Source organism: Pseudomonas sp. GL_139_B, assembly GCF_057834475.1.
In genome coordinates this window covers 3,514,647-3,629,018 of sequence record NZ_CM174403.1, presented here as the reverse complement: position 1 = coordinate 3,629,018, position 114,372 = coordinate 3,514,647, and the positions used below count along the sequence as shown (strand labels likewise).

Genomic DNA, 114,372 nt, shown 5'->3' with positions numbered 1-114,372 from the left:
TGAGATTTTTGCGGGAATGTCGAATCGGTTTGAGGAAAGCGGTCGCCGTGCTCCAGCGCCGACCGTCGCGAATAGTCACGTCATACTGACCGATGCCTTCCTGATCGATGCCGTTGAAGTCGGGGTTATGGCGGTGGCCGACCATCTGTCCTGCTTCGATAAAGGCTTGGGTGGCCGGATGTATCGGGTTTTTGCCGACGTAGAGCTCGCCATCCGCGCCGTGGTAGTCGCAGGTTCCGCGGTGGTTCATTTCACTCTTGCGAAAATACGGCAGTACGTCGGCGAACGACCATCCCGGATTACCCAGGGCCTGCCAGTCGTCAAAGTCACTGCGATGACCACGGATATAAACCATTCCGTTGATTGAACTGCTGCCACCCAGCACCTTGCCGCGCGGCTGATAGCCGTGACGCCCGTTCAGGCCGGATTGCGGTACAGTCTGAAACGCCCAATTGACATGTCGGCTCGGCAGGATCGCAGCGACGCCCACGGGGGCATGGATCAGTGGCGAGCGGTCTTCGGGACCGGCCTCAATCAAACAAACCGTGACATTGGGATTTGAACTCAGGCGGTTAGCCAGGACGCAACCGGCTGAGCCGGCGCCGATGATTACGTAATCGAATTCCATCACATTATCCCGATGAGCGAACAGGGGCTGCTTCGCAAGGAAGCAACAGTGGATACCTGGGATGGATTGTTGGCTGAAACACACAGAAAACTATTGATCTTTCATGACATCTATTTGATCTTTGATGACATGACTTCTTTGATCAGAACAACATCGTTTATCGGGTTCCGTGAAGTGACGAGCCAGCTGGGCGGGAAAGCGGACCTGATGCTTGAACGCTTTCGCATTAATCCGGACTTGCTTAATGACGAGGACGCGCGCGTGCCGCTGCGTTCGTTGGTAGGACTGCTGGAGTTTGCCGCGCGAGAACTGGAATGCTCCGATTTTGGTTTGCGCATGGCCGAGTATCAGGACTTGCATGTACTCGGACCCATTGCGGTGATCGCTCGAACGTGTGCAACAGCGGGAGAAGCGCTGGCGCAAGTCATCCGTTTTATCGGTTACCACAGCCCCGGCATCCAGCTTGATCTTGACCTGAGTGAGGCCCGCGCTCCGCGTTTAGTGATCGATATCCGGCTGGCCGGACCGAGCCCGCGACGGCAAATGATGGAGCTGGCGATGGGGGTGGCACATAACGGTATGAAGTTGCTGTATGGCGACAGCTTCGTTGCCCAGGCCGTTCTGTTTTCCAGTCATCTCTCATCTGCGCAGGCTTACCGGCGCTATTTCAAAACGACGGTGTACACGGGGCAATCCTGTAACGCGCTGGTTCTGCGCGATGAGCAATTGAGTCAGCCACTTGAGCAACATGCCCCTTACTTGCATCACGCACTGGAGCAATATTTCAACCAGTTCGACTTGCAAGCGACATCGAGTGTCGTCAATCAAGTCGAACGTCTGGTCCTGCGCATGATGCCGATACAACGTTGCCGTTTGCCGTTGATTGCCGAGCAACTTGGCATGCATGTGCGCATGTTGCAAAGAAGGTTGGCCGAGGAGGGGCGAGTTTTCGATGAAGTAGTTGAGGCCCTTCGCCGCGACCGTGCCGACCACTATCTGGCGGAGAGGCACATGCCGATGTCCCAGGTTGCCGGTCTTCTGGGCTATAGCGAACAGAGCGTGTTCAATCGTGCTTGTCGGCGCTGGTATTCCATGTCACCAGGAGCCCGGCGACGTCAATTAATCGGAGGTGGCGACCTATGATGATCGCGGCACTGATAGGGCGCCACCGTCCAGGGCATTTCATTTAGTCGCTTGCGCGACATTGCCGCAAAAAATATCGGCGCTGCCATCTTCGGGCGAGGTACGCAGAAGAACGGAGTAATTGCCGGCAAGCAGGTCTTGCATTTTTATCGGTGCGCTTCTGTAAAAGGTCCACCCACCGGTCCCCGCATTGGGTTCAGTATTGACCTTGTCGTTCAATGCGTAGGCGGCGGCTCCGGGTTGCTGGCAGCTGCCTTTATTGATGAACGTAAAGATGCGCGGGGGCAAGATGGTTCCGTTTGGAACACCTGTGATGTAGAAGTCAAAGTTGGTTTGATTGCCCACGCTAGTCAACGTGGTCGTGGCAGTCTTCCCTGGATTCTGGTGGGTCGCTACCAAAGGAAGGTTCATCGAGTGGTTTGATGAGCTGGTGCAGCCGAAGAGACTTGCGGTGACCAATAGCGCTGCCAAAGGAGTCCAGAGTTTCATTGCCAATCTCCAGTAATGGAAGAAGTGCATGGGGGGAACTATTGGGTATAGCTCATTAATACGGTGTCGCATTGTTGAGCAATTGCTTTTATAACTCCCCCAAAATCCCTGGACGCCCCGGTTTATCAGTCACACAGTGTGAACCAGCAGGCTCACGCGCTAGAGCACCTGTAGGTAGGTGGGGGCGCGGTACGATGCCGTGCTGTCGCAAATGTGCATGCAATTTCGGCAGGCGAAAATACGCTATCGAGGCCATCAGAAGATGCTCAATGTGTAGATTGCGCGGCGAGAAGGCTTTCACGCTGGCAAATTTCCTCTTCCACAGCCCTCACTTCCCTCATGTAAACCTCTACCGCGGGTGGCAGTGAGCGCTCTTTGAGGTAAATGAAGCCATATCGGGTACGCAGTGCGAGGTCATGGATGGGTAACGGTACGATTTCACCCGCCAGGATTTCCTGTTCAAACGTCGATAAATTCCCTAAGGCCAGCGCATTACTGGACTCGACGAACTTAACGATTTGCATCGGCACGTCTATTTCGATCGCCGGTACAAAATCCCCCGTCAGTGCTTCATAAGTGCCAGCACAGCCCAGCATTGCGGGGAGCAAATGGCTGGCCAGGCGCAGAGGAATGCGCGAGGCCACCCACGGATAATCGAGTGTTTGCGCCAACGTCAGTGAACGACGTTTCGACAGCAGCGGATGTCCGGGGCGGCAAAACAGGCGACCTACATGCTCACCCACCAGCTCACAGGTGAACTCCTCCCTGCCGAGCAACGTGCTGATTTCGGCAATCCCCAGATCCACAGCCCCTGTGGCGACCTGATGAGCAACCTCTCGCCATCCGGCGACATGTGCAGTGACCCTGATGTGCGGATGCCGGGCGTGCATTCGCGCGATGCTGGCGTAACCGCTGGTGACGCTTGGATAGGGCCCCAAGGCGACCTTCAGTGCGCCGATATCGCCTCCCGCCAACAAGGCGATGTCACGTCGCAGGTCTTCTTCGACCATCAATAAGCGCTGGCTTTTCTCACGAAGCAGCTGTCCAAACGCAGTCAGCACGACGCCTTCTGGGCGTCGGTCGAACAGCGTGACCCCGAGTTCGCTCTCCAATAACTGGATGCTTTTGCTCAATGCCGGCTGGGAAACCCCCAGCGCTTTTGCTGCCCGACCGAAGTGTGCGTGTTCAATCAATGCCAAAAACTGACGTAGCCGGCGTGGCGTCATGTCATAACCTTTATGTTATCGAAAATCGTTAAAACGGAATTTTTCGTAATCAAATGAATATGCTATTCATGGCCGGACGGGTCAAGTTGACGCGTAACCAATAAATAAAATCGGGCGCAATTCACTGCATTGACGCTCTTGGCACCCCTTTGGCGCAGGAACCCTTCCATGTACAACAAGACCTTCCATCTGGCACTGGCGATCACGCTTGGCAGTGGCGTCAGCCCAGCGATTTTTGCTGCGGATGCAAACGGCGCAAGTTCAGATTCGACCTCAACACAAAATGCTCACTTTGATAGCAAGGGCAAAGCGCCTTCGATTTATACGATCGAACTGCAAAATGGTGTGCGCAAGGCGCTTCCATTTGCGGACAAGCGCGACTTTGACGAAGCCAAAAAAGGCTTCATCGCTGCACCGTCCTACAACAAGATCATGGCCGAGGCCGGGAACGTCGCCTGGAACATGGGCAGCTACAACTTCTTGCTGGAAGGCAAGGATTTCGACAGCGTGAATCCGTCCCTGCAACGCCAGGCAGTTCTCAACATGGCCTTCGGTCTGTATGAGGTGGTTCCCGAGAAGATTTACCAGGTTCGCGGGTTTGACCTGGCCAACATCACCTTCATCAAGGGTGATACGGGCTGGATTGTGTTCGACACATTGATGTCGAAGGAAACCGCCAAGGCTGCCCTGGACTTCATCAATGAAAAAATCGGCAAGCGCCCGGTTGTCGCAGTCGTGATCTCTCATTCTCACGCCGACCATTTCGGTGGTATCCGTGGAGTGGTCGATGAAGCCGATGTGCGTAGCGGCAAGATCCCGCTGATTGCACCGGAAGGATTCATGGAGCATGCCGTGGCTGAAAACGTCTACGCCGGCAATGCCATGAACCGGCGCGCGTTCTTCCAATATGGTTTGATGTTGCCGCACAGTCCCTACGGCCATGTCGACATGGCCATCGGAAAAAATGCATCCATTGGCAACATGGGGCTGATTGAGCCGAATCGCTATATCACGAAAGCTTTCGAAACCCTGACCATCGACGGAGTGGACATGGAGTTTCAGAGCACACCCGGTACCGAAGCGCCGGCGGAGATGAACACCTGGTTTCCGCAATTCAAGGCCTTCTGGGCCGCCGAAAACATCATCGGCACGATCCATAACATTTACACCCTGCGCGGTGCACTGGTCCGTGATCCACTGGTTTGGTCGAAGAACATCAACAACGCCTTGTATCGTTATGGGCAACAGGCCGATGTCATGTTCGCGTCCCACAGCTGGCCACGCTGGGGCAATGAACGGATTCAGGACGTCATGCGCGCGCAACGCGATGCCTATGCCAACCTGAACAATGCCGTCCTGCATGCCGCGAATCAGGGCGTCACCATCAACGAGATTCAAAACGTCTACAAGTTGCCCGATAGCCTGAAAAACAATTGGGCGACTCACAGCTACCACGGCTCGGAAGAGCACAATAGTCGTGCCGTGATCAACCGCTACCTGGGCTACTGGGATGCCAACCCGGCGACGCTGATGCCGCTCTCTCCGAAAGATTCGGCACCGCTGTATGTAGAAATGATGGGGGGCGCAGACAAGATCATGACTAAGGGGAAATCCCTGTTCGATCAGGGCAAGTACCGCGAAGCCTATGAGATTCTCAATAAGCTGGTGTATGCCGAACCCCAAAACAGCAAGGCCAAGGATCTGTTGGCGGATGTTTACGAGCAAGTCGGCTATCAAAAGGAAAGTGCCGGCGTACGCAACAGTTTCCTCTCTGCTGCGTATGAATTACGCCATGGCATGCCGAAGGGGGTGCCGCCAAAATCCACCGGACCTGACATGATCCGCGCCATGAGTACCGAGTTGTGGCTGGAGTACCTCGGCATCGCCCTGGACGGCAGCAAAGTCGCAGATCAGCACTTCGTCTTGAACCTCAAGACGCCCGACAATGGTGAGCAGTTTGTGGTTGAGTTGAGCAATTCGACGCTGACCAACATCAAGGGGCAGCAAGCAAAAAATGCCGACCTCACTATCACGGTCAACCGCTCTGATCTTGAAGGCGTAATGGCGAGGAAAACCGGTTTCGAACAACTCGTCCAGGCCGGCAAAGCCACATTCGAAGGCGACCATAAACCCTTCGCGCAGTTGATGGCCGCCATCACCCCATTTACCCCTACCTTTGAACTACTGCCTGGTACTGGTCAGTAATCGCGCAGACCTGATTTACGGTGAAGCCACCTTGCGCATGTGGGGGCCTGTCGTGCGCAAGGTGTACAAAACCCGGGAGCGCGTTGGTAGGGTTACTGTCCTAAACGAGAGAGCGTGTCGCGCATCGGTTCGACGGATACCCCGATCAAGCCATCGAGGGGTCTGTTCATCTCTTGAATAAGCAGGATCGCCGCAGAGGCCGATAGCGCACACGTTAAAAACGCGGCAATGACCGTCCCGTTGAAGGGGGCGAACACGCCGAACGCGCCGAAGATAATGGATAGCCATGCGACGAGAATGATCAAAAACAAAACGGGAATCGAGCCATGTGCTTGTAGCAGTGTCAGCCACCGTGCAGCCAGCACTTCTTCGGCAATCTGTTGCGCACGAGCCTTGAGCGCTCGCTGCGAATCGTTGCCAGGCTTCAAATCATCAATCTGTTGCCTGAGAGCGTCCGAACGGCTAATGGCCTCCGGGCTGTCGAGTTGTGAGATCGTTGCGCTGTCGTGTGATGCCACAAGCTCGATCATGCCAGCGTAGTTGTGCTTGAGCACCGCACGAATGTCTTGAGTTTCGGGTCCATACCTCGCTAATACCCGGTCGAACTGAAACACCTTGGCCGAGTTGACAATGAGTTCGGTGTTGGTCGTTTCGAACGTGACTTTTGCGGACGAGATCAACAGCCCCAGAACCATGGCAGCCATTGTCGCAACCAGTCCGGTCGCCAGTTTTACAACGCCAATGGACTCATCGCTCAGGTGGTGTTCCGGCAACAACTTCCGGATGTAAAGACCCAGCAGTGCGCTGCCGAATACACATGCAAAAGCAATAAGTGCGATGGCAAAAGGGCTCAATTCAAATCTCCAGTGATGGCAACGCAACCGCACGGCTGAAATCAGCTATTTACTGCGCCTGCACGATGCCTGGTGGTGACCAGGTGCCGGCACCCGCTGGAAGTATGGATGGCGCGTACGTCTTCGGCCAATAGAGGCGCATGACGATGTAGATGGCGCCGTCGGGGGCCGGCAACCAGTTCGCTTCATTCTCTTTGCAGGGAGGCTCCTTCTGGATATAGACGGTAAGCGAGCCATCCGGATTTTTGTTCATGTCGGGCAACATCGGCGAATTGATGAGGTAGCGGTTGATCGGGTTTTTGATCAAGAGCTGACTGTTGCCGTCGTACATCGTGACTGACCAGAAAGCATTTACGGGCGGGAGTTGTCCGGCTGCAAACGTGAGTGTGTAATTGTGTTGACTGCCGTCGAGTAAATGACCTTTCGCATCGTTGTGAGCGAGGGGATACATGGCTTCAACCGCATCATTGCCGTAAATGCCAGCCTTTGCAGCGGCGGCGCGCTTTAACCAATTACCGTTGTAAAAGGCTTTGTCTCCAAAGAGCGAATCGACTGTCCACCCATTGATTCCTTTCATTCCTGTCGCCAGATACGTTGATACTTTCTCGTCACCGTCCTTCATGGCCTGCGAAATGGCGGCTTTGTGTTCCGTAGGAAGGTCTTTGAACGCGATGGTCTTTTCTGGCCCGATACCAATGCTGGCGAGCCTGGTGCGCAGCGCTTTATCCGCTGGAGTTTCTGGTACGAATTGAAGTGCGGCGTCCAGATACTCGTAGAAGTTGTCTTTGATGCCCGCGGTCGTGGCCGGGAGGAAATCAGTGTCAAGTGCGGCGGCCGGGGCAGGTTGATTCAGGAATGCCGAGAGTGGCTGCGCCTTGAACCCTGCCTGAACCTTTACTACGTTCGGCATATCTGCTGCGTTGAATAGTTGGGTACGGAAAAGGGTGAGCGCGAACGGGGTGGTCGAGTGAAAGACGTTTTTGATCCCGGCAGGTATCAGACCTTTCCAGTCAGGGCCAGCGACCAAATAGTCGCCGGGCTCCGTTCCAGTGGAGCGACTGCCCAGGTAACCGAAGTTATACGTGTTGCCATCAATGAACTGCACCGAGTAATAACGTTTCTTGTCGACGGCGGGCACGGAAATGACCATGGGTTGCGCACGCAGATCCAGCCAGACCATGGAGTACGGCGTGTCACTGTTGGGCGTGACGATGGCGGTGTCCTGCCAGGTAAAGACGCGCGACTCATTGAATATCTGATTGAACGGAGCTTTATATTGTCCGGAGTTCTTGTTCAGTACGAACTCGTTCATGACGGCATAGTTCATCACAAGGGGCAGGCCGTAGATGTAGGCTTCTTCCGCTATGGCTTTGGTCTCGGTAATGCTCGGGACAGCAGTGCCAGCCTTTCCTGCACAGCCGGCCAGTAGAACTACTGAAATGACACTGTACAACGCACCCACGAACAGCATGCGTGCTCGTTTCATGTGTCTTTCTCCTTAAAGAATGCGATGACCGTCGGCTTACGTTCGACTGCGGATCAAATCGCCTTTTGAGTGTCCCGATTGGCATAGAGAGAGTAGGTCAGATTGATAGCTCAGGAAGGAATACAGGATCATTTCAGAGGCGCGCGCTCAGGTCTGCGTACAGACATTAAATGCTTACATCATCGAGCTCGCCGCCTCTAGATGACTCACCAACCACTCACAAAAACTCCGCGCATTGTTCTCACTGTCACGATGGGTCAGTAACGCCCAGTTCGGTCCGCGAATGGTGTGTTCCACCAAGGGTTGCAATAACCCGTTGGTCAACGCCTGCCGACTCAGTAACTGGCTGGCCAGCGCAATACCGAGCCCCGCGCAGGCAGCGTCCAGCAGCAGGCCGGGATCGGAGAAGTTCAGCCCCTGATCTTTCTGGCCAACGTCGATACCGGCTTCTACCGCCCAATGACTCCAGTCCATTTCCCGCTCGCCGTGCAGGGTGGTGCGCTGTTCGCTCGGCAGCGCTAACTGACTTGGGTGACCCGCCGGAAAGAGGCGGTCGGCGTGCAGCACTTTGAAGCTGCATTCGGCCTGTGAACTGATGTCGTCGCGCACCGCAATGTCGATCGTCTGGATGGTCATGTCCGGGACTTCATCGGTGCTGTAAATCCACAAATCCACCTCTGGATGTTGGCGGCGAAAATCCCCCAGGCGAGGCAACAGCCAGTGTCGGGCGAACGCTGGCGTGGTGTTGAGTACCAGTTGATTGGGTTTCTGGTATTGCCCGAGACGGCGAATGCCGACTGCCAATTGTTGCAGCAGCGCCTGGGTGGTGCTGAGCAGATCTTGGCCGGCGTCGGTCAGGCTGACGCTGCGGCCGCTGCGAAAGAACAGCGGTTGTTCCAGGTAAGCCTCAAGGCTGCGGATCTGCTGACTGATGGCCGACTGGGTGAGGTGTAACTCGTCAGCGGCTTTGTGAAAACTGCCCAAACGCGCGGCGGCTTCAAAGCCGCGAAGGGTGTTGAGTGGAGGCCAGTGTTTGAGCATTGATAAGTTTTCCTAATCACTTTTGCGCAAAATCCATCGTTTGTTCGCCCGTTTCAGCCGCCGTAGCATGCATGCAAAGACCGCCAACGCAGTTTTCATTGAACACAATGGCTTAACTAAAAGGGCTTTTTATCATGCAGCAGGTCACGCAGCAGCAGGAAATTCAAAACAGGGGTTGGTGGATGCCGGCCGAATGGGTTCGCCATGCCGCGACCTGGATGGTGTGGCCGCACAACCAGGCACTCTGGGAGTCGGGTTGGGGCGTCACGCTGCCGCTGGTGCAAGAGGATTTCGCCCGTGTGGCCAACGCCATTGCCCGTTTCGAACCGGTAAAAATGGTCGTCGACCCTTCTGCTATCGCCAGTGCCAAAGCCTTGTGCGGGTCCAACATCGAGCTGATCCCGTTGGCGGTGAACGACAGTTGGTGCCGCGACTCCGGCCCAAGCTTCGTCTGCCACCCGCAACTCGGCATGGCCGGCGTGAGCTGGCGCTTCAACGCGTGGGGAGGCAAGTCGGCGCATGACCTGGACGAAAGCCTGGCGCGCCGTGCGCTCAATCATCTGGGCTTGCCGTGCTTTGGCACACCGCTGAGCAACGAAGGCGGCGCGATCCATGTCGACGGCGAGGGCACGTTGATCACCACCGAATCGGTGCTGCTCAACCCCAATCGCAATCCGGGCATGAGCAAGTCCGAGATGGAGGAGATCTTCACGCGGTTGCTGGGGGTAAAGAAGACAATCTGGTTGCCGGGGGATCCGGACTACGTGACCGGTGACATGACCGATGGCCATGTCGATGGCGTGTGTGCGTTTGCGCGTCCGGGTGTGTTGTTGGTCGACGCCACCCGCGACCAAGGCTCGGTGTATGCCGAAGTGGTGCGCGAGAACCGTCGTGCCATGGAACTGGCCACCGACGCCCGCGGGCGTAAATTCGAGATGATCGAGTTGTACGAAGCCACGGATGCCGTCGACACCGACGCCGAAGTGTTCTGCGCTTCCTACACCAATTTTTACATCGCCAACGGCGCGATTATCATGCCGGCCTACGGCATCGATGCCGACAACGTCGCGGCCGATGTGCTGCGCCACGCATTCCCCGGACGTGAAGTGGTGCCGGTGCGGATCAATCATCTGGCCCATGGCGGCGGCGGGGTGCATTGCATCACCCAGCAGCAGCCGGCGTGGCCGGTGGAGGGTTGATCGAATGACGCATCTGACGATTGCCACCACGCAAATGCCCTGCACCTGGGACTTGAAAAACAACCTCGATCTGGCCGAGCAAATGGTGCGAGACGCGGCGGCCGAGGGCGCCCAGGTCATCCTGCTGCAAGAGCTGTTTGCCACGCCGTACTTTTGCATCGAGCAAAGCCACAAACATTTGGCGCTGGCTGAAGAATATCGCGACAGCCATGTGCTCAAGCGCTTCGCCGCGCTGGCCAGGGAGTTGGGCGTTGTGTTGCCACTGAGCTGGTTCGAAAAGGCCGGCAACGCGTATTTCAACTCCTTGAGCGTGGCCGATGCCGATGGGCGTCTGTTGGGCGTGTATCGCAAGACGCACATCCCCAACGCCATCGGCTACCAGGAGAAGGAATATTTCAGCCCCGGCGACACCGGATTTCGAGTCTGGGGCACCGCGTTCGGGCGCATCGGTGTGGGGATCTGCTGGGATCAGTGGTTCCCCGAAACCGCTCGCTGCCTGGCGTTGATGGGCGCCGAAGTCTTGCTGTTTCCCACGGCCATCGGCTCTGAACCGGGCTGCGCCGCGCTGGATTCTCGGGACCATTGGCAAATGACCATGCGCGGCCATGCAGCGGCCAATATTCTGCCGGTGGTGGCCGCCAATCGCGTCGGCCGCGAGGTGGCAACTACCGATCCAGAACTGCAAATGAGCTTCTACGGTTCGTCTTTTATCTGTAACCACAAAGGCAAGTTGCTGGCCGAAGCCGACCGCGACAGCACCGGCGTGTTGGTCCACACCCTGGACCTCGCTGCCATGCGCGAAGAGCGTTTGAGCTGGGGCATCTATCGCGATCGCCGTCCAGACATGTACGGAGCGCTGTTGAGTCAGGACGGTCGCCACCTCAATGCTCGCTGGAACACTCAAGGGGTTTGACATGCACATTGCCAATAAACGTTTGCTCGGCGCCCTGGGCCTGGGCCTGGCCCTGTGCTGTGCGATACCGTCGCTGCACGCCGAAGAGAAAACCCTGCGACTGTACAACTGGGCCGATTATTTTGCCGAGAACACGCTCAGCCAGTTCACCGCAGAAACCGGGATCAAAGTGATCTACGACGTGATGGACGGCAGTGAAACTCTGGAAGCCAAGATGCTCGCCGGCGGCAGCGGTTACGACTTGATCTTCCCCGGTGACACTGTGGCTGAGCGCTTGATGCGTGCCGGCAGCCTGCAAGCGCTGGACCAGTCAAAACTCACTGCGATGGATGACGTCGAACCGGGTTTGCAGAAGTTGCGTTCGCACTATGAGCATTCGAGCAAGGCCACCGTTCCCTACACCTGGGGCACCATCGGCCTGACCTACAATGCCGAGCAGATCAAACAGCGCATGCCGGACGCGCCGGTCAACAGCCTGGACATGCTGTTCAAGCCGGAACTGGCCGCGCGTTTTGCCGATTGCGGTATCTCGATGATCGATTCGCCGGACGAAGTGTTGGCGGTGGTGCTCAACTACCTGGGCAAGGATCCACGCAGCGCCAAGCCCGCGGATCTCGCCGCCGCCAGTGACCTGCTGATGAAACTGCGGCCGTACATTCGCAAGTTCCAGTCGCAACCGGTGACTGATCTGGTCAACGGCAACCTGTGCCTGTCGCTCGGCTACAGCGGCGACATGACCCAAGCACAGCGGACGTCGGACACTGCTGGCAAGAAAACCACGTTCCAGTACCGGGTTCCCCGTGAGGGCACCACGGTGTGGATGGACACCATGGCGATTCCCGTCGACGCCAAACACCCGGAGTACGCTTATGCGTTCATCAACTTCGTCATGCGCCCGGAGAACATGGCCGCCATCAGCAACTTCACCGGCTACCCTACATCCAACGCCAAGGCGCGGCTGAGCGTCGATGCTGCCATGCGCAATAACCCGGACATTTACCTCGACGACGCCACGTATGCACGGCTAATTCCGGGCAAGGACATTGCGCAATCCGATATGCGCGCGCGGATGCGCACCTGGACCAAGTTCAAGACCGCTACCGCCAAATGACATCTGGCCGGCGATCAGCCGCCGGCCTTCACCAGGTCTGCAATAACGACACCTATTCAAGGATTCACGCATGTCCACGCGTCGCCAGTTCATCAAACACGCATCAGTAATCGCAGGTATAGGTGCCGCCGCGTCCATGGGGTTCAGCCTCTCGCCCCTGTTGGCACACGCTGCCACCGGGGGGCAATGGTTCATGCCGGACGAAGGCGACAAACATCAACGGGCGTTCATCGCCTTTGGCGCCCAAGAGGCGATCTGGGAGGATTTCACCGCCGATGTGCAAGAAGCCCTTGGCCTGATCGCGCGCACCATCGCCGACTACGAGCCAGTGACCGTGTTCTGCCGCGACAGCGAGCGGGAGCTGGCCGAAGAGTACTGCGGATCGGTTGGCGTGACCTACGTCACCACACCGCTCGACGATATCTGGATGCGTGACATCGGCGCCAATTTCGTCATCGACGGGGACGGCGGATTGGGCGCCGTCGACTTCAACTTCAACGGCTGGGGCAACAAACAACGGCATGCCAAGGACGCGAAACTGGCCGCGCTGGTCGCCAAAAACACCAAGGCCAGCTACTTGAACAGTGAGCTGGTGGGCGAGGGCGGTGGTATCGAAGTGGATGGTCACGGCACCGGGATCATGACCGAAAGCAGCTGGATCAACAGCAATCGCAACCCGGACTGGAGCAAGGCAGACGTCGAGCAAGAACTGAAGGAACGCCTGGGTTTGCGCAAAATCATTTGGTTGCCGGGCATCAAAGGCAAGGACATCACCGACGCCCATGTCGATTTTTATGCGCGTTTCGTCAAGCCGGGCGTGGTGATCGCCAACCTCGACAACGACCCCGCGTCCTACGACCGCAAAGTCACGCTGGCCCATCTGGAGATCCTGAAAAACGCCACGGACGCTGATGGCCGCAAGCTGCAAGTGCATACCGTGTCGCCGCCGCTGAACCCGCGCAAGAGCAAGTTCAAAAAAAACAATCCGGATTTTGCCGCCGGTTACATCAACTACTTCGTGATCAACGGAGCGGTCATTGCGCCCGAGTTCGGCGACAAAGCGGCCGATACCAAGGCCTTCGACCTGCTGTCCGAACTCTACCCGGACCGTGAGGTGGTGCAGCTCAATATCGATGCCATCTCGGCCGGTGGCGGCGGCATCCACTGCGTGACCAGTCATCAGCCACGGGTTTAATCCGGAGTCGTGGCCGTTGTATCTAAGCTTGATTAATGTTAAGTGGCTGTTTTAGAACAAAAATATGTTCCATGGGGGCTTCCCATGCGGCGGGAATGTTGATAAATTTCCGCCCGTTCGTAGCAATTGCTACAGGGGCGTCGCCAAGCGGTAAGGCAGCAGGTTTTGATCCTGCCATGCGTTGGTTCAAATCCAGCCGCCCCTGCCATATTCTGTATAAAAAAACGCCAGCACCTAACCGGTCTGGCGTTTTTTTATGCCCGTTACTTTCTCTCCAGGCGCCGCGCCTTAGCGTTATACCGATTTCGCCCCCTGAACTTGTTGGTCCGCATGGTAAGACGAGCGCACCAGTGGGCCGGACGCGACGTTCTTGAATCCCATGCGCAGGCCTTCCTCGGCAAACCAGGCAAACACGTCCGGGTGCACAAAACGCTGGACCGGCAAATGGCTGCGCGACGGTTGCAGGTACTGGCCGAGCGTGAGCATGTCAACGTCGTGCTCACGCATTCGCTGCATGACCTCGATCACTTCCTCGTCGGTTTCGCCAAGGCCCAGCATCAGGCCGGATTTGGTCGGTACGGACGGGACCAGCAGCTTGAACTTCTGCAACAGGTCCAGTGACCACTCAAAATCCGAACCTGGCCGCGCCGCTTTATACAGGCGCGGTACGGTTTCCAGATTGTGGTTGAACACATCCGGAGGTTCAGTTGCGGTGATCGCCAGCGCAACGTCCATGCGCCCCCGGTAATCCGGAACCAGGGTTTCCAGTTGCACGCCCGGCGAGAGCTTGCGAATTTCACGCAGGCAATCGACAAAGTGTTGGGCGCCGCCGTCGCGCAGATCGTCACGGTCGACCGAGGTGATCACCACGTATTTCAGGCGCAGGTCGGCGATGGCGACTGCGAGGTTCATCGGCTCATCGCTGTCCAGCGGTTTGGGCCGACCATGGCCGACATCGCAGAACGGGCAACGACGGGTGCAGATGTCTCCCATGATCATGAAGGTCGCGGTGCCACCGGAAAAACACTCGCCGAGGTTCGGGCACGAGGCTTCTTCGCAGACACTGTGCAGCTTGTGTTTGCGCAATAGCTGCTTGATCCGGTCGACCTCGGGAGAGATCGGCATGCGCACCCGGATCCAGTCGGGTTTGCGTGGGAACTCATCGGTCGGAATGATCTTGACCGGAATCCGCGCGACCTTTTCCGCACCGCGCAGTTTGACGCCGACTTGCATTTTGGCCGGGGTAGTAGCGGATGATTCCACAGGTAGGCTCATGAGTATTTTCTTTTTTTCGAGGGGCAGAGGCGGCTTCGACACATCGTCCTATGTGGGAGCGAGCCTGCTCGCGATCGCGGTGGATCATTCAACATCTATGTCGACTGACACTCCGCCATCGCGAGCAGGCTCACTCACAGGGTTTGTGCGGTGCCTGTTCAGTCGCGGTAGACCGGGAAGTCGCTGCACATTGCGGCCGCTTGCTTGGCGATTTGTGCCTCGACGTCGGCATCACCGAGGTGATCGAGCAGGTCGCAGATCCAGCCTGCAAGCTCGATGCTCTGCGCTTCCTTGAAACCACGGCTGGTGATCGCTGGCGTGCCGATGCGCAGACCCGAGGTCACGAACGGCGATTGTGGGTCATTGGGTACGGCGTTCTTGTTCACCGTGATCCCCGCGCGACCGAGGGCGGCGTCGGCGTCTTTGCCGGTCAGGCCCTGACGAATCAGGCTGACCAGGAACAGGTGGTTGTCAGTGCCGCCGGACACCACGTCGAACCCACGGTCGATAAACACCTTGGCCATCGCCTGGGCATTGCGGATCACTTGCGCCTGATAGGTTTTGAAGCCTGGCTCCAACGCTTCCTTGAAGCACACCGCTTTGGCGGCGATCACATGCATCAACGGGCCGCCCTGACCACCGGGGAATACCGCCGCGTTGAATTTTTTCTCCAGCTCCGGATTGGCTTTGGCCAGGATCAAGCCGCCACGTGGACCGCGCAGGGTTTTGTGGGTGGTCGTGGTGACGACGTCGGCGAATGGAATCGGGTTCGGGTACAAACCGGTCGCCACCAGCCCCGCAACGTGGGCCATGTCGACGAACAGGTAAGCGCCCACCTTGTCGGCAATCTCACGGAAACGTGGGAAATCCAGGGTCTTCGAGTAAGCGGAGAACCCGGCGATGATCATCTTCGGTTGGTGCTCGACGGCCAGGCGTTCGACCTCATCGTAATCGATCAGGCCAGTGGCGGTGTCGATGCCATACTGCACGGCGTTGTAGAGCTTACCGGAAAAACTGACCTTGGCACCGTGGGTCAAGTGACCGCCATGGGCCAGGCTCATGCCCAGCACGGTGTCGCCGGCTTGCAGCAGTGCAAGAAACACCGCAGCGTTGGCCTGGCTGCCAGAGTGCGGCTGGACGTTGGCGTAATCGGCGCCGAACAATTGTTTGGCGCGATCAATCGCCAGTTGCTCGACCACGTCAACGTGTTCGCAACCGCCGTAATAGCGCTTGCCCGGATAGCCTTCGGCGTATTTGTTGGTCAGGCCGCTGCCTTGCGCTTCCATCACCCGTTGGCTGGTGTAGTTCTCCGAGGCAATCAGTTCTATGTGGTGCTCTTGCCGTGCGTCTTCGGCGTTCATCGCTGCCAGCAGTTCGTCGTCGTAGCCTTTGATCTGGTCGTTTTTGCTGAACATGGTGGTGTCCTGTGTTGAGGGGCGGGAAGGTGTGACAGGTCATCAAGCGTCGGCAGATTCCTGGGTCAAACGCGCGTAGGCGTGTTGATCCAGCAGGTGGTTAATGGCCTCGGTATCGGCCGGTTTGAAGCGAAAGAACCAGCCTTCGCCCAAGGGATCTTCGTTGACCAGTTCGGGGGCGGTTTCCAGCGTCGCGTTGACCTCGACCACTTCACCGTCCAGCGGCATGCCAATGTTGCTGGCCGCTTTCACTGACTCCAGCACCGCCGCTTCATCACCGGCGCCGAACGTCCCCAACTCGGGCACTTGCACAAACACCACATCGCCCAACGCCTGCTGGGCATACGGCGTGATGCCAACGGTGACCAGGCCATCCTGCTCAAGCCGTAGCCATTCGTGATCGACGGTAAAACGCAATTCGCTCATAACAGCTCCTCATTGTTCAGACCCATCCGCTGCTGGTGGCGGATGACGTTTACAGGCTCGTGCGGGGCAACGAGCGTGGTTGGAACTGTGATAGCAAGGGCAGTGCCAATGTTATTTATTCGTTTTAATTCAATGACTTGGCGTATTTTTGTGAAAGGTGAAGCGTGTTGCCTGTATTGAAATCAATACGGGAAAGAGGAGGGCGCGGAGCGGGGCAGGAAAACACGGACTCGTGGCAGGCTGTCTTTAAATCGATACGCCGTATCGATTTGCAAACACTCACCTCAACAACAACCCCCTAGGAGCTGGCTTGCCAGCGAATGCGGTGTGTCAGTCGCTAAAACATTGCCTGATTCGACGCTTTCGCTGGCAAGCCAGCTCCTACACGGGATTTGTGTTGTTTTCAGGATTTGGTGGGAATGCCGTACTTGCGCAGGCGAATGGCGATCGCGCTGTGCGATGTTTGCAGGCGCGCGGCGAGCAAGCGGCTGGACGGGTAGCTGCGATAGAGCTGCTCCAGCAGATTCTTTTCAAACCCTTCGACGGCTTCCTCGAGGCTGCCGACTTCACCGTCGTTCTGGCGTTCCACCGCCGTCCTGGCGATGTCCAGATCATCGATGTCCACCAGCGGGTTTTCGCAAATCGCCGCCGCGCGGAAAATCACGTTTTGCAGTTGGCGCACATTGCCCGGCCAGCGGTTGCCGAGCAGGGCGGCGAAGGTGCTCGGCGCCAAACGGCACACCGGGCGCTGGATCTGCGCGCAGGCCTGTTGCATGAAGTGATTGGCCATCAACAGGATGTCGTGGCCGCGTTCGCGCAGCGGCGGTACTTGCAGGTTGAGTACGTTGAGGCGGTAAAACAGGTCTTCGCGAAAGTGGCCTTCGCTGACCATTTTTTCCAAGTCACGGTGGGTCGCGCTCAACACCCGAACGTTGACCTTGACCTCGCGATCACCACCGACTCGGCGGAAGCAGCCGTCGCTCAAAAAGCGCAGTAACTTGGCTTGCAGGTAGGGCGACATCTCACCGACTTCGTCGAGGAACACCGTGCCCTGATCGGCCAGTTCCAGCAGGCCGAGTTTGCCGCCACGCTGGGCGCCGGTGAACGCGCCGGCGGCGTAGCCGAACAGTTCACTCTCGGCGAGGCTCTCCGGGAGCGCCGCGCAGTTCAGGGCGAGAAAGGGCGAATCATGCCGTGCACTGATCGCGTGGCAGGCGCGGGCCACCAGCTCTTTGCCGGTGCCGGTTTCGCCCTGGATCAATAGCGGCGCGTCGAGTGTGGCAACGCGTTGGGCACGGGCCTTGAGCGTGCGAATTGCTGGGGACTCACCCAGCAGCGCATCGAACCCTTCGGCATGGTCATGGTGCAGCGCCGACAGGCGTTCGCCGATGCGGTTTGGCTGATACAGGGTCAGCAAGGCGCCGGCGCCGGTGATCGGCATAGCGTCTAGCAGCAACGTCTGACCGCCCAGGCTGACCTCGTGCATTGGCAGGCGAAAACCGTGTTCGATCAACGTGTGTTGCAAGGAGGGATCATCAAACAATACCGTCAGCGATTCGCCGGCCGGCTCGCGACCACAGAGGGCGATCAACGCCGGGTTGGCCAGCAGCACAAAACCCCGATCATCCACGGCCAATACCGCGTCGGTGCTGGCGGCCAACAAGGCATCGAGCTGCAAGCTTCGGCGTTGCCCTGGCAGAATGTCGACCATCGTCACGGCTTGCACACCCTGGACGCCGAGAAAGGCCTCGCGCAACTCTTCCAGCACTTCTACGCCGAGCGTCGGCGCGTCAATGTAAACGTTCGGTGGCACCATCTCGACGGCGTCCAGATTGAACCGGCGTCCACCGAGCAGGGCCAGTACTTCCTGGGTGATGCCGACGCGGTCGATGAAAGTGACGTGGATGCGCATAACGGGCCTGCAAGGGTGGTGAGCGGGGTGGTTGCACCAATGAGTATGCCGGGCACTGATTGAGTGTGGCGAGCGGATATCAGCCGCTGGCGGTTTTACGCGCGCTGGCTGCCAGGTCCTCAAGGAAGGCCTGGAGGATCGGCGGCGGGGCCGTACCGCGACGGGTAATCACGTCAAACGGCGACACCAATTTCAGGCTGTTTGGCGCCAGTTGATGCATCTCCCCGGTCTTGATCCACTGCGCGGCGAAGTGCGTCGGCAGAAAACCCAGGTAGGCCCCGGAGATCAGCAAAATGGCCAGTGCCTCGATGTTGTCCACGGTCGCGGCGGCTTTGCTGACCCCCAAGTGCTCGAGGTCGTATTGCTGCATGTAGCCCCGCACGACAATGCGACTCGCGGCGATTTCTTCGAGCAGTTCATCACCTTCGGCCTTGCTGCCATACAGCGGATGTCGGCGCCCGCAATACAAGCCCAAGGCTTCTTGATACAGCGGTGTGTGCAGCAGGCCCGGCACATGGATCGGGAAGTGCCCGATGGCCAGGTGCAGTCGGCCGTCGAGCACCCGTTCTTCCAGTTCGGCGGGGGTGCCCACGTACACGTTGAGGTGCACGTCATGCCCCCTGGAAACGAAGCGTTGAGTGGTGCGCGGCAGGGGTGAGTCAGGGTCGGTGATGGTGGTGTCGATGATCCCCAGGTTGAGCTTGCCGCTGATGTGCTGTTTGAGCACATCGGCGTCCATGCAGAAATTTTCGACCGCCGAGAGCAGGCGCTGCGTGGCTTCATGAATCGCCACGCCTTGCTCGGTCAAGCGAAAGCCGCTGCGACCGCGTTGGCAGAGTTTGACCCCGAGTCGGGTTTCCAGATGAGTCATCTGTTCGCTGATCGTCGACTGGCCGGCATTCAATGCCGCCTGCGCGGCGCTAAAGCCCCCGCACCTGACAATCGTGGCAAACACCCTGAGCAATTTCAGATCGACATCGTGTAGCTGAATCACCTTGGACCTCCCGCATGTTGATGCATCGGCAATGCCGATATGAGTATCTGATGTTTAGCATTTTTTCCACGAAAACCTGCGCCCATAGTCAATCCAACGGCGGTCGCCTTGCAGTCCGCTCAGCCGATAACAAAAAGTGGAGAGGCTTGAAATGTCCAATAACGGTTATGAATCCGGTCGCCTGAACCTGCCATTCGTAGGTCATTGCACCTTTGGCAAATCCCCGGTGTGCACCGATTGGGATGCACTGGATGCCGACGTCGCGGTACTCGGCGTGCCCAACGACATGGGTACCCAGTGGCGCTCCGGCGCACGCTTTGGGCCACGCGGGATTCGTGAGGCATCGACGCTGTTTTCCTTCGGCCACGCCGGCGCTTATGACCACGAAGACGACGTGATGTACCTGACCGCCGCCGACGTGCGCATGGTCGACGTCGGTGACGCCGACATCGTGCACACCGATATGGTCACCAGTAACGAAAACACCGAATACGCCGTGCGCAAGATCCTCGATGCCGGCGTCATGCCCGTGGTACTCGGCGGCGACCACTCGGTGCACGCGCCGGTGATCAAGGCCTTCGAGGGCCGTGGTCCGATTCACATTATCCACTTCGATGCGCACCTGGACTTCGTCGACGAACGCCACGGCGTGCGCTACGGCCATGGCAACCCGCTGCGTCGCGCTTCGGAAATGAACCACATTGTCGGCATGACCCAGATGGGCATTCGCAACGTCTCGTCCTCCAACCGCGATGACTACGAAGCCGCCCATGCCGCCGGTTCGAAAATCCTTTCGGTGCGTGATGTCCGCCGTCTCGGTGTCGAGGGTGTGCTGGCGCTGATCCCGCAGAACATCAACTACTACATCACTATAGACATCGACGGTTTCGACCCGTCCATCGCCCCGGGCACCGGCACCCCAAGCCACGGCGGTTTCCTCTACTACGAAGTGCTGGAAATTATCCAGGCCCTGGCCAAGCGAAGCAAAGGCAACATCGTCGGTATGGACCTGGTAGAGGTTGCACCGGTGTATGACCCGAGCGGCATGACCTCGATTCTGGCGGCGCAACTGCTGCTCAACAGCATTGGGTTCATCTTCCATGAGCGGGCTCAGGCACGGCAAGCCGTGAACGAGACCACCACGGCTACGGCGTGAACTGACCGCCGCACAGAGGGCATGAAAATGGACGCAATCGTTAAGCAGTACCTGCAAAAATTCGGTGTATCCGAAGCGACCCAGACCTTCCTCAGCAAGGTCCAGAAAATGTTCATCGGTGGCGCCTTTGTCGAGGCCAGCGACGGACAGACCTCCGACGTTATCGAGCCATCGACCGAGGGGCTGATCACGCGCATTCCGATGGGCACCACCGAGGACCTGGACCGCGCCGTGCAAGCTGCTCGCGCACAGTTCGACGGTGGCGCCTGGAGTCAGGCCAAACCAGCCGAACGCGAGCGGCTGATACAGCGTCTGGCCGACCTGATTGAACAGAACGCCGCCGAACTGGCGGAAATAGAATCGATCGACATGGGCAAGTCCGTATCGTTTGCCAAGGACGTCGATATCCAGGGCACGGTCGATACCTTGCGTTATTTCGCCGGTTGGGCGACCAAGCTGCACGGGCGCACCGTCGAACCTTCGCTGCCGGGCAATTACCTGGCCTATACACGCAAGGAAGCGGTGGGTGTGGTCGGCGCTATCGTGCCGTGGAACTTCCCGCTGCAAACCATGGCCTGGAAGCTCGGCGCTGCCTTGGCCACCGGTTGCACCGTGGTGGTCAAACCCGCTGAACTGACCTCACTGTCGGCCCTGCGTTTTGCCGAGTTGGTGAAGGACGCCGGGATCCCGGACGGTGTGATCAACATCGTCTCCGGGCGCGGGAGCGTGGTTGGCGCGGCCATGGCCACGCACCCAGGTATCGACAAATTGACCTTTACCGGCTCAACCCCGGTCGGCCGTACCGTCGGACGCGCGGCGCTGGACGAAATGAAGCGACTAACCCTGGAACTGGGAGGAAAATCACCGGTAATCGTGTTGGCCGATGCGGACATTCCAGCGGCGGCGCAAGCGGTCGCCAACGGCGTGTTTTTCAACTCGGGTCAGGTGTGCGATGCCGGCACACGCGCCTATGTTCATCGCAGTGTCTACGACGAATTCCTGCGCGAATTGATTGCCTATACCCGCACGTTGAAGATTGCACCGGGTCTGGATCCAGATTGCTTCATCGGCCCGTTGGTGTCGGCACTGCAAAAACAGCGGGTAACCGAGTACATCGAAACCGGCAAGCAGGAAGGCGCCGAACTGGTCTACGGCGGCCAGCCTGTCGATGGCCCCGGCTTCTTCGTCGAGCCGACCATCTTCGCCCATTGCCGCAACGACATGAGTATTGTCCAGGAAGAGATCTTTGGCCCGGTGCTGGTCACCGCACCGTTCGACGATGAGGAAGAGGCGCTGGCCCTGGCCAATGACTCGGTGTACGGCCTGGCCGCCGCGCTGTATTCCAATGACCTGGGCAAGGTGCACAGCCTGATTCCACGGTTGAAGGCCGGTTCGGTCTACGTCAACGCCCATGGCACCCTCGACCCGTCGATGCCGTTCGGTGGCTACAAACAGTCCGGGTTTGGCAAGGACCTGGGTGCCGAGCAGCTCGATTACTTGCTCGAAACCAAGGCCGTCTGGATCACGCTTCCCTGAGTCATGGCTGACTCAAACCCTGTGGGAGCGAGCCTGCTCGCGAAAGCGATGTGACATACAGCATGGATGTCGACTGACACGCCGCCATCGCGAGCAGGCTCACTCCCACAAGGGGGTCGTTCACCCAAAAGAACCAGTTATCTCGTCATGATCTTCCAAAAATAAGAGTACATCATGAATACTGACGCCAAAGCCGCACCCAGCGTGTCGCTCCTCGACGGCAAACCTGTCGTCGAAAGCCATTCGATCGACTTCATCCCGGAAAACGAGCGCACCGACAAACTGTCGAGTCAAGGCCCGTTCTGGTTCCTCGGCAATTTCACCTTCTTTACCATGACCATCGGCTTTGTTGGCCCAAGCGTCGGCTTGACCGCGCTCTGGACCACACTCGCCGGCACGCTGGGCATCATGTTCGGCACCCTGTTCATGGCGTTCCATGGTTCGCAAGGCCCGCACCTGGGCTTGCCGCAAATGATCCAGTCGCGGGCGCAGTTCGGCTATCGCGGTGTGATCCTTGTGTTGCTGGCAACGCTGTTTGTGTTTGCCGGTTTCAACATCGTCAACCTGGTGTTGATGATGCAGGGCCTGCACACACTATTCGGGTTCCACCCCTGGGTAATTGCAGTGGCGGTGACAATCCCGGCAGCAATCCTCGCCATCCTCGGTCACGATTGGATGCACCGCAGCTTCAAATGGGCGTTGTACCTGTCGATTCCGCTGTACGGCCTGGTGACGCTGGCGGTGATGATGGGCTGGGTGCCGGATGCGGCGATGCCAGTGTTGGCTGCCGGTGAAGTGGCTCCCGCGCCGTTGGGCTTCAACTGGACCGGTTTCATCGCGCAGTTCGCCGCGGCAGCCAGTTACAACATCGCCTACGCCCCGTACGTGTCCGACTATTCGCGTTACCTGCCGAAGAACACCTCCAGCGGCAAGCTGATTGCCGTGGTGTTTCTCGGTGCCTCGTTATCCGGCGCATGGATGATTTCGGTGGGTGGCTGGTTGGCCGATCACCTGCACTCCACGGATGTGCTGGTCGCCCTCGGGCAAGTCGGCAACACCGTTTCGCCACTGATGGGCACGGCGGTGGTGGTGATCACCATTCTGGCGTTCCTGCCGGTGATCGCGATGAACATCTACAGCGCGAAACTGACCACGCTGACCTGCGTCGACTCCATCAAGCACATCGAGCCGACCACCAAGGCGCGCATTCTGGCGATTGGATTCGTGATCCTGCTGCAACTGGGCGTGGCCCTGAGCATCCAGAGTTCGGGCAAAGGTTTGTCGGTGTTGGGGATCTACCTGGTGGTGATGTTGTACTTCCTGGTGCCTTGGACCTCGGTCAACCTGACTGACTACTTCTTCGTGCGCAAGGGTCGCTACGCCATCCCGCACTTCTTCATGCCCCACGGCAACATCTACGGCAGCTGGGGTCTGCGTGGCATCGCCGCGTACGCCATCGGTTTCGTGTCGATGATCCCGTTCTTCTACATCTACGACGGCGTTGAACAGCGCGAGGTTTATGTCGGCCCGCTCGCCAAAGCGTTGGGCAGCATCGACATTGCCTGGCTGGTCGGGCTGATCGTCTCCGGGCTGGTGTACTACTGGTTCAGCCGCTCGATTGACCTCAAGCGCGAAGAAACCGTCATCCAGCACATCGAAAAAACCTCTCCGCAATACACCACTGGCGACTCGCTGACCTTTCGCTCGACGCCTGTTTTCAACGAATCGAAGGCTGGGAGATAACCATGGCTACGCAAAAATACGACTACATCATCATTGGTGCCGGCTCGGCAGGTTGTGTGTTGGCCAACCGCTTGAGCGAAGACCCGGCCACCTCGGTTCTGGTACTGGAATTCGGTGGCAGTGACCGCAGTGTGGTGATCCAGATGCCAAGCGCGTTCTCGATCCCGATGAACACCAAGAAGTACAACTGGCGCTACGAAACCGAGCCAGAGCCATTCCTCAACGGGCGCCGCATTCACTGCCCGCGCGGCAAGGTGCTGGGCGGGTCGTCGTCGATCAATGGCCTGGTTTACATCCGTGGTCATGCCTATGACTTTGACGAGTGGGAATCCCTCGGAGCCCAAGGCTGGGGCTACCGCAATTGCCTGCCGTACTTCAAACGGGCAGAACACTATGAAGAGGGAGGTGACGGCTATCGCGGCGGCACCGGGCCGTTGCACACCACCAACGGCAACCACATGAAAAACCCGCTGTATGGGGCGTGGGTCGAAGCTGGTGCCGAAGCCGGTTACATCAAGACCGAAGACTGCAACGGCTACATGCAGGAAGGGTTCGGTGCCATGCACATGACGGTGAAAAACGGCGTGCGCTGCTCCACAGCCAACGCCTACCTGCGCCCGGCCATGGGCCGTCCGAACCTGACCGTGATCACCCACGCGATGACCCGGCAGATCATCCTTGAGGGCAAGCGCGCGGTCGGCGTCATGTATGACCACAACGGCGAGACCCATCAGGTTCATTGCAACCGCGAAGTGCTGATATCCTCAGGGCCGATCGGATCTCCGCATCTGTTGCAACGCTCCGGTATCGGCCCGGCTGAAGTCCTGCGCAAAGCCGGGATCAGTGTGCGTCATGACCTGCCGGGAGTAGGGGAGAACCTGCAGGATCACGCCGAGGTGTACATTCAGTTCGGCTGCAAGGAACCGGTGACCCTTAACAGCAAAATGGACCCGCTGAGCAAACTGATGATCGGTCTGCGCTGGCTGCTGTTCAAGGACGGACTGGGCGCCACTAACCATTTCGAGGCCGGTGGTTTCATTCGCTCGGACAAAGGGCTGCGGTGGCCGGACATCCAGTTCCACTTTCTGCCTGCCGCCATGCGTTACGACGGCAACAAGCCGATCAAGGGACACGGTTTCATGGTGCTCACCGGGCCGAACAAACCCAAGAGCCGTGGCTATGTGCGCGCCCGTTCGGATGATCCGTACGAGCATCCGCAGATCCAGTTCAACTACCTGCAACGCGAAGAGGATCGCGAAGGCTTCCGCCGCTGTATCCGCCTGACCCGGGAGATCATTGGCCAGAAAGCAATGGATCGCTTCCGTGACGGCGAAATCGCCCCGGGCGCACAGGTGACCAGCGATGAAGAGCTCGATGCCTTCGTGCGGGAAAACCTCGAAAGCACCTACCATCCTTGCGGTTCGTGCCGCATGGGCGAGGACGACATGGCGGTGGTGGATTCCGAGCTACGGGTGCATGGCATTGCCGGGTTGCGCGTGATCGACTCCTCGGTGTTTCCGACCGAACCCAACGGCAACCTCAACGCACCGACCATCATGCTCGCCGAGCGGGCCAGTGATCTGGTGCGCGGGCGCAACATGCTGCCGGCCTCCGATGCGCCTGTCGGTCTGGTACAGGATTGGGAAACCAGCCAGCGTTCGTCGCTGCCAGGACGCAACGTCCGGGTTTAGTGGCGTCGGGTTTTGCTCAGAAACAGTCAGATCGACGGCGTGTCGGTCTGGCTGTTTTGTCATTTTTTGAATTCAATGGCTTAAAGATTAGCGTCGGCGGTAACGCCCTTGTCTTGCCGCGTCTCCTATACTGATCCGCGTTGACAGTTTCAACACCGATCCTGAATGCCGTTGGAGAGGTACCCCGATTCTGACGGTTTTCCCTGAGACCCCATAATAAGGAGAACAAACATGGCAATCCGCATTGGCGACGAGGCACCGGACTTTACTGTCGAAAGCACCGAAGGCACGCTGCATTTCCACGAATGGATTGGCGACAAGTGGGCCATCCTGTTTTCGCATCCCAAGGATTTCACCCCGGTGTGCACCACCGAACTGGGCTATATGGCTGGGCTCAAGCCGGAGTTCGACAAGCGCAACACCAAAATTGTCGGTCTCAGCGTCGACCCGGTCAGCAATCATGCAAGCTGGGCCAAGGACATCGAAGAAACCCAGGGGCACGCGGTCAATTACCCCATGATCGGTGACGAAAACCTGGTGGTGGCGAAGCTCTACGACATGATCCACCCGAATGCCAGTGGCGGCACCCGCACCGCCGCCGACAACGCCACCGTACGTTCAGTGTTCATTATCGGCCCGGACAAAAAGGTCAAGGCCATGCTCATCTACCCGATGAGTGCCGGGCGCAACTTCGATGAAGTATTGCGTCTGCTGGACTCCCTGCAATTGAACGCCAAGCACACCGTCGCCACGCCGGTTAACTGGCGTCCGGGTGAAGACGTGATCATTCCCACGTCGGTGTCTGATGAAGACGCGCGGAAGAAGTACCCGGATGGCTTCAAAACCATCAAGCCTTACTTGCGTACCGTGGCGCAGCCGAAGTAATCCACCCCGGGGGAACCGTGCAATATGGTCGTTCAAGTCCTTCGCGTCGACGCCAGCCATCTCGACAAGGTTGCGCGCCTTTTCGACGCTTACCGTGGCTTTTACGGCCAGCCCTCGAACATGATGCAGTCCCGGGATTTCATCGCTGAGCGCATCACCCGGGACGAATCGGCGATTTTCCTCGCTGAGGACGCCACAGGTGACGCTTTGGGTTTCGTGCAGTTGTACCCGACGTTTTCCTCCATCGATGCTCACCGCACCTGGCTGCTCAGTGACCTGTTCACCACCCCTGAGGCCCGAGGTCGAGGGGTAGGCACGTTATTGATGAACACCGCTCGCGCCTTTGCGGTGTTGAGCGGTGCCAAGGGCATGGTGCTGGAAACCGCCACCGATAATCACGGTGCGCAGCGGTTGTATGAGTCGTTGGGCTATGTGCGTGACGGGGGGTATTACACGTATTGCCTTGATTTGATGTCCAGGTCATAGAAAACATGCCGGCGCGCAAGGTCTTGCTGCCTCTGGGAAGTAACACTGAGTGTCTAAGTTACGTAAGACATGTGAAAGCGTTTAAAAAATCGAGGAAATATCCCACAGGGTTTTAGGGTTGGCGCTCGGAAGCGAAGTGGGTAGCGTAGTGGCTGCAATCAGGGAAGAGAGCGTCGCCCCTCTGGCGGCTGGCAGGCTTCACTTCAGGTGTTAAGGACGAATGGACTCAGTGAGCAATACACGCAATAGCCCACAACACTCAATTGCCCATTTCGCGACATTTGGCGCTATGCTTGCGTCAAATGTCGTACGGAGGTCATTGATATGCCCGCAACGAATCAAGCAGACAAGCAAACCGTGGCGGCGAGGGCAAAGAAACCCAGAAAGCCTACTGAAGTGCTATTGCATGGCCGCAAGGGTGACACGCGCATGTTGGTAATCCGGTACACACAGGAAGGCTTTGAGTTGAGTGATGTCAGGGACATGCTGGCAATATCAGCGCTGTACATGGAGCATGACCTGATTCAGCGCATTACCGGGAAATCCATCAGGACTGTCCAACGCCTGACGAAAGAGACCCAGCAGGTGCGCCTGAACCAGCAGCAGAGCACGGTCGCCTTCCAGTATGCGCAGTCCCTGGAGCATGCCACCAACGTGTTCGGCAATCAGTTGTTGGCCGAGGAATGGCTGCGCAAGCCGTGCAAATACCTGGACGGTCACGTTCCGCTGGAGCTGATCGATAACTCGCTTGGCTTCCAGGCAGTAGAGGACTACCTGACCCGGATCGAGTACGGGGTCTATCAATGAATCCCTTGCCCTGGGACGGGACGTGGCACGCCTGGCGCCTTGACCGCGAGGTATTCAAGGACAGCTGGAGCAGCGGCGTTGGTGCGCAACGATCCGGTGGTCGATGGAACCCTCCTGGCCGCCGGGTCATTTACGCTTCGGCCGACCCCTCCACGGCCATCCTGGAGGTCGCGGCCCACATTGGTTTCGATAGCCTCGATAGCGTGCCGCACGTGCTGACCTGCTTCGAAGTGATGGACCCCGATATTATCAAAGTTGTTCAGCCGGAAGATGTGCCGAACCCGAACTGGCTCATCCCGTCACAACCTTCGCCCAATCAACAACAGTTTGCCGATCTATTGCTGGCCCGGCATCCCTTCGTGCTCATCCCTTCGGCGGTAACCGGTCATTCGTGGAATTTACTGGTGAGTTGCGACCTGGCCGGCGATCAGTTCAAGCTTGTCTCCCAGGAGCGCTTTGGGCTGGACACCCGGTTGGTCAAATAGCGCCGGCCGCCGTCAACGTTGCGGCAAGCTCCATCCATCACGAAACTGCTCGTATTGCGCCTCCGGCATCTGCACCAGCAGCGGAGACTCGCGAGGGTCCAGCCATTTGAGCAACGCAGCAATATCCCCCTGATCCATGGCCGTACAGCCCGCTGTCGGCGAAGTGGGACCACGCCAGATATGGAAGAAGATGCACGAACCTGAGGCCGCCGTGGCCGGGGTGTTGTGCTCGATGAAAATGCCTTTGCGATATCCCTCTTCGTTGCGCATGTGTTCGGAGCTGTTCCAGTCCTGGGCAATCGCCGCGCCGTCGACCAGTTCGTTGTAGCGACTGGATTGGCTGTCATCCACGCATTCGGTGGTGGGAGTCAGCACCAGGTAGGGCAGATGGGTGTCAGCGGTAGCGTCGAAACCAAACGCCGTGCCTAGTTTGAAAATCCCCGCAGGTGCTTTTCCATCGCCTTCGCGTTTGACCGGACCCTCAAGAACACCAGCGCCGCTCAGGCCCTTGCCCCAGCCCATGCCGTTTTTGCCGACCACCACGGGAAAGGCCTCGCCATATTTGCGAAAGATTTTACCGTCACGTTCATAACGCTGCGCGATACCCTGGATGTCGTCCCAGTTTTTGGAGGTGACCACGATCAGCTGACCGCTGGCACCGATTGCATCGCTGGAACTCATCGGAGTAATGGGGAAATCCATCACATCCTTCGTTACTCCTTCACCGCCGAAAGTGAAATGCCACCATTCCTTCGAATACCCGGCGAACCCTTCTTTTTCCATGGCGCTGCTAAGGCGTTGGCGGTTTTCTTTCGCGCTGGCGTTGATCGTCTGGTTGGCGGTATGGGCGTGTTCGTCAAAACAATCAAAACCGGTGCCCATGTCGAGTGCGCCATCGTGCCAGCGCTGATCATAGGGAGCCGTGCAGTCGACTTGCGCCGCCGCAGGTGTCCAGGTGTCGGCGGGCAGGGCCTTTGGGCCAATCAGTGTCAGGTCCACAGTTGAACCTTTGGAGTGCCCTGACACCCGTGCCACATAGCCCAGGCGCCAGAAGTCCTGCTTGTCCACGCGCGGATAGAACTCGGCCTTGCGTGGGTCGCCCGGCTCTGTTGCGAAACGGCCCATGTCGGCGACGGCACGGCTGGGACGATAACAATCGAACACCTTCAAACCGTAGCCTTGCGCACGCAGTGCCGCTTGCACCCGGGCGAGGGCCTTGGCGGTGTCCAGGGACAGCAGGCATTCGGCGGAGTCGTAACCGTCGAGCCGGTGCCCGGTGAAGTTGTGGGCGCCGGCATAGCGCATGTCCTGCTCGATGCTCGAATCGATGGTGCGCAAATAGACCATGTTCGCAGGTTTTGGCTCGGCGCTGGCCATGCCGGAGATGACAAGGCACATCAGCAAGATCAGTGCGCGAGCAAATCCCCTTATCTCGTGCATACAATTTAGATAAATTTGTAACAAAAATTTCACCATTGGACGGGCAGGGTAGCGCAGGCTTCATGCGAACGATGTCACGGGCCTCAATGTTTTATCAATGGAGCAGGGCATAAAGTTGAAGCGGGTCTCGAATAATAATGAGGTGCTATGACTGTTCTGGTGACCGGCGCTGCCGGATTTATTGGTTATCACACTGTTAAGCGACTGTGCCAGCAAGGTCTTGAAGTCGTCGGAATCGACAACCTCAACGACTACTACAGCGTAGAGCTCAAACAGTCTCGGCTCAATGAGTTGAAGTCGTTGCCGGGTTTTCGTTTCCAGAAGCTGGATATCGTTGATAAACCGGCCTTGATGGCATTGTTCAAAGAGCATGCGTTCACCGAGGTGGTGCATTTGGCCGCGCAGGCGGGCGTTCGCTACTCGCTGGACAACCCGGACATCTACGCGCAATCGAACCTGGTGGGTTTTCTTAATGTGCTGGAGGCCTGCCGGCACTATCGCCCCCAGCATTTGATCTACGCGTCGAGCAGTTCGGTGTACGGCACCAACAGCAAGATGCCGTTCTGCGTCGACGACGCCGTCGATCACCCTGTTTCGCTATATGCGGCCAGCAAACGCGCTAATGAAATGCTCGCGCACAGTTACAGCCACCTCTACGGAATTCCTACCAGCGGTCTGCGCTTTTTCACCGTTTACGGGCCGTGGGGCCGGCCAGACATGGCCTTGTTCAAGTTCACCAAAGCGATCCTCAATGGCGAACCGATCGATATCTATAACCACGGTGAGATGGCGCGCGATTTCACTTATGTCGATGACATCGTCGAAAGCATTGCCCGCCTGCGGGAAAAACCGCCGATAGCAGGCAGTGAGGGCGAAGCTGCTAACCGAATCTTCAACATCGGCCGGGGCGAACCCGTGCCATTACTGGCATTCGTCGACTGTCTGGAGAAGGTGCTGGGCATCAAGGCCCGGCGCAACTATATGCCGCTACAGGCGGGCGATGTGATCAAGACCTGGGCCGATGTTTCGGTGTTGGCGGAGTGGGTCGATTTCCGCCCGCGCGTCGCGGTTGAGACCGGCGTGACGGAATTTGTGAAGTGGTATCGCCACTACTATCTGCGATGAAGCGTTCACCCTTGATCCCAACCAATAGCGGACTGGCGGTCGGCTTCATAGGCCCGCCTGCTTTCACCGGTCGTTTTGTCCTGCAATGGTTATACAGTGAATCCCATCTCAAAAGCCCGCCCGTGAAGGACTGACTCATGCGTAGATCGCTATCACCCAGCGTTGAGTGCCTGGGCCTGATGTTGCTGGCATTGCTCCTGATTGGCGCAGGGTTGGGGCTGCGCCAGCCGCAGAATGTCGACGAGGAGCGATTCCTCGGCGTTGCCCTGGAAATGTTGCACAACAGTTCGTGGCTCATTCCGCATCGGGCCGCAGAGATTTACGGCGACAAGCCGCCAATTTTCATGTGGACCGTGGCGTTCTTTAGCTGGCTGACCGGAAAGCCTGCGATTGCCCTTTATATTCCAGGCCTATTGTCCGGCGCGACAGTCACCGCAGTGGTCTACGACTTGGGCCGACGCTTGTGGAATCAGCGTACCGGCCGGATAGCGGCACTGTTGTACCTGGCCACGTATCAAACCTATAGCATCTTGCAGACCGGGCAGATCGACAGCTTTTTGGTGCTTTTTACCTCGGTCGGTCTGTACGGCCTGGCGCGTCATCTGTTGCTCGGCCCGGCCTGGCGCTGGTTTTACATCGGCTGCGCGGCCATGGGCGTGGGCGTAATCACCAAAGGGGTTGGGTTTGTCCCGGCGCTGATGCTGATTCCATATGCCTATGCGGTGCGCAAAGACTGGCCCGGCGTGGTGGCGATGCCGGGCGAGGCGCGCAAGTGGTGGCTCGGTTTGGCGGTGATGTTGGGCGCCACGGCGATCTGGTTGTTGCCCTTGGCGTTGTCTATCGTGCTGAGTGGCGGTGTCGATGAAATCGCCTATGTCAAAGAAATTTTGCTGCGTCAGACGGCAGGGCGATATGCCGCGGCCTGGGACCATCGTGAACCGTTCTGGTATTTCTTCGTTTACGTGATCCCGCAATATTGGCTGCCGTTGGTGCTGGCGCTACCGTGGCTGGTGCCTGCATGGCGTCGTCAACTGCGCAAGCACGACGGTCGCGTATTGGTACTGCTGGGCTGGGTCCTGTTGGTGGTGCTGTTTTTCTGCATCAGCAGCGGTAAACGCAAATTGTATATTTACCCGGCGCTGCCAGGGTTTGTGTTGGTGGCAGCACCGCTGATGCCCTGGTTACTCAAGCGCTGGTTCAGCCACCGCCCTCGCGGTCGGCAGGTCTTTCAGGCGGTAGCGGTGATCTGGTTTGCGCTGTGGTTCGCCCGTGGCTTTATCGATCCGGTCAGGGACGGTGCCAACCCGCATAACGCGATCATGGCGCAGGCCGCGACCATGACCGGTGGCGCGGAGCTGGTGCTGGTCAACTGGCGCGAGGGGCATTGGTTATACGCCCGGCAACCGATTGTGCATTTCGGCATGGCCGAGTCCTCGGTCGAGCAGGCGGCGCAATGGTTGCGTGATCATCCAAAGGCCTACGCGCTGATCTCCGACGATGAACTGGGCAAGTGCTTCAATGCCCAGAGCGCGCGTGAGTTGGGTGAAACCTCGCGTGCGCAGTGGTCGATTGTGGGGGCCAATGCGGACAACGGACAGTGTCATCCGCTATCGCCTGCCCATGTCTATCACTTCACCTGGAACGAACGGGTCAATGAATTGAGGGCTGCGTTGCGCTGAGGAGGCGTCAAGGGGCTCGGAGCTGATTCCAACATCTGAGTCCGATAACGGTTGTTCGATGCGAGTAAGGCAATTTGCTGGCCCCGCTGGCGCAAAGTTATCGCCAAAATCACTTTATTTTCAGGTGGTTAGGCGCAATGCAATTGCACAATGTAACGGTCACGTTAATCTCGTTTGCCCTGGCGAGCATGGCGGGTGCGGTCCAGGCCCGGGAGTTGATGCCCAATGACCGCTATATGTGCGACTGGGGCGCGGGGACGGCGGCCAGAGCCCAGGAGCTCAAGTTATCCGGGGTGTCGCTGTATGCCGCTCGCCAGAAGATACAGACCTACAAGTTCAATAAACCGTGGATGCACATGATGGCCATGGGCATTACCGAGCAGACTTATGACAGCCCGTCGCGGTTCAAGCCTGCTGCGGTGCGGCAGAGTTTTTATGAAGAGTGCATCAGGTATAAGTTGGCGCGGAAGTAATAACGCACGATGCCAACTTCAGGCGAGACGCTGATCCTGTTGCGAGGTATCTTCTGTGGCGAGGGGCCTTCTGTGGCGCTACTTCAAACATTGCGCCCCGGCCTTGGCCACTTGCGCGTCCTGTTCGGCCTTGACGCCGGACACGCCGACCGCGCCGATCACTTGCCCCTCAAAAATAATCGGCACGCCACCTTCCAGAGACGTCAGTAATGGCGCGGATAAAAAAGCATAGCGTCCACCATTGACCATCTCTTCATAGCCCTTGGATTCGCGCCGGCCCAAGGCCGAGGTGCGGGCTTTTTCGGTGGCGATGTAGGCGCTGCTGGCCGCGCAACCGTCGAGGCGTTCAAGTGCCAGGGGATGGCCACCGTCATCGACTATCACGATGGTCACGGCCCATTGATTGTTCTGTGCTTCGGTGCGGGCGGCGGCAAGGATCTGGCTGACTTCCGCCTGGCTCAGTACGGCTTTGCTGTTCATGACAATCTCCGGTTCGTGATCAGGGCAGGGCAGCTTCGACCAGTTCTATCCAGTGCCTGACGGGGGTTCGACCCGCACCGTCGAGGTGCGCCTGGCAGCCGATATTGGCGGTGACAATGACTTCGGGATACCCGCTCTCCAGCGCATTGAGCTTGTTGTCGCGCAGTTGTCGGGACAGTTCGGGTTGGGTCAGCGAATAGGTGCCCGCCGAACCACAGCACAAGTGGCTATCGGGCACAGGCGTAATGTTGAAACCCAGCCGCATCAGCAGCGCTTCAACCGCGCCGCCGAGTTTTTGTGCGTGCTGCAAGGTGCAAGGGCAATGGAACGCCAGGCGGTGGGCGCTGTGGATGCCGAGTGTTTCCAGTGGTTCAGCTCGCAACACTTCGACCAGGTCCTTGGCCAGCGCACTGACCTTTAGCGCCTTGGCGGCATAGGCCGGGTCGGCGCGGAGCAAGTGACCATAGTCTTTGATAAACGCACCACAACCGCTGGCGGTTTGGACAATGGCTTCGACACCGTTTTCAATATTCGGCCACCAGGCATCGATGTTGTGCCGTGCGCGATCAAGGCCGGCTGCCTGAGCGTCGAGGTGATAATCGACGGCGCCACAGCACCCGGCCTCGGGGACCGGTGTGATGCTGATGCCCAGCCGATCCAGCACGCGCGCGGTGGCGGCATTGGTGTTGGGTGACAGCCCAGGCTGCACACAACCTTCCAGTATCAGCACCCGCCTCGAGTGGCGCATCGTCGGGCGCGGTTTGGCCGGGTACACACGGCGAGGTAATTTGGCTTGCAAGGTGTTTGGCAACAATGCACGAAACATCTGACCGCTGTTGACCAGCGCTTTGAACAGCCCGGGATTGGGTACGACGCTGCGCAAACCTTCTCGCAACAGGCGCTGGTCGAAAGAGCGCGGTACGGCGGCATCCACCACCGCACGACCAATGTCGAGCAAATTGTGGTAATCGACGCCGGAGGGACAGGTGGTTTCGCAGTTGCGGCACGACAGGCAACGGTCTAGATGCTGCTGGGTTTTTTGGGTGACCTCGTGGCCTTCCAGCACCTGCTTGATCAGGTAGATGCGCCCCCGCGGCCCGTCCAGTTCATCGCCCAGCAACTGATAGGTCGGGCAAGTAGCATTGCAAAAACCGCAGTGCACGCAAGTACGCAGAATGCTTTCGGCTTCTTCGGCGCGGGGCAGCTGACGGGCCTGTTCGCTCAAGGTGGTCTGCATGGGTCAACACTCCGCGTACAGGCGGCCGGGGTTGAAAACTCCCCGTGGATCAAGCTGCTGCTTCAAGTTCTGGTGGTAATGCATCAGCGCAGCAGGCAATGGTTGGAACGGGCTGTCGATCAGGCCGTGGCTGTAACAGGTCACATGCCCGCCGACCTCACCGACGATCTTGCGAATGAACGACGCCTGCGCCTCGGACTTGAGCCAACGCTGTGCGCCGCCCCAGTCGATCAGTTGAACGCCGGGCAGGGAAAGCCGGGGCGTGTTGTGGGGCAAGGACAACCGCCAAAGGGGCTGGTTTTCATCGAAGAAACTCAGTCGATGTTCGTTGAGATCCTCCCAGTAGGTCGCGTCCAGTAATTCGCCACCCAAGCGGTCATGGGCCGCCGCCACCGAGCCTTCGCCGCCCTCAAGCCGCAAGTGCAGGCGTTGCCCGTCGTGGCACGCCGCGCTGATCGGCAAGGGCTGCTGACCCCACTCCACGAGGCGCAGCAAGGCGCGATCAGTGTTCATTTCCAGGCTGATGCTCAGGCACTGCCGCGGTTTTGGCAAAACCTTGAGCGACACTTCGGTCACCACTCCCAGCGCCCCGTAACTGCCGACCATCAAGCGCGACAGGTCATAGCCTGCGACGTTCTTCATAACTTCACCACCGAAGCGCAAATGCTTGCCGTGCCCGGTGATCACCCGCGTACCGAGGACAAAGTCTCTGACCGAGCCTGACCACGGACGCCGTGGTCCCGACAACCCGCAGGCAATCATGCCGCCGACGGTGGCGTCTTCGCCGAAGGAGGGTGGTTCACACGCCAGCATCTGCTGTGCGTCGTCCAATACATCGGCCAATTCTGACAACGGCGTGCCGCAACGGGCGGTGATCACCAGTTCGGTCGGGTCATAGCTGACGATGCCTCGGTGGGTGCGCGTATCGAGGACTTCCCCCGCGACGATGCGCCCAAGGAAGGCCTTGCTGTTGGAGCCCTGAATGCGCAACGGCGTTGCGTTTTGCAGCGCCTGATTGACCTGTTCCAGCAGTGCGGCGCTGTCATCCATGTCGAATTCGCTGCGCATCAGAAGCGCTCCAGATCAGGGAAGGGCATCTGTCCCATGTGCACGTGCAGGGCGCCAAATTCGGCGCAGCGGTGCAGGGTCGGAATGTTCTTGCCGGGATTGAGCAGTCCGCCCGGATCGAAGGCGGCTTTGACTGCATGGAACAGCGTCAGCTCATCGCTGTTGAACTGCGCACACATCTGATTGATCTTCTCGCGGCCCACACCGTGTTCACCGGTAATGCTGCCGCCGACCTTCACGCACAATTCGAGGATCTTGCCGCCCAGGGTTTCGGCGCGGTCGAGCTCACCGGGCTGATTGGCATCGAACAAAATCAGCGGATGCATATTGCCGTCGCCGGCGTGGAAAACATTGGCTACCCGCAGGCCATATTCGGCCGCCAGCGCTGCGATAGCCTGCAACACGCCGGGCAGTTCGCGGCGCGGGATCGTCCCGTCCATGCAGTAGTAATCCGGCGAGAGGCGTCCCACCGCCGGGAAGGCATTCTTGCGTCCGGCCCAGAAACGCACGCGTTCGGCCTCATCGCGGGCCTGGCGGACTTCGGTGGCGCCAGCCTGTTCCAACACCTGGCGCACGCGGTTGCAGTCATCATGCACGTCGGCTTCCACGCCATCGAGTTCACAGAGCAAAATGGCTTCGGCGTCGACGGGATAGCCAGCGTGGATAAAGTCTTCAGCGGCGCGAATGGCCAGGTTGTCCATCATCTCAAGGCCGCCGGGGATGATGCCCGCGGCAATAATATCGCCCACCGCACGGCCGGCTTTTTCGACGGAATCAAAGGCGGCCAGCAGCACTTTTGCGGACTGCGGTTTGGGTAACAATTTGACTGTCACCTCGGTGATCACCCCGAGCATTCCTTCGGAGCCGGTGAACAACGCCAGCAAATCGAAGCCGGGCGAGTCCAGGGCATCGGAGCCCAGCGTCAGGTGTTCGCCTTCGACGGTAAGGATTTCGACCTTGAGCAGGTTGTGCACGGTCAGGCCGTACTTGAGGCAATGCACGCCACCGGCGTTTTCGGCGACGTTACCGCCGATAGAACAGGCAATCTGCGAGGAGGGGTCCGGCGCGTAGTACAGGCCGAAGGGCGCTGCCGCCTGGGAAATGGCCAGGTTGCGCACCCCCGGCTGAACCCGCGCAGTGCGGGCGTCAGGGTCGATGTGCAGGATGTTGTTGAAGCGCGCCATCACCAGTAGCACACCTTTTTCCAGCGGTAATGCGCCGCCGGACAAACCCGTGCCGGCACCACGTGCGACCACCGGAACGTGCCGCTCATGGCAGACTCGAAGGATGCCCTGGACTTCGTCGAGTTGGCGGGGCAGCACCACCAGCAGGGGCGTGGTGCGGTAAGCGGAGAGCCCGTCGCATTCGTACGGCCTGAGCTCTTCCTGCTGATGCAGGATTTCCAGATCGGGCAACCGTGCATGCAGCACTTTGAGCAGGGCGGCTTTGTCGACGTCGGGCAAAACGCCGTCGACGCGTTCATCGTAAAGAATGTTCATCGCCTGATCGTAACCCTCAGTTGTTTTTATTCGAGGTCTTGCGGTGGCATCTAATGTGCATCATTGGCCTGACGGGTTTTTCTGTCTATGTGTTGTTTAACGGGCCGTCCGGCTGTTTTTTGGTTGATAGAGAAAACAACTTTCAAAACATTAGCTTATCGAGGTTCGTTTGCCTCCATTAATGAAAAACGGCACGACTGTCGTGAAAACGACCTGTTTGCGCTGAACGCGAAGCATCGCGACTTTTCTGTTGAACGACTGTTCAGCTTCGACTATGTTGGTGGCCACCTCCCCCGGCTGGTTGCGCGGGCTTGCGTTTCTTCAATTCGAACGAGGCACTGGCATGCGGTTTTCACCCTTTGTTGAGCGGATTTCAGGCGACGGTGTGGCCGCCTGGGATATTCACAATGCCGGCCTTGAAGCCCAGCGCCGTGGTGAGGATGTGATCATTCTCAGCGTCGGTGACCCGGATTTCCCCACGCCCGATTTCATCACTGACGCTGCCATTGAAGCGCTGCGTGAGGGCGACACCCACTACACCGAGATCGCCGGGCGCCAGGCTTTGCGCGAAGCCATTGCCGCTCGCTACAGCCCACTGTTCGAGCGTGAAGTGCCAGCGTCTAACGTGATCGTCGCGGCCGGGGCGCAGAACGCGTTGTTCATCACGTCGATGTGCCTGCTCAACACTGGCGACGAAGTCATCGCCCTGGACCCGATGTACGTGACCTACGAGGCGACGCTCAAGGCCTCCGGTGCAACGCTGGTGCGGGTGCCGTGCTCGGCGGACTCAGGTTTCAGGCTCGATGCCGCCGTGCTGGCGAAGGCCATCACCCCGCGCACCCGGGCCATTTTCTTCTCCAACCCGAACAACCCCACCGGCGTGGTGCTCAATCGCGAAGAGCTGCAAGCCATCGCCGACCTCGCCATCGAACATGACCTGTGGGTGGTGGTCGACGAAGTCTACGAAAGCCTCGCATTCGAACGCGAACACCTCAGCCTCGCCGCCTTGCCGGACATGGCCGAGCGCTGCGTGGTAATCGGCAGCCTGTCGAAATCCCATGCGATGACCGGTTGGCGGATCGGCTGGATTGTCGCTAACGAAGCCTTGGTCGCCCACGCTGAAACCTTGGTCCTGAGCATGCTCTATGGTTTGCCGGGGTTTGTCATGGAAGCAGCGTTGAAAGCGGTGCAGGCCCACGACGACGTGACTCATGGCATGCGCGACATCTATCGCCGTCGCCGCGATCTGGTGGTTGCGAGACTGTCGGATTGCCCGGGTATTTCAGTGCTCAATCCCGATGCCGGCATGTTCGTGCTGGTGGACGTGCGTGATACTGGACTGACCTCGCTGGAATTCGCCTGGCGCCTGCTGCGCGAGGCGCGCGTTTCGGTCCTCGATGCGGCGGCGTTTGGCGAGCCGGCGCAAGGTTTTGTGCGGCTCTCGTTCACCCTGGGTGAAGAACGACTGTCCCAGGCGTGCCAGCGTATTCGCGATTTTGTCCTTGTGCTCAAAGGTGAAGCGCCCCGCGCTGTGATCAGCCGCGTCACGAGCCAAGCTACCGTGGCACCGGTCACGGCCAAAACCATGATCGAAGTCGATGGCTTGCACAAACGCTTCGGCAATATCGAAGTGCTCAAGGGCGTTTCCCTGACGGCTCGCGAAGGCGATGTGATTTCCCTGATCGGCGCCAGTGGCTCGGGCAAAAGTACCTTGCTGCGCTGCATCAACATGCTCGAAGTGCCGGACCAGGGACGCATTCTGGTGGACGGCGAAAGCATCAAGCTCAACCACGACCGCCCTGGTGCACCGCTGGTGTCCGACGCCAGGCAGTTGGTGCGGATCCGTTCGAGCCTGGGCATGGTGTTTCAGAATTTCAACCTCTGGCCCCATCGCACGGTGCTGGAAAACCTTATCGAAGCGCCGACGCAGGTCCTGCGTGAAAGCCGTGCGGAGGCCACTGAGCGGGCCGAAGCCTTGCTTGAACGCGTGGGGCTTGCGGCCAAGCGCAACGAGTACCCGGCGTTTCTCTCCGGGGGACAGCAACAACGGGTGGCCATCGCCCGGGCTTTGGCCATGCGGCCCAAAGTCATGCTGTTCGATGAACCCACCTCGGCACTCGACCCGGAACTGGTCGGCGAAGTGCTGCGGGTGATCCGCTCCCTTGCGGAAGAAGGCCGGACCATGATCCTGGTGACCCATGAGATGGCCTTTGCCCGCGATGTGTCTTCCAAAGTTGCCTATTTGCATCAAGGGCTGATCGAGGAAACCGGTTCACCGGATGAAGTGTTCGTACACCCACGCAGTGAACGTTGCCGACAATTCGTCAACGCGCATCAGACTCGCTAATAAATCATAAAAAAGACGGGGAAAAATCATGGGAAATCGACGTTTGGCAAACTGGTTTACCGGCGCGGCCTGTTTACTGCTGGCCGGGATGAGCGCGGCGCAGGCGCAGCCGATCAGGTTCGCGGTCGCAGCCGAACCCTATCCACCGTACACCGAGAAACAGGCCAATGGTGAATGGAAAGGCTTTGAAGTCGACCTGATCCACAAGCTGTGCAGCGAAATGAAAGCCGAGTGCGAGATCAAGGAAGTGGCGTGGGACGGCATCATTCCCTCATTGCTGGCAAAGAAGATCGACGTGATTTTTTCCTCGATGTCGGTCACTGAAGAGCGCGAAAAACAGATCGCGTTCAGCAAGGCTTACTACGACTCGGTGATCGCGATTGTCGGCCCCAAGGGCACCACCGTTAAAAAGTACCCGGACGACCTCAAGGGCAAGACCATTGGCGTGCAGAACTCCACGGTGAGCGCCAGCTACCTGAAGACTTACTACGAAAAAATTGCCGACGTGAAGTATTACGACACCCAGGATTCGGCCAACGCCGACCTGATTGCCGGTCGCATCGATCTGATGATGGCGGATGGTACGGCCATGGCGGCCTTCGTGCAGACGCCGGATGCGAGCAATCTGGAATACCTCGGCGCGGTGCCTTATGACCCGATTTTCGGCAAAGGTGTGGGCGCCGGTCTGCGCAAGGATGACACCGAGCTCAAGGCCAAACTCGACAAGGCCATCCTGGGTCTGCTGGCGAGCAAGGACTATGACGACCTGTCGCAACACTACTTCGGCACCAGCGTGAAACCTGCTTTCTGACCTCAACGCAGATCCCTGTAGGAGCCGGGCTTGCCCGCGAATGCAATAGTTCATTCAACATTTCAGTTGACTGACCCACCGCTTTCGCGGGCAAGCCCGGCTCCTACAGGGGCAGGTGATGCCGTGAAGTGCGCTAACTGGAGAGTGAAATGCCGGCAATGTTCGATTTGATCAATTTCAGCGAGCAAGGATGGGGCAGTGCGCTGTTGAAGGGGCTCTGGATGACCCTGCAGATTTCCGCCGGGGCGTTTGTGCTCGGGCTGATGATCGGGCTGGTGGTGGCCTGCCTCAAGCTGAGCGGGCCCAAACCGATCGCAGCGCTGATGCGCAGCTACACCACCTTGTTCCGCGCGGTTCCGGAGTTGTTGCTGATCCTGCTGCTGTACTACGTCGGCTCCATGCTCCTCAATTCGCTGATGGTGCAGATGGGTTATGGCGCTGTGAATGTCAGCGGTCCGCTGGCGGCGATTGTGGTGCTGGGCCTTGTGCAGGGCGCTTACGCATCGGAGATCTTTCGGGCGGCGATCCAGGCCATTCCGTTCGGCCAGATCGAGGCGGCCAAGGCGTTTGGCTTGAGCGGGTTCGGCCTGTTTCGGCGGGTCACGTTGCCGATCATGGCGCCTTACGCCATCGCGGGGATGGCCAACCTGTGGATCAACCTGATCAAAGACAGCGCATTGATCAGCGTGGTCGGCACCAACGAGTTGCTGTACACCGCCAAGCAAGGCGCGGGCTCGACGCGTCACTATCTGTTGTTCTACCTCACTGCCGCGGCGATGTATTACGCGGTGACGTTGGCCTCCAACTACCTGTCTGGACGGCTTGAGCGACGCATCCGTCGCTGGATGCCTTTGGCTGAGTGAATGAAATGATTCCAGCGTGGATAGTTGAATACGCGGCGCTGTTGGGCCGGGGGCTGCAAACGACCATCACCATCCTGATGATTTCCAGCGTGCTGGGTTTCGCGCTCGCGGTGCTGGTGGCACTGGCGAGGATCTCGAAGAACCGAGTGATTGCCAAGGTCAGCCTGTTTTACACCAGCGTGACACGCGGTACGCCGCTGCTGATCCAGATCTACATTTTCTACTACGGCCTGGGCAGCCTGTTTGCGCAGTTTCCGTTGATTCGCAGCAGTTTCCTCTGGCCGTACTTGCGGGACGGTTATTGGTACATCGTGTTTGCCCTAGTGGTGTCGGTGGGCGCCTATGTCGGCGAAGTGATTCGCGGCGGGCTGCTGGCGGTGCCCAAAGGTGAGATGGAAGCGGCTTCGGCGTTTGGCATGACCCCGCGCCAGTCGTTGCTACGAGTGCGTTTGCCTCGGGCGATGCGCTTGTTGCTGCCGACACTGGCCGGGGAGACCGTCATGCTGATGAAGTCCACCGCACTGGCGTCGACGATTGCGATTATCGACCTGCTGGGCGCTGCCAACGTGGTGCGGGCCCAGACGCTGCAAGTGTATGAGCCGTTGCTGTTGGTGGCCGGCGTGTATGTCTGCCTGACATTCATGATCGAAGCGCTGTTTGCCTTTGCCGAGCGGCGCGGGACGCCCGTGCGCAGGTCGATGTAATGAACACGCCACGGATCGTCGACCGGTCGTTGCAAGGCATCGGCCTGTGCACCTTGGGTTATACGTTCCTGGCGTTGCAGGATGCCGCCATCAAATGGCTGGTGGCGGATTATTCAGTCATCAGCATTCTGTTCTGGCGCGCCCTCGTGGTGGTTGTGGGCTGTCTGCTGGTGGGGCGCTTGCGCCTGGTTCAACGAGCTTGGCGCTCGCCGAGCCGCCGTTTGCTGGTGGTGCGTGGATTGTTGTCGATAGTCGCTTGGGTGCTGTATTACACGGCGGCCCGGGACCTGACCCTGGCGGAGATGACCACGCTATATTTCTCCGCACCGATCATGGTCACCGTACTGGCGGCGGTGATTCTCAAGGAACGCGCCAGCGGCTGGCAGTGGTTCAGCCTGATCATCGGTTTTGTCGGCGTGATCATCGCTTGTCGCCCCAGCAACCTGGCCGACCCGGTGCCGGTGGTGCTGACACTGTTGGCGGCGATGTGCTGGGCGTTCACCTACATCCAGTTGCGCCAGGTGGATGAGCAGACGTCAGTGCTGGAGCAGATGTTGATCACCAACGTGGTGTTCGTCATTTGCATGGCGGTGGCATTGCCCTGGACCTACACCCCGGCGCCGACTCCGGCCTGGCTAGGGATGCTCGGTGCCGGGCTGGTCGGCGGCATCGGCCAGTTTCTATTGTTCGCCAGTTTTCAGCGGGCCACCGCAACGTTGTTGGCACCGTTCGAATACACCGGGCTGATCTGGGCATTCCTGCTGTCGAGCCTGATCTGGGGCACGCTGATGGACGTGTCGCTGATGGTCGGTGCCGGGCTGATCGCGGTCAGCGGCACTCTGGCGATGATCTTCGGGCGACACCCATCACAAGACGTCGTCGGAGCTGAATGCTCCGTGTCGCAGCCCCTTTATCCAGCAACGACAGATGTGGAGGCCGTTGGCGGGGCTGAAGGTTTCGGGGTTCAGGCACCACTCGATCCAGAGTCCGTCGAGCATCGCCGATAAACCGATGGCGGCCAGACGCGTGTCGTGGATCACGAAGCCTTCGCTGGCCGCCATGTCATCCAGCAGCTGGCGGAGCAGGTCGAGGTAGGCGCGGTAGCTTTTTTCGTGGGACTGGCTGACGTGTTCGGAGTGCCGGATCAGGCTCCAAAACACTACCCAGACCCCGAGCAATTGCGGGTCCATGACCCGAGGTGAGAAGGAGCCGGTGAGGAACGCGTCCATCTTTTGCGCGGGCGTGCCGGCCTGCTGGATTTCCTGAAGCAGGGCGGTGGTCAGTTCGCTGGCGATCTTTTGGTAGGTATCGGCAATCAACGCATCAATGCTGCCGAAATGGTGATTGAGCAACCCCACGGACACCCCGGCCTCGGTGGCAATGCGGCGTACGGAAATACCGGCGTGACCGTCGCGCACCAAACAGCGCAGGGTGGCGGCCACCAGCATCTCGCGACGCTCATCGGGTTCAGCGCGGCGGTTTTTTGCAGGAGCAGTTGTCACACGGGAATCCTTGGGTGTGTTGCCTGGTTGGCGAGCTTAGTTGAACGTGCGTTCAATCTCCAGTTTCGACCATGGCAATGTTTTGTTTTTTGACGTTCGTGACGCGGGAGGACAAGCAGATGGCGCAGGATGTTTCGTTCAGTGTTCGCAACAACAATGGCGATCCGGTGCAGGTCAGTGCGTGGCGCTTCGAGGGCAATGGCAGCGGGCCGACAGTGCATTTGCAGGCCGGGGTGCATGCCGATGAAATCGCCGGGATGCTGGTGCTGCATCTGCTGATGCAAAAGCTAGAGATTGCCGAGGCACACGGGCGACTCAACGGCCGTGTGACAGTAGTGCCACAGGCCAATCCGTTGGGCATCGGGCAGTTTCGCCAGGGGCGGATTCTCGGTCGTTTTCACGACGCCACCGGGCATAACTTCAACCGCTCGTTCGATCACTCGGCCGCCATGGCCCGACCCTCAACCAACGTTCAGGAATGGCAAAAAAAACTGGTGCAACTGGCGGCCCCGGCGGATGTGATGCTCGACCTGCACACCGATGACGAAGCGCTGCCCTACCTCTACGTTCACCGGCGTTTCTGGCCCCGTGGCCGCGAACTGGCCGCCGCGATGAAGATGGACGTGGCGATCATCTGGGATGACGGCGGCGATGGCTCCTTCGAAGAAACCATCATCGCGCCGTGGCTGCGCGATGGCGTCACCGACCAGCGCCTGGCGGCGACGCTGGAGTTGCGCGGGCAGGGCGATGTCAGTGACCGGTTTGCCGAACAGGATGCCGAAGGGTTGTACGCGTGGCTGTGCGGTTATGGGGTGATCGATGAGGCGCTGGCGCCGGCTGACTGGCCCGTCGAGGCGATGGAGATGGGCCATATGGAAACCATTCTGGCACCGCAGCCCGGGGTGCTGATCTTTGAAAAAGAGCTCGGCGATTTCGTCGAAGAAGGGCAGCGCTTTGCGCGGATTCTGCGCCGACCAGGGGATCCGTCTTCCGAAGTGGTGCTGGTCGCTGAGCAAGCGGGGCGAATGGTGACGCGCTATCGCGATCGGCTGGTGCCGCAGGGCATGGTGGTAGCGAAATTCACCGGTAGCCGGGTTTCGCGCAATTGGAGTGGCGGGTTGTTGGACCCGAACTAGGCGATTGCGCCGAATTTCTCGGCTCGAACATGAACAGCAATGCACCATGGGGTTGTAAACTGCGCGCCTGCTACGCAACAGCCCCTTATCAACTCAAGCATGAGATCCCCATGGCCAACCAAGACATTACGTTCACGCCAGATCCAGACCAGGACTCCATCTCCTCCGACGTCGCCGGTTTCGGCGGCCTGCTGGTCTCCACGCAGATCCCCACCCGCGCTGATGGCAGTCTGGAATTGGGTGGCATCGTCGAGCAGAGCGAATGCACGCTGCAAGCGCTCAAAGTCGCACTGGAGCGCGCCGGCAGTTCCATGGATCGGGTGTTGCACCTGACCATCTACCTCACCGACATGGCTGACCGCGCCGCGTTCAACGAGGTGTACAAGCGTTTCTTCGCCAAGCCATGGCCGGTTCGCGCCGCTGTGGGCGTGGCCGCGCTGGCGGTCGAAGGCATGCGTGTGGAAGTGACCGCGATGGCGGCCAAGGGCTAATTCGGTGACCGGGATTGGAGCGAGCATCGTTCCTATCCCGGTCTACCTTCAACGTTGACCCGGCAGCGGCGGGGTGCGCGGCGGAATCAAGCGTTTCGACCCGGTCGCTTCAAACGCCGAGGCCAGGCGCAGCAGCGACGAATCGTCATAGGCGCGACCGGCGAAGGTCAACCCGACGGGCATGCCGATGTCCGGCATCACGCCCATCGGCACGGTGACCGTGGGCACCCCGAGGTGGCGGATGGCGAGGTTGCCATTGGCGACCCAGATGCCGTTGCTCCACGCGATGTCCGCAGACGCCGGATTGACATCGGCATTCGCCGGCCCCACATCGGCGACCGTCGGGAACAGCACCGCATCGAGCCCCAAGCGATCCATCCACTCTTCAAGGTCGATAAGCCGCGTGTGTTCAAGCCCACGCAATCCATCAGGCACGGTGGTGATTTCGTTCCACGGGGTGATGCCGCGCTCGGCCATGCGCACATACTCGTCCATGCCAGCCGCAAGGTCGCCCTCGCGATTGGGGAGCGTGCCGGGGTCGTGGGGGAAAATCAGCGGTCCGTCGACATCGACCAGGCGGTTCAACTTCGGATCGCCATTGGCCTGAAGGAAGTCATCGAACGCCCAGGCTGTCAGGTCCCACAACTCATGGTGAAGGAACTCTTTGGACACAATGCCGCGATTGAATACGGTCGGCGCACCCGGACGGTCGCCTTCGCAATTGGAAACCAGCGGAAAATCGACCTCGACCACTTCAGCACCGGCCGCTTCGAGGGACTTGCGAGCCGCTTCCCACAGACCGATCACCGAGGCCCGGGTGTTGATTCGCTGCCCCGTCGGTCCGCCGATGCCCGGCGCCTCGCTGGTGCCCGCCTCGGGGTCTTTATTGATGTACATGCGTGGGACGCCGAAACGCTTCCCGGCGAGCGCCTCGGGTTGCGCGGCCAGTTCGTGATAGGAGGCAGGACGCACCGAGGTGACACTCGGAATCGGCACCCAGGGTTGCATCCGCCACAGATCACCGCGTGTATCCGGGTCTTCGGCCACCACCACATCGAGCACTTCAAGCAGGTCTGCCATGGTTCTGGCAAACGGCACGACAACGTCCATGGTCGGGGTCAACGGCCAGTTGCCGCGCACCGAAATCACCCCGCGCGATGGCGTATAGGCACACAAACCATTGTTCGAGGCAGGACCGCGTCCGCTCGACCAGGTTTCTTCCGCAAGGCCGAACGCGGCGAAACTGGCGGCGGTTGCCGTACCGGCACCGTTGGATGAACCCGAGGCGAACGGCGCGGTGAGGTAGTCCGCGTTGTACGGGCTCTCGGCACGGCCATACACCCCGCGCTGCATGCCGCCGTTGGCCATGGGCGGCATGTTGGTCTTGCCCAGGCAGATGGCGCCGGCACCACGCAGGCGTTCGATGGTGAAAGCATCGCGATAAGCGATCAGGTTGGCGAAGGCGGGGCTTCCGGACGCGGCCGTCAGCCCTTTCACCAGATAACTGTCCTTGGCCGTGTAGGGGATGCCATCGAGCGGCCCCAGCGTCTCGCCTTTAGCCCTGCGGGCATCGGACGCCTGCGCTTCCTTGAGCGCGTCGGGGTTGCGAACCACGACCGCGTTGAGGGCGGTAGGGGTGTCGGCACCGTCGTAGGCATCGACCCTGGCGAGATAAGCCTGCACCAACTCGACCGCCGTTGTCTGGCCGGATTCGAGCGCTGCACGCAGTTGTGCAATGGAAACCTCAGTGACTTCAATCATGCTGTGACCGCCGACTGCTGATGGGAGACGTGGGATTCAGGGACATCACTTAGCTGAAAATGGGCGTTCATATCGAATTCTCGTTGCACTGCATTACGCGGCAGGGGCTGGACGGGTGACCTGAGCGTTGCATTTTGGCATTAAGCCGGGAACAGAGGAAACGTTGTCGGCTGTGCATGCCGTCAGTCAGTGACATTCGACGCAGGGCGAGCGACAACTATCATGAGCGGGGTCAAAACCCTCATGAAGAAAGTGATCACTCTGATGAAAAAGGACACGACGTCTGCAGAGGCGCAAGACGCGGCCTCGGTGCTGATAGACGCAAAAATCAAGGGGCTGAATGATTGGCGGGGCGAGAGGCTCGATCACATCCGAACGCTGATCCGCCAGGCTGACCCCGACGTGGTCGAGGAGTGGAAATGGCGGGGCGGATTCGCTGGCGATAGAACATGGTGGCTCCCTAAAGCGCGATCCCTGGCCTATGCTGACGGCTTTCCAACAAGCCGGTTCTGGCGGGGACATAGATGGAACATCGGTGTGAAGTAGCGGTGCTTGGCTTGGGTGCGATGGGCGCCGCCACCCTGTATCAGCTGGCGAAAGCCGGGGTCAAGGTGACCGGCGTCGACCGCCACCATCCGCCTCACACCCAGGGTTCAAGCCATGGCGATACGCGGATCACCCGCCTTTCGGTCGGCGAGGGCGCCGAGTACTTGCCCATTGTGCGCAACTCTCATCGCATTTGGCGGGAACTCGAAGCGCTGTCCGGTGAGTCGTTGTTCGAACAGTGTGGTGTGCTGGTCATGACCTCAAGCCCGGATTATGACGCAGACGATGACAATGACTTCACCCAGCGCACGCTTCGTCTCGCGAAGCGCTATGGCATTGAGCATGAGGTGTTGGTAGCCGAACAGATTCGTCAGCGCTTCCCGCAGTTTTCCCCCGTGCTGGATAGCGCTGTCGGCTACTTTGAACCGAGCGGCGGTTTTGTCCGGCCTGAGCGCTGTATCGCAGTGCAACTCAAACTCGCCGAGGAACGTGGCGCGACGCTGTTCAAGGGCGAAACCGTCACGCACATCACTTCGGATGATCAGGGCGTCACCGTCATCACCGACCGACGTACGATTCTTGCCGACAAAGTGGTGATCACTGCCGGCATGTGGTCGGCGGGTTTGCTCGGCAAGCCGTTCGACCGGTTACTGAGGGTGTGTCGGCAGAAGCTGTTCTGGTTTGAATTGGAGGAGGGCGCCCGGTTTGCGCCGGTGTCGCCGACTTTTATCTACTATCACGGCGCCGGCGATGAAGCTTCGAACTACGGCTTTCCACCGTTGCCCGGCGAGGGCAGCCTGAAGGTCGCCACCGAACAATACAGCCAAGAATCTTCACCCGACACGCTGGACAGAACCGTCAGTGACGCCGAAGCCAGCGCCATGTTTGAGACCCACGTGCGCGGCAAGATTGCCGGCGTCACCTCACGGCTGGCCAAGTCGGCGGTGTGTGCTTACACCGTGACCCCGGACAGTCATTTCATCATCGATGAACATCCGACATTGAAAAACACACTGGTGGTGTCCGCCTGCTCGGGGCATGGCTTCAAGCATTCCGCTGCACTGGGGGAGGCGTTTGCGCAGTGGTGCATTCGGGGCAGCAGTGATCTGGATTTGTCGGCGTTTTCGTTGAAGCGGTTTGAGGGGAGCAGTGATGAGTGAGTTGGGGCTCAGTCCTCGGTCAGCAGTCGCTCAATCTGCGCCAGCTCCCACGCGCTGAGAAAACTGACCGGGTCGGTGCCGTAACGTTGCCAGCTGTCGTAATCACCCTCGCGGCCATCGGGGCTGTGGCAGCGTTGGCAGTGGCGCACATGGTTGCCATCGACGTCGAGAGTCAGCTGCCAGCCTTCAATGTCGACCTGCACCTGGCCGGGTCCGGAGGGTCTATCGAGGCGTCGCAAAGGGTGAATGCCCAAGGCGGCATTGCGCAATGTCTGGTAAACCTCGCGGGCGGTCAGCGGGGGCACAGGTGTCTCCAGTGAAATGTTTGTCAGGCGCCGATGCGCCGGGCTACGAAGAGAGCCATTCTTTACGTAGACTTTTGCGTCTGCAAGTAGGCGCCCATTGATTCACTCGCGCCAGGCCCTACAAGTTCGGGAATAGAACATGAAGCAATTCGCCGTATTCCTCACTTTCACCTGTCTTCTCAATGCAGGTTTGTTCAGTCTCCCGGCACACGCGGCGGGTGATGCTGAAGCGGGTGCGACGCTGTTCAAGCGGATCTGCGGGGGGTGCCACCAGGTCGGGGAATCGGCACGGGGTTCATTTGGTCCGCAGCTCAACGGCATCTTTGGCCGACACTCCGGCAGCACGACGGATTATCAGTATTCCGACGCCATGAAGTCCGCCGGTATCGTCTGGACTCGCGAAACACTGACCGCGTACCTCGAAGCGCCTAAAGAAGTGGTCCCCGGCACCCGCATGATTTTCTGGGGCCTCAGCGATCCGGAAAAGATCGACAACCTGCTGGCTTACCTGCAAACCTTTCAGGCGCAGTAACGTAATGACAGCGAATGTGATTTAAATACCCCTGCAGAAATTGCCGAATCGCGCACTGCAGGCAAGCTGGCCGCCGAGGTGCTGTCCATGATTTCTCCCCATGTGAAATGCAGCCGCCGCTGCGCACTAATGGGATTTGCGATGGTCAATAAACCCTGCATGAGCGTCAGCGCTCAAACGTTCGGTGCCAACCGGATACACCCCGATATTTTGATCAAGGACAGTGAAAGCATGTACCCCTCCATATAATCAGCAACCGCCTGCACCTGGTTCCGCGAATCGGGACCGCTGTACGTTTACCTCCCAATCCAATTCGAAGATCTAACGCATGTACCTACGCAAAATTGCAGTTGGGCTGTCGGCCCTTGTTTTGCTTTCCAACGGGGCAGAAGCCCGCAGCCTGCTGGACCTCATCAAGCCGCCCACCCTTCAACAGGAACAAGGGTCCCGCTCGGGCTCGATCAGCCAAAACGCGGCGCTGGACCTTTATTCAAACAAGCAGAGACAGGCGTCGTTCGACGGCTGTGCTGATTTGTTTCCAGCAGCCAGACCGATCAACATGGCCACTGTGCCTGCAACCATGAACCCCTTGGCCCTGTGTTCCGACAACTTCGCGGTGCTGTACTCGCAAACCAGCAAGACGCCGCTGGTAGTGGTCGAGCGTCTTAATGCCGCCCAGCTTCAGGATGCCAAAGGGGAGGAGCGCACCAACCAGTTCTACCCGGACCCACGCATTCCCAAGAGTGGGCGGGCAGAGTTGAGCGACTACCGTAGCCAACATCCGGCGGTGGACCGCGGTCATCAATCCCCGGCAGCCGATGCACCGAACCCCAATGCAATGGCCCAATCTTTCGCGCTGTCGAACATGGTGCCGCAAGACCCCACCAACAACCGCAAGATCTGGAGCAAGGTCGAGTCTGACGTGAGGAAGTTTGCCACGCGCGCCGAGGGCAATGTTTATGTCTTTACCGGCCCGCTGTTTGACCCAGGCCACACCACCATTGGCGACAACAAGGTCTGGGTGCCGACGCGCCTGTTCAAGCTGGTTTACGACGCATCGTCCAAGCGTGCCTGGGCGTACGTGCTACCCAACGCCGAAACCCGTATTGAGAGACCAATGGACTATGACGCGTTCGTGAAAGCCACGGGGCTCAAGTTGCTGGGCAATCTACCGGTCACAGGTTCCGTGGGCCGCACTTGATGGTTTCCCCTTAACGGGCTGCACCCCAAAGGTTGGAGGCAACCGATGGGGTGATTCGTGCTTGGCCGCTTTAGCGTTTGATCAGGGAAATCTTCGAGCCTTCGATGCTGACCCCAGCCATTAACCCTTGCTGGTCGAAGATGAATGCATACGCGTCATCTTTCAGTGTCGAGCTGGACAGGTTCTTCGCAACCCCTTCATTCACGACAACCACGGTTGGCCCAACGCCAACTTCCCAACCCTTGGATTTAGTGATGTATTCCAGCGCTTTATCATTCATCAGAAAGACTGCGTAGCCATAGGACTGAGCGCCCGCCTGTAGCCCCCACGACCCGCTGACGGAGTTGTAATAGTCCACGACGGTCTTACCCTTCATTAATACGCCTTCGCCATAGCTGCCGCCGAATACCAGCCCCGCCTTGATGATTTTGGGGAAGACCAGCACGGCCTTGGCTTGTTGCGAGATGGATTTGGCTGCTGGATTGACCTTGTAGAGCATATCCAATGCTTGCAGAGACTCTTTATTCAGATCCTGTGCGGTTTCTGCACTGGCACTGTTCAGCAGGCTCGTCGAGGTCAATGTAGTTAACGCGAGAAAGATCGATAGAAAGAAGCGCATTGATTGAGTCATTTCCGTACTCCGAGAGGGGAGCATTGGATGGAAGCAGTCAGCGCCTGCGTCAGACAGGAACCGAACCGACTGAAGTTATCCGACGCACCCTAAATGTGTGGATCGCAAGCGTCGCGCTGGAATACAGGAAGCCCAAGGCGCGATGCCATCACTTGTTGTGACCACTGTGGAACGGCGGGGTTCTCCTACAGAGCCTGCTTTCTACTTCTATCGATTTTTGCACTCCGCCAACACCACTTTGCAGGTCTGCGGTGTGCCACCGGATCGGCCGGCATAGCGTATGCAGTTATCCAGGGATTTTTTGCGAGCCATGTTCAGGGTCGAGCCCCACGCCAGGCCACCCTCGCCGGCAGTGGGCAACGCTTTTGCATAGCAACTGGAGCCTGTGCTTGAGGACGAATAGCGATGCCCCGAATTTTTGCTTGAGCATCCCGCTGTCAGTGCGAGGCTGATGGCGAGCAGGGAGGGGAGGACCCATGGCCAGCATTGACGCGCTGTGTTTTCGGTCATCCCGTTTCCCCTGTATCAAGAGATTAGGCGTGTCTTTGGTCCTGAACGATGGCGTTCGGCGGTGTCACCGTTTACTACACAGAATGAACATGTCATTACCATCATCGAACAGGTAACGCGTCTCGGACAATGGCCGCATCCAGTAACTCAGGCTGCTGTCCGGCCGGAATATAAACATGCCCAGTGTGCTCGACAGTTCAGGGATCGCACTGTCTGCTTCGCCCTTGGCGCTACGCACGACATTGACCTGCAAGCGGTGTCCCTGTTGTTGCACCTCAAAGGCACTATTGCGGTGGATGGTGCCAAGTTCAGCCCCGGATTCGGCATCGATCAATTGGGCCACCATGCGCAGGTGGCTGAGGCCCGTGGGCTGCAAGTCCAGTCTGAAACGTGTCGTCAGCCATGAAGGGTGCAATTTGGATGGTACTTGATGCGCACCCTCCCCGATGCACCAAAGGTCCAGGTGGACCTTGGGCTCGCCCGACAGGCGCCCCAGTGCTACACCCAGTAGACCTACGAGAACGAAGGCCATGCACCAAATTGCGTTTGCGGCGCGTTTAGTCATGTTGTTGTACGCCAATGCAGCGACTACTGGCCGTTTCCAGCTCACCATCGCAGAGAATCTGATCTGCCCCACGACGCGACGGTAACAGGTACAGGTGTAGGTTTTGTGCCGGAATGTCTAGAAGACTTGCCAGTTTTCGACTGTGCTGGACCAACGACTGCAAATGCGGCGCCGCCAAGGGGGTTATGTCTTGAGTTGACTGATGCACATGCACTTCATCCATCGTCACGGGCGCAGTGAACACTGGCGGTTCCGCCTCTAGAGACGATTCCAGCCAGATTTTTCCCAGCACAAATGCAAATACTCCCCAAATAAATAAAGAGAGCCACAGACCCCAACGGATTGGTAACGTTGTCGGATGCACGGGCAGCGCCCCCGAATCGTGGGCGGCTGAGGCAGGCATTGCCATGATCGATGGCGGTTCGACGGACTCGTCATCTGCATCGGCCATGGTCGACACAGGAGACGCAGCAGGCTCAGGCGTCTCGCGGTCAGTTTCCGTCGCGTAAGGGGTAGACGCCACATTCACAGCGGCTGGCAACTCCTCGACTCTCACGCCATCGGCGAGTTTGTAACCTATGCGTGGCAAGGTCTGGATGAATTCGCGATCGGGATGCAGTTTCTCCAGCGCCAGACGCAATTGCCGGACAACCTGGGCCAGGCTGTTGTCGGTCACTTCCAGGCCATATTGCCCCCATGCGCCTGCCATCAGTTCGCGCTTGCGCACCACTTCTCCACCTGACCTGAGCAACATGGCCAGGCATCGGCTGGCGATTGCACCGATGCGCAAAGGCTCCTCATTGGCAGCTTCAATGCGATACAACAGAAAGTTGTTCTCGTCGAATACCAGATGTTCATCAATTAGCAGTTGAGCCATGTCGACCATCTATATGAGGCAAATAGGAAAGTCGAAGACGTGTCTTCGACCTCTAGAGTTAAGCGGTCATTCTTTGCTTTAGCCAACATCTTGGCGCAACCCAATTACACAGCAATGCTTACGCGCGATCCGATTGCCGCAGTTTCACCGAAATCGTGCAGCAGATTGTCGAGCTGAGAAAAATGCTGCTGGCCATCCTCCCGGTCATCGGGCTGCCCTTCATTGGCTATCTCATCTTGTAGTGCCAGGGGCACTCCCCGGACTTTGAAGGTTAGCCGAGCAACTTCGATCAGGCGCCGAAGCAGCGGTACGAACTGCGCCTGCATCGGCTGCAATGGCAAAGGTCCGATGTCTGACTCGCAGAGTTCGCCAGAGACCGTGAGCATGTTCAGCAATTGATGGCTGTTTTGCTCAAGCAGGCGCAATACACCCTGTTGCCCATGAAGTAGATTGCCGTCTTCGAGGAGGGCTCGGACCAGCCCAAGAATCGAGACGAGTGGCGCTTTCAGATCATCGCGGGCGAACTGCTCGATATCGTCGCGCAAATGAGCCAAAGCCAATAAATCGTCATAGTCGGCCTGTAGCTGTTTGTGCAGCACGACATGCCGTAGCTGGTTGTTGACCTTTAACTGAAGCAACTGCGGATCGATGGGCTTGGTGACAAAATTGACCGCACCCAACTCCAATCCCTGCCGGCGTGCAGAGGGGGCGGTCATCGCGGTGATGAAAATGATCGGAATCCGATTGGATCGGGGATGACTGCGCAATTGCCTGGCGAGCTCAAAACCGTCCATGTTCGGCATCATGATATCGAGCAATAGCAGGTCTGGCGGCGTGTCCGAGGTGCAGATGGCCAATGCTTTACGACCATCCTGGGCAACCCGAACCCGATAGTCGTGCATGAACAACCCCGCGATCAGGTTAAGGTTGTCAGGCGTGTCGTCGGCCACCAACAGCGTCGGACGTTGTGGGTTCTTGACGACAGGGGCCGTCGCCGTGGCCATGGAGGTGATCATCGAAACATCCTGTGATTACAAGTCCTGGTGAATGCAGGGTTCAAGCGTGTGCAGACAACCCGGAGTCGGGCAGGGGCTCACTCACGTAGCGGTTGCGGCCTTGCTGTTTGGCTTGATATAGCAGCAGGTCAGCACGGATCAGCAGCGTCTGAACGCTGTCATCGGGGCCATGCCAGGTGCTTACACCCATGCTGCTCGTAACGCCAAAATTCTTTCCGGCATAGTCGATCGTTGAACTGCGCAGCACTTTCAGCAGACGCTGGGCCATCTGTTGTGCGCCTGTCAGATCAGTGTCCGGCAGCACGATGAGGAATTCCTCACCGCCGATGCGGGCGACCAGATCCTCGTGCCGTACCGTCTGGGTCAACAACTGCGCGAAGAACTTCAGCACCTGGTCCCCGCCGTCATGGCCGTAGGTATCATTGACCTGCTTGAAGTGGTCTATATCCAGTATCAATATGCACAAAGAACTGGGCTTGCGCGTAGCGCGCGCCAATTCCACTTCAGTCAGTGTCATCGCCGCCCGGCGGTTGTACAGGCCGGTGAGAAAGTCGTGGGTGGCCGCCTGATGTTGTGCAACGCTGGTATCGATCAGGTGTGCCACCAGCCAGTTGATCAGCAGCAAACAGGCCAGTATTCCGAACGCCAACAACAACCCCAAACCGTTCAATTTCAGGAACTGCTGCAGAAAATCCGGGGTCAGCGGTTCACTGTAGACGCGCATTTGCAACCCTTGATGGAGGTTCGCGTAGTGGCGAAAAAAGCGATCTTCACCTTGGGCCTGGTGAGGCTGCTCGTTTGACCAGGCATCACCTGTGGCCGGTAAATACTCCGCCTTGCCGGGGGTGAAATGGATGTCTAGATACAAGGGCGGCCCCTGCCGCTGGGTTACGGCGACATGCACGATCAGCCGTTCGGCAATCGCCGGTCCCAATGCCAGCGGGGGTAGCAGTGGCTGCGGTTCTAACCGGGTTTGCGTTTCCTGAATTACGGCGTAGCGTCCATCGCAGGTATAGCCCAGGAGTTGCCGGCTGGTCATGCGAATAGTGCCTTCTCGCAGGCTCATGAGTGGGGACAGTGGCTTGGGCAGAGCGGCCACTTGGTGTATCGGCACCCGCAGTGTGTACTGTGATAGCCAGTCGATATCCGCCGTCTGAGTCTCCGTCGTCCGCTTTTGCGCGGCAATGAACTCTTCCGACAGGCATCCTGGCGGAGGCGGATTCGCCATCAACAATGAATGTTGTAATTTATGGGTTTGCAGATGGCTCAACAGGCTGGAATAACCTAACGCACTTCGTTGAGCCAGCAGTGCTTGCTGAACCTCCAACAACACGTCGCGTTGGTGTTGATAGCGATCGACCACGCCAGCGGCAGTCAGAATCGACAATATGGCCACTACTATCCAGCCACTACGCTTGATAGCCCTCGCGTGATTTACGACCCAACTCATGATCTTTACTCCGATGTAACAGCCGGCATCTTTCGTCTTGCATCTACCATTGCTCGCCAGCTGTTAACCGGCCATGGCATCAACGGGCTCCTCGGTTGGGGTATCGGCGTAGCGCTGGGCGATTTGTTCAAACTCGTTTTCGAGGGCGATGAAGGCGGCCACCACATCTGGATCAAAATGCTGACCGGCGCTGTCGCGGATGATCGCGACGGCCGTCTCATGGCTCATCTCTGACTTATAGACCCGCCGGCTGATGACTGCGTCATAGACATCGGCGACCGCCATCAGGCGCGCGCTGACGGGAATGGCGTCACCGGCCAAGCCATTGGGGTAACCGCTGCCATCCCATTTTTCGTGATGGCACAGGGCAATTTCCTTGGCGATGCGCAGGAAAGCCACTTGCGCGCCCAACATTTCCTCTGCATGCACCAGAGCCTGATAACCCAGCCGGGCGTGGGTCTTCATGATTTCGAACTCGGCAGGTTCAAAGCGCCCCGGCTTGAGCAGGATATGGTCCGCAATACCGACCTTGCCGATATCGTGCAGCGGTGCCGACTTGAACATCAGCTCAATGCTTTGATCATTCAGATACTGATTGAATCGTGGGTGATCACGCAGTTGTTCGGCCAGCAACCGGACGTAGTGCTGTGTGCGCCGCAGGTGATTGCCGGTTTCGTTGTCGCGAGTCTCGGCCAATGATGCGAGGGCGAGGATGGTCACGTCATGGGTGGCTTGCAGCTCGCGGGTTCGCGCCAATACTTCTTGATCCAGATAGGTATTTTGCGCACGCAACAGGTCAGTTGTTGCCTTCAGGCGCAACTGTGTCTGCACTCGCGCCAGCAGGATGGGCGGATTGATCGGCTTGAACAGGTAGTCAGTCGCTCCAAGTTCGAACCCCAGGCACTCATCTTCGTCGTGATTGCGGGCACTGAGAAACAAGATCGGCACATCACATGTCTTAGGATCAGCCTTGAGACGACGACAGACCTCATGACCATCCATATCGGGCATCATCACATCCAGCAGAATCAGATCCGGTTTTGCCCGATCGACGATCTGCAACGCCTGAGCACCGCTGGTCGCAATTCTGACGTGATAAAGCTCGCATAGCAGTTCACTGATCAGCTGCAGATTGGTCGGCATATCGTCGACCACCAGCACAGTGGGTCTAGGTGTTGAGCTGTTCAACTGGACGTTCTCTCGACGGGGTCACAGATGGGGCGGTAAAGCGGCAAGGGGGAGCGCTTATACCGCGGGAGCACGGCGGGGAAAGGTGCAGCCCGTCGCTTCTGCCAAGTGCTGGCAGTAACGCATACCAACCCCACACCTGCTCTGAAATGGTTTGAACCGTCTCTGCCGGCTGCTGAAAAACGCTGAAAACTTCTGAATAGCGCGCTTTTGAAGGCATGAAATGCGTGTTGCCCTTATGTTCTATTCACTCATTGCATCAGTTCCACAAGCCTGCAGGGCTTCGCTCAGACAGGCCCGCGCCCGCTCGAAATCGAACCGTGTCACAGCGCCTTCCAGGGATTGGAAGCTACTCGCAAACGCGCTGCGCAGTACGCCCGCATGCAAGGAAAAGTAGGGCACAGCTTGCGCATCAAATTCACCCAGCAGGTTATCGAGATGTCGGCAGATCTGTTGCAGCTCGCCAAAATCGACTACTACGTGCGCTACTTCGACCTCACCGGGCAACTTTTCTCGCAGTTGCCTCAGCAGGGCCTCCAAGGGTTCAGACAACGCCTCCAGACCGATTTGCAACTCAGCCTGTGGTCGCTTTTCGCGCAGTGCCAGCTCCAATGCATTTGCGGCCTGTGCAACCGCGTCAGCACCGATGGTCGATGACGCGCCATTGCAGCTATGGGCCATCAACTCGGCTTTATCCAACTCGCCCGCCGCCATCGCCGCACTCAACTTTTTCAGTAAGGGACTCTGACTGGTCAGGTAACTGTGCAACATGTCCGCATACAGGCTTTGCTTGCCCAGTACCCGTCGGAGGCCGGCAGCCATGTCCACACCGTCGAGTTTCAAACCCGCATCAGCACAACTCACATTCGCCACCGATTCCGGCGCTACGATGCGCTTTTGATCAGTCGACGTCTCGGTCAACCAGCGTCGCAAAACAGCGTAGAGCGTCTGCGGTTCGAAGGGCTTGCTGACATAATCACTCATGCCTGCCGCCAGACAATCGTCACGATCACGCCTGCTGGCGTTAGCCGTCATCGCGATAACGGGCAGGGTGCTCAAATCGGGCACCCGACGCAGCAGACGGGTAGCCGCCAGACCATCGAGCACGGGCATCTGCATGTCCATGAACACTACGTCATAGTGCTCCGCAGACAACCGATTCAACGCCTGACGGCCATCAGCCGCGATATCGACCGAACAACCTACCGCCTGCAGTAATTCAGCGGCTACCTGCTGGTTCAGCTCATTGTCTTCCACCAGCAAGACACGGGTCCCTTCGGCCACTCGCCAGTCGGTGAGAGGTTCCCCTGCGCACAGTTCCTCAATCACATTGCTCTGAGCCAAGAGCAGGCGAACCTCGAACCAGAAAGTGCTGCCTTCACCTTGCACGCTCTGAACACCGACCTGACCCCCCATCAACTCGGACAGCTGTTTGGCGATTGCAAGCCCCAGGCCCGTGCCACCAAAGCGTCGTGTGGTGGAGGTATCTGCCTGCTGGAAGCTGCGGAACATATGTTTCAACTGCTCGGACGACAGCCCTATGCCGCTATCGGTTACGCTGAAGTAGAGCAACGCGTCATCCGCGTCAGCCTGACGCAGGCTCACCTCAACCCGGATCTGTCCACGTTCGGTGAATTTCACCGCATTACTCAGGTAGTTGAGCAGAATTTGCCGCAGTCGAAGCGGATCGCCACACAAGCGTTCGGGGACATCCGCAGCGACATTGAGCCGCATATTCAAGCCTTTATCGGTAATACGCGGACGTACCTGGTCGAGCACTTCTTCCAGCAGTTGGGCCAGGCTGAAGTCGCGGACCTCCAATTGAAGCTTGCCGGCCTCGATCTTGGAAAAATCCAGAATGTCGTCAATGACGCCCAACAAATGCCGGCTGGAGCTTTGTACTTTGTTCAGGTAGTCGCGCTGACGCTCGCTCAGCTCCGTCCTCAAGGTCAGGTAAGTCATGCCGATGATGGCGTTCATCGGCGTGCGGATCTCGTGGCTCATGTTGGCCAGAAATTCGGCCTTGATCCGTGCACTGTCCTCGGCCAGTTGCCGCGCCTGCTCCATCTCGTTCGCCGCCGCGTGCTGGGCGGTAACGTCGTCGATGATCCAGATCGAGCCACGCGACGACAGGTTGCCGGGCGCGACTGCGCGTGCACTCACGCTTGCCCAGAAGCAGCCGGCGTCCTTGCGGCAAAGCTGGATTTGCTGCTGAAAGATTTCTCCGCGATCCAGCGTCTCGCGAACCTGGGCTTCGAGCGTGAGCATTGCCTCTGTCGACATGATCTGCTCCAGCCAGATCAGCGGGGAGCGCTGCAATTGTTCGCCCGCTGCATAACCAAGCAACTCGTCCAGCCGCGAATTGGCCTGCACGATCAAATTGCCTCGCACCAGTGCAATGCCATAGGGCGCCGAGGTAACGATGGCCTGCTGCTGTTCGTGCGCTTCGCGCAGGCTGAGTTCTTCGGCTTTGCGCTGGCTGAGATCGCGAATCGCAACGCACAGGCATTGCCCTCGATCCTCTCGCGCCGGCAGGAGACACAGGCGCAATTCGGCAGGAAACTCGCTGTCATCAGCACGTCGGGCAACCAGCTCGACCGTATCGAGCACCTTGTTTATATGCACCTGCGCGAGCAGACGATCAATGACTTCGAGCTGACTTTCCGGCACCAGCGCCCGGTAACTCTGGCCAAGCAGGCTGCCAGGAGCATAACCAAAGGTTGCTTCGCTCATCTGGTTAGCCAGAATCACACCGTGCTCGTCGAACACTAACAGCGCTTTAGGAGCAAACTCGACGATGCCGCGATACCAGCTTTCGGTGGCTTCCAGGGACTGCTGGCGCTGTTGCAATATCAACGCTTGGCACTCTAATTGCTTGGCCTGTAGGCAGGCCTGGTGCAATAACTGCTGATTGTGCATGCGCTGCTGCAGCAAAATCAGCAACGTGCCGAGTTTGTTGGGCAAGCTGTCGAGCAGCTTAAGCTGTGCGGGATCCGGGCGATGAGCGAAATCGAGTTCAAGGCTGGCAAGCTGCTGCCCCTCCTGCAGCAGGGGCAAACTGAAGTGCACTTGGCCAGTACGCGCGAGGACGGGCTTTGTGTCAAATATCAAAGCCGTCTTGCAACCCAGGTATTTGCCCAACTGCAGTTGCAACCTTGCGGTAAACGCCTCCCGGTTGGCACACAATTGCAACCCCTGCACCAGCTCACCGAGGTGGACCTTGACCCAGTGTTTTTGGCGCAGCTCTTCATTGACGTCGGCATAAGCATCGAATGCTTCGGCCAAAGCCACGACTTCGGCAAGCCCTCGGTGCGGCTCCGGCTCCCCGAGGGTTTCGCCGGCATTCAGGCGGCGCATGCGTTCGGAAAGACGCAATAGCGGTATTACTAATTGGCGACGCAGGATGACCAAAACGGCCACCAGGCCCGCGCCCAACATAATCAATTGCATCAGGGCATTGATGTGGCTGGCTAGCGAGGCTTTGTGCCGAGCCGCCTCGAAGTCGCCATTAAAGCGTTGAGTGGTTGAGACTCTGAGCTTATTAAGCGCATCAGCAAAATTCCACTCGGAGTTGATGTAAGTGGTACTTGAAAGCAGTGACGACCCCCCATGGTGCCAGCTCTGCTCCATTGCCAGGCGCTCAATGTCCGTTTGCTTGATATCCATGGCCTCGACTGCGGCCAGTAATTTCTCTTCAGTGTCGCTCAGTCCGATCGCTCGGAATTGCGCCGCGGCTTCTTGGAATATCCGGCCATCCTGCCACTTTTGATTATATTCGGTGAGAAACAGTTCATCGCCAGTACTGACATAAAGGCGAGCCAGTTGAGTCAGTTCGCGGTTGAGGGTACCCATTTGGGCAATGCTAGTGATTGTCTGGTGGCGTCGATCCGTTGCTTGCTCGGCTTGCTTACCGAAGTATTCATCTAGGGCCAAGGTGGTCAGGCAGGCAATCAGCGCCATACCCAATCCTATCGAGATGAGTTTACTCAGACGTACCAGGCTCATGGGCTCTCCTGCGGCAACAGTCCCGAACATGCGCCGGAAGCTTAGATGTGCAGTAAACCGCGGGGCCTTTTCCGCTGCTGTGAAAACCCCTGATGCAGTCGAGCTGATCCGATGAAAAGCGCTGAAAAGCTATGAATACGCCCCTCTGGATCGCCAAAACCCCAATGCTTGGGTCCCAAGGAATATATTCCTCTGATCAGGGCCGTCCACGCGAATGCCCGCTACTTCAGTGGCGGCGTGGGTCCGTAGGGGTGTGCCACTTTTTTACACATTTGTGAATTAGCTACCCAGAATTGTGAGTAGTAACAGGGCGTTTCGGCGATGCTCAATTATTGGAAACCAAATTGGCGCCAATAATGACTGGGTTTTTTAGAAATTGGTCTGATAATTGCTCTGTGTCCAGCTCAAACATTTTGAGGGCAGGGCATGAGTGGTCTATTTCCGTGTATCGAACTGAGTGGCGGGCCATTTGCCCGAGGCGTGCAATACGGCAAAGCCTGCCCACAGATCATTGCCCGCAGCATCGAAATCTACGGTCAGCAACTGCTGGACATGGGTTATGACTGGGCCGGCATCAAGCGCCTGGTCAATCAATTCATTCCCAATATCGAAGCGTTCGAGCCGCTCTATCTGGAGGAGATGCGTGGCATCGCTGAAGGCTCCGGTCACGACTTCGAGGCCATTGTGTTGATTAATGCCCGCACCGAGATCATTCACCTTGGGCGGCGGTCGATGCAGGACAAACCTGAGCTGGACGGCTGCACCGGCGCCATCATTCTTCCCGGCGCCACTGCCAACAACGAAGTACTGCACGGTCAGAACTGGGACTGGCGCATGGAGTGTGCGGAGACTGGCGTAGTCCTGCATATTCGGCGTGACGACGGTCCGGACCTGCTGACGTTCACCGAAGCAGGCGGCCTGGCCCGCGCCGGTATGAACTCGATCGGCACGGCCATTACCGGCAACAACCTGGAGTCGGACCGCGATTATCAAGCGCTGGGCGTGCCATTGCCGCTGATCCGCCGCAAGGCGTTGGAAGCCAACCATTTCGCCCTGTCGATGAAAGCCGTGGCGGTGACACCAAAGTCGGGTTCGAACAACATGATGCTCAGTCATGCGTCCGGGTTTGGCATCAACTTCGAATGTGCGCCCGATGAAGTGTTCCCGTTGTACGCCGTCGATGACCTGCTGGTGCATGCCAACCATTGGCGCAGTCCGGTTGCACAGATCAAACTGAAAAACACCGGCATCGGTGGTGCGCCGGAAAGTTTTTATCGCGATCGGCGTGTCGAGCAAATGCTCAAGCCGTTTCATGGCAGCTTGAATCTGGAACATCTGAAAAACGCGTTTTTCGATGATTTCGGCAAGCCGTTCGCCGTCTGCCGTCCACCGCGCCCAAGCTCGAGCGGCGAGGACAATCTGTCTGCAACGGTGGCTATGATTTTGATGCGCCCGGCCAGCGGGTTCATGGAAATTGCCCCGTTGCCGGCGATCAATCGCACGTTTGGGCAGTACCGCCTTGAGATGGAATCCGATTACGCACGCTACGCCACTTGGTAAACACTGCATAGTTGCCGGTTTGTTATCTGCCCGATTGAGGGCTGCGTAACCCCATCGAGGAACCCACATGTTTCGTTTGATCGTTCAGCGTCTGGCCATGGCGGTCCCGACGCTATTGCTGATCTCTATTGCGGTCTTCGCAATGATTCGGCTGATACCCGGTGATCCGGCACTTTTGATGCTGGGCGATATGGCTACCCCGGCCAGTCTGAACAATTTGCGCCAGTCCCTGGGGCTGGATCAACCGGTGGTTGCGCAGTACCTGATCTGGCTCAAGGCGTTGTTCCATGGTGATCTGGGTTTTTCGATCACCAGTCATGAGGCGGTTTTGCCGCTGGTGCTTGAAAGGTTCAGCGTCAGCGTGACCATCGTGCTGACTGCGGTAGCACTGGCCGCGGCAATTGCGGTTCCGCTCGGCATGCTGGCGGCGTGGAAACAGGACACGCTGGTGGATCTGGGACTGGTGACGACCGCGACGTTGTTGCTGTCGATCCCCGGCTTCTGGATGGGCTTGCTGTTGCTTTATGTGTTTGGCCTGGAACTGGGCTGGTTGCCGGTGGTGGGGTACGTGCCGTTTTCGGCTGACTTTGGCAAGGCACTGGCCTACATCATTTTGCCGGTGACCACGCTGGTGCTGCATGAAAGCGGGGTGATTATCCGCATGCAGCGGGCCAGTTCGATCGAAGTCCTGCGCCTCGACTACATCGCCCATGCCCGCGCCAAAGGCTTGTCCGAACGTGCTGTGCTGTGGCGCCATACGTTGCGCAATGCGTTCGCCCCCACCTGGACCCTGATCGGTCTGATCCTCGGCAATCTGTTGGGCGGGATCGCCGTTATCGAAACCGTGTTCACCATTCCGGGCATCGGTCGCCTGATGGTCGACTCCATTTATGCCCGTGATTACCCCGTCCTGCAGGGCTGCCTGTTGCTCATTACGTTCGTCTACGTGTTGGTCAACCTGTTCGTAGATTTGATGTATCCGCTGTTTGATCCTCGGGTGAAAGCATGAAGATTCTAAGCGAAGTGACAACGCCGCCCATGGCGGTGCCAAAGGTGGCCGGACACAAGCGTGCGCTGTCGTTTAATGCGCTGATCGGCGGCAGCCTGTTGGTGGTGCTGGTGCTGCTCGCAGTGGCTGGCATCGTCTGGACGCCGTTTGACCCGCTGCGCCTGGACCTGGCCAACCGTTTCCTGGCGCCGTCCTGGCCACACATTCTCGGTACCGATGAGTTCGGTCGCGATGTTTTCAGCCGCATCATCATTGGCGCCCGCACCAGTCTGTGGATCAGCCTGCTGACGGTGCTGCTGGCCATCAGCATCGGCACGGTGTTCGGGCTGCTCGCCGGTTACCTGCGCGGCTGGACGGATCGCCTGTTGATGATGGTCAACGATGCCTTGCTCGCGTTCCCCGGGATGCTGTTGGCGCTGGGGTTGCTCGCGATTGTCGGGGCGAGTCAGTACGGCATCGTGCTGGCGCTGGGCCTGGCTTACATCCCCACGGTTGTGCGAGTGGTGCGCAGCACCGTGTTGTCGTTGCGTGAGCGAGAGTTCATCGAAGCCTCCCGGGTCATCGGCAACAGTGAGCTCTATACCATGTGGCGGCATATCGCACCGAACTGCGTCGCACCGTTGATTGTGCTGGCCACCAGCATGTTTGGCTGGGCGATTCTCTCGGAGAGCGCCTTGAGCTTTCTCGGTCTGGGCGTTCCGCCACCTGCGGCCACGTGGGGCAACATGCTGGCTTCCAGTCGGCCGCATCTGGTCACGGCGCCGTGGCTGGGTTTTTTCCCTGGCTTGATGATCTCTATTGCCCTGATCGGCATCAATCTTTTCGGTGACGCCCTGCGTGATCGCCTTGACCCCCGGATGAGTCGCTAATGGATACCGTCAAGCCTTTGCTGCGCGTCAGTAATCTTTGCATTCAGGTGGGAACCGAGGGTTCGCTGGCCGTTGACCACCTCAACTTCGACATGGCCCCCGGCGAGATCGTCGCATTGGTGGGTGAGTCCGGCAGTGGCAAGACCATGGCCGCCCGTGCGGTCATCGGGTTGTTGCCGCCGCCGATGCGCGTCTCATCCGGTCGTATCGTGTTTAACGACATCGACCTGTGCAGCTTGCCATACGACCAGTTGCGCGATGTGCGTGGCTCGAAAATCGGCATGGTGTTTCAGGAACCGATGGTCTCGCTCAATCCGACGTTGACGATCGGTCAGCAAATGGCCGAGGGGTTGCGCCTGCACACCGACCAGGATGAGAAAACCATTCTCGCCCGCTCGCTGGAGATGCTGCGGCGGATCGGCATCGATGATCCGCAACGCTGCTTGCATGCCTTCCCTCATGAGTTCTCTGGCGGTATGCGCCAACGCATCATGCTGGCTTCAGTGATGCTGCTGCGCCCGGCGCTGTTGATTGCCGACGAGCCGACCACGGCCCTGGACACTCTGGCCCAGGCTGACGTGATCGAACTGATGCTTGAGCTGACGCGGGAGGAGGGCACCGCAATTTTGTTCATCAGCCACGACTTGTCGCTGGTGGTGCGTCATGCCCACAAAGTGGTGGTGATGCGCAACGGCAAGGCCATCGAAAGTGGCCCGACCGAACAGATCCTGCTCGGCCCGAAAGCTGAATACACCCGGCAATTGCTCGAAGCGCTGCCCACCCGCGGCAACCTCGATCGCGCTTCACTGGCCGCGCCTTTGGTCGACATGCGTAACGTCACCATCGAGCACCCGGGGCGCCAGGGTTTTCTCTGGCGCGGCAAAGCCAAGCGCGCCGTGGATGGCGTCAGTCTGCAAATCGCCGCCGGTGAAACCCTGGCGCTGGTGGGGGGCAGCGGCTCGGGTAAAACCACTCTTGGCCGTTCAGTGGTCGGGTTGGTCAATCCGATTGCCGGGGAGATCTTTTTTGATGGCGTCGACATCCTCAAAAGCGCCAACCGCGAGCATCGCTTGCAGTGTCAGATGATCTTTCAGGACCCGGTATCGTCCCTCGATCCGCGCGCCCGGATTGGCGACATTCTCGCTGAACCGTTGCGCCATGTGCCGGGCCTCAGCCGCGAGCAGCGTGTCGAGCGCGTACGCACCATCCTGCAGGATATCGGGCTGGACCCGCTTTTCGCCAACCGCTTCCCGCATCAGCTTTCGGGTGGTCAGCGCCAGCGCGTGGCGATTGGTCGGGCGCTGATTCGTCACCCCAAACTGGTGATCGCCGACGAGCCGATTTCAGCCCTCGACATGACCATTCAAAAGCAAATTCTGGAGTTGTTTGAACGGCTGCAAAAGCAGTACGGCTTTGCCTGTCTGTTCATCTCCCATGATCTGGCGGCGGTGGAGCGAATTGCCCATCGCGTGGCCGTGATGCAGCAAGGTCGACTGGTGGAAATCGGCACGACCGCGCAGGTGTTCGATAACCCGCAACACGCTTTCACCCATCGACTGCTGGCGGCTGCCAATCCGTTGGTACGACAGGCCGATGGCAGCTATCAATTGCGCAGCAGTGTCGCTGTGTGAAGGACTTTTGAGGCCGTCACATCAGTGGCGGCGTGAACCCGTTTCAGCTCTATCAAGGACTCGCTTATGAAACGCTTTTTAGTCAATGCGCTGACGCTGAGCATGATGACCATGATCGGTTGCGGCGTCGCCCAGGCACAAACCCTGCGCCTGGCCATGAACTCCGATATTCGCAGCCTCGACCCCGGCGTCAATCGCGACGACCGTTCCGACGCGGTGGTGCTGCACATGACAGAAGGCCTGGTCGCCTATGGTGAGAAGGGCGAAGTCAAGCCGTTGCTTGCACAGAAAGTCGACGTTTCCGCTGATGGCCTGACTTACACCTTCACCCTGCGTCCGGGAGTGAAGTTCCACAACGGCGAAGTGATGACCTCTGCCGATGTGCTGTGGAGCTGGAACCGCGACATGGACCCCAAGACCCAGTGGCGTTGCCTGCCGGAGTTCGATGGCAGTGGCCTGACCAAAGTGACCAAGGTCACGGCGCCGGATGAGCACACCGTGGTGATGGAACTGGAAAAGCCCAGCGGCATGTTCCTCGCTACGCTGGCGCGTACCGATTGCGGCGGCACGGCCGTGCTGAACAAAGCCTCGGTCAATGCTCAGGGTGAATTCATCGCGCCGATTGGCACCGGCCCTTATCAGCTGGGTGAGTGGAAGCGCGGGCAGTACGTCACATTGACGCGATTCGCCGGCTATCAGGCTTTGCCCGGCCCTCGCGACGGCTACACCGGCGGCAAGAACGCGCTGACCGATGAAGTCCGGTTCGTGATTATTCCTGATCAGGCGACGGTCAAGGCTGCGCTGTTTTCGGGTGATCTGGACATGGCGGAAGTCACCGAAACCGACCTGCCGGAAATCAAGACGCATGCAACGCTAAAAGTCTCGACCGACCCCAGCGCGACCATGAACGTGCTGATGTTCCAGACCCGTGATCCGTTGCTCAAGGACAAACGCATTCGTCAGGCCATTGCGGCCGCTATCGACGTCAAACAACTGGTCGCGACCACGAGTAACGGCTTCGGTGTGCCCAATAACTCGATCATCAGCGTGGCGTCCAACTACTACGGCCCGAGCGAGCAGCGCGGTTTTACTTACGATCCACAGAAGGCCGCGCAACTGCTTCAGGAAGCAGGCTATCGCGGGCAACCGCTGACGATTGTCGCTAACAAGCGTTCGATGGTGCCCAGCTATGACCTGGCAATCATTGCCCAGGCCATGCTTCAAGCGGTCGGCATTAACGCCCAGGTTGAAGTGATGGAGTGGGGCACTCAGCTTGAGCGCTACCAGAGCGGGCGTTATCAGTCGATGTCCTTCACTTACTCGGCTCGCTTCGATCCGGCGCTGAGCTTTGAGCAGGTGACGGGCAACAAGGACAAGGAATCACGCAAGGTCTGGGAGGATCCGGTGGCGATTGATTTGCTGACTCAGGCGCTGAAGGAAGGTGACGTCGCCAAGCGCCAGTCGATCTTCGATCAACTGCATGAACGCTTCATTGATCAAGTGCCGATGATCGTGATGTACAACGGCCTGGACATTGTCGCGCTGAACGAGAAGGTCGAGGGCTACGACGCCTGGATCGGGCAGAAGCCGCGCCTGTGGGGCGTCAGCATCAAGCCTTGAGATTCATTGCTCCAGCGGGGTTTGACGGATGTGTGCCGCGATCAGTCGCTTGAGTTGTTCGCGGTCACCGTTACGCAAGGCCTCAAGGATCTGGAAGTGTTCGCGGCTCGACTGCTCGGCGCGTAGATGGGTGCGCCAAGTGCCACCTGGAGACGACGGCGGACGGCTGCGAATTTCTTCAATGAATTCGATCATGACGCGGTTGGTGCACATGTCGTAGATCGCGCGATGAAACTCGAGATTGGCGATATAGCACTCTTGCATCGTGCCTTCGTTGACCAGGCGATCGAAGCGCTGGGCAATGAGGTCCAGCGCCTGCAAGCGGTCTTCGGTGATGACCATTTGATCGACTGCTGCACATTCGAGCGCGATGCGAACTTCACGGGTATCCGCCACCTGGCTCAGGTCAGGTGTGTGGACGTAATAACCCCGGTTAGGGATGTGTTCGACCATGTTTTTCAGGGTTAGCTGATCCAGCGCGCGACGGATGTCCAGGCGGGTGCAACCGTAACGTTGTTCCAGATCGATCTGCTTGAGCCAGCTGCCGGTCGGAAGAACACCGGCGTTGATGTCGTTTGAAATCAGCAGCACCAAATGGCTGCGATCATTGGTTTTTTTGTTCAAAGGTGACTTCCGCAAAACGTGGACGTGGGTAGGTGAGTCATCGAACGTGCATGACCCTTACCCGTTGTAGTTATTAATAATGGCACAATTAGCAACGAGGTTTCACAATGTTGAGCAACCCTCAAGACACTCCCGAAGCGCGGCATCGTCAGATGTACTACCGAGGCAGCACGACCATTTTTTCGTGCCGTAAAGATCCGCGTTTTGCCTATTGCCTGTACGTTCCGCAAACCTTCGATCAAGCACCTGAGGGCCACCGTCTGCTGGTCGCGGTCCATGGTACCGGGCGCACGATGGTTGAGTATCGGGACGCGTTTGCCGAGTTCGGACGCTTCAATCGCTACATCATTCTCGCGCCACTGTTTCCGGTAGGCCCACTGGGCGATGGCAACCCGCACGGGTTCAAATACCTCAAGGAAGGGGACATCCGCTATGACGAAGTCCTGTTGGGCATGGTCGATGAAGTCGCCGAGGCGCTGAGCACGTCGTTCGAGAAGTTTTCATTGTTTGGTTATTCGGGGGGCGGGCACTTTGCCAACCGTTTTTACTACCTGCACCCCGAACGTCTACGGTCCGTTTCTATTGGTGCGCCGGGTTCTGTGACGTTGATCGATGAGGGCCGTGATTGGTGGGTAGGCACTGGCGGAATCGAGGCGATTTTCGGCAAGAGCCTGAACCTCGATGCACTGCGTGAAGTGGATGTTCAACTGTTGGTGGGCGCCGCAGATCTGGAAACCTGGGAAATTCACTACGCACCCGGTTCAGTGCAATACATGGAAGGCATCAACGACGCTGGACGCACACGGGTGGAGCGTAACGCTACATTGGCTCGCAACCTTGAAGCCCACGACATTCGAGTTCAACAAGACATTGTTCCTAACACCGCTCACGCGGGAATATCGGTCGTGCCCTACGTGCAGGATTTCCTGTTGCAGCTAGGCGATTAAAAGGGCTGCAGTCGCCTCCTCGTAGTCATCCGGCTGCTATGTTCATAGTGACCAACAACGGCCGTCAGGACCGCTGGATTTCAGAGGAGGTGCAGCATGGACCGATTCACCGGCGGCTGCCTGTGCGGCAATGTCCGATTTGTGGCATCGGGGCGCCCCTACCGGGTCGGCCTTTGTCATTGTCTGGACTGTCGCAAGCACCACGGCGCGCTTTTTCACGCCAGCGCGATATTCCCTCAGGAGGCGGTGACAATCGAAGGTGAAACACGCGATTACGCGGGGCGGTTTTTCTGCCCTCGCTGCGGTTCCTCGGTGTTCGCCCGCACCGACGACGAAGTCGAAGTGAACCTGGGCTCTCTGGATGCTATTGACCAACTCAAGCCGACCTACGAAAGCTGGACAGTGCGTCGCGAGTCTTGGTTGCCGGCGTTTGCGCTCACAAGACGATACCAGCACGATCGTGACGCCACGGGGCGCTTTGAGGAGTAGTCATCGAATTCAAAGGGCCGTGGCTACTTCGCCGTGACACCTTGCTTGATATCCCCACAAAAAATATCAAAATTGCCATCACTCGGTGCCGTTCTGACGATGATGGCGTACTCACCGGCAAGCAGGTCCGACATGGCGACTGGTGCGCTTCTGGATAACGTCCAGCCGCGTATGGGCTGGCGCTCGGTGTTGACCTGATCGTTCATCGCATAGGCGACTGTCCCGGTTTGTTGGCAGCTGCCTTTAACAACGAAGGTGTAGAGGCGCAAGGGCAGGGTGACGCCGCTTGGAGCACCGCTGATGAAGAAACTGAATCCGGTTTTATTGTTGTCCCAGTTGGTCAAGGTTACATTGCCGATCTGACCGGCGTTGCGTTGCGTGGCAACCAAAGTCACGGTCACACTGGGGTTCGATGACGTGGCGCAACCGAAGAGTGTTGCACTGACCAGTAGTGCTGACAGTGAGTTTCTGAGTTTCATGGCCAAACTCCTGTATCGAAGAACTGCACGGGTGATTAGCCGGTATAGCCCATTAATCACGGCTCTGATGTTGTCCGCGCGAAATTCCATCTGCTTGTTGCAGTGGAGCGCTAAATTTTAAGCGTTCTGGGGATTGTTGGCGGGTATCAGGAGTACTGGAGCCCCGGACCTGCGCGGCTACCTGGTATTCAAAAGAACCTCGCACGATGCGGGCACGGATTTGATATTGGTCACATTGGCAACCGGTTTCATTTATGAAGTTCATAACGGTTCTTTTGATTGATGCTTGAGTCGTGAAAGTAGCGGAGCCGCAAGCATCGCGTTCCGTCTGTCGCGGGACTTGAACTGGAAGGGGGCAAATGCGTCTTAACGCATGCGATATCAACCCTATGGAAGCAATCATGCTTTTAAAAAATAAGACTCTCTTTGCTGTGATGTCCTGCGCCCTGATGCTTGCAGCCTCCCCATTACTCCCCGTTGATCTGTCTGTCATGAACTCCGCCTATGCGAAGGATGGTGGTGGTGGTGGTGGTGGTGGTCACGGAGGTGGAGGTGGCGGCGTTGGAGGGGGTGGCAGTCACGGAGGTGGCGTAGGCGGTGACCATGGCAGCGGTATGGGCGCTGGTCACAGCGGTTCCGATCATTCCGGCGGTACTCATAGTAGCGGCCGCGGTAATGGGCTCAGCAGTGATCATGCCGGCAGAGCCGTTCGTGATCATGGTGAAAACGGAAACCATTACGGCAGAGATCGTAATAGTGATCGCGGTCATGGCCAAACGACTTCAGGTATCGCCCACTCCAAAGATACTCGCGGTGTAAGCAAAGCCAGCGCCATTGCTGCCTCGACTCCGGGAGATCACAACACGAAAGGTTTGAGCAAAACCGGTATGTCGATCTCGAAAAGTCGTACCGATCATCCATAAGCGTTGACAGAGAAGTACGGCAGATTCAATTGCAAAGTCTGCCGCACGCCTGAGGTCTGTTCGTTTTCTTCGATTGGCAGTTTTGTCCAGAGTGGTAGGTGGGAGTCCTCGCCTACCCTCTGCGAGCGCATTTAAACTTCCGCCGATGCCATCGCAATGATGCAGGAGCCGGTCGAATAAACAGGCTTGAAAAATGTATACGGCACAATTTTTTAACGAAGTGTGAACAACTGGCGTGATGTATTGACGGGATGGATCAACTTGATTTCCCCCTGTCTGTAATCGCCCAGTGAGTCACCCAGTGAAACGCCCAATATTCCCCGCGATGCTTGCAAAGAGTTTGAGGTTCAGAAGCATCGTACTTAGCTCAGGCGCCACCTTCGTTCTTCTGTTGATCGCCGGTGGCTACTGGTTGTATACGCCACCATCGCCTTACGTTCCCCTGAGTGGTCTGGACTCGGCATCAGTGTCGTTGATCGCTGTGGGCGATCAAGGCAGTGGTGACCTACAGCAGTGGCGGGTGGGGCAGGCCATGGAGCGAGTCGCCTCCAAAGAGGGGCAGTTGAACATGGTGGTGTTCCTGGGCGACAACTTCTACAAGCCGTTAACCAGTACCCATGATCTCTACTGGCAAACCAGATTCGAGCGTGTCTATTGGGGCCACTGGCTGAGTCATGTGCCGTTTTACGCGGTACTGGGCAATCACGATTACCCGGTGTCGCAACAGTATGAGATTCAGTACGGACAACAGCACAAGGGATCGGGCCGCTGGCAGATGCCGTCGAACTTTTACGTGAAGGATTTCGGTGAAGTCGATGGGCGCCCATTAGTGCGAATGGTGTTCCTCGACACGTCGGCACCGCGTGAAAGTTTGCAACAGCAAATCGACTTGATTGATCAGTCGTTCCAGGCACCTGGCCCGGCCCCTATTTGGCGAATCGCAGCGTCCCACCACCCGGTGCGCAATCAGGGCCAGCATGGTGAGGAGTCGGATCTGATTGCCAGGCTTTTGCCGGCATTGCAACGCAACAAGGTTGATCTGCTTCTGTCAGGCCATGATCACAATCAACAACTGTTGTTGCGTGCTGGGGAGCCCGCGTGGGTTATCTCCGGTGCGGGGGGGCAGAAACTTTATGCTCTTAATACGCCTGCGCCAGATAGCGCGTTCGCCGCATCGCGGGCCGGGTTTGCCAAACTCGACCTCAATAACCGTCAACTGAGGTTGGCGTATTACAATGATCGAGGGGATCTGGAATCCGGCTATCGCTGGGCCAGAGACTGTCCGTGGATGGCCAAAGGCTGTTTACTGCCCGAGGGTTCGCAAGGGATCACCGCGCAGTTGGCGCAGTGATGGAAAGGGTAGACTGGCGTTTTTAGCGCCAGGCCACGGACAATAAGCGAGCTTTTCGGACCATTCGCGCACGGATTTTCATCCGTCAGTAACCTGTCATATTCGGTCTTTCTTCCTTGCAGATAGTGGTCAGCCCAATGCGTTTTAATGAGGCTGTACCGTGTTTCAACGTCTTCTGTGTCCACTGTCCGTTTTGGCCCTGTCTATCTCGGCTACCCAGGCTGCTGAGAACAACCTCCAGGACCCCCGCGCCTGCGCAGTATCGACAATTTCCGCGATGTGGCTGGCACCACCGCCGCGTATTCCACAGCCAACGACGGCACGATGCGTAGCGGCGTGTTCTATCGCTCCAACGCACTGACCCCGTCGGCGGCGGATCTGGGCGCCTTGAACGGCCTCGGCCTCAAGGCCGTCTACGACCTGCGCACGCCGAGCGAAATCGCCGATACGCCCGACACCCTGCCCAACGGTGCGCGCTATTTGAACATCGACATTCTTGGCAACGCCACGTCCGGTTCAAACCTCCCCACGGGCTCGATCGATAGTGCCGCCGATGCCATCGCCATGATGCAGGGCATCAACCGGTCATTCGTCAGTGATGCGGGTGTGCGGGGTCAATTCAATCCGCTGCTCAATGAGCTGGCCGGTGTTGACGCGATAGCAGTGCGGACCGTAAGCACATCATCAATGACTTCCCTGCGATACAAACGTACTCTTGCCGAATCGCGTACCAAGACAAGAATAAAATCAGGAGTCATTGATGCAACCAATCCGTCTCGGCCTGGTGGGCTACGGCAAGATTGCCCAGGATCAACATGTTCCAGCGATCAACGCCAACCCCGCGTTCCAGTTGGTGTCTGTCGCAACGCAAGGGCAGCCCTGCGCCGGGGTAGAGAATTTTCAGTCCTTGAGCGAGCTACTCGAAAACGGCCCGCACGTCGATGCGATTGCGTTTTGCACACCGCCGCAAGGGCGATTTGCACTGGTGCAACAAGCGCTGGCCGCTGGCAAACACGTGCTGGTAGAAAAACCGCCGTGCGCCACGCTGGGTGAAGCGATGGCGTTGGTCAATCAGGCAGAGGCGCAAGGTGTCAGTGGCTTGTTCGCCTGGCATTCACGCTACGCGCCCGGTATCAACGCCGCCCGTGACTGGCTGGCCACCCGCACGCTGCAAAGTGTACAGATCGACTGGAAGGAAGATGTGCGCAAGTGGCACCCCGGCCAGGCATGGATCTGGCAGCCCGGAGGCCTGGGCGTCTTCGATCCCGGCATCAATGCCTTATCGATTGCAACCCATCTGCTGGCGTTGCCGCTGTTTGTCGAGTCTGCTGAACTGCGAGTCCCCAGTAACTGCCAGTCGCCTATTGCCGCCTCCATCAAAATGTCAGATGCGAGCCACCTCGAAGTCCGCGCAGAATTCGATTTCGACCATGGTCATGAGGAACTCTGGAGCATCGAGATTCGCTGCACCGAAGGCATCCTGCGACTGGACAACGGTGGTGCACAGTTGAGTATTGATGGCGTGCGCCAAGCCGTATCGGAGGAGGGTGAGTACACGGCGGTGTATCGACATTTTCACCAGCTGATTGGCGACAAAGCCAGTGACCTGGACCTCCAGCCGTTGCGACTGGTTGCCGATAGTTTTTTTGTTGGCAGTCGGGCGTCGGTTGAGCCGTTCTACGATTAGCACGACGGATAACCGGCGTCATCCCAGGTTCCCTGCTATTAATCAATGAGTGTTCGAGTACTCATCCTTTCGGGAGCGCGTCATGAATCCATTCATTCGCATCGGTATTGTCGACGACCATCCGTTGTTGCGTGAGGGCGTTGCCAATACGTTGAAAAAACGGGTGGATCTTCAGGTCGTGGAGCAGGGCGCCAGTGCGCAAGATGCCAGGGATATTGCCCAGAGGGTGCGTCCGGATGTGATGTTGATGGACGTCAATATGCCGGGGGATGTTTTCGCCGCGGTGCGGTACATTTCCACTGAGCTGTCGGATGTGAAGGTGCTGATGCTGACGGTGTCAGAGTCCGAAAATGATGCCTTTTTGGCGCTCGAGGCTGGCGCGCGCGGGTATGTATTGAAAGGTGTCAGCGGACCGGAACTGGTCCTGGCGATCAGGTCGGTTGCCAAGGGTGAGACGTATATCACCCCCGAGTTTGCCAACAAACTGCTGACTAATATCAAGAAACACGAAGCGGAAAATCACACGTTTGATCTGACCCAACGCGAGGAGGAGGTCATTGTTGAAGTTTCAAAGGGGCTGACCAATAGGGAGGTTGCGTCAAAGCTGTTGATAAGCGAAAAAACCGTCAAGCACCACATGGGCTGTGTGATGCAGAAACTGAACGCCCGAAATCGTGTCGAAGCGGTCACGGCCCTACGGCATTACAGGGAGCGCGAAGCGCTCGGGCGTTTTCACATTGGCGCAGGGAAAACCCCAATGGATGCTTAGGGCGGGCTCCTGACTAGAGTTTGAACTGGGCATTTACCGACGTACCCGAAGCGCAGGAGTCGATGCTGAACAATCCGCCCAGAGATTCAACGCGATAACGCAAACCGGCGAGCCCCAATCGGGTTCTGCCGGATGTATCGAGTTGCATGGCATCCGCTGCCATACCCGGACCACTGTCCCTGACACTGATATTCAATACCTCATCGATGTATTTCGCCTGGATGACCTGACCCTCGCCGTTGGCATGACGGTAAGCATTGTTGAGGGCTTCTTGCACAAAACGGTACAAACAGAGTTTGAGCGGCAGCGGCGTGGCCTTTGGCAGCGCCCCCAGGGTTAAGGTGACCCTGGTGCCGGTACGTTGCTCGTGCCGTTGCGCCACCAGCTGCAACTCTTCCACCAGGCTCATGTCGTTAATTTCCGGAAGTGCCAGACCTCGTGACAAATCGCGGACTTCACGCAATGCGTCGGTGGCGGCGCCACGAATGGTTTCCAGCGACTCCTGATCGACAGCCGAGCAGTTTTCGGCCAGGTCATCGAGCCGGATCAGAATCAAAGTCAATAACTGTGCTGGCCCATCGTGCAGGTCTGCACCAATGCGCCGCAAGGTGAGTTCGTTGACCCGGGAAAACTCCTGGGTCGCCGTCGCCATCTTGCGCTGGAGTTCGGCATTGCTGATGTGCAAACGGGTTTGCTCTTGCAGCCGTAAGTGCAGTGCCACTTGTTGGCGCTGGATAATCTTGTCACCGCGTCGCACGATGAAAAAAAGCAGCGTCAGCATTGCCAGCGTCGCGGCGCCAACAACCCCCCAAACCTGCTGTCGGACACGATTGATCTCGTGCTTGAGGCTCTCGGCTTTTTCATAAAACTCGCCCACCGCGATGATCTTCCCGGAGCTTGAATCCCGCAGGGGCGCGTAGATCTCATAGAGCGGAATGTTGAGCGTGCGCTCGAACTTGTTCTCATCCTGGCTCAGCTCTTCAAGGTCGGTGACCACTTTGCCCTTGAGTGCCTCGGGGACGTGTTCCAGTGAAAATTTGTGGTTGGTGATGGCTTTATTCGTGCTGTAGACCACCGTGCCATCCGACCGCCAGATCTTGATGGTGACAATGTGCTCTTTAAGCGCACGACTTTGCGTGAGGCGGTCCAGGGCCTGGACACTAGCATCCGAGAGGTTGTTGTCCCGGCCCAACTCCTGCACGTAGGGCTCCAGAAACGTATCCATGTACTGAGCGGCTGCTTCTGCCGCGCTATGTACCGCGGCTCTTTCTATTCGTTGGCTCACCAGTTTGCCGACGAAGAACATGGTCAGTCCCAGGATCACCGCAGCGGCAATGACAAACTGGGTAGAGCGACTCAGCTCGCTCGCCCGGACCCTGATCCGTGTGCGCCAGATTCCATTGCGAACGCCATCGGAAACAGAGGCAGGTTCGGCCAGAGGCTCAGTCTCCTGCGCGATAAAAGTCTGGTTTTCTGATTCGACTTTTGCATTTTTTACCATTGATTTGGTTCCCTGATCATCGTGATAAGTCGGTTGGAAAACCCTGCAACTCAACGGATATCTGGAGTCTGGCATGTCTCGGCTAAAGCGCTTTACCCTCAATCAAAATTGATATTTCGATTATTGACCAGCAGGTTTCCTTTTCGACGTTATTAATAGCAACTGACTCTCATTGTGCTGGTTGTTTTGATTACCGGTCAGGTGGCCGGCGCCGGACGATCCGAGTGGCTGAAGGCCGTGCAACTACTCGCCGTGTACTTGATCCTCGGCCTGGCCTGTTTCTTTACACCTGATGTGGCGGCCTGATCGCCAGGAGATTGCAAATCTCTCAATGGCAGGAGATCATCCTCGCCTAAATAGGTAGGGGGGGTATGGTATGGCGCACATTCACGGGCAAAAAGACGATTTATTAAAACGGGTAAAACGCATCGCCGGACAGGTTCAGGCGATAGAGCGAGCGCTGGACTCGGACGCCGACTGCGCCAAAACCCTGCATCTCGTCGCAGCGACCCGCGGGGCCATGAACGGTTTGATGGATGAAATCATCGAGGCTCACGCGCATGCACATGTCGCCAATCCTGAACTGAGCGATGAGGAGCGGGCCCAAGGCGTCGAAGAACTGCTCGAAGCCATCCGCCGTTACTCCAAATAGGCCCGGTAATGCCAAATTTCGCAGAACTGCTTCAACAGGGTGGCGCCCACGCGTGGCTCTATTTCCCCAGCGCGATACTGTTGGGAGCCTTGCACGGGCTTGAACCCGGGCATTCAAAAACAATGATGGCGGCGTTCATCGTGGCCATTCGTGGCTCGGTCAAACAAGCGGTGTTGTTGGGACTGGCCGCAACGCTGTCGCATACGGCGGTGGTCTGGTTGGTCGCTATCGGTGGCATGTATTTGGGCAAGGGGCTGGATGCTCAAACCACCGAGCCGTATTTCCAACTCGCATCCGCTGCACTGATTATCTTGATTGCGCTTTGGATGTTGTGGCGCACCTGGCGTGGCGAACAGATGTTCAAGTTCGAGCAGGGCGAAGATCACCACCACGGCGAACATGACCACGGTCACCACGATGAAATCCGGCTCATCGATACCGGTCATGGCCGTGTCGAACTTTCGATTTTCGAAGCCGGCATGCCACCGTACTGGCGCCTGAAAGCATTGAGCGGGCATGCCTGGGGCGCAGCGGATGTCCGGGTGCTGACAACGCGTCCGGACGGCAGCACCCAGGCGTTCTCATTTATTGAACATGACGGTTTTCTGCAATCGACGGCGGACATTCCCGAACCCCATGAATTCAGCGTTCGTTTGAGCCTGGGACACGCCGGGCACTCGCATGACTACGACCTGGAATACCTGGAGCATGATCACGAGCATTCGCACGCGGAACTGGAAGGCCTGGAGTTGTCGGTGGATGGTTATCAGGATGCGCATGAACGTGCCCATGCCAATGACATCCGCAAGCGCTTTACCAATCGTGAAGTGACCACCGGCCAGATCATCGTGTTCGGCTTGACGGGAGGGCTGATTCCTTGCCCGGCGGCCATCACTGTTTTGCTGCTCTGCCTTCAGGTCAAGGAAGTCGCCTTGGGTGGCGCACTCGTCTTGTGCTTTAGTATTGGTTTAGCGATTACGCTGGTATCGGTCGGCGCAGCGGCAGCGATTGGCGCCCGGCAAGCGACCAATCGCTGGCCGTGGTTGGGAGCGGTTGCACGTCGGGCGCCTTATCTGTCTGGGGCGTTGATAATTGGCGTGGGTTTGTATGTCGGCATTCATGGCTGGATCGGGTTGAACGCTTAAGACGCTTTGAATGGGCGCGGATCTGTTTCTTGCACGAAAAAGCCCGGCTGATCAGGCCGGGCTTTTCATTGGGTACCGCGATAAAGCCACGCACTTGATGCAGACGATGGATGCATCAGCTGGGGGTAAACCGGTCATTGAGCGGTGACACACAGCTCCCCGGTGGCGCGGATCAGGGCCTGACCGTGCAGTTGATCCTTGATCAGGCTGGCTCGCTCGGTCCCCAGCCAGTTTGGGCAGTTGGGGTCATTGCGATAGGGGATGAAGTCGGCATATTGCTGCAGCAGGCGGTGTTGCAGCTCATCCAGTTGTGGCCTGATTTGATTGACGAGGTCCGGCCGTGGAGTGTCTGGCGCCCTGTCCGACGCGCGCCATTGAGCGATCAAGCCGTATTGCACCAGCTTGTTGGCTTCGATTTGTGCGGCGATCAGATCGGCAACCTCTTCCGAATTCAGCTTATGGCCCTCGGCAGTCTTCTTGGCGTTGTCGATAAGCTGCGTTTCCCGGGCCGTGTCCTGGATCGGTTTGCCACTGTCCCATTTGGTCAACGCCACCAGATCAGCAATGTTCAAGCGCTCGTTGATCGTCACCAGCAGCGGTAACAAACTATCGGGTGCAGGGGTGGGTGTATCGGCCTGGACGCCGCCAGTGAATAAACCGAACAGGGCGCAGCTCAGCAGTTGCGGCAAGCGTTGGACGTGGAGCATGGGCAAACCTCATTGAGCACAGGATTCACAATCAGGGTCTTATGTACCACAGGTGCGGCAGAGGCTTTAAGTGGGGACGGGTTTATTTTGTACAAGAAAAAGCCCGGCTTGTTTAGCCGGGCTTTTCGTTGAGTGCTGCGGGAAGCCCGGAAATGCAACGTACAAAATCAGCCTTTACTGGCCGCCAGATAAGCCCCAAGGCGTTGTCCCATTTGCTCGCCCAAGGCTTGCAGGCCACTCAAGGGACGGACCATCACCTCAAACTCGACGATTTTCCCTGCTTCGTTGAAGCGGATCATGTCGATGCCCTTCAACTGTTTCCCGTCAACATTGGCGCTGAATTCCAGGACGACGTTCAATCCGTCTGCCGTCGCCAGTTCGCGGTGGTAGGCAAAGTCCTCGAACACGTTGACTACGGTATTGAGAATCATCGACACCACGGTCGCGCCCGGATAAGGCGTGTGAGCCATCGGCGAGCGGAACACCGCTTGCGGGTCCAGCAAGTCGGGCAGGGCGCCCAAGTCAGCCGTGCGGATCATTTCGTGCCATTGCTTCAAGGAGGCTGCGGCGTTGGGACGCAGGTTCAGTTCAGACATTGTCTACTCCTGTATTTTTATTGTGGGTTCTGCAACGTCGAGTGGTTTTGCGAATGCGTTGGTCAATGACCGCCGCCGCATCGTCCGCCCAGTGACTGTATATCGCAGGACCTGGATGGAAGCCATCCCGCGCCATCGAACCCGTCACGGGGGCCTACCGGGTCGTCAGCATCGTGCAGTGCTTGATGCGCTCCGCCAATACGGTGAGTGCGCTAAAAAAGTTCACGAAAAAGCCCGGCTGATCAGGCCGGGCTCTTGGTTGGGAACTGCTTTGGCGCTACTCATTCATGCAGCGCGGCTTTCGATCAAACGGTCGGAGCCACCTTCGGCAACGCGGTTCTGCATCAGCCGGTCGGAACCATCAGCAGCCACACGGTTTTCGATCACGTGGTCAGAACCATCAGCGGCCACACGATTTTCGATCAAACGATCCGAACCACCTTCAGCCACACGGCTTTCAATCAGACGATCCGAGCCGCCTTCAGCGACCACAGGTTGAGCAGAAGTAGCGGCAAAAGCATTAACTGCGAAAACCGAGAAAGCGATGCTGAGGAGGGTTTGGCGTTTCATGATGGTGTGCTCCGGGGTGTTATGGGTTGGTATGGAGCGGATGTTACGCCGAGGATTTTTTATGAGAATTTCATTGCGTTGATGGTGACTATCGATACCGGCGATGAATGCGCACGGCCCCCGTTGCCATTCACTTCATCGCCACCAGATCGTCTTCAGGCTTCGATAATCTTACTGACACTCGTGACTTGGCCGTTCCAGATCATCTTGTAATGCGCCGTCTGAACAATCGATGCAACAAAAGCTCAAAAGGAATCTTTACCCCGTCGCGACAGCCCAGCCTTCAAATCGACCGCTGATCACACGTTGAGTCCGCTCTTACGCGAACTCTTTGCGTTCCGAGTAGTTCGTCACCGGGTGGTGACTCATGAGTCCGTCAAACAGTCCCACCACAATAGCCGCCGATAATGCCCCGAAAGGCGTGGCGCCAAACTACCGAGCACCGCTCTCGCTTTCAAACAGGGCTGGTAATGTCCATGGCCCTGGTTGTCGGTGCGGCCATCGCATGCGTTGTGAGGGGTTGGACATTGTTCCAACTGAGCAGCGCTTGATGGGGGATCCGGACTCGTTACTCGGGTGGGCATTAATCGTAAGCGCCAAAAACAACTCCAACATGGCCACACAACATGCACCCGTTACGACAAAGCCTGCACAACGAACTGCACGCGCGCCCGTCACTGTATTTCGATGAGCCGGCCCATGTGTTTCATCTGGCCTTCCTCGGCAGCGATCAGGAGTGCAATGCATTCCTGCAAAACTGCTGCCCTGACTCCCTCGATCTGAATGCCGCCCAAGGCATTACTCAACTCGATGGCCATGCGCTGAAATGGGAGCGCCATGCCGAGTTTTTCACCCTGACCCTGGTGGTCACTTCATCCTGCAACGACCTGTCCTGGACAACGCTGCCCGAGGTGCTGGCGCGAAAGGTCGAGGGGCATTTGCCGGCGCTCATCAACTCGGTGCAGATCGTAGTGCGAGGTGAAGCCGACCTGGATCTCTCCCGTTACGGCTTCAAGGACCCGAGCGGTTCTTGTGTGGGGGGTGGCGATGCGGTGGTCTGGAGCGATTTTCGTATCAGCGAGGTGGGCAACAACCACCTATTGTTTGTCAACCGGCGCCTGAACGCCTATCGACAAGGTCGAATGATACGTCGCCTTCTGGAAATCGAGACCTACCGGATGATGGCCTCGTTATCCTTGACCATGGCCAAGTCCTTGAGCGCGCAGCTCGATGTTTTTGACAAGACCTTGGTCACACTCTCCGAACGTAACGCCCATGCCGACGGTAATAATGCGAAAGCCCTGCTTGCAGATATTTCCAACCTCTCTGCCCAAGTGGTCAGTAGCACCGCCAAAACCCGCCATCGCTTCAGTGCCACGCAGGCCTATGCGCAACTGGTGTTTGAACGCTTGGGAGAGTTGCGGGAAAGTCACGTGGGCGATTGCCAACGCCTCGGGGTGTTTATCGAACGCCGCTTCAAACCCACCGTCAGGTATTGCTCCGCCACCGAACAGCGGTTGGAGCACTTGGCCAAAAGCGTGGCCAACCTGGGCGATCTGTTACAGGCACGGGTCCAGGTCGAAATGGAAGAACAGAACTCGGAAATTCTCAAAAGCCTGAACGCCCGCGCCGATGCTCAGATCAAGATCCAGCGCGCAGTGGAAGGTCTGTCGATAATTGCAATTACCTACTACCTGATTAACCTGTTCAAACTTGGCTACTCGGGGCTGCACTTGCTCGGCGTTGCGGTGGCCCCGCGAGAAGCCATGCTAGCTATGACGCCGCTCGCAATTGGCATTCTTGCGTTGATTGTGCTTCGTATCAAGAAAGTCAAAGAGCATTGAGGCGATGCCCCTGATGCTCACTTTTTTATCTGAGGGGGCTTGAACGATTGGGCAGTTCCTCATTCCTGTCGCCAGCCAGCTGAGTTGTTCGCCAATTTTGGTGACAAGACTGGCGCTCAGCAGGCCATGGGCAAGCCGATCCGGGCCTTCCGGCTTCGTCTTACATGCAGCGTTTGCGTTGATACGAATGACGCCTCTTGGCTATTTGGTCGCGTCCAGCAACCGATGCAAGCGCACCGCATCCTCAAATGTCGCCGCACCATGGCTTCCATCATTCACATCCTGCGCATACATGTAATACAGCTCTGCCAGCTCCAGCACCGCTGACGGCAATGACGACTCGGGCAGACGTTGGTAGCTGGGAGGCAGCGGCAGTAATTGCAGCGGGAGATTGTCACCGTGGGCACCCTCGACCACGTAGTCATCGCCCACATCGCCAAAGGCCGAGCGGTTGGTGATTTTCAGGTCGCCCTGGTCGCCGGTGATGTCGATCTGCACGCCTGAGCCGTTGCGTTTTCCGCCTTCGATGTGGATCGAAATAACCCCGCCGTCTTGGAGCATTCCGCTGAGTACGAGCTGGTCGGGGGCGGTGCTGTCCAGCACTTCGCCGGTTTCCTTGATGGTCACTTTCGGGAACTGGTTGACCATCAGCCCCGAGACGCTCACTGGCCAGCCGGTAGCGGTGAAGAGCATGTCGAGGAAGTGCCCGGCGTAGATGGCGATGACGCTGGAGAAGTTTTCCTCGGGGGCGGTCCAGCGCAAGGCGTTGGGGCGCAGGGCCTGGAAGTAATTCATGCTGACGTGCATCCGCACGGAGCGCACCTTGCCGACGAAGCCTTGTTGCAGCAGGTCTTGCAGGTAGCGGTTGTGCGGTGCATGGCGGCGTTGCAGGCCGACGATGTGACGCACACCGGCGTCTTTGGCCAGGTGCAGCAATTGCTCAGAGTCTGCGGTGGTAGTGGTTAGTGGCCATTCGCAGTAGACGTCTTTGCCGGCCGCAATGGCGGCGCGCACGGTTTTTTCGTGCTGGGGGGCGGTGTTGAGCACCACGACCAGGTCGACTTCTGGGTTGTTGACCAATGCGTCGACCGAGTCGGTGACCTGGCTGATGGCGTATTCACTGGCCGCGGCTTCGGCCCGTTCGCGGTGTTCGCTGTAGACCGCCTGCAGGTGATACTGCGGCAACAGCTTGAGCACTCGCAAGTGGCCGTGGCGAGCCCAGTTGCCAACGCCGATGATGCCGACGCGAATAGCGGAGTGTGCAGTTGTCATGAGAATGTCCTCGTAGGGTTTGGCTGACGAGGTGAAGTCTAGGGAGCGCAGCCCCGTGGAAAAACCGGCCCAAGGGCCGAACACTGCGGACAGGAATGGCGCTAATCGCCCGCACGGCTGTTCGATTGCGGAACGATTGATCCGCAGTGATCGGAGCCGCGCACCATTTTTCCGCAGGGCTCGGATACCTAGCATGGCGCCACTCATTACTGTGGAGCTTTGCCATGAACGATCTGTCTGCATCACCGGCCACCGCTGCGCTCGCGCCAGCGCAGCCGTCCTCCTGGCGCAACTGGCTGTCGGTGTACGCGGTGGCCCTGGGGGCTTTTGCCTTTGTCACCACCGAATACCTGCCGGTCGGCGTCCTGCCGCAAATTGCCAATAGCCTGAGCATCACCGATGGGGTGGCCGGGTTGATGGTCACCGTGCCGGGCATGGTGGCGGCGGTGTCGGCGCCGGCGATCATGCTCGGCGCGGGGCGCATGAACCGGCGACATCTGTTGCTGCTGTTGACCTTGTTGCTGGTGGCGTCCAACGTCGTTTCGGCGCTGGCGCCGTCATTGTCGATCATGTTGTTGGGGCGCGGCTTGTTGGGTGTGGCGCTGGGTGGTTTCTGGGCGGTGGCGATTGCCGCTGCCGGGCGTCTGGTCAGTGAGTCAAAAGCGGCGAAAGCCACGGCGCTGATCTTCGCCGGGATTACCTTGGCAACGGTGTTCGGGGTGCCATTCGGAACCTTTATCAGCACGTTGTTTTCGTGGCGAATGTCGTTTGCCGTGACAGCGGGATTGGCGTTGCTGGCGTTGGCCGCGCAGTGGCTGACGCTGCCATCGCTGCCGTCCCGTGAGGGCTTGCAGGTGCGCGCCTTGTTGGCGTTTCTGTCACGCAGCAACGCCCGACGCAGCATGCTTTTGCTCGGCACAGTGGTGGCGGCGCATTTCACGGCGTACACCTACATTGCGCCGTTCCTTGGGCATGACGCTGGCTTCTCACCGAGTGCGATCACCGCGATTCTGTTGGGTTTTGGCCTGGTCGGCATGCTGGCGAACTTCGCCATGGCCGGGAGCATCACCACGCGCCTGCGTGCATCGCTGGGCGCCGTGGTATTGCTGATGGTGATGGCGCAACTGGCCTTGCCCGGATTGCAGGGTTGGGGCGTGACGTTGGCGGTGCTGGTGTGGGGCGTTGCCTATGGCGCGATTCCGCTGGGCGTGAGCAGTTGGATGCAACTGACGTCGCCGCAATTGCCGGAAGCCAGTTCCGCCATGTTGGTGACCACGTTTCAGGTGGCCATCGCGTCAGGTTCGCTGTTTGGTGGCTTGATGGTTGACCATGCCGGCGTGTCTTCAGCGCTGTGGCTGGGTGCCGCGATCGGTGTGCTGGGTTTGGCGGTGATGCTCAGTTTCGGTCTCGGTAAGGCGCCGATTGCCGAGGCCCTGCAACGCTGACATCAGACATTCAGAATGTTGTCCTTGAAGTAGTCGATCAACACTCGCAACCTTGGTGCCGTCTGCTTCGATGCAGGCCAGAGCATCCACAGGTTGCCGGTGTGGTCCGTGTAGTCCTCCAGCACCACCTTCAGCCTGCCGTCGGCCAACGGCTGACGGATTGAAAAATCCGGCAGGCAGGCAATCCCCACCCCATCAATCGCCAAGTACGTCAGCGGATCCATCGTGGTGCAGGTCAACGCGCGCGCCAGATTCGGTTCGATATGTGTGTCGCCGACGCGCAGCGGCCAGCGCTCGATCATCCCGGTGGCCGGAAACTTGTGCAGCAGGCACACATGGCGGATCAATTCGTCCGGGTGCGTCGGCTCGCCATGGCGCTCCAGATACGCCGGTGCCGCCACCAACTGCAACTGATAGCCACCCAACTTGCGCGCCATCAGCCGCGAATCCTGCGGTGCGCCCGTGCGGATCACCGCGTCAAAACCTTCCTCGATCACGTCCACCATGCGGTCGGACATGTCCACGTCCAGTTCGATGTCCGGGTAGGTACGCATGAACCCGGCCAGTACCGGCATGATCAACACGTTCTGGATCGGCACGCTGATGCGCACCTTGCCGCGCGGCGTAGCCGACAACTCCAGCAGCTCCATTTCTGCGGCTTCCACTTCACTGAGGATGCGCTTGCAACGGTCCAGGAAGAGCTCGCCTTCGGTGGTCAGGGTGACGCTGCGGGTGCTGCGATGGAACAGCCGCACACCCAGGCGTTCTTCCATGCGCGCCACGCTTTTGCCCACGGCGGAGGAGGAGATTTCCAGCAGACGACCGGCTTCGGTAAAGCTGCGGGTTTCGGCCACATGAATGAAGGCCGTAATGCCGCTAAGGCTGTCCATCATTTGAGGTGTGCTCGGTGCGGGGGAGGGTCAAGGCAGAGTAGAGGCGGGCGGGGGAATTGCAAAGGGAAGTCTGGTGGTGCGAGGTGCCGCCAATCGCGAGCAGGCTCGCTCCCACATTAGATCTTCAGTGAACACAGGTTCTGTGTCCGACTGAGATCCACTGTGGGAGCGAGCCTGCTCGCGATGGCGGTCTTACATTCAGCGCAAATGTCAGGCGCTTTGTTGGTAGAACGGATAGTCAGTAAAGCCCACTTCAGTGCCGCCGTAGAACGTGTCACGGTCATAGGCATTCAACGGTTGGTCATGACGAATGCGCTCCGGCAAATCCGGGTTGGCGATGAAGTCACGCCCGAACGCCACGAGGTCCGCATCACCCGCTTGCAGAATCTGCTCGGCCGATGCGGCAGTGAAGCCACCGGCGGCGATAATCAAGCCATCGTAGTGCTTGCGAATCAACTGCGCCGCCACCGGGTTCTGATCCTTGCTCTCATCAATCGAGTTACCCAACACCCGGGGTTCTATCAGGTGCAGGTACGCCAGTTTCAGCGGCGCCAATTGCTCGGCGACGTAGACAAACAGCGCTTCAGGATTGCTGTCTTTCATGTCGCCGAAATTGCCGCTTGGGCCCAGGCGCACGGCCACCCGCTCACTGCCCCACACCGAAATTACTGCTCGGGTGATGTCCATCAGGAAACGCGCCCGTTTGGCGATGGTGCCCCCATAGGCGTCGGTGCGACGGTTGCTGCCATCCTGCAGGAACTGGTCAATCAGGTAACCGTTGGCGCCGTGGATTTCCACGCCATCAAAACCGGCTTCCAACCCGCGTTGTGCAGCACTGCGGAAGTCTTCGACCAGCGCCACAACTTCCGCCTCGCTCAGTGCCCGGTGCGGCGTGCTGGCCACCCAGCCGCTGGCGGTGTAGGCGACGCCATCGTACTCGACGGCTGACGGTGCAACCGGTTGAGCGCCGTCAGGCTGCATGTCGCTGTGAGACTGGCGACCGGCATGGAACAGTTGCAGGAAGATTTTTCCACCCTTGGCATGAACCGCTTCGGTGATGGCTTGCCAGCCAGGGATCTGGGTGTCGTTATACAGGCCGGGCGAACCGAGGTAGCCGTTGCCGGTGGTCGAGACCACGGTGGCTTCGGAAATGATCAAGCCGCCGTCGGTGGCTCGTTGCGAGTAGTACTCGGCCATCAACGCGCCGGGCAAATCGCCCGGCTCGGAACGCATGCGGGTCAATGGCGCCATCACGACGCGGTGAGTCAGGGTGTGTTGACCGATCAGGATCGGGGAAAGCAGGGTTGGGTGATTCATGGTGACCTCCGGTAAATGTCTGGAGGCCACCTTAGGGCAGCCGCGAAAATAGAAAAACGGGCCAACGATCCGCACTCTCTGGACGGATTGCTCCGTAATCGACGGGCTCGGCGTTGGCAGCGTTTTTCAATACGACCGGTCGAATGCTGAACTAAGATCAACAGCCAGTGCCGTTGATGCATCCCGAAATCGGTATCGCGTTCGACGCTGACGGACCGACCGCGATCAAGACCCGCGAAGACCTTTTCGTGAAGTTGGCAGCGGACAAAACCCTGGTCGGTGGTGCTCATATGCCGTTCCCGGGCTTTGGGCGTCTGCGCAAGGAAGACACCGGCTATTCATGGGTGCCGGTCACCTTCATGAATCTCAACTGACGGCCCGGTCAACGCGCGAAAAGCCATCTGGGACAATGATCATTTAAAGCAAGGGTGAATCACCGTGCAGAAAGTAGCCTTGGTGGTGCGAGATGACTTTCAGATCATGAGCCTGGCTGCGCTCTCTGCATTCGAGTTTGCCAATCGTGCGGCTGGCGAAAAACGCTATGACATTCATGTGCTTTCAGAACACGGCGGACTGGTTGCAAGTTCGCTGATAGCGTCAGTTTGTACCGAGGCGTTCAGCGGTTCATCGTTCGATACTGTACTGGTGGCGGGCACCATGGACCGCTCAGCGACACCACCGGGTGTGTTGTCGTTCCTGGTGGAGGTCGAACAGCGCTCGCGGCGCTTGGGTTCGTTGTGTGTGGGCGCTTTTGCGTTGGCGGAGGCCGGTTTGCTGGACGGTCGACGCGCGACGGTGCACTGGCGGCGGGCGGCGGAGTTGCGCAGCCATTTTCCAGCGATAAAGGTCGAGGAAGATCGAATCTTTATCGTCGATGGCAAGATATGGACGTCTGCCGGCATGACGGCAGCGCTGGACCTCACTCTTGGCATGGTCGAAAAGGATTGTGGTGCAACCATCGCCCGCAGCGTGGCGCAGAGTCTGGTGCTCTATCACCGCAGGGGCGGTGGCCAATCGCAGCACTCGCAATTGGTGGCACTCAATCCGACGTCTGAGCGGGTGCAGCTCGCGCTCGATTTTGCCCGTCGTAATCTACGTCGCGACTTGCGCGCCGAAGACCTGGCTGACGCGGCTTGCCTGAGCCCACGCCAGTTCAGCCGATTGTTCCGTACCGAAACCGGCAGCTCGCCCGCCAAAGCTATCGAGAACCTGCGTCTGGAAAGTGCTCGTTTGCTGGTGGAACAGGGGCGTCACTCCCTCGACACCATCGCCACGGAAACCGGATTTGGTGATCGTGACCGCATGCGTCGCGCCTTTTTGCGGGTGTACGGGCAGTCGCCTCAATCGCTGCGCAGTGCCGCCGAACCGGTGAAAGAGCCGATTTCGGGTTAGGCCACGCCAAGGTTCGAGGTGCTCGCGCCTGGTCATCGAATGGCCCGAATCGTCGGTATTTTGACCCATGTGCTTTTTAGCTCACGCCTAGCATAGACCCTGAATTCACAGCACGGGCTACGTGCCCGTCTACCCGAAAACAGGAGATGCCATGAGCACTATTGAACACGTCATTCTTGTACACGGTGCCTGGGCCGACAGCACCAGTTGGAACAAGGCGCGCGCCTTGATCGAAGCAGCTGGCCTGAGCACGACCACGGTCAACCTGCCGCTGACGTCACTGGCGGCAGATGCCAACGTGGTGTCCAGGGCCATCGCCGCCGCCCCCGGCCCCTTGTTGCTGGTTGGCCATTCTTATGGCGGTGCCGTCATCAGCGAGGCCGGTGTCCACCCCAAGGTGGCGGGTCTGGTCTATATCAACGCCTTTACCCCTGATGTTGGCGAATCAGCGCTGGGGCTGACCGCATTGGCCGAGCCGTCGCTAATGAGTGACGAGATCCGCATGGACCAGGCGGGCTCGTTGAGCCTCACTCACGAGGGTGTCTATAAAGGCTTTGCTCAGGATGTGAGCGCGCAGGAGAAGCGTCAGCTGTTTGAAAACCAGCGTGCGACCTCGGTAGAAGCCCTCACCGCGCCGCTCACCCAGGCCGCCTGGCAGCACAAGCCCAGCTGGTATCTGGTGGCGACCCTTGATAACGCCATTGCCCCGGCTCTTCAAGAGCTGTTGGTGAAGAAGATCGGCGCTGTCAGCGACTATGTCGATGCGGGCCACTGCTCAATGATTTCCATGCCTGCGGCGGTCGCCGAGCTGGTGATTCGCGCCGCCCGATAACCGGCATTTCCCTTCAATTGTTTACGCCATTCAATTGTGCAAACCCAGAGGACTCACCCATGAAACTCACTCAAAACACCATTTTTATTACCGGCGGCGGTTCTGGCATCGGCCGTGGGCTGGCTGAAGCGCTACACAAACTGGGCAACCAGGTGATTATCTCCGGTCGACGCAAGGGGCATCTGGAAGCCGTCGTTGCGGCCAACCCGGGCATGCATGCGGTCGAGCTGGATATTACCGATCCAGGCAGTATTGCCAAGGTTGCGATGCAGTTGATCAGCGAATTCCCGCAACTCAACGTGCTGATCAATAACGCCGGGATCATGTTGCCGGACACTGCAGCCGGCCACGTGGATGACGAATTGCTAGTGTCGACCATTACCACCAACCTTATGGGGCCCATTCGCCTGACCTCGGCGCTGATCGAGCACCTCAAGAAGGCTGATGATGCCTATGTGGCATACACCACCTCAGTGCTCGGTTTCGTGCCCATGGCGCTGACGGCGGTGTACAGCGCCACCAAGGCCGCACTGCATTCTTATGCACTGTCACAGCGCTTCATGCTGCGCAATACCTCGGTCAAGGTGCTGGAAATCGCGCCGCCTTGGGTACGAACCGAGTTGATGAATAGCTCCGAAGCGGAACTGGCGATGCCATTAGATGAGTTTATTGCCGAGACGATAGCGGTGCTGGGCACTGAGGCGAAGGAAATTCTGGTCGAACGCGCCAAGCCGTTGCGCGCTAATGTCGGACCGGATGAACACGACTTTGTCACGGAGTTCAACGCACAGCTGGTGGCGCTATACGCCCAGTGAGCACCCTGCGGCGCCTGCCTGTGTGCGGGCGTCGTTACCCACCGACTCAACCAAGGGACCTGCCTCGCATGAACGATCTCGATAACCTCAGTACCCTGAAAATCTTCTCGTGTGCCGCGCAGACCCGTAGCTTCACCGAGGCCGGAAATCAGCTGGGGATTTCATCATCAGCCGTTGGCAAGGCAGTGGCACGGCTTGAGCAACGTTTGGGTGTGCGTTTGTTTCATCGCAGTACGCGCAGCATTCAGTTGACCGAAGAAGGGCTGCAAGTGTTTGACGGGAGCCAGCGAATTTTCAACGAGCTGGAAACCATAGAAGCGGGACTTGCACTAAACCGTGGTGCACCCCGCGGCCGATTGCGGGTGAGTTTGCCGCTGACCGGCAGGCTGATGATGCCGACACTCACGGCCTTCATGAATACCTATCCCGAGATCGAACTCGACCTGCATTTTTCCGACAACCTGGTCGATATCGTCAACGAGGGTTTTGATGTAGTGGTGCGAGCCGGGGAGGCTGCCGACTCGCAGCTGATTGCCCGCAACCTGGGCACCTACCAGCTCAAGTTGGTGGGATCTCCGGCCTATTTCAAGCGTGCCGGTATCCCGCTCAAACCTGCAGACCTGGTCGATCATTCGTGCTTGCATCATCGCTTCCCCAGCAACGGCAAGTTGGAGCGCTGGCCACTGCGTGCCGCCCATGACGGTGAGGAAGTGGTGGTGCCGGTGATGACCATTTCAAGCACCGTCGAGCCCTTGATTGCGCTCGCTGAAGCGGGCCTGGGCATTGTGTGTATTCCGGACCTTGCCTGCCAGCGACAACTTGCCGAAGGCACACTGGTTGAGGTGTTGGCTGAATATGTCGAGCATACCGGTACCTTTCGCGCGGTCTGGCCGGCCAGCCCCTATCGGTCGCCAAAGCTGCGAGTATTTGTCGATTTCATGGCCACGCACCTTCTGCCTGCGTCCGATGTGCGGATGGCTGGGTAGGCCCGCGTCTATTGGCACTATAGACGCGGGAAAACCGTTACTTGCGCACGTTCTGGTACAGCATCAACCGTGAGGTTTCATGCATGGCACGGGTTAACGCTGACAGCCGCTTGAACTCTTCGGGGTGTTGCTCGGCGACGTTGTCCAGCGGCGTCGGCGAGGCCAGGTCATGGAGAGTTGGTGAGCTGCCGTCGTGTTCCATCTGTACCAGGTAGTGCTGAGTCACGCCGGCAATCAACGGGAACGTGCCTTCGCGCAACACTAATGGCACCACGCGTTCGCCTTCGGGCGCGGGCTGCTGAATATCACGGCCCATGCCGCTGTTGCGAAACTCAAGGCCGGCCATACCCGCCACGGTTGGCAGCAAGTCCACCAGGCCAACGGCGTCCTCGACCTTGCGCGTCCCGATCATGCCTGGCGCGTGGATGAGCATCGGCACCGCGTTGCTTTCCAGGCCCAGTTGCTCATAGGCCGGTGCCAGGTACGGGATCTGGGCGATACGGGTGTTGTGGTCACCAAACAGCACGAATATGGTGTTTTCGTACCAGCCGCCGGCCTTGGCGATTTCCATCAAGCGTCCGATGTTGAAGTCCAGCAAGCGCACGGCGTTGTATTGCTCGACGCTGCGCGAGCCTGCGGCCTGGACTTCCTCCAGAGTAGGGTGCTTGACCTCGAATCCGTCATTGCTCTTTGGAATCGTGAAGGGACGATGGTTTCCGGCCGTTTGTACATAGGCGAAGAACGGTTTGTCCTTGGGCAGCGTTTGCAGGATCTGGTCGGTTTCCTTGAACAGGTCCAGATCCGAAATCCCCCAGACATCCACCACTGGAGATTTCCAGTCGCGCTCGTCGTACAGGTGAACGCCGTCGATACTTTGTTTGATCAAGGCATTCATGTTGGCCCAACCGGAGTTACCGCCAATGGTGTAGATCTTCTCGTAGCCGGTGAAGGCATTGACCACCGTGTTTTGGTTGGTGATCAGTGGATTACGCGTCGCGGTGTCTTGTCGAGTAACGTCAGGCACCCCACTGATGCTGGCCCAGACGGTTTTTGCGGTGCCCGTCACCGGCACATAGAAGTGCTTGAAGAACCAGCTCTGCGTCGCCAGGCGATCGATATTGGGTGTCGGATTAATCGGATTGCCATAGGCCCCGACGGCGCTAGTGCCTAGTGATTCAAGCATGACAAACATTACGTTCGGTGGCCGCGAGCCCGGTACTTTGTAGGGCTGTGGCGCCTGGTGGCGGACGAAGTTAAGGGTCTGCGGGTCGGGTTGGTCGACGCCCAGATAGTTGGCCATGACCGGATAAAGTTCGCGTACTTTTGCTTCGTCATAGCGGGACTGGCCGACCTTGACGGTGTCGTAGAAGAAAATCACCGGGTTCAGGCCCAGTGCGGCGACCTGGTTATTGCCCGAGAAGAACGCATCGCTCCAGCGTAGCGGCACCGGGTTTTCAAGGTTCAAGTGTTCGACACGCCCCAAAATACCCAACAGCACCAGCACGACCATCAACGCGCTACCCCAGGTCGCGGAGAGCCGGTGAATGACTTTGCGTGGACGGTCCAGCGTGACGCGCTCCAGACGCACCAGCGCCAGTGTCACGAACGCGACGGTTGCCAGCCAACCCAATGAAATCCAGATAACCGGGTAGGTTTGCCAGACCATATCACGGGATATTTGCGCATCCTCAATGAAGCGCAACACTGTAGCGTTGATCCTTACGCCGAGGTACGCGTAATGGCCAAAATCGATGATGTAGATGAGCAGGATAGCGCTGAGGACGACGACCAGATACACCCGGGCGATGCGGCGAACGAGGCGGCTGCTGATCAGGTTCCAGCGAGGAATCCAGGCCATTAACGCCAGTGGCAGCATGACCAGAATGGCCAGGCGCAAGTCGAAACGAAAGCCGATGCCCAGGGTTTCAAGGACGGCATTATCGTCACTCAGGGCTTTGGCGTCGAAACCGGAAAAGCCGAAAAAGAACACCACCCGCAGCAGTGCAAACAGCACAAACGCGATCGCTGTTGCGCCCAGCCAGTAATGCAAACGTCTCGATTTCAGCCAACCCATCGATGTTTCCCTAATAAAAATTTCGTTAAATTTCAAACGGATTTGTTTCGCATTGGGCCGCGCTGCGTGATGACCCGGCGATACACCCAGCGCGCCCCCAGCACCAGCAATGCGAGGCAGCAATACAGGCCCAGCAACGGATCTATCAAGTAATCCCAATAGTTGTGGGAAGGTTTGATCCCGGCGATAAAGGCCAGGGTCGCGCTGGCCAACAACACGACGGCCAGGTAATTGCGCAGGTAAAACAGGCTTAACGTCAGCAGTGCGACGACAAACAACAGGGGGCGCGGGCTAAAGCCCCGACGGTAAGGGTCCAGATCGCTCAATCCCAGGGTTGCCGGGTACAGCAGCAAGGCCATGGCGGCGAAGAGGATCAATACACCGATGTAACTTTGCTGCGCAGGCGGCAACACTCCCAGCCGACGCAAACAGCCCCACCCCATGAACACCAATGAGGTGATCGCAAGGTCATCAATATGGCTGCGCAAGTAAGCGGCCGCCGACACCTCGCCCAGGTGTATGAAGCTGGCGGCCAGCAATGCCAGCAACAGCGCAATGCGCCAGCCCTTGTTCAGTCCAAACGACGGCATTACCAGGAAGATGATCATCGCGAAGCTGGCATGGGCTTGCCACAAACTAATCATTTGAGACGCTCCGACAGCCAGGCATCGTTGAAGGAGACGTGTTTGATGAAGGTGTTGTTCCAGGTATAAACCAAGTGATACATCCCGTCGGGGCTGCGGATGAAGTATGGGTATTCATATTCAAACTCACACCCTTCGCTTTTACACACGCGTTTGTCGAGGTTGTCGAGGAATTGCGCCTCCAGCGGTTGACGGAGCTTGCCACTGGAATCGCGGAACTCTTTCCCGATGAGTTCCTTGTAGGCGAGGGGTGAATACGGATCGCCCTCTGGATCCGGTGATTTGTCCAGGTCGCGCACCAAGCGCCAATCGTCCATTTTCGCATCGGTAAGATAAAGGCTCAGCTTGAAGCGCCCCTCTTGCAGGTCATTGAGCGCTACCAGCAACCCGTGATCGGGCGTCGCAACGGCCGCCAACGAGGAATTGGGGTTCGAAGGATCGAGCGGATAAGGTTCGCTCCAGGTTTGCCCGGCATCCTCGGTGCGGCTCGCCAGGACTCGATGGTGGGTGTCGCCGGCATAGCGCAACAAGGCGATGCCGCGTTGACCGTCCAGTGGAACGACTGCGGGTTGCAATGAATTATTGCCGTGGCTGATGCGGTATTTATCGATCACTTCACCGTCTGCGCTCAAGTACAGGTACTCGGCAAACTTGCCCAGAAATTCGTGGTAGACCGGCAAGCCGATGGAACCGTCGACATGGAACACCGGTGCCGAGCGGACCAGGGTGCTGATGTTCAGAAAGGGTGAAGTGATCAATTGACGCGGTGCCGACCAATTCACACCAAAGTCATCTGACACCATCACATTGACCGCGCTACCGGCCCAGCCGCCCATGGACACGGAGACGAAGAACAGCCACAGGCGATTGTCAGGCGCCAGTGCAACGACCGGGTTGCCCAGTTTGCGGATGTATTTTCGAGTGCTTTGCTGGGTGGATTCCCGGGTCGCCATGACCTGTTCCGCCCCCCACTCGCCAGTGCTCACGTTGAAACGGGCGGAGCGCACCTGCACATCGGCTGCGCCTTCGCGAGTGCCGGCGAACCAGACCGCCATCAAGCTACCGTCAGGCAAGGCAGTGACCGCAGAGGAATGCACAAAGTCCACCAGTCCGGAGGAGGCGAAACGGCTGGTATAAATGGGCTTGGCCGTTTCATCGGCCCCAGCCAAAGCCGGGCTTGTCAGGGCAAAGGAGGAATGTTTGGGGGCAGGGTGGGTGATCCATGCACCCGCGAAGAGGCACGCCAGGGCAAGGTAAACACCGAGGGCCGGAATACTGGGGAGCTTTATGCGCATAATTAGGGCGTTGGCCTCTCATGGCCCGAAAAAGCGCACAAGCTAACACTCGCCAGTACAAGATCGGACTTTATGAATTTCTAATCTGTAAGCAGTTGTATATAGCGTACTGAACAAAGACTGATTGAATCGCTGAAACTACCAGCTTAGATGGTTTGCGCTTCGGTCGAGGATTCTCCTCAGGCATCTCGACCGCTGGTCGCAGCGCTGGACTCAAAAGGTGGTTTTCATCGTCAGGTACACGGCGCCACGATCCTCAATCGTTGCACCCACTCCGGAGAAGGACGAGTAGCCACCGGCATAGCAGGCGTAGTTTTCGTTGCCGCTAAAGGCATTCGGGGTGGAGCCGTCACCTCCGTTCGGGCCTGTGCTCACGCCGCTGGTATTGCACTTGTCGGTTTGACCGAAGGCGTCCACGTACTTCAGGTCGACAAAGTATTTGTTGTACACGATGGCACCGACGCCCAACGCATAGTTGCCGGTGTCTTTCGCACCGCCACCGGACACTGGTGACACGCCGGCGAGGCCGACGTTGACGGAGATTGGCGCGTTGAGGTCAACACCGGGGAACACCTGGTACCAGGTCGGTGTGAAATTGACCGCGAGGCCCCAGTTGTCTCGGGTCGACTGGTCGACGCCGTGATAGGTGCCTTTGCCCTTGTAGAGCGCTTCGTTCTTGTCATCGAGCTTGAGCAGGTTGCTGTAGTACAACTCGGCCAGCAGGGTTGCCGAATCGAACAGCGACGTTTTTGGCAGGGGCATCAGACCGTTAATCGTCCAGTGCAAGGTGTCACCGGTAGCGCTCATGCTGTCGCCGCGGCTTGGAGTGTCGTAGATCACCCCCGTGGCATCGGTGCGCGCCGGCAACAGGCCGAGGCCTTGGCCCAGGCTCAGCGGGCTGGTGGTGCTGACGATGGCCGGGATACTGGCCAGCGGCATGTTGTGACGCACGTTCAGGTCCGAACCCACACTCACAACGCCGACATCCTTGGACAGACTCAGGCCGAAAATCTGAATGTTGTCGGCATAGGCCAGTTGATAGGTGGCGGTGTTCAACGAGTTGAGCGTGTTGATCAGCGCCGGCACTTGCCCGGCTGGCCGGGTGCCATTCGGGTTGGCCGAGGAGATGCCTCTGGCATCCAGCCAGGCTTGCGGCAGGATGTCCGAGGTTTCGCGGTAGTAGACACCGAGCGTTCCGTCCAGCCAAGCCGGCGACCACTTGGCCATTACGCCCCAGTCACCGCTGTTGTGCGGATCCAGGTCATGACCGCGACGCACATTGGTCAACGCATTGCACGATGCCAGGCCACAACCCAGCGGGCTCCCCGGAACCACGGCGTTGGTGTTGCCCAACAGGAACGATTTGGCGCCAAAGCCCACCAGATCGGAACCCCCGTAGTAAGTGCCTGCTTCAGGCAGGCGAGCGGCGTCCCAATCCAGGAAGTACTGTGCACCCACGGTCAATTCGGGGTTAACGGTGAACGTCATCGACAACTGGTTACGCGGAACGAACAGCTCCTTGGCTTCCGTGCCCGGCGACGCTGCCAGTTTGGCCAGGTCGAGGCCGGACTGGCCGTAGCTGATCGAGTGCACCGGGTTGAGAATGGTCTCGCCCCAGAATACGTTGTGCTGACCGGCCTTGGCACTGAACAAAGACTCTTCGCCCACTTCGGTGCTGTAGAACACGAACGCATCGAGAATTTCACCCGACGGGCCGCTGTAGTAACGCTGGGCGTAGTTGCTCAAGTGCGAGCTGCCAAAGCCGACGTTGTCGTTGGTGACGGCGGCCAGACGTGGGTCGTTGGCGACCAGACCTGAGCGTGAGTCATTGCCGTTAACGAAGGGGTTGGAGTTGGAACCGGTGTTGTCATACGCCTTGTCGTACCAGCTGGCCGCACTGACGCGAAAGCCCATGGCGTTCTTGTAGACCACGTCCATCTCGGTCAACAGGTCGACACGGTTGCTGATGTTGGTGCCGGACTTGCGGAAGTTGTAGTCGCCGTCGTTGTTGTTCGGGGTTCCCAGCATGCGCTTGTCGGCGCTTTCGGTGCGCACACCATAGTTGTACTTGACGGTGTTATCGAAACGCGCGGTCCAGTCCGGATTGCCCGTATCCAGCTCAACCGCCTGGGCGGTCGGCATGGAAGCCGCGAGGATGGCCGAAGCCAGCAAGGTGTAGCGCGAAACCGTGAACCCTTGAAGCTTATTGTTGGGCATTGCGTGTCCCTGCCTACTTATATTTTTTTACAAGCGTAGCGGCATTCCCGCGCTCCCTTGTTCCCCACGCTTTCCTGGATGACATTTTTTAACGGATTAAGGTACCGAACATGGCTATGGAGTAAAAAATTCACGTATCAGCGGTGTTGAAATAAATATTCCACTGATTTAGTCTCGATCCCGCGTTATACGAGATCAACCGCTGTTAGCACCTAAAAAAACAAACAATCGGGAGCAAACATGAAAGCGAAAGTGATGTTGGGATTGTTCATGACGGCCGCAGCTTCTCTGCCAGCCTGGGCCGCTGACTGGACCGTAGGTGCTAACGTTGGCAACGTGCCTTGGGAGTTTCAGGATTCCAAAGGTGAGTTTGTCGGCTTCGAAGTCGATGTTGTAAATGAGGTGGCCAAGCGCGCCGGAAAAAGCGTCGAGTTCGTCAACATTCCTTTCAACGGGCTGTTCAGTGCCGTGCAGTCCAAACGCGTCGACATCGCTATTTCATCCATCACCATCACCCCGAAACGTCTCGAATCGGTAGCCTTTGCGCAGCCTTACTTTGACAGCGACCAGTCCCTCACCGCACTGACCACGTCCAAGGTCAAAAGCCTGGCCGATATGAACGACAAAGTTGTTGGCGTCGATACCGGCTCCACAGGTGACATGTGGATAGGCCAGCACAAGGACGAGTACAAGTTCGCCGATGTTTCGCGTTACGAAGGGCTTTCTCCGGCCATGCTCGATCTGGGGTCGGGGCGAATCGATGGCTACCTCAGCGACATTCCGGCAGTGCTCTACTACATCAAGGACAAGCCGCAGTATTCCATCGTTGCGCGAATTCCCACCGGCGAACGCTATTCGCTGATGCACGCTAAAGGCTGGGAAATGAGCGATCAGGTCAACGACATCATCAGCAAGATGAAAGAAGACGGCACCCTCGGAAAAATCCACAAACAGTGGTTCGGCACCGAAGCCAGTAAAGATTCGAGCACCCTGCAGGTAACCGCTGTCCTCAAGTAAGCCTTGCCGATAATGCGTGAAAGTGGCGACGCCAGTTCGCCACTTGTATTGACCGAGGTAACCCATGGATCTTTTGCAGACGTTTTTTAACTGGAACGTGCTCGTCGAGTCGCTTCCGCTGATGATGCGCGGTCTGGGCGTGACCATTTTGCTGGGGGTGGTGAGTATTGCCCTGGGCTTGGTGGGCGGGCTTTTTCTGGCATTGCTGCGGTTGTACTCCTACGCACCTGTTCGAGCACTTGCGCGTATCTACATCGATATCATGCGCTCCATTCCACTGCTGGTTTTGCTGGTCCTCATCTATTACGCGCTGCCTTTTGTCGGCATTCGACTGTCGTCTTTTGCCGCCGCCGCCAGTGCGCTCTCGCTGGTCTCATGCGCCTACAGCGCGGAGATTTTTCGTTCGGGCATCGAAGCCATTCCCCGTGGCCAGTTCGAAGCGTCGGCCTCTCAGGGCATGAGTTTCTTCAACACTATGCGCGACGTCATTCTGCCGCAGGCCATCCGCATCGTAATGCCGCCCATGACCAGCAATTGCATCAACGTCATGAAAGATACGGCGCTCGCTTCGGTGGTAGCGATGCCTGACTTGCTGAAGCAGGCCACCCAGGCGCAGGCACTGGCAGCCAACCCGACACCGCTGGTAGGGGCCGCCTTGTTGTATCTGTTGCTGCTGTTGCCGTTGGTGCAAATGGTCAGTTGGGTCGAGCGTCGTAACGCCTCTGGGGGAAAAACCGCATGAGCACATTGATCGACATTGAAAAACTCGACAAGTACTACGGCAACTTCAAGGCGTTAAGCGATATCAATCTGCAGGTTGAAGAAGGCGAAGTGGTGGTCATTCTTGGCCCGTCCGGCTCGGGAAAATCGACCTTGATCCGCTGCATCAATCTGCTGGAGAACTACCAGCAAGGCCATATCCGCGTGGCCGGTGAGCGGGTTGAAAACGGTCCGCGACTGGCCGCCATCCGCAGTGAAGTGGGCATGGTCTTTCAGAGCTTCAACCTCTATCCGCACCTCACTGTGCTCGACAATGTGTCGCTGGCGCCGATCCGCGTGCGCGGTCTGAGCCGGCGTGATGCGCATGCCAGGGCCAAAGAGTTATTGGTGAAGGTCGGCATGGGCGATCACGCGCACAAATACCCCAGTCAATTGTCCGGCGGCCAGCAGCAGCGTGTTGCCATCGCCCGCACCATGGCCATGGAACCACGGGCGATTCTGTTCGACGAACCGACGTCGGCACTGGACCCGGAAATGGTTGGAGAGGTCCTCGATGTCATGCAAAACCTCGCGCGTTCCGGCGTCACGATGGTCGTGGTCACACATGAAATGGGCTTTGCCCGTCGGGTCGCCGACCGGGTGATCTTCATGGAAAGCGGACGCATTGTTGAGCAGAACATCCCGGAACCATTTTTTACCGCACCTCAGGAACCCCGCACGCAAGCATTCCTGCAGGCCATCCTGCATCATTGAATCTGACTGGAGAACAGTAGAGTGAATCCTCTCGATATTGATTACGTTCGCAAGCAATTTCCAGGTCTCGCCGGCGGTTATGCGTACATGGACAACGCCGGTGGCTCGATGGTGCTGAGTGCCGTGGCTGAGCGCATCAGTGATTACCTGCTCAACAGCAGCGTGCAACTGGGCGCTTCCTACCAACCTTCTGTCGATGCTGGCGAGCGCGTGATGCAGGCGCGTCACGCGGTGATGCAGTTGATCAATGCCGAGCATCCCGAAGAAGTGATCATGGGCGGCTCGACCACTCACTTGCTGCAAATACTGTGTCGTGCCATCGCCCCGTCCATCGCTGTGGGCGATGAAATCATCGTCACCAATTGTGATCACGAGGCCAACATCGGCCCATGGGTCAAACTGTGCGAAAGCCGTGGTGCGACCCTGCGGGTGTGGCAGGTCAACCTTGAAAGCCGTGAGCTTGAACTGGATGACCTGCAGGTCTTGCTCAATCACAAAACCCGTTATGTGGCCATGACCCACACTTCGAATATTCTCGGCTCGGTCAATCCGGTGGCCGAGGTTGCGCGGCGGGTCCATGCAGTTGGCGCCAAGCTGTGCGTGGACGCCGTCGCTTATGCGCCACACCGTCTGGTTGATGTGCAGGCCAGCGGCGCCGATTTCTACGTCTACAGCTTCTACAAAACCTTCGGTCCGCACTTTGCTGTGCTGTGGGGACGTCGGTATCTGTTGCTGGAGATGCCGAGCCTCAACCATTTCTTTATCGGCCAGGAGGTAGTGCCTTACAAATTGCAGCCCGGTAACGTCAACTATGAGTTGTCCTTCGGCTGCATCGGCATTTGCGATTACCTGCTCGACGTCAGCACCCGGCTTGGTGCAGAAGGCAGCGAGCGCAAACGCATGCAGGCTGCTTTTGATGCGTTCGAAGTGCAGGAAGATCTGCTTGCCGAGCGGCTGCTAGCCTTTTTACGTGACCGTGAGGGCGTTCGAATCATTGGCAAGCCCCATACACGCAATCGAGTGCCAACGATCAGTTTTGTGGTCGAGGGTGTTCAGTCCGAGGCTGTTGTGCGCAGGGTCGATGAGCACCGGATTGGTATCCGCTTTGGTGACTTCTATGCACGGCGCCTTATCGAAGCCCTTGGGCTTGACCGGTTTGGCGGGGTCGTGCGGGTGTCGTTGGCGCATTACAACACGCTGGAAGAAGTCGACCGGCTCATCACGGCGCTGGATCAAGCCATCACGGCGTTACGTTGATCGACGCACACTCTGTTAATTTTTACGAGCCTTCCCTATGGCCTTACCTCAAACCCTTGCAGAGCTGCGTGACAGTATCGCGGCCCAGCACGAACAACTGACAGGTCGTTTGCGCGATGCTGCACGATTCCTGATCGACAACCCGCAAGAGATCGCACTGAGCACGGTGGCCGAATTGGGTAAGCGTTCAAGCATCGCACCTTCGGCTTATATTCGGCTGGCTCAGGCCCTTGGCTTTTCAGGTTTCAAGGACTTGCAGCGGTTGTTCCGTGCACCGCTGCAACAGGCTGCCGACACCCACTATAGCGAGCGAATCCGCCACTACGGTGGTGAGACGTTGCTGGAAGACCCGAGTGATGTCGGCGGGATTTTGCGCGAGTTCAGCCAGGCCAATATCGTTTCTCTGGAGCATCTGGCGGAGGGCGGCGAACAGGTCAATATCGAAGCGGCTATCGCCCACTTGCAAGCCGCTCGGACCACCTTCGTCATCGGCATGCGCCGCGCTTTTCCTGTGGCCGCGTACCTCAGCTATGCATTGAGCCGCGTCGGTCAGCGCACCGTGCACATCAGCGGCGCTGGCGGCACGTTGCCCGAGCAGGTCAGTGCCATTGCCGATGATGATTTGTTGATCGCCGTCAGCTTCCCGCCGTACGCCCATGACACCGTTGAGGCCTGTCGTCTGGCGAGGGAAGCGGGTGTGACGCTGGTTGCGATCACTGACAGCGTTCTGAGCCCTATCGGGCAGATGGCCGATACGGTCATTGAGGTCAACGACGCCGAGTTGCTGGGCTTTCGTTCTCTCACGGCGTCGTTCTGCATTGCACAAACCCTGGCCATGGGGCTGGCCTTCCGCGAATGGGGCTCCCTGAGTCATGACCGGTTAACCGATATCGACTGTTAAACCCCGGTTTGCGCCATTTATCCATTAGCCAGAATTTCAGGAGTATATCCCGATGGTTTCACCTGCCCGCGATTTGATCGGTTACGGTAAACAACGCCCCCAAGGCACTTGGCCCAATGGTGCGCGTTTGGCCGTCAGCCTGGTTATCAACTACGAAGAAGGTTCTGAACGCTCGCTGGCCATGGGCGATCCGGACCAGGAGTCGATGACCGAATGGGGCAGCTATTCAATACCCGACGGCACACGCAATCTGGCCATGGAGTCGATGTATGAGTACGGCTCGCGCGTCGGAATCTGGCGAATTCTGGATATCCTCGACCAGCAATCGGTTCGTGCGACGTTTCATGCGTGCGCAGTGGCCTTTGAGCAAAACCCTGATGTCGCACGTGCGGCGGTGGCCGGTGGTCATGAAATTTGCAGCCACGGCTATCGCTGGGAGGAAGTTTTTCGCCTGACCAAAGAGCAGGAACGTGAACACATGCGCCTGGCGATCGAGTCATTCGAGCGCACCTGTGGCAAGCGTCCTGTTGGTTGGTATTGCCGGTATGGCGCCAGCGTCAACACCCGTCGTCTGGTGGTGGAAGAGGGCGGCTTTCTCTACGATTCCGATGCCTACAACGACGATGTTCCCTACTTTGTCGAGGTCGAGGGGCAGCGTCACCTCGTGGTGCCTTACACCGCCGACGTGAACGATTTTCGCTACTGGAACTCGCCGGGGCTTTCCCAGGCATCTGACTTTTTCGAGTACATGAAAGAAAGCTTTGAGGTCCTTTATGAGGAGTCCGCTGAAGGACCCCGCATGATGTCGATCGGGTTGCATCCACGCATGGTGGGACGTCCCGGGCGGGTGAGGGCGATAAAGCAGTTCATCGAGTATGCCAAGCAACACGGCGGTGTCTGGTTTACCACGCGTGAAGAAATCGCTCGTGCCTGGCTTGAGCGCAGTTAAGGGCGTGGCCGTGGTCGCAGAAAGTTGAAATGCACGGCGTTGCCCCGCAGAATCGCGTCCCGATCTGGCCTAAGGTGCCAGACGTTCGCGGTGATAAGGAACGGCAGTTGAACGAACAGACATTGTCCATGCGTCTGGAGCGCGTGGCGGCGCATGTGCCAGCAGGTGCGCGCCTGGCCGATATCGGCTCGGATCATGGCTACCTGCCGGTGGCGTTGATGCGCCGGGGTGTCATCGCTGCGGCGGTGGCCGGCGAGGTGGCATTGACCCCTTTCCTCTCGGCCGAACGCACCGTACGCGAAAACGAGTTCGACCAGCGGATCAGCGTGCGCCTGGCCAATGGTCTGGCAGCGATCGAGTCGGGAGACGGGATCACGGCGATCAGCATCTGTGGCATGGGCGGCGAGACTATCCGCGACATCCTCGACAACGGCAAGGCGCGCCTGAGTGGTCAGGAGCGCCTGATCCTGCAGCCCAACGGCGGCGAGCAGCCACTGCGCCGATGGTTGATGGAGAATGGTTACCGTATCCTCTGCGAGGAAGTGCTGCGGGAAAACCGCTTCGACTACGAAATAATCGTCGCCGAGCGCGACGGGCCGGTGGTGTACACCGCCGAGGAGCTGTATTTCGGCCCGCTGCAGATGCAGGCGCGCAGTCCGGTGTTCCTGGCCAAGTGGCAGCGCCTGCTGCGCGAGAAGCAGAAGACCCTGAGCAACTTCGCCCGGGCACGACGAGCCGTGCCCGAGGAGAAAGTGCAGGACATTGCCCAGCAGACCCTATGGATCACCAAACTGCTGGCTTGAACCCCTAATGAGGTTTGCGCCAATGTCGCTACGTGACGAACAGACAGATTGAAAACAAGCGAGTAATAGCCTGGAGACTAAAAGGAAGACACCTGTAAGTCAGACGCCAGGCAAGACTGATGGAGTGTTGCGCTAACGTTCATAATTCTTCTGGTTTTGAAAAATCAATGTCCATTGAACCGGCTCTATCGCTATATCTGAAGTCTGGTATTGATTCATTGTTTTTGAGCGCCTGAAGATCACCATAAATAGGCGAACTCTCATCGATGTATAAAATGGAGTCCGTATTGAAGAAGGAATTATTTTTTGATAGCTCCTGAGTTTCGTTTCTAAGGGCGTTGAACTCACTCAGTTTGCTGATGTATTGTTGGTGGCTGACGGCCATTGTCTGGGCGGTTAGCGGTACTTTTTCCCGGTTCGTGCGGACGTCAATATTTTCGTATGTTGATAATCTTAGATCCTTGAGATCAATGTTGAACTCTGTGAGTCTTGCCGCGAGTTCATCAAGCGCTAATGTAGCGTGGGTGATGCTTTCAAAAGTCTGGGTGATGTCTTGGGAGGAGATTAATGCCGCGCCTCTATAAATATAGGCTGGAACTTCTGGGCCCGTGAGCCTCTTGATATCGCCATGGAGAGGCTGGGCCTTGAACGTTTGCAGAAGTAATTCCGTGTTGAGGTAAGCGTTGTCGACTGTGCGTTGCTTGATGTTGGATTCTAGTGTGCCAAACTCATTAAGTAGATGGTTGTACTTTTGGTGGTCCTCTTTGGTCGCTTCTTTTTTTAGCGTTCCTCTTTCGGAACTTTTGTCAGTGCGCTCGTATGTGGCGTTTCTCAGTGTTTCGAGTGTGACTTTTGCGTTTTGAAGTTTTATGGCAAGATTGTCCAGTGCTGAAGCAGCTTGGCGGGTCTTGTCAATGGCATTGCTGATGCGTAAATGTGAGTCGAACGACATGGCTTTGGATTCGAGGTCGGGTTTAATAATCGCAGTACCGTCTTCTATGGACGATGCACTTACTTGAGGGATATAGGCTGAGCTGATTGGTCCGATGAGCATGGTTACTAGTTCTTGATGGATTAGGTTAGGTATTCTCCAAAGTTGGGTGTTTGTTGGATATAAAATTTCGCTCAAACTTTATTGGTGTACGCACAGGTGTTGATGAGGACGAGGTGTTGTAGTCGTGGTGTTGCGTAGCGGAAATAGCCTCAACTTACACTGTGTCCAGCATCAGAACGGCCGGCGTCACGCTCAATCGAACGTATCCGATCCATGAACTACACCTACCGCCAGACTACCGCCTCGTTTACCGTGGCATCTCTGGCGAGCAGTTCCATGGCAATAGTGCTTCGTAGTCGGCCACCGACTGCGCATGCGGCAGTCGTTCCAGTACGTGGCGCAGCCACGTATAGGGCTCTTGGCCGTTGACCTTGGCGGTCTCGACCAGACTGTAGATCTGCGCGCTGGCAGTCGCGCCTTTGGGCGTGTCGCTGAACAGCCAAGCCTTGCGACCGATTACAAATGGTTTTATTGCACGCTCTGCCGGGTTGTTGTCGATGGGTAAAAACCCAGCCTCCACGTAGCGCTCCAGTCGGCTCCAGTTACTGGCAAGATAATTAACGGCCTTGCCCAAAACACTTTGCGGTGTCACCTGCGACTGCGTTTTATCCAGCCAGCTTTTCAACTGCGCCAGGATCGGCAGGCTCTTTTCCTGACGATTCATAAAGCGCTGTTCATCGCTGACGTCCTTGAGTTCACGCTCGATGCCATACAGCTTGTTGATCATCGTCAGCGCGATATCGGCACGTCCCGTCTTGCCCTTGGGCTGCACTTTTTGCGCGTCCACGAACTTGCGTCGCGCATGGGCCATGCACGCCAACCGCTCGACACCGGGCTGCAACGCCAATGCGTTGTAACCCGCGTAGTCGTCGGTCATCACGTAGCCGCGATAACTTTCCAGCAGGCGCAACGGTACTTCCTGCGCACGGCTGGAGGTGTAGTCGAACAGCACGACTTTTCGATCTGGCGGCCCACTGGCTTGCACCCACATCCAGGATTGACTGGTCGGGTCTCGACCTGGCTCTTTGAGTACCTGGACGCGGGTTTCATCGCAGTGGATGACCGGACTTTCCAGCAATCGATCACGCATCAGATTCAGCAACGGTTGCAAGTGCTCGCCGCATTGGATGATCCAGCGCGCCAAGGTTTGACGCGGGATATCGATACCGTGTCGGCTCAGCACCGTTTCAAAACGATGCAGCGGTAATCCGTCGACATACTTGGTGGTTAGCAGCATCGCCAAGACGCTCGGACTGGCCATGCTCTTTTCGATCAACTGGGCGGGTTTGTCAGCAGTGACCGGAGCGGTTTCACAACCACGGCAACCGTAGACTTTACGGATGTGTTTGATCACCCGAATCTGCATCGGCACGATATCCAGCTGCTCACTGGTTTCTTCGCTGATCACATGCTTGCGGCAACCGCAGGCACAGGTCAGTTCGTGCTCAGGCAATTCGTGGATGACTTCGATACGCGGCAGATCAGCAGATAGTGGCTTGCGTTTACCACGGCGTGGAGCTGGAGCAACGACTTCTTCATCGGCATCCTCGACGGCGGGCATCGGTTCACTTTCGGGCTCATTGAACAGCGCCAGTTGCGGCGTGTTGGATTCGACCGTTTGTTCGGACTTACAGCCAAATATACGGTCACGCAGCAACTTGATCTGCTCTTTCAGATCAACGATATGGGTCTGGTAAGCCTCTTTGACTTCCTGATCACGTGCACGCGCTTCGTACGTCTCAAGCAGCATCTGTTTGAGACGCACGGGGTCATCAGGAAGGTTGTCAGGCATGGAAATCATGCCGCGGATTATAACCTTTAGGCGACAAATCTTGGAGTCAAAACCTGATGGGGGCGGTTACGCCACAGATCAAAACCGTCGAGTAACCAGTTCAACTCCTGGACGCTTAACACGATGGCCTCGTCGGTGGCATCGGGCGATGTTTTGAAACGTTCCGACTCCAGGCGCTTGAGCCAAAGGCAGAAGCCGTTGCGCTCCCAGTACAACACTTTGACGCGGTTGCGGTGGCGATTTAGAAAGACGAAAAGCACGGGGTCGAACACCGCAACTTTGATGTCCAGTTCGACCAACGCAGCCAAGCCGTCGATGGACTTTCGAAAATCTACAGGCTTCGGGTAGAGGTACACTTTTTCGACGCTGGCATTTGGACGCATCATGGTGATGGGCTCCTGATGGAAATCGGGAGCACAGCATCAGCCGTCAACTATCAGCTTGGAATGTGGAGTTCATGGAGCGGATACAATCGAACCGGCGGCGCGAGCACAAAAATACGGAGTCGAAATACCTTGCCGAACGGGAGGAGAAACGTTCATGCAAGGTGTCCGGGCGCACATTCCTTTGAGCGCCGGGAGAGACCCGGTAAGGGATTTACATAACTGATGCCGAAATTCAGAGCTTTCATTGAAGGGAGGCGGCGCAATCCAGTCGCTTTGTTGGGGTAAGTTGAAGTTAGCTATTTACCTTATATTCGGAAAATCATATATTCGGCTTCCCGTATATGAGCTGGGGCTCCACCCAAACCAGCAAAGCCCGTGTCCTTTCGCTGGTGAGCGTTTCGATCAAGTCATCACTCTCTTGGCCAAAAACCAACACTGAGAACCAATATGGCTGAGCCTCTGACACTGACCACTGTTTTCAAATGCCTGGCTGACGACACTCGGGTCCGCACGATGATGCTCATCACCCGTGAAGGAGAGCTGTGTGTTTGCGAGCTGACTTGCGCGTTGAATGAGAGCCAGCCAAAAGTCTCCAGACACCTTGCGCAGTTGCGCAGTTGCGGTTTGCTGTCGGACCGTCGACAAGGCCAATGGGTGTATTACCGATTGCACCCAAATCTCCCTGATTGGGTCCATCAAGTGCTGACCACTGTGCTCGAAAGCAACACGCATTGGTTGAGCCCTGACGCCAAACGTCTTGAGGAAATGGGTGACCGTCCTGAACGGGCACGGGCCTGTTGTGAAAGCTGAATCCTGCCTCATCGCATACATCGGCCAGTTCGACACCCGGTCGAACGCCCACTGACATCAGATTCAGAGCACAGCAACATGACTATCAAAGTTGGCATCAATGGTTTTGGTCGGATCGGTCGCCTTGCTTTGCGAGCAGCCTGGAGCTGGCCGGAGTTTGAGTTCGTGCAGATCAACGATCCAGCGGGTGACGCCACGACTCATGCACACCTGCTGAACTTCGACTCCGTGCATGGACGTTGGAATTTCCAGGCTAACTCAGAAGGCGACAGCATCGTCATCGACGGCAAACGAATCAAGGTAACGGTCAACAAGGCGATAGCCGACACTGATTGGTCAGGCTGCGATCTGGTGATTGAAGCCAGCGGCAAGATGAAGACCGTCGCCGTGCTTCAGGCTTACCTGGACCAAGGCGTGAAGCGTGTGGTGGTCAGCGCCCCGGTGAAAGAAAAAGGTGCGTTGAACATCGTCATGGGCGTCAATCATCAGCTGTTTAATGCGGCGCAACATCGCATCGTCACGGCGGCATCATGCACCACCAACTGCCTCGCTCCAGTGGTCAAAGTGATTCACGAGAAGCTTGGAATTCGCCACGGTTCGATCACCACGATCCATGACCTGACCAACACACAGAGCATCCTCGATCAGCCGCACAAGGATCTGCGCCGTGCGCGTGCTTCGGGTATGAGCCTGATTCCAACCAGTACCGGCTCGGCTACCGCCATCGCGGAAATCTTCCCGGAGCTGTGTGGACGCCTTAATGGTCATGCCGTTCGCGTTCCGCTGGCCAACGCTTCGCTGACTGACTGTGTCTTTGAAGTCGAGCGGGCCACTACGGTCGAAGAGGTCAATCAGTTCCTCAAGCACGCTTCCGAGAACGAGCTGAAAGACATTCTCGGATTCGAAGAGCGTCCACTGGTGTCCATCGACTACCGTACCGACCCGCGCTCATCGATCATTGATGCGCTATCGACCATGGTCATCAACGGCACCCAGGTCAAACTCTATGCCTGGTACGACAACGAATGGGGCTATGCCAACCGCACCGTCGAATTGGCCAAAATGGTCGGTCTGGCGGTCTGAGGAGCGGCAATGAAAGCGTTGTCAGCCCTCGCTCCGCAAGTGCGGCAGTATTTGCTCGTCACGGGTAACTACTGGGCCTTCACCCTCGCCGACGGCGCCTTGCGCATGTTGGTGGTGTTGCACTTTCACACGTTGGGCTACAGCCCCCTGCAAATCGCGGCGTTGTTTCTGTTCTACGAACTCTTTGGCGTGATCACCAACCTGGTGGGTGGCTACCTCGGTGCCCGGCTGGGTCTGAACCGAACCATGAACATTGGGCTGGGCATCCAGGTCGCGGCGCTGCTGATGCTGACGGTTCCGGTGGCCTGGCTGACCATTCCATGGGTGATGGGGGCTCAGGCGCTGTCGGGGATTGCCAAAGACCTGAACAAGATGAGCGCGAAAAGCTCCATCAAGCTTCTGGTTCCGGATGGGCAGCAGGGCAAACTCTACCAGTGGGTGGCGATCCTCACCGGCTCGAAAAACGCACTCAAGGGTGTCGGCTTTTTTCTGGGAGGAGCCTTGCTGGCATTGATTGGCTTCAAAGGCGCCTTGCTGGCCATGGCGGGTGGCCTGGGCCTGATCTGGATCAGCAGCTTGATCCTGTTGAAGAAGGACATGGGCAAAGCGAAAGCCAAGCCGAAGTTTCGCGACATCCTGTCCAAGAGTCGGGCGATCAATATCCTCTCGGCAGCGCGGATGTTCCTGTTCGGTGCCCGTGATGTCTGGTTCGTGGTGGCCTTGCCGGTGTACCTGAGCAGTGTCTTGGGCTGGGACTTCTGGAAGGTTGGCGGGTTTCTTGCGGCCTGGGTGATTGGCTACGGCATCGTGCAGTCCTTCGCGCCCAACATCACTGGAAAGAAGCGCGGGCACGTACCGGATGGTCGTGCAGCGTTTCTTTGGGCACTTGCATTGGCGGGCCTGCCTGCGGTCATTGCTCTGGGGCTGAACAGCGGGTTGTCGCAGCAGGTAGTGCTGCTGGGTGGGCTGATGGTTTTTGGCGTGCTGTTCGCGGTGAATTCGTCGTTGCACAGCTACCTGATTGTGTCCTGCGCCAAGGAAGACGGCGTGTCGCTGGATGTGGGGTTTTATTACATGTCGAACGCCTTGGGGCGGTTGATAGGCACGGTGCTTTCCGGCTGGGTTTACCAGGTGTCCGGGCTGGGGGCGTGCCTATGGATATCAAGTGCATTCGTGCTGCTTGCGGCTTTGATCTCAATGGCATTGCCCCGTCACGCGCTGAGTGAATAACTGCTTTGGGCGAAAACAGACATGACTTCCCATGCTATCCAATCCCCTAAACAGGAGCGGTCTGATATCACTGCCTTGGCGTAGAATCCAAAAACCGCGCCCCCCATCCGAGACGGACCTTCCATGCAAACCCCCGCCCAATCGACACCGCTTTGGAAAACCTACCTCCTGTTCCTCGCCCCGATGGTCCTGTCGAACTTCCTTCAGTCCATGTCAGGCACCGTCAACAGTATCTACATCGGCCAGATGCTCGGCACCCAAGCCCTGGCGGCCGTGTCAGGCATGTTCCCCATCGTTTTCTTCTTCATCGCCTTGGTGATCGGCTTAGGCGCGGGCGCCAGCGTGTTGATCGGCCAGGCGTGGGGCGCGCGTGAGCCACACCTGGTGAAGGCTATCGCCGCGACTACTTTGCTGTTGGGCGCAATGATCGGTCTGTCCGCCGCGGTGCTGGGCAGTGTCTTCGCCAGGCCAGCCTTGCAGGGTTTGGGCACGCCGGCCGACGTACTGGACGACGCGGTGTCCTACGCCCACGTGATGATGTGGATCATGCCGTCACTGTTGGTCTACGTGCTGTTCACCCAGCTGCTGCGCGGGGTGAGCGATACGCTGTCGCCGCTGATCGCGTTGGTGGTGTCGACCTGTATCGGGTTGGCGCTGACGCCAGCGTTGATTCGTGGCTGGTTCGGCTTGCCAATAATGGGGATTCAGAGTGCGGCGTATGCGGGGTTGGCGGGCAACTTGTCGGCAATGGGGTGGCTGGCGTGGCGGTTGATTCGCAAGGGGCATCCGCTGGCGCCGGATCGGGAAATGTTTGCGGCGATGAAGCTGGATCGGGTGATTCTTGGCAAGGTGTTGCGCATCGGCTTGCCGACCGGGTTGCAGATGGTGGTGTTGTCGGTCTCGGAACTGGTGATTCTGGCGCTGGTGAACCAGCACGGTTCGCAGGCGACGGCGGCGTATGGGGCGGTGACTCAGATCGTCAATTACGTGCAGTTTCCGGCGCTGTCGATTGCGATCACGGCGTCGATTCTCGGGGCTCAGGCGATTGGGGCAGGGCGCCTGGAGCGCATGGGGCCGATTTTGCGTACGGGGTTGTTGATCAATGTGTGCCTGACCGGTGGGCTGGTGGTGTTGGGTTACTTGTTGTCGCACTGGTTGTTGGGACTGTTTTTGACGGATGACTCGACGCGGGCAATGGCCGAGCACTTATTGCACATCATGCTCTGGAGCCTGTTGGTGTTTGGCTTCCAGGCGATTGTCGGCGGCATCATGCGCGCCAGTGGCACGGTGTTGGTGCCGATGGCGGTGTCGATTTTTTGCGTGGTGTTGGTGCAGTTGCCGGTGGCGTATGTGCTGGACGGGCATTTTGGTTTGCAGGGCGTGTGGATGGCGTTTCCGGTGGCGTATCTGGGGATGCTGGCGTTGCAGACCGCGTATTACAACTTCGTTTGGCGGCATCAGACAATCCAGCGATTGGTGTAAGCGGCGCCGCTTGATGTCGGTTACGGTCAGGCCGACAATTCTCTGGGACTGCGTGATGAAACCGACGGGCGTGATCGCCTGAGGAGGTTTTCAAATGAGTCCCCCATCGCACGTCGTTTTGCAGGACCGGGCAGCGGCCGGTCGGCGTCTGGTGGCGTCGTTGCTCACCTACGCTCATCGCCCGGAAGTGATCGTCCTCGCCTTGCCCCGTGGCGGCGTGCCGGTGGCCTATGAAGTGGCCACGGCGCTGGACATTCGCCTCGACCTGATGCTGGTTCGCAAGCTCGGTGTCCCGTCACACGAGGAATTCGCCATGGGCGCGATTGCCAGCGGCGGCATCCAGATTCTCAATGAACAGGCATTGCGGTCGCACCCGATTGAGAAGGCCGCATTCGACGCGGTGGTCGCCCGGGAAACGCGGGAGCTGTTGCGGCGCGAGCAGGTTTACCGGGGAACGCGCGCGGCTGTGCAACTCAAGGATCAGGTGGTGATTCTGATCGACGATGGCCTGGCGACGGGGGCCTCGATGATGGCGGCGATTCACGCGGCGCGGGTGCATGCACCGTCTCGCATCGTAGTCGCCGTGCCGGTGGGGCCACCCGAAACGGTCGAGGCGTTGCGCGGTGAAGTCGATGAAGTGGTTTGCCCGATCATGCCTGAGTGGCTGATGTCGATCGGGCATTGGTACATGGATTTTTCCCAGATTTCGGATGCAGAGGTCATGCGGCTGTTGCAGCGGGCATGGCAGAAAGAGGCTGACGTCAATTGAGGCCACGTCCATGACCTTGCTCGCCGCCTAGTGGGTCTTGAGCCAGTCCTGAAACCGGGTCGCGCCGACAATAGGGGCGGGGCCCGGTGTCAGCGACTGGTCATTGATTGGCGCACCAAAGTAAGGAACCGTGTCGTCCGCTACGGTTTGGCGCGGGTCGTTGGTGTGCTTCAGGTAATCGCTCGCGAACTCGACTAGAGGGCGGTTATCAGGGCCGGCCACTTCGACGGTCTGATTGACAGGTGCTTTCATCGCGATAGCGGTGAGTGCCGCCGCGACATCGGCCGAGGCCACCGGTTGCAATGCGGCGGACGTCAGGTGAATGGTGTCGCCTTCCTCACGCCCGGAGTGAGCAATGGCATGGATAAACTCAAAGAACTGCGTAGCCCGCAGGATGGTGTAGGGAATACCCGACTTCTTGATGAGATTTTCCTGCGCCATTTTTGCCCGGAAGTAACCGCTGTCGAGCATCCGCTCGGTACCGACGACGGACAGGGCCACATGGTGTTTGACCCCGTCGAGCTTTTCCGCGGCGAACAGGTTGTGCCCTGCGGTTTCAAAAAAATGCAATGCCGCATGGTCTTCGAAAGAGGGCGAGTTCGCGACGTCGACCACCACGTCGGCGCCTTTTAACGCCTCCGTCAGCCCTTCGCCGCTGATGACATTCACGCCGGTGCTCGGTGACGCCGCGAAGGCTTCATGGCCCAGATCCTGCAAGTTTTTACAGACTTTGCTGCCGATCAGCCCGGTACCTCCGATAACGACGATCTTCATGTCCTGTCTCCCGCCGTGGTGAGTGCAGCAATTATTAAACACCCACCAAGGTGGCAGGATCGGGCGATGATCCGGATTGGCCGACAGATGGTCGCAAGTCAGCACGGCAGGTGGAAGAATTGGTGGTTCTTTGCTTTAGTCCTCCTATCGCTGGTGTAGGTGTGCGGGCGTTTCGGCTCATGACCGGACGCCTTGACCGGAGAATCCCATGACTTTTCGATTCCCGCGGCTCGCTGTTCTGGCTGCCTTGCTCACGGTCGGCGCCTTGCCCTGCGCGCAAGCGGAGCAATACACGCAAGTCAATCAAGGCGCCAGCAAGATCTCCTTCACCTACAACCAGTTCACTTCGCGGGTGTACGGTACTTTTGGCGAGTTCGAGGCCAAGCTGGATTTCGATACGGCCAACCCCGCAGCGGCCCATGCGTCGCTCACCATCCAGCTCGACAGCATCGATGCCGGCAGCAGCGAGGCCAACACTGAACTGCAAAAACCCGCCTGGTTCGATTCAGCGACTTATCCGGTAGCGACCTTTGAATCGACCGATGTGAAGGCACTTGGCGACAACAAGTACACCATCAACGGCAAACTGACACTCAGAGGCGTTACCCGTGAGGTGGCGGTTCCGGTCCAGCTGAAGGCGGAAAAGACCATCGGGATTTTCGATGGCCAGTTAACGCTCAAGCGCAGCGACTTCAAAGTTGGCGAGGGTGAATACGCTGATACCGTGGTTTCCGACGACATCAATATTCGGTTCAAGATGGTTGCGCCGCAGCAGTAACCCGTTTGTTTACCCACGTGGCAGGGTGTCACAATCGTTTTTTTGTCACGGCATCATGATCAGGAGGATCAAATGGGTGGCCCAGGATTTCGGCACGATCAGGAGACGTTCATCACCGCGCAAGTGCGTGGTGACCGATTGCGCCAGCTATTCCACCAATCCGTGTCTGCCGTGCTCGGCAGTTACCTTGCCGCGATCATGCTGTGTTGGCTGTGCTGGGAGCGTATTGATCACCGCGTCGTGTACGGCTGGATCGTCCTGTTAAGCGCCTCGTCGTTGCTGCGCATCCTGATGTTTATTGCCTATTTTCGTAGCCCGGAAAGTGAGCGCACACCTGAACGCTGGGAGCGGACCTATTGGATAACGCTAATGTTGTCTGCGGGAGTCTGGGGCGCAGGCGCTTTGGCCGTCATTCCGGCAAACGACCTGCTGGCCCAGTCGCTGGTCATGCTCTTCGCCGTGGGCATGTCGGTCAGTGCGGTGTCGTGTTACTCGTCCTATCGGTACATGACATTAGCGTCGATTGGTGTGGTGTTGTTGCCGTGCACCACGTGGCTAATGTTTCAACCGTCGGCGCTGCAATCCGGTATGGCGCTGGCGGTCCTGGTGTTCGCCTCATTTGTCGTCAACGCGACTCGCAAACTGTCTGAAGCCTTGGAAACGGCTTTTCGTCTGACCCGTGAAATGGAACAGGCACACCGCATTTCCACGCATGCGGCACAAACCGATGAACTCACCGGGTTGCAAAACCGTCGG

Annotated in this window: 104 protein-coding genes, 1 tRNA gene and 6 pseudogenes (2 of these 111 running past the window's edge); 66 read left to right on the top strand and 45 right to left on the bottom strand. The window is 58.1% G+C overall.

Features of this window, described 5'->3' with window-relative positions:
- Positions 1–628: the start of a GMC family oxidoreductase gene (locus AC3ISI_RS16475; RefSeq protein ID WP_489332882.1), read on the bottom strand. The gene continues 965 nt to the left of window position 1, outside the view; 628 of the gene's 1,593 nt are visible here — the first part of the coding sequence; it begins with the start codon at positions 626–628; its stop codon lies off the left edge, out of view.
- A 48-nt stretch (positions 629–676) separates the two neighbouring features.
- Here AC3ISI_RS16475 and AC3ISI_RS16470 point away from each other — a divergent pair, with 48 nt between their 5' ends.
- Complete coding sequence (locus AC3ISI_RS16470) at positions 677–1,771, top strand: AraC family transcriptional regulator (RefSeq protein ID WP_489332881.1); 1,095 nt, start codon at positions 677–679, stop codon at positions 1,769–1,771.
- Positions 1,772–1,810: 39 nt separating this feature from the next.
- On the opposite strand, the gene AC3ISI_RS16465 is transcribed toward AC3ISI_RS16470, so the two are convergent.
- Both AC3ISI_RS16465 and AC3ISI_RS16460 read right to left on the bottom strand, forming a co-directional pair.
- Positions 1,811–2,260 carry a hypothetical protein gene (locus tag AC3ISI_RS16465; protein ID WP_489332880.1) on the bottom strand — a complete coding sequence of 150 codons (450 nt, stop codon included), beginning with the start codon at positions 2,258–2,260 and terminating at the stop codon, positions 1,811–1,813.
- A 266-nt stretch (positions 2,261–2,526) separates the two neighbouring features.
- Positions 2,527–3,486 carry a LysR family transcriptional regulator gene (locus tag AC3ISI_RS16460; protein ID WP_489332879.1) on the bottom strand — a complete coding sequence of 320 codons (960 nt, stop codon included), beginning with the start codon at positions 3,484–3,486 and terminating at the stop codon, positions 2,527–2,529.
- Between the two features lie 168 nt (positions 3,487–3,654).
- Between AC3ISI_RS16460 and AC3ISI_RS16455 the strand changes: the two genes are divergently transcribed.
- Positions 3,655–5,691, top strand: a complete 2,037-nt coding sequence (locus AC3ISI_RS16455) for an alkyl/aryl-sulfatase (RefSeq protein WP_489332878.1) — start codon at positions 3,655–3,657, stop codon at positions 5,689–5,691.
- A 92-nt stretch (positions 5,692–5,783) separates the two neighbouring features.
- On the opposite strand, the gene AC3ISI_RS16450 is transcribed toward AC3ISI_RS16455, so the two are convergent.
- From AC3ISI_RS16450 to AC3ISI_RS16440, 3 genes are all read right to left on the bottom strand, one after another.
- A complete protein-coding gene (locus AC3ISI_RS16450) occupies positions 5,784–6,545 on the bottom strand; it encodes a bestrophin-like domain (RefSeq protein WP_489332877.1) in 762 nt (253 codons plus the stop codon).
- Positions 6,546–6,594: 49 nt separating this feature from the next.
- A complete protein-coding gene (locus AC3ISI_RS16445; RefSeq protein ID WP_489332876.1) occupies positions 6,595–8,031 on the bottom strand; it encodes a DUF1254 domain-containing protein in 1,437 nt (478 codons plus the stop codon).
- 174 nt (positions 8,032–8,205) lie between these two features.
- The gene (locus tag AC3ISI_RS16440) at positions 8,206–9,072 is read right to left on the bottom strand and encodes a LysR family transcriptional regulator (RefSeq protein WP_489332875.1); all 867 of its coding nucleotides are present in this window, start codon (positions 9,070–9,072) and stop codon (positions 8,206–8,208) included.
- Between the two features lie 134 nt (positions 9,073–9,206).
- Here AC3ISI_RS16440 and AC3ISI_RS16435 point away from each other — a divergent pair, with 134 nt between their 5' ends.
- From AC3ISI_RS16435 to AC3ISI_RS16415, 5 genes are all read left to right on the top strand, one after another.
- Positions 9,207–10,271 carry an agmatine deiminase family protein gene (locus tag AC3ISI_RS16435; RefSeq protein WP_489332874.1) on the top strand — a complete coding sequence of 355 codons (1,065 nt, stop codon included), beginning with the start codon at positions 9,207–9,209 and terminating at the stop codon, positions 10,269–10,271.
- A gap of 4 nt (positions 10,272–10,275) precedes the next feature.
- Positions 10,276–11,184, top strand: coding sequence for an N-carbamoylputrescine amidase (gene aguB, locus AC3ISI_RS16430; protein WP_489332873.1), 909 nt, complete (start codon positions 10,276–10,278; stop codon positions 11,182–11,184).
- A 1-nt stretch (position 11,185) separates the two neighbouring features.
- Entirely contained in the window at positions 11,186–12,295 is a 1,110-nt protein-coding gene (locus AC3ISI_RS16425) for an extracellular solute-binding protein (protein ID WP_489332872.1), read from the top strand.
- Between the two features lie 70 nt (positions 12,296–12,365).
- Entirely contained in the window at positions 12,366–13,490 is a 1,125-nt protein-coding gene (locus AC3ISI_RS16420) for an agmatine deiminase family protein (RefSeq protein WP_489332871.1), read from the top strand.
- 133 nt (positions 13,491–13,623) lie between these two features.
- Positions 13,624–13,698, top strand: a tRNA-Gln gene (locus AC3ISI_RS16415).
- A gap of 86 nt (positions 13,699–13,784) precedes the next feature.
- Here AC3ISI_RS16415 and lipA read toward each other — a convergent pair.
- From lipA to AC3ISI_RS16390, 5 genes are all read right to left on the bottom strand, one after another.
- Positions 13,785–14,765 (bottom strand): lipoyl synthase, encoded by a 981-nt coding sequence (lipA, locus tag AC3ISI_RS16410; RefSeq protein ID WP_489332870.1) that lies wholly within the window; start codon positions 14,763–14,765, stop codon positions 13,785–13,787.
- A gap of 158 nt (positions 14,766–14,923) precedes the next feature.
- Positions 14,924–16,180: a serine hydroxymethyltransferase gene (glyA, locus tag AC3ISI_RS16405; RefSeq protein WP_489332869.1), complete on the bottom strand. Its 1,257-nt coding sequence runs from the start codon at positions 16,178–16,180 to the stop codon at positions 14,924–14,926.
- A 42-nt stretch (positions 16,181–16,222) separates the two neighbouring features.
- Entirely contained in the window at positions 16,223–16,606 is a 384-nt protein-coding gene (gene gcvH, locus AC3ISI_RS16400) for a glycine cleavage system protein GcvH (RefSeq protein ID WP_489332868.1), read from the bottom strand.
- Between the two features lie 403 nt (positions 16,607–17,009).
- A complete protein-coding gene (locus AC3ISI_RS16395) occupies positions 17,010–18,518 on the bottom strand; it encodes a sigma-54-dependent transcriptional regulator (protein ID WP_489332867.1) in 1,509 nt (502 codons plus the stop codon).
- Positions 18,519–18,597: 79 nt separating this feature from the next.
- Positions 18,598–19,512, bottom strand: a complete 915-nt coding sequence (locus tag AC3ISI_RS16390; protein ID WP_489332866.1) for a LysR family transcriptional regulator — start codon at positions 19,510–19,512, stop codon at positions 18,598–18,600.
- Positions 19,513–19,663: 151 nt separating this feature from the next.
- Between AC3ISI_RS16390 and speB the strand changes: the two genes are divergently transcribed.
- From speB to AC3ISI_RS16350, 8 genes are all read left to right on the top strand, one after another.
- Positions 19,664–20,668, top strand: a complete 1,005-nt coding sequence (gene speB, locus AC3ISI_RS16385; RefSeq protein ID WP_223517340.1) for an agmatinase — start codon at positions 19,664–19,666, stop codon at positions 20,666–20,668.
- A gap of 27 nt (positions 20,669–20,695) precedes the next feature.
- Positions 20,696–22,204 carry an aldehyde dehydrogenase family protein gene (locus AC3ISI_RS16380; protein ID WP_489332865.1) on the top strand — a complete coding sequence of 503 codons (1,509 nt, stop codon included), beginning with the start codon at positions 20,696–20,698 and terminating at the stop codon, positions 22,202–22,204.
- Positions 22,205–22,378: 174 nt separating this feature from the next.
- Positions 22,379–23,947, top strand: coding sequence for a purine-cytosine permease family protein (locus tag AC3ISI_RS16375; protein ID WP_489332864.1), 1,569 nt, complete (start codon positions 22,379–22,381; stop codon positions 23,945–23,947).
- Positions 23,948–23,949: 2 nt separating this feature from the next.
- Positions 23,950–25,638, top strand: coding sequence for a choline dehydrogenase (gene betA, locus AC3ISI_RS16370; RefSeq protein WP_489332863.1), 1,689 nt, complete (start codon positions 23,950–23,952; stop codon positions 25,636–25,638).
- A gap of 231 nt (positions 25,639–25,869) precedes the next feature.
- The gene (locus AC3ISI_RS16365) at positions 25,870–26,523 is read left to right on the top strand and encodes a peroxiredoxin (RefSeq protein ID WP_059182676.1); all 654 of its coding nucleotides are present in this window, start codon (positions 25,870–25,872) and stop codon (positions 26,521–26,523) included.
- Between the two features lie 24 nt (positions 26,524–26,547).
- A complete protein-coding gene (locus AC3ISI_RS16360; RefSeq protein ID WP_489332862.1) occupies positions 26,548–27,009 on the top strand; it encodes a GNAT family N-acetyltransferase in 462 nt (153 codons plus the stop codon).
- A gap of 324 nt (positions 27,010–27,333) precedes the next feature.
- Positions 27,334–27,816 carry an Xre family toxin-antitoxin system antitoxin gene (locus AC3ISI_RS16355; protein WP_489332861.1) on the top strand — a complete coding sequence of 161 codons (483 nt, stop codon included), beginning with the start codon at positions 27,334–27,336 and terminating at the stop codon, positions 27,814–27,816.
- On the top strand, positions 27,813–28,301 hold the full coding sequence (locus tag AC3ISI_RS16350) for an RES family NAD+ phosphorylase (protein ID WP_489332860.1): 489 nt from the start codon (positions 27,813–27,815) through the stop codon (positions 28,299–28,301). The genes AC3ISI_RS16355 and AC3ISI_RS16350 overlap by 4 nt, the downstream gene beginning before the upstream one ends.
- 12 nt (positions 28,302–28,313) lie before the next feature.
- On the opposite strand, the gene AC3ISI_RS16345 is transcribed toward AC3ISI_RS16350, so the two are convergent.
- Positions 28,314–29,699, bottom strand: coding sequence for a M15 family metallopeptidase (locus AC3ISI_RS16345; RefSeq protein WP_489332859.1), 1,386 nt, complete (start codon positions 29,697–29,699; stop codon positions 28,314–28,316).
- A gap of 189 nt (positions 29,700–29,888) precedes the next feature.
- On the opposite strand from AC3ISI_RS16345, the gene AC3ISI_RS16340 reads away from it, so the two are divergent.
- The 3 genes from AC3ISI_RS16340 (at position 29,889) to AC3ISI_RS16330 (ending at position 33,018) form a co-directional block, all read left to right on the top strand.
- Positions 29,889–30,866 (top strand): NAD-dependent epimerase, encoded by a 978-nt coding sequence (locus AC3ISI_RS16340; RefSeq protein WP_489332858.1) that lies wholly within the window; start codon positions 29,889–29,891, stop codon positions 30,864–30,866.
- Between the two features lie 137 nt (positions 30,867–31,003).
- Positions 31,004–32,545 (top strand): ArnT family glycosyltransferase, encoded by a 1,542-nt coding sequence (locus AC3ISI_RS16335; protein ID WP_489332857.1) that lies wholly within the window; start codon positions 31,004–31,006, stop codon positions 32,543–32,545.
- A gap of 137 nt (positions 32,546–32,682) precedes the next feature.
- Positions 32,683–33,018, top strand: coding sequence for a hypothetical protein (locus AC3ISI_RS16330; RefSeq protein ID WP_489332856.1), 336 nt, complete (start codon positions 32,683–32,685; stop codon positions 33,016–33,018).
- 78 nt (positions 33,019–33,096) lie between these two features.
- Here AC3ISI_RS16330 and AC3ISI_RS16325 read toward each other — a convergent pair whose 3' ends face one another.
- From AC3ISI_RS16325 to glcD, 4 genes are read right to left on the bottom strand one after another with little or no spacing between them, the layout of a single operon-like run.
- Positions 33,097–33,498, bottom strand: coding sequence for a heme-binding protein (locus tag AC3ISI_RS16325; protein ID WP_489332855.1), 402 nt, complete (start codon positions 33,496–33,498; stop codon positions 33,097–33,099).
- 19 nt (positions 33,499–33,517) lie between these two features.
- A complete protein-coding gene (gene glcF, locus AC3ISI_RS16320; RefSeq protein WP_489332854.1) occupies positions 33,518–34,735 on the bottom strand; it encodes a glycolate oxidase subunit GlcF in 1,218 nt (405 codons plus the stop codon).
- A 3-nt stretch (positions 34,736–34,738) separates the two neighbouring features.
- Positions 34,739–35,803: a glycolate oxidase subunit GlcE gene (glcE, locus tag AC3ISI_RS16315; RefSeq protein WP_489332853.1), complete on the bottom strand. Its 1,065-nt coding sequence runs from the start codon at positions 35,801–35,803 to the stop codon at positions 34,739–34,741.
- Positions 35,803–37,302 (bottom strand): glycolate oxidase subunit GlcD, encoded by a 1,500-nt coding sequence (glcD, locus tag AC3ISI_RS16310; protein ID WP_489332852.1) that lies wholly within the window; start codon positions 37,300–37,302, stop codon positions 35,803–35,805. The genes glcE and glcD overlap by 1 nt, the downstream gene beginning before the upstream one ends.
- A gap of 343 nt (positions 37,303–37,645) precedes the next feature.
- Here glcD and AC3ISI_RS16305 point away from each other — a divergent pair, with 343 nt between their 5' ends.
- The 5 genes from AC3ISI_RS16305 (at position 37,646) to AC3ISI_RS16285 (ending at position 43,034) form a co-directional block, all read left to right on the top strand.
- Positions 37,646–39,649 carry an aminotransferase class I/II-fold pyridoxal phosphate-dependent enzyme gene (locus tag AC3ISI_RS16305; RefSeq protein ID WP_489332851.1) on the top strand — a complete coding sequence of 668 codons (2,004 nt, stop codon included), beginning with the start codon at positions 37,646–37,648 and terminating at the stop codon, positions 39,647–39,649.
- 28 nt (positions 39,650–39,677) lie between these two features.
- Positions 39,678–40,460, top strand: a complete 783-nt coding sequence (locus AC3ISI_RS16300) for a transporter substrate-binding domain-containing protein (protein WP_489332850.1) — start codon at positions 39,678–39,680, stop codon at positions 40,458–40,460.
- A 149-nt stretch (positions 40,461–40,609) separates the two neighbouring features.
- Positions 40,610–41,323 carry an ABC transporter permease gene (locus AC3ISI_RS16295; protein WP_489332849.1) on the top strand — a complete coding sequence of 238 codons (714 nt, stop codon included), beginning with the start codon at positions 40,610–40,612 and terminating at the stop codon, positions 41,321–41,323.
- Between the two features lie 5 nt (positions 41,324–41,328).
- Positions 41,329–42,027 carry an ABC transporter permease gene (locus AC3ISI_RS16290; RefSeq protein WP_489332848.1) on the top strand — a complete coding sequence of 233 codons (699 nt, stop codon included), beginning with the start codon at positions 41,329–41,331 and terminating at the stop codon, positions 42,025–42,027.
- Positions 42,027–43,034: a DMT family transporter gene (locus AC3ISI_RS16285; protein ID WP_489332847.1), complete on the top strand. Its 1,008-nt coding sequence runs from the start codon at positions 42,027–42,029 to the stop codon at positions 43,032–43,034. The genes AC3ISI_RS16290 and AC3ISI_RS16285 overlap by 1 nt, the downstream gene beginning before the upstream one ends.
- Here AC3ISI_RS16285 and AC3ISI_RS16280 read toward each other — a convergent pair.
- Positions 42,990–43,475, bottom strand: a pseudogene (locus tag AC3ISI_RS16280) (TetR family transcriptional regulator C-terminal domain-containing protein); the annotation flags it as partial. The gene AC3ISI_RS16285 and the pseudogene AC3ISI_RS16280 sit on opposite strands and share 45 nt — an antisense overlap.
- 173 nt (positions 43,476–43,648) lie before the next feature.
- Between AC3ISI_RS16280 and AC3ISI_RS16275 the strand changes: the two are divergent.
- Positions 43,649–44,665 carry a M14 family metallopeptidase gene (locus AC3ISI_RS16275; protein ID WP_489332846.1) on the top strand — a complete coding sequence of 339 codons (1,017 nt, stop codon included), beginning with the start codon at positions 43,649–43,651 and terminating at the stop codon, positions 44,663–44,665.
- A gap of 110 nt (positions 44,666–44,775) precedes the next feature.
- Complete coding sequence (locus AC3ISI_RS16270; protein WP_223520350.1) at positions 44,776–45,156, top strand: RidA family protein; 381 nt, start codon at positions 44,776–44,778, stop codon at positions 45,154–45,156.
- 48 nt (positions 45,157–45,204) lie between these two features.
- Here AC3ISI_RS16270 and AC3ISI_RS16265 read toward each other — a convergent pair whose 3' ends face one another.
- Entirely contained in the window at positions 45,205–46,917 is a 1,713-nt protein-coding gene (locus tag AC3ISI_RS16265) for an amidase (protein WP_489332845.1), read from the bottom strand.
- Between the two features lie 264 nt (positions 46,918–47,181).
- Between AC3ISI_RS16265 and AC3ISI_RS16260 the strand changes: the two are divergent.
- Positions 47,182–47,346 (top strand): annotated as a pseudogene (locus AC3ISI_RS16260) (DUF1801 domain-containing protein); the annotation flags it as partial.
- A gap of 95 nt (positions 47,347–47,441) precedes the next feature.
- Positions 47,442–48,623, top strand: coding sequence for an N-methyl-L-tryptophan oxidase (gene solA, locus AC3ISI_RS16255; protein ID WP_489332844.1), 1,182 nt, complete (start codon positions 47,442–47,444; stop codon positions 48,621–48,623).
- 8 nt (positions 48,624–48,631) lie between these two features.
- On the opposite strand, the gene AC3ISI_RS16250 is transcribed toward solA, so the two are convergent.
- Positions 48,632–48,928, bottom strand: a complete 297-nt coding sequence (locus AC3ISI_RS16250) for a DUF7693 family protein (RefSeq protein WP_489332843.1) — start codon at positions 48,926–48,928, stop codon at positions 48,632–48,634.
- Positions 48,929–49,067: 139 nt separating this feature from the next.
- Here AC3ISI_RS16250 and AC3ISI_RS16245 point away from each other — a divergent pair, with 139 nt between their 5' ends.
- Positions 49,068–49,460, top strand: a complete 393-nt coding sequence (locus tag AC3ISI_RS16245; protein WP_489332842.1) for a c-type cytochrome — start codon at positions 49,068–49,070, stop codon at positions 49,458–49,460.
- A 328-nt stretch (positions 49,461–49,788) separates the two neighbouring features.
- Positions 49,789–50,661: a DNA/RNA non-specific endonuclease gene (locus tag AC3ISI_RS16240; RefSeq protein ID WP_489332841.1), complete on the top strand. Its 873-nt coding sequence runs from the start codon at positions 49,789–49,791 to the stop codon at positions 50,659–50,661.
- Between the two features lie 70 nt (positions 50,662–50,731).
- On the opposite strand, the gene AC3ISI_RS16235 is transcribed toward AC3ISI_RS16240, so the two are convergent.
- The 8 genes from AC3ISI_RS16235 to AC3ISI_RS16200 all read right to left on the bottom strand — a co-directional run bounded on the left by AC3ISI_RS16235 (position 50,732) and on the right by AC3ISI_RS16200 (position 60,903).
- The gene (locus AC3ISI_RS16235) at positions 50,732–51,292 is read right to left on the bottom strand and encodes a lipid-binding SYLF domain-containing protein (protein WP_489332840.1); all 561 of its coding nucleotides are present in this window, start codon (positions 51,290–51,292) and stop codon (positions 50,732–50,734) included.
- A 207-nt stretch (positions 51,293–51,499) separates the two neighbouring features.
- Positions 51,500–51,802 carry a hypothetical protein gene (locus AC3ISI_RS16230; RefSeq protein WP_489332839.1) on the bottom strand — a complete coding sequence of 101 codons (303 nt, stop codon included), beginning with the start codon at positions 51,800–51,802 and terminating at the stop codon, positions 51,500–51,502.
- Between the two features lie 64 nt (positions 51,803–51,866).
- Positions 51,867–52,334: a hypothetical protein gene (locus AC3ISI_RS16225; protein ID WP_489332838.1), complete on the bottom strand. Its 468-nt coding sequence runs from the start codon at positions 52,332–52,334 to the stop codon at positions 51,867–51,869.
- Positions 52,335–52,359: 25 nt separating this feature from the next.
- Positions 52,360–53,244, bottom strand: coding sequence for a winged helix-turn-helix domain-containing protein (locus tag AC3ISI_RS16220; protein WP_489332837.1), 885 nt, complete (start codon positions 53,242–53,244; stop codon positions 52,360–52,362).
- Between the two features lie 104 nt (positions 53,245–53,348).
- Positions 53,349–54,260, bottom strand: a complete 912-nt coding sequence (locus tag AC3ISI_RS16215; protein ID WP_489332836.1) for an ATP-binding response regulator — start codon at positions 54,258–54,260, stop codon at positions 53,349–53,351.
- Between the two features lie 40 nt (positions 54,261–54,300).
- Positions 54,301–55,623, bottom strand: a complete 1,323-nt coding sequence (locus AC3ISI_RS16210) for a GGDEF domain-containing protein (RefSeq protein ID WP_489332835.1) — start codon at positions 55,621–55,623, stop codon at positions 54,301–54,303.
- A 150-nt stretch (positions 55,624–55,773) separates the two neighbouring features.
- Positions 55,774–56,898 (bottom strand): response regulator, encoded by a 1,125-nt coding sequence (locus AC3ISI_RS16205; protein WP_489332834.1) that lies wholly within the window; start codon positions 56,896–56,898, stop codon positions 55,774–55,776.
- A gap of 243 nt (positions 56,899–57,141) precedes the next feature.
- Entirely contained in the window at positions 57,142–60,903 is a 3,762-nt protein-coding gene (locus AC3ISI_RS16200; protein WP_489332833.1) for a response regulator, read from the bottom strand.
- Between the two features lie 426 nt (positions 60,904–61,329).
- On the opposite strand from AC3ISI_RS16200, the gene AC3ISI_RS16195 reads away from it, so the two are divergent.
- The 5 genes from AC3ISI_RS16195 (at position 61,330) to AC3ISI_RS16175 (ending at position 67,592) form a co-directional block, all read left to right on the top strand.
- On the top strand, positions 61,330–62,463 hold the full coding sequence (locus AC3ISI_RS16195) for a C45 family autoproteolytic acyltransferase/hydrolase (RefSeq protein ID WP_489332832.1): 1,134 nt from the start codon (positions 61,330–61,332) through the stop codon (positions 62,461–62,463).
- A gap of 67 nt (positions 62,464–62,530) precedes the next feature.
- Positions 62,531–63,472 (top strand): ABC transporter permease, encoded by a 942-nt coding sequence (locus AC3ISI_RS16190; RefSeq protein ID WP_489332831.1) that lies wholly within the window; start codon positions 62,531–62,533, stop codon positions 63,470–63,472.
- Positions 63,473–63,501: 29 nt separating this feature from the next.
- Positions 63,502–64,341: an ABC transporter permease gene (locus AC3ISI_RS16185; RefSeq protein WP_489337731.1), complete on the top strand. Its 840-nt coding sequence runs from the start codon at positions 63,502–63,504 to the stop codon at positions 64,339–64,341.
- Positions 64,341–65,972: a dipeptide ABC transporter ATP-binding protein gene (locus AC3ISI_RS16180; RefSeq protein ID WP_489332830.1), complete on the top strand. Its 1,632-nt coding sequence runs from the start codon at positions 64,341–64,343 to the stop codon at positions 65,970–65,972. Before AC3ISI_RS16185 ends, AC3ISI_RS16180 begins: the two co-directional genes overlap by 1 nt.
- 66 nt (positions 65,973–66,038) lie before the next feature.
- On the top strand, positions 66,039–67,592 hold the full coding sequence (locus AC3ISI_RS16175; protein ID WP_489332829.1) for an ABC transporter substrate-binding protein: 1,554 nt from the start codon (positions 66,039–66,041) through the stop codon (positions 67,590–67,592).
- Between the two features lie 3 nt (positions 67,593–67,595).
- On the opposite strand, the gene AC3ISI_RS16170 is transcribed toward AC3ISI_RS16175, so the two are convergent.
- Positions 67,596–68,216, bottom strand: coding sequence for a GntR family transcriptional regulator (locus AC3ISI_RS16170; RefSeq protein ID WP_489332828.1), 621 nt, complete (start codon positions 68,214–68,216; stop codon positions 67,596–67,598).
- A gap of 107 nt (positions 68,217–68,323) precedes the next feature.
- Between AC3ISI_RS16170 and AC3ISI_RS16165 the strand changes: the two genes are divergently transcribed.
- Complete coding sequence (locus AC3ISI_RS16165) at positions 68,324–69,163, top strand: alpha/beta fold hydrolase (RefSeq protein WP_489332827.1); 840 nt, start codon at positions 68,324–68,326, stop codon at positions 69,161–69,163.
- A gap of 96 nt (positions 69,164–69,259) precedes the next feature.
- Positions 69,260–69,652 (top strand): GFA family protein, encoded by a 393-nt coding sequence (locus AC3ISI_RS16160; protein WP_489332826.1) that lies wholly within the window; start codon positions 69,260–69,262, stop codon positions 69,650–69,652.
- 23 nt (positions 69,653–69,675) lie between these two features.
- On the opposite strand, the gene AC3ISI_RS16155 is transcribed toward AC3ISI_RS16160, so the two are convergent.
- Entirely contained in the window at positions 69,676–70,131 is a 456-nt protein-coding gene (locus tag AC3ISI_RS16155; RefSeq protein ID WP_489332825.1) for a hypothetical protein, read from the bottom strand.
- Positions 70,132–70,251: 120 nt separating this feature from the next.
- Between AC3ISI_RS16155 and AC3ISI_RS16150 the strand changes: the two are divergent.
- The 6 genes and pseudogenes from AC3ISI_RS16150 to AC3ISI_RS16125 all read left to right on the top strand — a co-directional run.
- Positions 70,252–70,414: pseudogene (locus AC3ISI_RS16150) on the top strand (anti-virulence regulator CigR family protein); the annotation flags it as partial.
- A gap of 118 nt (positions 70,415–70,532) precedes the next feature.
- Positions 70,533–71,054, top strand: a complete 522-nt coding sequence (locus AC3ISI_RS16145; protein WP_489337729.1) for a hypothetical protein — start codon at positions 70,533–70,535, stop codon at positions 71,052–71,054.
- A gap of 466 nt (positions 71,055–71,520) precedes the next feature.
- Positions 71,521–72,405: a metallophosphoesterase gene (locus AC3ISI_RS16140; protein WP_489332824.1), complete on the top strand. Its 885-nt coding sequence runs from the start codon at positions 71,521–71,523 to the stop codon at positions 72,403–72,405.
- Positions 72,406–72,565: 160 nt separating this feature from the next.
- Positions 72,566–73,071: pseudogene (locus AC3ISI_RS16135) on the top strand (tyrosine-protein phosphatase); the annotation flags it as partial.
- 94 nt (positions 73,072–73,165) lie between these two features.
- Positions 73,166–74,092 carry a Gfo/Idh/MocA family protein gene (locus AC3ISI_RS16130; protein WP_489332823.1) on the top strand — a complete coding sequence of 309 codons (927 nt, stop codon included), beginning with the start codon at positions 73,166–73,168 and terminating at the stop codon, positions 74,090–74,092.
- A gap of 82 nt (positions 74,093–74,174) precedes the next feature.
- Positions 74,175–74,861: a response regulator gene (locus tag AC3ISI_RS16125; protein ID WP_489332822.1), complete on the top strand. Its 687-nt coding sequence runs from the start codon at positions 74,175–74,177 to the stop codon at positions 74,859–74,861.
- Between the two features lie 13 nt (positions 74,862–74,874).
- On the opposite strand, the gene AC3ISI_RS16120 is transcribed toward AC3ISI_RS16125, so the two are convergent.
- The gene (locus AC3ISI_RS16120) at positions 74,875–76,362 is read right to left on the bottom strand and encodes a sensor histidine kinase (protein WP_489332821.1); all 1,488 of its coding nucleotides are present in this window, start codon (positions 76,360–76,362) and stop codon (positions 74,875–74,877) included.
- A 174-nt stretch (positions 76,363–76,536) separates the two neighbouring features.
- Here AC3ISI_RS16120 and AC3ISI_RS16115 point away from each other — a divergent pair, with 174 nt between their 5' ends.
- From AC3ISI_RS16115 to AC3ISI_RS16105, 3 genes are all read left to right on the top strand, one after another.
- On the top strand, positions 76,537–76,668 hold the full coding sequence (locus AC3ISI_RS16115; protein WP_489332820.1) for a hypothetical protein: 132 nt from the start codon (positions 76,537–76,539) through the stop codon (positions 76,666–76,668).
- A gap of 70 nt (positions 76,669–76,738) precedes the next feature.
- Complete coding sequence (locus tag AC3ISI_RS16110; protein WP_489332819.1) at positions 76,739–77,014, top strand: metal/formaldehyde-sensitive transcriptional repressor; 276 nt, start codon at positions 76,739–76,741, stop codon at positions 77,012–77,014.
- A gap of 8 nt (positions 77,015–77,022) precedes the next feature.
- Positions 77,023–78,159, top strand: coding sequence for a nickel/cobalt efflux protein RcnA (locus tag AC3ISI_RS16105; RefSeq protein WP_489332818.1), 1,137 nt, complete (start codon positions 77,023–77,025; stop codon positions 78,157–78,159).
- 134 nt (positions 78,160–78,293) lie between these two features.
- Here AC3ISI_RS16105 and AC3ISI_RS16100 read toward each other — a convergent pair whose 3' ends face one another.
- The 4 genes and pseudogenes from AC3ISI_RS16100 to AC3ISI_RS16085 form a co-directional block, all read right to left on the bottom strand.
- Positions 78,294–78,866, bottom strand: a complete 573-nt coding sequence (locus AC3ISI_RS16100; protein ID WP_489332817.1) for a chorismate mutase — start codon at positions 78,864–78,866, stop codon at positions 78,294–78,296.
- Positions 78,867–79,033: 167 nt separating this feature from the next.
- Complete coding sequence (locus AC3ISI_RS16095; protein WP_489332816.1) at positions 79,034–79,462, bottom strand: nuclear transport factor 2 family protein; 429 nt, start codon at positions 79,460–79,462, stop codon at positions 79,034–79,036.
- Positions 79,463–79,750: 288 nt separating this feature from the next.
- Positions 79,751–80,032 (bottom strand): annotated as a pseudogene (locus AC3ISI_RS16090) (hypothetical protein); the annotation flags it as partial.
- A gap of 155 nt (positions 80,033–80,187) precedes the next feature.
- Positions 80,188–80,271 (bottom strand): annotated as a pseudogene (locus AC3ISI_RS16085) (RES domain-containing protein); the annotation flags it as partial.
- Positions 80,272–80,658: 387 nt separating this feature from the next.
- On the opposite strand from AC3ISI_RS16085, the gene AC3ISI_RS16080 reads away from it, so the two are divergent.
- Complete coding sequence (locus AC3ISI_RS16080) at positions 80,659–81,876, top strand: DUF3422 domain-containing protein (protein WP_489332815.1); 1,218 nt, start codon at positions 80,659–80,661, stop codon at positions 81,874–81,876.
- Between the two features lie 201 nt (positions 81,877–82,077).
- On the opposite strand, the gene AC3ISI_RS16075 is transcribed toward AC3ISI_RS16080, so the two are convergent.
- Entirely contained in the window at positions 82,078–83,148 is a 1,071-nt protein-coding gene (locus tag AC3ISI_RS16075) for a Gfo/Idh/MocA family protein (protein WP_489332814.1), read from the bottom strand.
- Between the two features lie 224 nt (positions 83,149–83,372).
- Here AC3ISI_RS16075 and AC3ISI_RS16070 point away from each other — a divergent pair, with 224 nt between their 5' ends.
- A complete protein-coding gene (locus tag AC3ISI_RS16070) occupies positions 83,373–84,593 on the top strand; it encodes an MFS transporter (protein WP_489332813.1) in 1,221 nt (406 codons plus the stop codon).
- Positions 84,594–84,595: 2 nt separating this feature from the next.
- Here AC3ISI_RS16070 and AC3ISI_RS16065 read toward each other — a convergent pair whose 3' ends face one another.
- The gene (locus AC3ISI_RS16065) at positions 84,596–85,483 is read right to left on the bottom strand and encodes a LysR family transcriptional regulator (protein WP_489337728.1); all 888 of its coding nucleotides are present in this window, start codon (positions 85,481–85,483) and stop codon (positions 84,596–84,598) included.
- A 213-nt stretch (positions 85,484–85,696) separates the two neighbouring features.
- Positions 85,697–86,803 carry an alkene reductase gene (locus AC3ISI_RS16060; RefSeq protein WP_489332812.1) on the bottom strand — a complete coding sequence of 369 codons (1,107 nt, stop codon included), beginning with the start codon at positions 86,801–86,803 and terminating at the stop codon, positions 85,697–85,699.
- Positions 86,804–86,979: 176 nt separating this feature from the next.
- Between AC3ISI_RS16060 and AC3ISI_RS16055 the strand changes: the two genes are divergently transcribed.
- The 5 genes from AC3ISI_RS16055 (at position 86,980) to AC3ISI_RS16035 (ending at position 90,828) form a co-directional block, all read left to right on the top strand.
- Positions 86,980–87,177: a hypothetical protein gene (locus tag AC3ISI_RS16055; protein WP_489332811.1), complete on the top strand. Its 198-nt coding sequence runs from the start codon at positions 86,980–86,982 to the stop codon at positions 87,175–87,177.
- 64 nt (positions 87,178–87,241) lie between these two features.
- A complete protein-coding gene (locus AC3ISI_RS16050; RefSeq protein WP_489332810.1) occupies positions 87,242–88,195 on the top strand; it encodes a GlxA family transcriptional regulator in 954 nt (317 codons plus the stop codon).
- Positions 88,196–88,346: 151 nt separating this feature from the next.
- Complete coding sequence (locus tag AC3ISI_RS16045; protein ID WP_489332809.1) at positions 88,347–89,027, top strand: alpha/beta hydrolase; 681 nt, start codon at positions 88,347–88,349, stop codon at positions 89,025–89,027.
- Between the two features lie 59 nt (positions 89,028–89,086).
- Entirely contained in the window at positions 89,087–89,842 is a 756-nt protein-coding gene (locus AC3ISI_RS16040; protein WP_489332808.1) for an SDR family oxidoreductase, read from the top strand.
- A gap of 68 nt (positions 89,843–89,910) precedes the next feature.
- Entirely contained in the window at positions 89,911–90,828 is a 918-nt protein-coding gene (locus tag AC3ISI_RS16035) for a LysR family transcriptional regulator (RefSeq protein ID WP_489332807.1), read from the top strand.
- Positions 90,829–90,865: 37 nt separating this feature from the next.
- Here AC3ISI_RS16035 and AC3ISI_RS16030 read toward each other — a convergent pair whose 3' ends face one another.
- The 4 genes from AC3ISI_RS16030 to AC3ISI_RS16015 form a co-directional block, all read right to left on the bottom strand.
- A complete protein-coding gene (locus AC3ISI_RS16030) occupies positions 90,866–92,902 on the bottom strand; it encodes an LTA synthase family protein (protein WP_489332806.1) in 2,037 nt (678 codons plus the stop codon).
- A 32-nt stretch (positions 92,903–92,934) separates the two neighbouring features.
- On the bottom strand, positions 92,935–93,546 hold the full coding sequence (locus AC3ISI_RS16025; protein WP_489332805.1) for a hypothetical protein: 612 nt from the start codon (positions 93,544–93,546) through the stop codon (positions 92,935–92,937).
- Positions 93,543–94,841, bottom strand: a complete 1,299-nt coding sequence (locus AC3ISI_RS16020; protein WP_489332804.1) for a sialidase family protein — start codon at positions 94,839–94,841, stop codon at positions 93,543–93,545. The genes AC3ISI_RS16025 and AC3ISI_RS16020 overlap by 4 nt, the downstream gene beginning before the upstream one ends.
- A gap of 213 nt (positions 94,842–95,054) precedes the next feature.
- Positions 95,055–97,058, bottom strand: coding sequence for a DUF1302 domain-containing protein (locus AC3ISI_RS16015; RefSeq protein WP_489332803.1), 2,004 nt, complete (start codon positions 97,056–97,058; stop codon positions 95,055–95,057).
- A 240-nt stretch (positions 97,059–97,298) separates the two neighbouring features.
- On the opposite strand from AC3ISI_RS16015, the gene AC3ISI_RS16010 reads away from it, so the two are divergent.
- From AC3ISI_RS16010 to AC3ISI_RS15980, 7 genes are all read left to right on the top strand, one after another.
- A complete protein-coding gene (locus AC3ISI_RS16010) occupies positions 97,299–98,075 on the top strand; it encodes a transporter substrate-binding domain-containing protein (RefSeq protein ID WP_489332802.1) in 777 nt (258 codons plus the stop codon).
- Between the two features lie 64 nt (positions 98,076–98,139).
- On the top strand, positions 98,140–98,817 hold the full coding sequence (locus AC3ISI_RS16005) for an amino acid ABC transporter permease (protein ID WP_489332801.1): 678 nt from the start codon (positions 98,140–98,142) through the stop codon (positions 98,815–98,817).
- Positions 98,814–99,548 (top strand): amino acid ABC transporter ATP-binding protein, encoded by a 735-nt coding sequence (locus tag AC3ISI_RS16000; protein WP_489332800.1) that lies wholly within the window; start codon positions 98,814–98,816, stop codon positions 99,546–99,548. The genes AC3ISI_RS16005 and AC3ISI_RS16000 overlap by 4 nt, the downstream gene beginning before the upstream one ends.
- A gap of 21 nt (positions 99,549–99,569) precedes the next feature.
- The gene (locus tag AC3ISI_RS15995) at positions 99,570–100,805 is read left to right on the top strand and encodes a cysteine desulfurase-like protein (RefSeq protein WP_489332799.1); all 1,236 of its coding nucleotides are present in this window, start codon (positions 99,570–99,572) and stop codon (positions 100,803–100,805) included.
- Positions 100,806–100,842: 37 nt separating this feature from the next.
- Positions 100,843–101,706, top strand: a complete 864-nt coding sequence (locus AC3ISI_RS15990) for a MurR/RpiR family transcriptional regulator (protein ID WP_489332798.1) — start codon at positions 100,843–100,845, stop codon at positions 101,704–101,706.
- 52 nt (positions 101,707–101,758) lie between these two features.
- Positions 101,759–102,655 (top strand): allantoinase PuuE, encoded by an 897-nt coding sequence (locus tag AC3ISI_RS15985; RefSeq protein WP_489332797.1) that lies wholly within the window; start codon positions 101,759–101,761, stop codon positions 102,653–102,655.
- 107 nt (positions 102,656–102,762) lie between these two features.
- Positions 102,763–103,458: a tRNA (adenine(22)-N(1))-methyltransferase gene (locus AC3ISI_RS15980; protein ID WP_489332796.1), complete on the top strand. Its 696-nt coding sequence runs from the start codon at positions 102,763–102,765 to the stop codon at positions 103,456–103,458.
- Between the two features lie 139 nt (positions 103,459–103,597).
- Here the strand turns inward: AC3ISI_RS15980 and AC3ISI_RS15975 are convergent, their stop codons facing one another.
- The 3 genes from AC3ISI_RS15975 to tnpB all read right to left on the bottom strand — a co-directional run bounded on the left by AC3ISI_RS15975 (position 103,598) and on the right by tnpB (position 106,690).
- The gene (locus tag AC3ISI_RS15975) at positions 103,598–104,512 is read right to left on the bottom strand and encodes an NleF caspase inhibitor (RefSeq protein ID WP_489332795.1); all 915 of its coding nucleotides are present in this window, start codon (positions 104,510–104,512) and stop codon (positions 103,598–103,600) included.
- A gap of 247 nt (positions 104,513–104,759) precedes the next feature.
- Positions 104,760–106,313, bottom strand: a complete 1,554-nt coding sequence (gene tnpC / locus AC3ISI_RS15970) for an IS66 family transposase (protein WP_489332794.1) — start codon at positions 106,311–106,313, stop codon at positions 104,760–104,762.
- Positions 106,314–106,330: 17 nt separating this feature from the next.
- On the bottom strand, positions 106,331–106,690 hold the full coding sequence (gene tnpB, locus AC3ISI_RS15965; protein WP_489332793.1) for an IS66 family insertion sequence element accessory protein TnpB: 360 nt from the start codon (positions 106,688–106,690) through the stop codon (positions 106,331–106,333).
- A 447-nt stretch (positions 106,691–107,137) separates the two neighbouring features.
- Between tnpB and AC3ISI_RS15960 the strand changes: the two genes are divergently transcribed.
- From AC3ISI_RS15960 to AC3ISI_RS15940, 5 genes are all read left to right on the top strand, one after another.
- Complete coding sequence (locus AC3ISI_RS15960) at positions 107,138–107,500, top strand: metalloregulator ArsR/SmtB family transcription factor (RefSeq protein WP_489332792.1); 363 nt, start codon at positions 107,138–107,140, stop codon at positions 107,498–107,500.
- Positions 107,501–107,578: 78 nt separating this feature from the next.
- The gene (locus AC3ISI_RS15955) at positions 107,579–108,583 is read left to right on the top strand and encodes an ArsJ-associated glyceraldehyde-3-phosphate dehydrogenase (protein ID WP_489332791.1); all 1,005 of its coding nucleotides are present in this window, start codon (positions 107,579–107,581) and stop codon (positions 108,581–108,583) included.
- A gap of 9 nt (positions 108,584–108,592) precedes the next feature.
- The gene (gene arsJ / locus AC3ISI_RS15950; RefSeq protein ID WP_489332790.1) at positions 108,593–109,813 is read left to right on the top strand and encodes an organoarsenical effux MFS transporter ArsJ; all 1,221 of its coding nucleotides are present in this window, start codon (positions 108,593–108,595) and stop codon (positions 109,811–109,813) included.
- A 123-nt stretch (positions 109,814–109,936) separates the two neighbouring features.
- Entirely contained in the window at positions 109,937–111,295 is a 1,359-nt protein-coding gene (locus tag AC3ISI_RS15945) for an MATE family efflux transporter (protein WP_489332789.1), read from the top strand.
- Positions 111,296–111,389: 94 nt separating this feature from the next.
- On the top strand, positions 111,390–112,064 hold the full coding sequence (locus AC3ISI_RS15940) for a phosphoribosyltransferase (protein WP_489332788.1): 675 nt from the start codon (positions 111,390–111,392) through the stop codon (positions 112,062–112,064).
- 27 nt (positions 112,065–112,091) lie between these two features.
- On the opposite strand, the gene AC3ISI_RS15935 is transcribed toward AC3ISI_RS15940, so the two are convergent.
- Complete coding sequence (locus AC3ISI_RS15935; RefSeq protein ID WP_489332787.1) at positions 112,092–112,838, bottom strand: SDR family oxidoreductase; 747 nt, start codon at positions 112,836–112,838, stop codon at positions 112,092–112,094.
- A 208-nt stretch (positions 112,839–113,046) separates the two neighbouring features.
- Between AC3ISI_RS15935 and AC3ISI_RS15930 the strand changes: the two genes are divergently transcribed.
- Together AC3ISI_RS15930 and AC3ISI_RS15925 are read left to right on the top strand one after the other, a co-directional pair.
- Positions 113,047–113,616, top strand: a complete 570-nt coding sequence (locus AC3ISI_RS15930) for a YceI family protein (RefSeq protein ID WP_489332786.1) — start codon at positions 113,047–113,049, stop codon at positions 113,614–113,616.
- A 72-nt stretch (positions 113,617–113,688) separates the two neighbouring features.
- Positions 113,689–114,372, top strand: partial view of a GGDEF domain-containing protein gene (locus AC3ISI_RS15925; RefSeq protein ID WP_489332785.1) — the 5' portion only. Its footprint extends 444 nt past the window's final position; 684 of the gene's 1,128 nt are visible here — the first part of the coding sequence; its start codon is at positions 113,689–113,691; the stop codon falls past the right edge of the window.

Bases quoted from the DNA above. Each gene is read 5' to 3' on its own strand.
- AC3ISI_RS16465 (WP_489332880.1), bottom strand. From the start codon at position 2,260: ATGAAACTCTGGACTCCTTTGGCAGCGCTATTGGTCACCGCAAGTCTC.
- AC3ISI_RS16460 (WP_489332879.1), bottom strand. From the start codon at position 3,486: ATGACGCCACGCCGGCTACGTCAGTTTTTGGCATTGATTGAACACGCA.
- AC3ISI_RS16455 (WP_489332878.1), top strand. From the start codon at position 3,655: ATGTACAACAAGACCTTCCATCTGGCACTGGCGATCACGCTTGGCAGT.
- AC3ISI_RS16445 (WP_489332876.1), bottom strand. From the start codon at position 8,031: ATGAAACGAGCACGCATGCTGTTCGTGGGTGCGTTGTACAGTGTCATT.
- AC3ISI_RS16440 (WP_489332875.1), bottom strand. From the start codon at position 9,072: ATGCTCAAACACTGGCCTCCACTCAACACCCTTCGCGGCTTTGAAGCC.
- AC3ISI_RS16435 (WP_489332874.1), top strand. From the start codon at position 9,207: ATGCAGCAGGTCACGCAGCAGCAGGAAATTCAAAACAGGGGTTGGTGG.
- aguB (WP_489332873.1), top strand. From the start codon at position 10,276: ATGACGCATCTGACGATTGCCACCACGCAAATGCCCTGCACCTGGGAC.
- AC3ISI_RS16425 (WP_489332872.1), top strand. From the start codon at position 11,186: ATGCACATTGCCAATAAACGTTTGCTCGGCGCCCTGGGCCTGGGCCTG.
- AC3ISI_RS16420 (WP_489332871.1), top strand. From the start codon at position 12,366: ATGTCCACGCGTCGCCAGTTCATCAAACACGCATCAGTAATCGCAGGT.
- lipA (WP_489332870.1), bottom strand. From the start codon at position 14,765: ATGAGCCTACCTGTGGAATCATCCGCTACTACCCCGGCCAAAATGCAA.
- glyA (WP_489332869.1), bottom strand. From the start codon at position 16,180: ATGTTCAGCAAAAACGACCAGATCAAAGGCTACGACGACGAACTGCTG.
- gcvH (WP_489332868.1), bottom strand. From the start codon at position 16,606: ATGAGCGAATTGCGTTTTACCGTCGATCACGAATGGCTACGGCTTGAG.
- AC3ISI_RS16395 (WP_489332867.1), bottom strand. From the start codon at position 18,518: ATGCGCATCCACGTCACTTTCATCGACCGCGTCGGCATCACCCAGGAA.
- speB (WP_223517340.1), top strand. From the start codon at position 19,664: ATGTCCAATAACGGTTATGAATCCGGTCGCCTGAACCTGCCATTCGTA.
- AC3ISI_RS16380 (WP_489332865.1), top strand. From the start codon at position 20,696: ATGGACGCAATCGTTAAGCAGTACCTGCAAAAATTCGGTGTATCCGAA.
- AC3ISI_RS16375 (WP_489332864.1), top strand. From the start codon at position 22,379: ATGAATACTGACGCCAAAGCCGCACCCAGCGTGTCGCTCCTCGACGGC.
- betA (WP_489332863.1), top strand. From the start codon at position 23,950: ATGGCTACGCAAAAATACGACTACATCATCATTGGTGCCGGCTCGGCA.
- AC3ISI_RS16365 (WP_059182676.1), top strand. From the start codon at position 25,870: ATGGCAATCCGCATTGGCGACGAGGCACCGGACTTTACTGTCGAAAGC.
- AC3ISI_RS16360 (WP_489332862.1), top strand. From the start codon at position 26,548: ATGGTCGTTCAAGTCCTTCGCGTCGACGCCAGCCATCTCGACAAGGTT.
- AC3ISI_RS16355 (WP_489332861.1), top strand. From the start codon at position 27,334: ATGCCCGCAACGAATCAAGCAGACAAGCAAACCGTGGCGGCGAGGGCA.
- AC3ISI_RS16350 (WP_489332860.1), top strand. From the start codon at position 27,813: ATGAATCCCTTGCCCTGGGACGGGACGTGGCACGCCTGGCGCCTTGAC.
- AC3ISI_RS16345 (WP_489332859.1), bottom strand. From the start codon at position 29,699: ATGTGCCTTGTCATCTCCGGCATGGCCAGCGCCGAGCCAAAACCTGCG.
- AC3ISI_RS16340 (WP_489332858.1), top strand. From the start codon at position 29,889: ATGACTGTTCTGGTGACCGGCGCTGCCGGATTTATTGGTTATCACACT.
- AC3ISI_RS16335 (WP_489332857.1), top strand. From the start codon at position 31,004: ATGCGTAGATCGCTATCACCCAGCGTTGAGTGCCTGGGCCTGATGTTG.
- AC3ISI_RS16330 (WP_489332856.1), top strand. From the start codon at position 32,683: ATGCAATTGCACAATGTAACGGTCACGTTAATCTCGTTTGCCCTGGCG.
- AC3ISI_RS16325 (WP_489332855.1), bottom strand. From the start codon at position 33,498: ATGAACAGCAAAGCCGTACTGAGCCAGGCGGAAGTCAGCCAGATCCTT.
- glcF (WP_489332854.1), bottom strand. From the start codon at position 34,735: ATGCAGACCACCTTGAGCGAACAGGCCCGTCAGCTGCCCCGCGCCGAA.
- glcE (WP_489332853.1), bottom strand. From the start codon at position 35,803: ATGCGCAGCGAATTCGACATGGATGACAGCGCCGCACTGCTGGAACAG.
- glcD (WP_489332852.1), bottom strand. From the start codon at position 37,302: ATGAACATTCTTTACGATGAACGCGTCGACGGCGTTTTGCCCGACGTC.
- AC3ISI_RS16305 (WP_489332851.1), top strand. From the start codon at position 37,646: ATGCGGTTTTCACCCTTTGTTGAGCGGATTTCAGGCGACGGTGTGGCC.
- AC3ISI_RS16300 (WP_489332850.1), top strand. From the start codon at position 39,678: ATGGGAAATCGACGTTTGGCAAACTGGTTTACCGGCGCGGCCTGTTTA.
- AC3ISI_RS16295 (WP_489332849.1), top strand. From the start codon at position 40,610: ATGCCGGCAATGTTCGATTTGATCAATTTCAGCGAGCAAGGATGGGGC.
- AC3ISI_RS16290 (WP_489332848.1), top strand. From the start codon at position 41,329: ATGATTCCAGCGTGGATAGTTGAATACGCGGCGCTGTTGGGCCGGGGG.
- AC3ISI_RS16285 (WP_489332847.1), top strand. From the start codon at position 42,027: ATGAACACGCCACGGATCGTCGACCGGTCGTTGCAAGGCATCGGCCTG.
- AC3ISI_RS16275 (WP_489332846.1), top strand. From the start codon at position 43,649: ATGGCGCAGGATGTTTCGTTCAGTGTTCGCAACAACAATGGCGATCCG.
- AC3ISI_RS16270 (WP_223520350.1), top strand. From the start codon at position 44,776: ATGGCCAACCAAGACATTACGTTCACGCCAGATCCAGACCAGGACTCC.
- AC3ISI_RS16265 (WP_489332845.1), bottom strand. From the start codon at position 46,917: ATGATTGAAGTCACTGAGGTTTCCATTGCACAACTGCGTGCAGCGCTC.
- solA (WP_489332844.1), top strand. From the start codon at position 47,442: ATGGAACATCGGTGTGAAGTAGCGGTGCTTGGCTTGGGTGCGATGGGC.
- AC3ISI_RS16245 (WP_489332842.1), top strand. From the start codon at position 49,068: ATGAAGCAATTCGCCGTATTCCTCACTTTCACCTGTCTTCTCAATGCA.
- AC3ISI_RS16240 (WP_489332841.1), top strand. From the start codon at position 49,789: ATGTACCTACGCAAAATTGCAGTTGGGCTGTCGGCCCTTGTTTTGCTT.
- AC3ISI_RS16235 (WP_489332840.1), bottom strand. From the start codon at position 51,292: ATGACTCAATCAATGCGCTTCTTTCTATCGATCTTTCTCGCGTTAACT.
- AC3ISI_RS16230 (WP_489332839.1), bottom strand. From the start codon at position 51,802: ATGACCGAAAACACAGCGCGTCAATGCTGGCCATGGGTCCTCCCCTCC.
- AC3ISI_RS16225 (WP_489332838.1), bottom strand. From the start codon at position 52,334: ATGGCCTTCGTTCTCGTAGGTCTACTGGGTGTAGCACTGGGGCGCCTG.
- AC3ISI_RS16220 (WP_489332837.1), bottom strand. From the start codon at position 53,244: ATGGCTCAACTGCTAATTGATGAACATCTGGTATTCGACGAGAACAAC.
- AC3ISI_RS16215 (WP_489332836.1), bottom strand. From the start codon at position 54,260: ATGATCACCTCCATGGCCACGGCGACGGCCCCTGTCGTCAAGAACCCA.
- AC3ISI_RS16200 (WP_489332833.1), bottom strand. From the start codon at position 60,903: ATGAGCCTGGTACGTCTGAGTAAACTCATCTCGATAGGATTGGGTATG.
- AC3ISI_RS16195 (WP_489332832.1), top strand. From the start codon at position 61,330: ATGAGTGGTCTATTTCCGTGTATCGAACTGAGTGGCGGGCCATTTGCC.
- AC3ISI_RS16190 (WP_489332831.1), top strand. From the start codon at position 62,531: ATGTTTCGTTTGATCGTTCAGCGTCTGGCCATGGCGGTCCCGACGCTA.
- AC3ISI_RS16185 (WP_489337731.1), top strand. From the start codon at position 63,502: ATGGCGGTGCCAAAGGTGGCCGGACACAAGCGTGCGCTGTCGTTTAAT.
- AC3ISI_RS16180 (WP_489332830.1), top strand. From the start codon at position 64,341: ATGGATACCGTCAAGCCTTTGCTGCGCGTCAGTAATCTTTGCATTCAG.
- AC3ISI_RS16175 (WP_489332829.1), top strand. From the start codon at position 66,039: ATGAAACGCTTTTTAGTCAATGCGCTGACGCTGAGCATGATGACCATG.
- AC3ISI_RS16165 (WP_489332827.1), top strand. From the start codon at position 68,324: ATGTTGAGCAACCCTCAAGACACTCCCGAAGCGCGGCATCGTCAGATG.
- AC3ISI_RS16160 (WP_489332826.1), top strand. From the start codon at position 69,260: ATGGACCGATTCACCGGCGGCTGCCTGTGCGGCAATGTCCGATTTGTG.
- AC3ISI_RS16155 (WP_489332825.1), bottom strand. From the start codon at position 70,131: ATGAAACTCAGAAACTCACTGTCAGCACTACTGGTCAGTGCAACACTC.
- AC3ISI_RS16145 (WP_489337729.1), top strand. From the start codon at position 70,533: ATGCTTTTAAAAAATAAGACTCTCTTTGCTGTGATGTCCTGCGCCCTG.
- AC3ISI_RS16130 (WP_489332823.1), top strand. From the start codon at position 73,166: ATGCAACCAATCCGTCTCGGCCTGGTGGGCTACGGCAAGATTGCCCAG.
- AC3ISI_RS16125 (WP_489332822.1), top strand. From the start codon at position 74,175: ATGAATCCATTCATTCGCATCGGTATTGTCGACGACCATCCGTTGTTG.
- AC3ISI_RS16120 (WP_489332821.1), bottom strand. From the start codon at position 76,362: ATGGTAAAAAATGCAAAAGTCGAATCAGAAAACCAGACTTTTATCGCG.
- AC3ISI_RS16110 (WP_489332819.1), top strand. From the start codon at position 76,739: ATGGCGCACATTCACGGGCAAAAAGACGATTTATTAAAACGGGTAAAA.
- AC3ISI_RS16105 (WP_489332818.1), top strand. From the start codon at position 77,023: ATGCCAAATTTCGCAGAACTGCTTCAACAGGGTGGCGCCCACGCGTGG.
- AC3ISI_RS16100 (WP_489332817.1), bottom strand. From the start codon at position 78,866: ATGCTCCACGTCCAACGCTTGCCGCAACTGCTGAGCTGCGCCCTGTTC.
- AC3ISI_RS16095 (WP_489332816.1), bottom strand. From the start codon at position 79,462: ATGTCTGAACTGAACCTGCGTCCCAACGCCGCAGCCTCCTTGAAGCAA.
- AC3ISI_RS16080 (WP_489332815.1), top strand. From the start codon at position 80,659: ATGCACCCGTTACGACAAAGCCTGCACAACGAACTGCACGCGCGCCCG.
- AC3ISI_RS16075 (WP_489332814.1), bottom strand. From the start codon at position 83,148: ATGACAACTGCACACTCCGCTATTCGCGTCGGCATCATCGGCGTTGGC.
- AC3ISI_RS16070 (WP_489332813.1), top strand. From the start codon at position 83,373: ATGAACGATCTGTCTGCATCACCGGCCACCGCTGCGCTCGCGCCAGCG.
- AC3ISI_RS16065 (WP_489337728.1), bottom strand. From the start codon at position 85,483: ATGGACAGCCTTAGCGGCATTACGGCCTTCATTCATGTGGCCGAAACC.
- AC3ISI_RS16060 (WP_489332812.1), bottom strand. From the start codon at position 86,803: ATGAATCACCCAACCCTGCTTTCCCCGATCCTGATCGGTCAACACACC.
- AC3ISI_RS16055 (WP_489332811.1), top strand. From the start codon at position 86,980: ATGCATCCCGAAATCGGTATCGCGTTCGACGCTGACGGACCGACCGCG.
- AC3ISI_RS16045 (WP_489332809.1), top strand. From the start codon at position 88,347: ATGAGCACTATTGAACACGTCATTCTTGTACACGGTGCCTGGGCCGAC.
- AC3ISI_RS16040 (WP_489332808.1), top strand. From the start codon at position 89,087: ATGAAACTCACTCAAAACACCATTTTTATTACCGGCGGCGGTTCTGGC.
- AC3ISI_RS16035 (WP_489332807.1), top strand. From the start codon at position 89,911: ATGAACGATCTCGATAACCTCAGTACCCTGAAAATCTTCTCGTGTGCC.
- AC3ISI_RS16030 (WP_489332806.1), bottom strand. From the start codon at position 92,902: ATGGGTTGGCTGAAATCGAGACGTTTGCATTACTGGCTGGGCGCAACA.
- AC3ISI_RS16025 (WP_489332805.1), bottom strand. From the start codon at position 93,546: ATGATTAGTTTGTGGCAAGCCCATGCCAGCTTCGCGATGATCATCTTC.
- AC3ISI_RS16020 (WP_489332804.1), bottom strand. From the start codon at position 94,841: ATGCGCATAAAGCTCCCCAGTATTCCGGCCCTCGGTGTTTACCTTGCC.
- AC3ISI_RS16015 (WP_489332803.1), bottom strand. From the start codon at position 97,058: ATGCCCAACAATAAGCTTCAAGGGTTCACGGTTTCGCGCTACACCTTG.
- AC3ISI_RS16010 (WP_489332802.1), top strand. From the start codon at position 97,299: ATGAAAGCGAAAGTGATGTTGGGATTGTTCATGACGGCCGCAGCTTCT.
- AC3ISI_RS16005 (WP_489332801.1), top strand. From the start codon at position 98,140: ATGGATCTTTTGCAGACGTTTTTTAACTGGAACGTGCTCGTCGAGTCG.
- AC3ISI_RS16000 (WP_489332800.1), top strand. From the start codon at position 98,814: ATGAGCACATTGATCGACATTGAAAAACTCGACAAGTACTACGGCAAC.
- AC3ISI_RS15990 (WP_489332798.1), top strand. From the start codon at position 100,843: ATGGCCTTACCTCAAACCCTTGCAGAGCTGCGTGACAGTATCGCGGCC.
- AC3ISI_RS15985 (WP_489332797.1), top strand. From the start codon at position 101,759: ATGGTTTCACCTGCCCGCGATTTGATCGGTTACGGTAAACAACGCCCC.
- AC3ISI_RS15975 (WP_489332795.1), bottom strand. From the start codon at position 104,512: ATGCTCATCGGACCAATCAGCTCAGCCTATATCCCTCAAGTAAGTGCA.
- tnpC (WP_489332794.1), bottom strand. From the start codon at position 106,313: ATGATTTCCATGCCTGACAACCTTCCTGATGACCCCGTGCGTCTCAAA.
- tnpB (WP_489332793.1), bottom strand. From the start codon at position 106,690: ATGATGCGTCCAAATGCCAGCGTCGAAAAAGTGTACCTCTACCCGAAG.
- AC3ISI_RS15960 (WP_489332792.1), top strand. From the start codon at position 107,138: ATGGCTGAGCCTCTGACACTGACCACTGTTTTCAAATGCCTGGCTGAC.
- AC3ISI_RS15955 (WP_489332791.1), top strand. From the start codon at position 107,579: ATGACTATCAAAGTTGGCATCAATGGTTTTGGTCGGATCGGTCGCCTT.
- arsJ (WP_489332790.1), top strand. From the start codon at position 108,593: ATGAAAGCGTTGTCAGCCCTCGCTCCGCAAGTGCGGCAGTATTTGCTC.
- AC3ISI_RS15945 (WP_489332789.1), top strand. From the start codon at position 109,937: ATGCAAACCCCCGCCCAATCGACACCGCTTTGGAAAACCTACCTCCTG.
- AC3ISI_RS15940 (WP_489332788.1), top strand. From the start codon at position 111,390: ATGAGTCCCCCATCGCACGTCGTTTTGCAGGACCGGGCAGCGGCCGGT.
- AC3ISI_RS15935 (WP_489332787.1), bottom strand. From the start codon at position 112,838: ATGAAGATCGTCGTTATCGGAGGTACCGGGCTGATCGGCAGCAAAGTC.
- AC3ISI_RS15930 (WP_489332786.1), top strand. From the start codon at position 113,047: ATGACTTTTCGATTCCCGCGGCTCGCTGTTCTGGCTGCCTTGCTCACG.